Annotated in this window: 111 protein-coding genes, 2 pseudogenes and 1 other annotated feature (2 of these 114 only partly in view); of the genes and pseudogenes, 54 read left to right on the top strand and 59 right to left on the bottom strand. The window is 59.2% G+C overall.

The genetic code is table 11. From position 1 onward, the window contains the following. A protein-coding gene (locus ACOI7D_RS01335) for a hypothetical protein (protein WP_223822589.1) crosses the window boundary here: on the bottom strand, positions 1–71 show its 5' portion. It extends 25 nt beyond the left edge of the window; only the first 71 of its 96 coding nucleotides appear in the window; the start codon lies at positions 69–71; its stop codon lies off the left edge, out of view. Positions 72–162: 91 nt separating this feature from the next. On the opposite strand from ACOI7D_RS01335, the gene ACOI7D_RS01330 reads away from it, so the two are divergent. Next, entirely contained in the window at positions 163–474 is a 312-nt protein-coding gene (locus tag ACOI7D_RS01330) for a hypothetical protein (RefSeq protein ID WP_109547483.1), read from the top strand. Between the two features lie 121 nt (positions 475–595). Here the strand turns inward: ACOI7D_RS01330 and ACOI7D_RS01325 are convergent, their stop codons facing one another. Beyond that, a complete protein-coding gene (locus tag ACOI7D_RS01325) occupies positions 596–1078 on the bottom strand; it encodes a glutathione peroxidase (RefSeq protein WP_032452502.1) in 483 nt (160 codons plus the stop codon). A gap of 158 nt (positions 1079–1236) precedes the next feature. Between ACOI7D_RS01325 and ACOI7D_RS01320 the strand changes: the two genes are divergently transcribed. Continuing rightward, a complete protein-coding gene (locus ACOI7D_RS01320; RefSeq protein ID WP_109547482.1) occupies positions 1237–1800 on the top strand; it encodes a hypothetical protein in 564 nt (187 codons plus the stop codon). Positions 1801–1845: 45 nt separating this feature from the next. Here the strand turns inward: ACOI7D_RS01320 and ACOI7D_RS01315 are convergent, their stop codons facing one another. Next, positions 1846–3129, bottom strand: a complete 1284-nt coding sequence (locus ACOI7D_RS01315) for a YeaH/YhbH family protein (protein WP_012968476.1) — start codon at positions 3127–3129, stop codon at positions 1846–1848. Between the two features lie 85 nt (positions 3130–3214). After that, positions 3215–5149 (bottom strand): protein kinase YeaG, encoded by a 1935-nt coding sequence (yeaG, locus tag ACOI7D_RS01310; protein ID WP_004203779.1) that lies wholly within the window; start codon positions 5147–5149, stop codon positions 3215–3217. A gap of 416 nt (positions 5150–5565) precedes the next feature. Between yeaG and ACOI7D_RS01305 the strand changes: the two genes are divergently transcribed. Both ACOI7D_RS01305 and ACOI7D_RS01300 read left to right on the top strand, forming a co-directional pair. Then, positions 5566–6312, top strand: coding sequence for a MipA/OmpV family protein (locus ACOI7D_RS01305; protein WP_023289272.1), 747 nt, complete (start codon positions 5566–5568; stop codon positions 6310–6312). A 91-nt stretch (positions 6313–6403) separates the two neighbouring features. Next, positions 6404–7258: an aldo/keto reductase gene (locus ACOI7D_RS01300; protein ID WP_064154868.1), complete on the top strand. Its 855-nt coding sequence runs from the start codon at positions 6404–6406 to the stop codon at positions 7256–7258. 60 nt (positions 7259–7318) lie between these two features. On the opposite strand, the gene ACOI7D_RS01295 is transcribed toward ACOI7D_RS01300, so the two are convergent. Both ACOI7D_RS01295 and gapA read right to left on the bottom strand, forming a co-directional pair. Next, positions 7319–8203: a D-hexose-6-phosphate mutarotase gene (locus tag ACOI7D_RS01295; protein ID WP_060591059.1), complete on the bottom strand. Its 885-nt coding sequence runs from the start codon at positions 8201–8203 to the stop codon at positions 7319–7321. A gap of 74 nt (positions 8204–8277) precedes the next feature. Then, positions 8278–9273 (bottom strand): glyceraldehyde-3-phosphate dehydrogenase, encoded by a 996-nt coding sequence (gene gapA / locus ACOI7D_RS01290; protein WP_004203784.1) that lies wholly within the window; start codon positions 9271–9273, stop codon positions 8278–8280. Between the two features lie 337 nt (positions 9274–9610). Between gapA and msrB the strand changes: the two genes are divergently transcribed. Together msrB and ACOI7D_RS01280 are read left to right on the top strand one after the other, a co-directional pair. Further along, positions 9611–10024 (top strand): peptide-methionine (R)-S-oxide reductase MsrB, encoded by a 414-nt coding sequence (gene msrB, locus ACOI7D_RS01285; protein WP_004203786.1) that lies wholly within the window; start codon positions 9611–9613, stop codon positions 10022–10024. Positions 10025–10067: 43 nt separating this feature from the next. Then, a complete protein-coding gene (locus tag ACOI7D_RS01280) occupies positions 10068–10346 on the top strand; it encodes a YeaC family protein (protein ID WP_004203787.1) in 279 nt (92 codons plus the stop codon). A 94-nt stretch (positions 10347–10440) separates the two neighbouring features. On the opposite strand, the gene yajD is transcribed toward ACOI7D_RS01280, so the two are convergent. The 5 genes from yajD to sppA form a co-directional block, all read right to left on the bottom strand. Beyond that, positions 10441–10785: an HNH nuclease YajD gene (yajD, locus tag ACOI7D_RS01275; RefSeq protein ID WP_002901254.1), complete on the bottom strand. Its 345-nt coding sequence runs from the start codon at positions 10783–10785 to the stop codon at positions 10441–10443. Positions 10786–10945: 160 nt separating this feature from the next. Beyond that, positions 10946–12199 (bottom strand): glycoside hydrolase family 18 protein, encoded by a 1254-nt coding sequence (locus ACOI7D_RS01270; protein ID WP_032452507.1) that lies wholly within the window; start codon positions 12197–12199, stop codon positions 10946–10948. 171 nt (positions 12200–12370) lie between these two features. After that, positions 12371–13012, bottom strand: a complete 642-nt coding sequence (gene pncA / locus ACOI7D_RS01265) for a bifunctional nicotinamidase/pyrazinamidase (protein ID WP_048334778.1) — start codon at positions 13010–13012, stop codon at positions 12371–12373. 9 nt (positions 13013–13021) lie between these two features. Next, entirely contained in the window at positions 13022–14041 is a 1020-nt protein-coding gene (gene ansA, locus ACOI7D_RS01260; protein ID WP_032452508.1) for an asparaginase, read from the bottom strand. Between the two features lie 138 nt (positions 14042–14179). Then, the gene (gene sppA / locus ACOI7D_RS01255; RefSeq protein WP_004203792.1) at positions 14180–16033 is read right to left on the bottom strand and encodes a signal peptide peptidase SppA; all 1854 of its coding nucleotides are present in this window, start codon (positions 16031–16033) and stop codon (positions 14180–14182) included. 166 nt (positions 16034–16199) lie between these two features. Between sppA and ACOI7D_RS01250 the strand changes: the two genes are divergently transcribed. Continuing rightward, the gene (locus ACOI7D_RS01250; RefSeq protein ID WP_044522321.1) at positions 16200–16751 is read left to right on the top strand and encodes an NAD(P)H nitroreductase; all 552 of its coding nucleotides are present in this window, start codon (positions 16200–16202) and stop codon (positions 16749–16751) included. A 508-nt stretch (positions 16752–17259) separates the two neighbouring features. Here the strand turns inward: ACOI7D_RS01250 and phoC are convergent. Continuing rightward, entirely contained in the window at positions 17260–18006 is a 747-nt protein-coding gene (gene phoC / locus ACOI7D_RS01245; protein ID WP_008807621.1) for an acid phosphatase PhoC, read from the bottom strand. A gap of 225 nt (positions 18007–18231) precedes the next feature. On the opposite strand from phoC, the gene selD reads away from it, so the two are divergent. The 3 genes from selD (at position 18232) to ACOI7D_RS01230 (ending at position 22381) form a co-directional block, all read left to right on the top strand. Continuing rightward, positions 18232–19275 (top strand): selenide, water dikinase SelD, encoded by a 1044-nt coding sequence (gene selD / locus ACOI7D_RS01240; protein ID WP_044522394.1) that lies wholly within the window; start codon positions 18232–18234, stop codon positions 19273–19275. Positions 19276–19279: 4 nt separating this feature from the next. Continuing rightward, entirely contained in the window at positions 19280–21226 is a 1947-nt protein-coding gene (locus ACOI7D_RS01235) for a DNA topoisomerase III (protein WP_023289280.1), read from the top strand. Between the two features lie 174 nt (positions 21227–21400). Beyond that, positions 21401–22381 (top strand): NAD(P)H-quinone oxidoreductase, encoded by a 981-nt coding sequence (locus ACOI7D_RS01230; RefSeq protein WP_032452513.1) that lies wholly within the window; start codon positions 21401–21403, stop codon positions 22379–22381. A 43-nt stretch (positions 22382–22424) separates the two neighbouring features. Here the strand turns inward: ACOI7D_RS01230 and gdhA are convergent, their stop codons facing one another. Together gdhA and ACOI7D_RS01220 are read right to left on the bottom strand one after the other, a co-directional pair. After that, positions 22425–23768 carry an NADP-specific glutamate dehydrogenase gene (gene gdhA / locus ACOI7D_RS01225; protein WP_004176526.1) on the bottom strand — a complete coding sequence of 448 codons (1344 nt, stop codon included), beginning with the start codon at positions 23766–23768 and terminating at the stop codon, positions 22425–22427. Between the two features lie 182 nt (positions 23769–23950). Continuing rightward, positions 23951–24361: a pyrimidine (deoxy)nucleoside triphosphate diphosphatase gene (locus ACOI7D_RS01220; RefSeq protein ID WP_060591101.1), complete on the bottom strand. Its 411-nt coding sequence runs from the start codon at positions 24359–24361 to the stop codon at positions 23951–23953. Positions 24362–24447: 86 nt separating this feature from the next. Between ACOI7D_RS01220 and ACOI7D_RS01215 the strand changes: the two genes are divergently transcribed. After that, positions 24448–25062, top strand: a complete 615-nt coding sequence (locus tag ACOI7D_RS01215; protein ID WP_032452514.1) for a CDP-alcohol phosphatidyltransferase family protein — start codon at positions 24448–24450, stop codon at positions 25060–25062. A 36-nt stretch (positions 25063–25098) separates the two neighbouring features. On the opposite strand, the gene ACOI7D_RS01210 is transcribed toward ACOI7D_RS01215, so the two are convergent. The 7 genes from ACOI7D_RS01210 to ACOI7D_RS01180 all read right to left on the bottom strand — a co-directional run bounded on the left by ACOI7D_RS01210 (position 25099) and on the right by ACOI7D_RS01180 (position 31713). Beyond that, on the bottom strand, positions 25099–26406 hold the full coding sequence (locus tag ACOI7D_RS01210; protein ID WP_060591056.1) for a sulfurtransferase: 1308 nt from the start codon (positions 26404–26406) through the stop codon (positions 25099–25101). A 93-nt stretch (positions 26407–26499) separates the two neighbouring features. Continuing rightward, positions 26500–27132: an ATP-binding cassette domain-containing protein gene (locus ACOI7D_RS01205; RefSeq protein ID WP_060591054.1), complete on the bottom strand. Its 633-nt coding sequence runs from the start codon at positions 27130–27132 to the stop codon at positions 26500–26502. Continuing rightward, positions 27132–28667, bottom strand: a complete 1536-nt coding sequence (locus ACOI7D_RS01200; RefSeq protein ID WP_060591052.1) for an ABC transporter permease subunit — start codon at positions 28665–28667, stop codon at positions 27132–27134. Before ACOI7D_RS01200 ends, ACOI7D_RS01205 begins: the two co-directional genes overlap by 1 nt. Beyond that, the gene (locus tag ACOI7D_RS01195) at positions 28640–29818 is read right to left on the bottom strand and encodes an ABC transporter substrate-binding protein (RefSeq protein ID WP_060591050.1); all 1179 of its coding nucleotides are present in this window, start codon (positions 29816–29818) and stop codon (positions 28640–28642) included. The genes ACOI7D_RS01200 and ACOI7D_RS01195 overlap by 28 nt, the downstream gene beginning before the upstream one ends. Positions 29819–29820: 2 nt before the next feature. Then, positions 29821–30381 carry a carboxymuconolactone decarboxylase family protein gene (locus ACOI7D_RS01190; RefSeq protein ID WP_060591049.1) on the bottom strand — a complete coding sequence of 187 codons (561 nt, stop codon included), beginning with the start codon at positions 30379–30381 and terminating at the stop codon, positions 29821–29823. After that, positions 30378–31088 carry a TVP38/TMEM64 family protein gene (locus tag ACOI7D_RS01185; protein ID WP_023289290.1) on the bottom strand — a complete coding sequence of 237 codons (711 nt, stop codon included), beginning with the start codon at positions 31086–31088 and terminating at the stop codon, positions 30378–30380. The genes ACOI7D_RS01190 and ACOI7D_RS01185 overlap by 4 nt, the downstream gene beginning before the upstream one ends. Then, positions 31075–31713, bottom strand: coding sequence for a TVP38/TMEM64 family protein (locus tag ACOI7D_RS01180; protein WP_226453186.1), 639 nt, complete (start codon positions 31711–31713; stop codon positions 31075–31077). The genes ACOI7D_RS01185 and ACOI7D_RS01180 overlap by 14 nt, the downstream gene beginning before the upstream one ends. Here ACOI7D_RS01180 and ACOI7D_RS01175 point away from each other — a divergent pair. After that, a complete protein-coding gene (locus tag ACOI7D_RS01175; protein WP_023289292.1) occupies positions 31645–31788 on the top strand; it encodes a hypothetical protein in 144 nt (47 codons plus the stop codon). The two genes, ACOI7D_RS01180 and ACOI7D_RS01175, sit on opposite strands and share 69 nt — an antisense overlap. Positions 31789–31943: 155 nt before the next feature. On the opposite strand, the gene xthA is transcribed toward ACOI7D_RS01175, so the two are convergent. Next, positions 31944–32750, bottom strand: a complete 807-nt coding sequence (xthA, locus tag ACOI7D_RS01170; RefSeq protein WP_023289293.1) for an exodeoxyribonuclease III — start codon at positions 32748–32750, stop codon at positions 31944–31946. Between the two features lie 438 nt (positions 32751–33188). Between xthA and astC the strand changes: the two genes are divergently transcribed. From astC to spy, 6 genes are all read left to right on the top strand, one after another. Next, entirely contained in the window at positions 33189–34409 is a 1221-nt protein-coding gene (gene astC / locus ACOI7D_RS01165) for an aspartate aminotransferase family protein (protein ID WP_023289294.1), read from the top strand. Next, positions 34406–35440 carry an arginine N-succinyltransferase gene (gene astA / locus ACOI7D_RS01160; RefSeq protein ID WP_023289295.1) on the top strand — a complete coding sequence of 345 codons (1035 nt, stop codon included), beginning with the start codon at positions 34406–34408 and terminating at the stop codon, positions 35438–35440. The genes astC and astA overlap by 4 nt, the downstream gene beginning before the upstream one ends. Beyond that, entirely contained in the window at positions 35437–36915 is a 1479-nt protein-coding gene (gene astD, locus ACOI7D_RS01155) for a succinylglutamate-semialdehyde dehydrogenase (RefSeq protein WP_087848730.1), read from the top strand. Before astA ends, astD begins: the two co-directional genes overlap by 4 nt. Beyond that, positions 36912–38237 carry an N-succinylarginine dihydrolase gene (gene astB / locus ACOI7D_RS01150; protein ID WP_109547478.1) on the top strand — a complete coding sequence of 442 codons (1326 nt, stop codon included), beginning with the start codon at positions 36912–36914 and terminating at the stop codon, positions 38235–38237. The genes astD and astB overlap by 4 nt, the downstream gene beginning before the upstream one ends. A gap of 9 nt (positions 38238–38246) precedes the next feature. After that, on the top strand, positions 38247–39212 hold the full coding sequence (gene astE / locus ACOI7D_RS01145; RefSeq protein ID WP_087827914.1) for a succinylglutamate desuccinylase: 966 nt from the start codon (positions 38247–38249) through the stop codon (positions 39210–39212). Between the two features lie 343 nt (positions 39213–39555). Next, a complete protein-coding gene (spy, locus tag ACOI7D_RS01140) occupies positions 39556–40041 on the top strand; it encodes an ATP-independent periplasmic protein-refolding chaperone Spy (protein ID WP_072096650.1) in 486 nt (161 codons plus the stop codon). 87 nt (positions 40042–40128) lie between these two features. On the opposite strand, the gene cho is transcribed toward spy, so the two are convergent. Both cho and nadE read right to left on the bottom strand, forming a co-directional pair. Beyond that, on the bottom strand, positions 40129–40992 hold the full coding sequence (gene cho / locus ACOI7D_RS01135; RefSeq protein WP_109547477.1) for an excinuclease Cho: 864 nt from the start codon (positions 40990–40992) through the stop codon (positions 40129–40131). 99 nt (positions 40993–41091) lie between these two features. Continuing rightward, positions 41092–41919, bottom strand: coding sequence for an ammonia-dependent NAD(+) synthetase (gene nadE / locus ACOI7D_RS01130; protein WP_023289301.1), 828 nt, complete (start codon positions 41917–41919; stop codon positions 41092–41094). Between the two features lie 282 nt (positions 41920–42201). On the opposite strand from nadE, the gene osmE reads away from it, so the two are divergent. The 8 genes from osmE (at position 42202) to chbG (ending at position 48126) form a co-directional block, all read left to right on the top strand. Further along, the gene (osmE, locus tag ACOI7D_RS01125) at positions 42202–42540 is read left to right on the top strand and encodes an osmotically-inducible lipoprotein OsmE (protein WP_023289302.1); all 339 of its coding nucleotides are present in this window, start codon (positions 42202–42204) and stop codon (positions 42538–42540) included. 278 nt (positions 42541–42818) lie between these two features. Next, positions 42819–43139 carry a PTS N,N'-diacetylchitobiose transporter subunit IIB gene (chbB, locus tag ACOI7D_RS01120; RefSeq protein ID WP_002901547.1) on the top strand — a complete coding sequence of 107 codons (321 nt, stop codon included), beginning with the start codon at positions 42819–42821 and terminating at the stop codon, positions 43137–43139. A gap of 19 nt (positions 43140–43158) precedes the next feature. Continuing rightward, positions 43159–43275 carry a hypothetical protein gene (locus ACOI7D_RS01115; protein ID WP_162543158.1) on the top strand — a complete coding sequence of 39 codons (117 nt, stop codon included), beginning with the start codon at positions 43159–43161 and terminating at the stop codon, positions 43273–43275. Between the two features lie 11 nt (positions 43276–43286). Then, the gene (gene chbC / locus ACOI7D_RS01110) at positions 43287–44645 is read left to right on the top strand and encodes a PTS N,N'-diacetylchitobiose transporter subunit IIC (RefSeq protein ID WP_004203823.1); all 1359 of its coding nucleotides are present in this window, start codon (positions 43287–43289) and stop codon (positions 44643–44645) included. A gap of 53 nt (positions 44646–44698) precedes the next feature. Then, positions 44699–45046 (top strand): PTS N,N'-diacetylchitobiose transporter subunit IIA, encoded by a 348-nt coding sequence (gene chbA / locus ACOI7D_RS01105; RefSeq protein WP_023289303.1) that lies wholly within the window; start codon positions 44699–44701, stop codon positions 45044–45046. 27 nt (positions 45047–45073) lie between these two features. Continuing rightward, positions 45074–45898, top strand: coding sequence for a transcriptional regulator ChbR (gene chbR, locus ACOI7D_RS01100; protein WP_004203825.1), 825 nt, complete (start codon positions 45074–45076; stop codon positions 45896–45898). A gap of 110 nt (positions 45899–46008) precedes the next feature. Next, complete coding sequence (locus ACOI7D_RS01095; protein ID WP_023289304.1) at positions 46009–47355, top strand: 6-phospho-beta-glucosidase; 1347 nt, start codon at positions 46009–46011, stop codon at positions 47353–47355. 12 nt (positions 47356–47367) lie between these two features. Continuing rightward, entirely contained in the window at positions 47368–48126 is a 759-nt protein-coding gene (gene chbG / locus ACOI7D_RS01090) for a chitin disaccharide deacetylase (RefSeq protein ID WP_072413024.1), read from the top strand. Between the two features lie 56 nt (positions 48127–48182). Here the strand turns inward: chbG and katE are convergent, their stop codons facing one another. Further along, positions 48183–50441 (bottom strand): catalase HPII, encoded by a 2259-nt coding sequence (katE, locus tag ACOI7D_RS01085; RefSeq protein ID WP_109547476.1) that lies wholly within the window; start codon positions 50439–50441, stop codon positions 48183–48185. A gap of 190 nt (positions 50442–50631) precedes the next feature. Here katE and cedA point away from each other — a divergent pair, with 190 nt between their 5' ends. Continuing rightward, a complete protein-coding gene (gene cedA / locus ACOI7D_RS01080; RefSeq protein WP_008807754.1) occupies positions 50632–50886 on the top strand; it encodes a cell division activator CedA in 255 nt (84 codons plus the stop codon). A 60-nt stretch (positions 50887–50946) separates the two neighbouring features. On the opposite strand, the gene ACOI7D_RS01075 is transcribed toward cedA, so the two are convergent. The 4 genes from ACOI7D_RS01075 to hxpB all read right to left on the bottom strand — a co-directional run bounded on the left by ACOI7D_RS01075 (position 50947) and on the right by hxpB (position 54736). Then, positions 50947–52338 carry an L-cystine transporter gene (locus ACOI7D_RS01075; protein ID WP_023289308.1) on the bottom strand — a complete coding sequence of 464 codons (1392 nt, stop codon included), beginning with the start codon at positions 52336–52338 and terminating at the stop codon, positions 50947–50949. 135 nt (positions 52339–52473) lie between these two features. After that, positions 52474–53064 carry a metal-dependent hydrolase gene (locus ACOI7D_RS01070; RefSeq protein WP_023289309.1) on the bottom strand — a complete coding sequence of 197 codons (591 nt, stop codon included), beginning with the start codon at positions 53062–53064 and terminating at the stop codon, positions 52474–52476. Between the two features lie 91 nt (positions 53065–53155). Then, a complete protein-coding gene (kduD, locus tag ACOI7D_RS01065) occupies positions 53156–53917 on the bottom strand; it encodes a 2-dehydro-3-deoxy-D-gluconate 5-dehydrogenase KduD (protein ID WP_032452531.1) in 762 nt (253 codons plus the stop codon). Positions 53918–54067: 150 nt separating this feature from the next. Next, positions 54068–54736, bottom strand: coding sequence for a hexitol phosphatase HxpB (gene hxpB, locus ACOI7D_RS01060; protein WP_017898668.1), 669 nt, complete (start codon positions 54734–54736; stop codon positions 54068–54070). 188 nt (positions 54737–54924) lie between these two features. Here hxpB and ACOI7D_RS01055 point away from each other — a divergent pair, with 188 nt between their 5' ends. Next, on the top strand, positions 54925–55461 hold the full coding sequence (locus ACOI7D_RS01055; RefSeq protein ID WP_023283571.1) for a YniB family protein: 537 nt from the start codon (positions 54925–54927) through the stop codon (positions 55459–55461). Between the two features lie 29 nt (positions 55462–55490). Here ACOI7D_RS01055 and yciA read toward each other — a convergent pair whose 3' ends face one another. From yciA to ACOI7D_RS01035, 4 genes are all read right to left on the bottom strand, one after another. After that, positions 55491–55889: an acyl-CoA thioester hydrolase YciA gene (gene yciA, locus ACOI7D_RS01050; RefSeq protein ID WP_002901629.1), complete on the bottom strand. Its 399-nt coding sequence runs from the start codon at positions 55887–55889 to the stop codon at positions 55491–55493. 107 nt (positions 55890–55996) lie between these two features. Further along, positions 55997–56536, bottom strand: coding sequence for a septation protein A (locus ACOI7D_RS01045; RefSeq protein WP_004203842.1), 540 nt, complete (start codon positions 56534–56536; stop codon positions 55997–55999). A gap of 54 nt (positions 56537–56590) precedes the next feature. Then, positions 56591–57334, bottom strand: coding sequence for a YciC family protein (locus ACOI7D_RS01040; protein WP_023289311.1), 744 nt, complete (start codon positions 57332–57334; stop codon positions 56591–56593). A 25-nt stretch (positions 57335–57359) separates the two neighbouring features. Next, complete coding sequence (locus tag ACOI7D_RS01035) at positions 57360–57773, bottom strand: YkgJ family cysteine cluster protein (RefSeq protein ID WP_023289312.1); 414 nt, start codon at positions 57771–57773, stop codon at positions 57360–57362. A gap of 269 nt (positions 57774–58042) precedes the next feature. Between ACOI7D_RS01035 and ompW the strand changes: the two genes are divergently transcribed. Then, on the top strand, positions 58043–58681 hold the full coding sequence (ompW, locus tag ACOI7D_RS01030; RefSeq protein WP_048334791.1) for an outer membrane protein OmpW: 639 nt from the start codon (positions 58043–58045) through the stop codon (positions 58679–58681). A 78-nt stretch (positions 58682–58759) separates the two neighbouring features. Here the strand turns inward: ompW and ybiX are convergent, their stop codons facing one another. From ybiX to ACOI7D_RS01015, 3 genes and pseudogenes are all read right to left on the bottom strand, one after another. Further along, entirely contained in the window at positions 58760–59437 is a 678-nt protein-coding gene (ybiX, locus tag ACOI7D_RS01025; RefSeq protein ID WP_032428774.1) for a PKHD-type hydroxylase YbiX, read from the bottom strand. 48 nt (positions 59438–59485) lie between these two features. Continuing rightward, the gene (locus ACOI7D_RS01020) at positions 59486–61771 is read right to left on the bottom strand and encodes a catecholate siderophore receptor Fiu (protein WP_060591035.1); all 2286 of its coding nucleotides are present in this window, start codon (positions 61769–61771) and stop codon (positions 59486–59488) included. A 323-nt stretch (positions 61772–62094) separates the two neighbouring features. Beyond that, a pseudogene (locus ACOI7D_RS01015) lies at positions 62095–62424 on the bottom strand (short-chain dehydrogenase); the annotation flags it as partial. Between the two features lie 171 nt (positions 62425–62595). On the opposite strand from ACOI7D_RS01015, the pseudogene ACOI7D_RS01010 reads away from it, so the two are divergent. Beyond that, positions 62596–62860 (top strand): annotated as a pseudogene (locus ACOI7D_RS01010) (MarR family transcriptional regulator); the annotation flags it as partial. Between the two features lie 47 nt (positions 62861–62907). Here ACOI7D_RS01010 and ACOI7D_RS01005 read toward each other — a convergent pair. Further along, positions 62908–63816: a LysR family transcriptional regulator gene (locus ACOI7D_RS01005; RefSeq protein WP_109547475.1), complete on the bottom strand. Its 909-nt coding sequence runs from the start codon at positions 63814–63816 to the stop codon at positions 62908–62910. 127 nt (positions 63817–63943) lie between these two features. On the opposite strand from ACOI7D_RS01005, the gene ACOI7D_RS01000 reads away from it, so the two are divergent. From ACOI7D_RS01000 to ACOI7D_RS00990, 3 genes are read left to right on the top strand one after another with little or no spacing between them, the layout of a single operon-like run. Beyond that, positions 63944–65254 (top strand): MFS transporter, encoded by a 1311-nt coding sequence (locus ACOI7D_RS01000; RefSeq protein WP_004203856.1) that lies wholly within the window; start codon positions 63944–63946, stop codon positions 65252–65254. 14 nt (positions 65255–65268) lie between these two features. After that, the gene (locus ACOI7D_RS00995; protein ID WP_049015005.1) at positions 65269–66357 is read left to right on the top strand and encodes a tartrate dehydrogenase; all 1089 of its coding nucleotides are present in this window, start codon (positions 65269–65271) and stop codon (positions 66355–66357) included. Positions 66358–66359: 2 nt separating this feature from the next. Continuing rightward, the gene (locus ACOI7D_RS00990; RefSeq protein WP_109547474.1) at positions 66360–67619 is read left to right on the top strand and encodes a glycerate kinase type-2 family protein; all 1260 of its coding nucleotides are present in this window, start codon (positions 66360–66362) and stop codon (positions 67617–67619) included. Positions 67620–67834: 215 nt separating this feature from the next. Here the strand turns inward: ACOI7D_RS00990 and trpA are convergent, their stop codons facing one another. The 5 genes from trpA to ACOI7D_RS00965 are packed head-to-tail and all read right to left on the bottom strand — an operon-like array spanning position 67835 to position 74372. Continuing rightward, positions 67835–68644 carry a tryptophan synthase subunit alpha gene (gene trpA / locus ACOI7D_RS00985; protein ID WP_109547473.1) on the bottom strand — a complete coding sequence of 270 codons (810 nt, stop codon included), beginning with the start codon at positions 68642–68644 and terminating at the stop codon, positions 67835–67837. Then, entirely contained in the window at positions 68644–69837 is a 1194-nt protein-coding gene (gene trpB, locus ACOI7D_RS00980; protein WP_023289323.1) for a tryptophan synthase subunit beta, read from the bottom strand. Before trpB ends, trpA begins: the two co-directional genes overlap by 1 nt. 9 nt (positions 69838–69846) lie before the next feature. Then, a complete protein-coding gene (gene trpCF, locus ACOI7D_RS00975; RefSeq protein WP_109547472.1) occupies positions 69847–71211 on the bottom strand; it encodes a bifunctional indole-3-glycerol-phosphate synthase TrpC/phosphoribosylanthranilate isomerase TrpF in 1365 nt (454 codons plus the stop codon). A gap of 3 nt (positions 71212–71214) precedes the next feature. Beyond that, on the bottom strand, positions 71215–72810 hold the full coding sequence (gene trpD / locus ACOI7D_RS00970) for a bifunctional anthranilate synthase glutamate amidotransferase component TrpG/anthranilate phosphoribosyltransferase TrpD (RefSeq protein ID WP_023289325.1): 1596 nt from the start codon (positions 72808–72810) through the stop codon (positions 71215–71217). Next, positions 72810–74372 carry an anthranilate synthase component 1 gene (locus ACOI7D_RS00965; RefSeq protein WP_023289326.1) on the bottom strand — a complete coding sequence of 521 codons (1563 nt, stop codon included), beginning with the start codon at positions 74370–74372 and terminating at the stop codon, positions 72810–72812. The genes trpD and ACOI7D_RS00965 overlap by 1 nt, the downstream gene beginning before the upstream one ends. Positions 74373–74405: 33 nt before the next feature. Next, positions 74406–74501, bottom strand: a sequence feature (Trp leader region). A 159-nt stretch (positions 74502–74660) separates the two neighbouring features. Between ACOI7D_RS00965 and rnm the strand changes: the two genes are divergently transcribed. The 4 genes from rnm to rluB all read left to right on the top strand — a co-directional run bounded on the left by rnm (position 74661) and on the right by rluB (position 78188). Then, positions 74661–75524, top strand: a complete 864-nt coding sequence (gene rnm, locus ACOI7D_RS00960) for an RNase RNM (RefSeq protein ID WP_109547471.1) — start codon at positions 74661–74663, stop codon at positions 75522–75524. A gap of 16 nt (positions 75525–75540) precedes the next feature. Further along, entirely contained in the window at positions 75541–76161 is a 621-nt protein-coding gene (locus tag ACOI7D_RS00955) for an L-threonylcarbamoyladenylate synthase (protein WP_023289328.1), read from the top strand. Between the two features lie 81 nt (positions 76162–76242). Further along, the gene (locus ACOI7D_RS00950) at positions 76243–76905 is read left to right on the top strand and encodes a response regulator (protein ID WP_101976736.1); all 663 of its coding nucleotides are present in this window, start codon (positions 76243–76245) and stop codon (positions 76903–76905) included. 380 nt (positions 76906–77285) lie between these two features. Continuing rightward, positions 77286–78188 (top strand): 23S rRNA pseudouridine(2605) synthase RluB, encoded by a 903-nt coding sequence (rluB, locus tag ACOI7D_RS00945; protein ID WP_117140752.1) that lies wholly within the window; start codon positions 77286–77288, stop codon positions 78186–78188. Between the two features lie 60 nt (positions 78189–78248). On the opposite strand, the gene cobO is transcribed toward rluB, so the two are convergent. Both cobO and ACOI7D_RS00935 read right to left on the bottom strand, forming a co-directional pair. Continuing rightward, positions 78249–78839 (bottom strand): cob(I)yrinic acid a,c-diamide adenosyltransferase, encoded by a 591-nt coding sequence (gene cobO, locus ACOI7D_RS00940; protein ID WP_023289331.1) that lies wholly within the window; start codon positions 78837–78839, stop codon positions 78249–78251. After that, the gene (locus ACOI7D_RS00935) at positions 78836–79597 is read right to left on the bottom strand and encodes a YciK family oxidoreductase (RefSeq protein ID WP_032452539.1); all 762 of its coding nucleotides are present in this window, start codon (positions 79595–79597) and stop codon (positions 78836–78838) included. Before ACOI7D_RS00935 ends, cobO begins: the two co-directional genes overlap by 4 nt. Positions 79598–79852: 255 nt before the next feature. Here ACOI7D_RS00935 and sohB point away from each other — a divergent pair, with 255 nt between their 5' ends. Then, positions 79853–80899: a protease SohB gene (sohB, locus tag ACOI7D_RS00930; RefSeq protein WP_032429135.1), complete on the top strand. Its 1047-nt coding sequence runs from the start codon at positions 79853–79855 to the stop codon at positions 80897–80899. A 62-nt stretch (positions 80900–80961) separates the two neighbouring features. Here the strand turns inward: sohB and ACOI7D_RS00925 are convergent, their stop codons facing one another. Then, positions 80962–81213, bottom strand: a complete 252-nt coding sequence (locus tag ACOI7D_RS00925) for a YciN family protein (protein ID WP_002901761.1) — start codon at positions 81211–81213, stop codon at positions 80962–80964. 406 nt (positions 81214–81619) lie between these two features. On the opposite strand from ACOI7D_RS00925, the gene topA reads away from it, so the two are divergent. The 4 genes from topA to acnA all read left to right on the top strand — a co-directional run bounded on the left by topA (position 81620) and on the right by acnA (position 89009). Continuing rightward, positions 81620–84217 (top strand): type I DNA topoisomerase, encoded by a 2598-nt coding sequence (topA, locus tag ACOI7D_RS00920; RefSeq protein WP_109547469.1) that lies wholly within the window; start codon positions 81620–81622, stop codon positions 84215–84217. 343 nt (positions 84218–84560) lie between these two features. Then, positions 84561–85535: an HTH-type transcriptional regulator CysB gene (gene cysB / locus ACOI7D_RS00915; protein WP_004203875.1), complete on the top strand. Its 975-nt coding sequence runs from the start codon at positions 84561–84563 to the stop codon at positions 85533–85535. A 245-nt stretch (positions 85536–85780) separates the two neighbouring features. After that, positions 85781–85948, top strand: coding sequence for a YmiA family putative membrane protein (locus ACOI7D_RS00910; RefSeq protein ID WP_002901776.1), 168 nt, complete (start codon positions 85781–85783; stop codon positions 85946–85948). A gap of 388 nt (positions 85949–86336) precedes the next feature. Next, complete coding sequence (gene acnA, locus ACOI7D_RS00905) at positions 86337–89009, top strand: aconitate hydratase AcnA (RefSeq protein WP_023289335.1); 2673 nt, start codon at positions 86337–86339, stop codon at positions 89007–89009. A gap of 47 nt (positions 89010–89056) precedes the next feature. Here acnA and ribA read toward each other — a convergent pair whose 3' ends face one another. Further along, positions 89057–89659 (bottom strand): GTP cyclohydrolase II, encoded by a 603-nt coding sequence (ribA, locus tag ACOI7D_RS00900; RefSeq protein WP_023289336.1) that lies wholly within the window; start codon positions 89657–89659, stop codon positions 89057–89059. 163 nt (positions 89660–89822) lie between these two features. Between ribA and pgpB the strand changes: the two genes are divergently transcribed. The 5 genes from pgpB to yciH all read left to right on the top strand — a co-directional run bounded on the left by pgpB (position 89823) and on the right by yciH (position 93465). Then, on the top strand, positions 89823–90590 hold the full coding sequence (pgpB, locus tag ACOI7D_RS00895) for a phosphatidylglycerophosphatase B (RefSeq protein WP_060591020.1): 768 nt from the start codon (positions 89823–89825) through the stop codon (positions 90588–90590). 135 nt (positions 90591–90725) lie between these two features. After that, positions 90726–91034 carry a LapA family protein gene (locus ACOI7D_RS00890; protein WP_023289338.1) on the top strand — a complete coding sequence of 103 codons (309 nt, stop codon included), beginning with the start codon at positions 90726–90728 and terminating at the stop codon, positions 91032–91034. 6 nt (positions 91035–91040) lie between these two features. Then, positions 91041–92210 (top strand): lipopolysaccharide assembly protein LapB, encoded by a 1170-nt coding sequence (gene lapB / locus ACOI7D_RS00885; RefSeq protein ID WP_060591018.1) that lies wholly within the window; start codon positions 91041–91043, stop codon positions 92208–92210. Positions 92211–92401: 191 nt separating this feature from the next. Then, a complete protein-coding gene (gene pyrF, locus ACOI7D_RS00880; protein ID WP_023289339.1) occupies positions 92402–93139 on the top strand; it encodes an orotidine-5'-phosphate decarboxylase in 738 nt (245 codons plus the stop codon). Continuing rightward, a complete protein-coding gene (gene yciH / locus ACOI7D_RS00875; protein WP_002901782.1) occupies positions 93139–93465 on the top strand; it encodes a stress response translation initiation inhibitor YciH in 327 nt (108 codons plus the stop codon). The genes pyrF and yciH overlap by 1 nt, the downstream gene beginning before the upstream one ends. A gap of 129 nt (positions 93466–93594) precedes the next feature. Here yciH and osmB read toward each other — a convergent pair whose 3' ends face one another. From osmB to ACOI7D_RS00860, 3 genes are all read right to left on the bottom strand, one after another. Beyond that, positions 93595–93813 carry an osmotically-inducible lipoprotein OsmB gene (osmB, locus tag ACOI7D_RS00870; RefSeq protein WP_162543157.1) on the bottom strand — a complete coding sequence of 73 codons (219 nt, stop codon included), beginning with the start codon at positions 93811–93813 and terminating at the stop codon, positions 93595–93597. A gap of 271 nt (positions 93814–94084) precedes the next feature. After that, positions 94085–94834, bottom strand: coding sequence for a DNA-binding transcriptional regulator YciT (locus tag ACOI7D_RS00865; RefSeq protein ID WP_023289340.1), 750 nt, complete (start codon positions 94832–94834; stop codon positions 94085–94087). Positions 94835–94907: 73 nt separating this feature from the next. Beyond that, positions 94908–95087: a hypothetical protein gene (locus ACOI7D_RS00860; RefSeq protein WP_004203883.1), complete on the bottom strand. Its 180-nt coding sequence runs from the start codon at positions 95085–95087 to the stop codon at positions 94908–94910. Between the two features lie 25 nt (positions 95088–95112). Between ACOI7D_RS00860 and ACOI7D_RS00855 the strand changes: the two genes are divergently transcribed. Next, positions 95113–95238, top strand: coding sequence for a hypothetical protein (locus ACOI7D_RS00855; RefSeq protein ID WP_254915175.1), 126 nt, complete (start codon positions 95113–95115; stop codon positions 95236–95238). Between the two features lie 7 nt (positions 95239–95245). On the opposite strand, the gene ACOI7D_RS00850 is transcribed toward ACOI7D_RS00855, so the two are convergent. From ACOI7D_RS00850 to ACOI7D_RS00835, 4 genes are all read right to left on the bottom strand, one after another. Next, positions 95246–97180 (bottom strand): exoribonuclease II, encoded by a 1935-nt coding sequence (locus ACOI7D_RS00850; RefSeq protein ID WP_065805819.1) that lies wholly within the window; start codon positions 97178–97180, stop codon positions 95246–95248. Positions 97181–97261: 81 nt separating this feature from the next. Beyond that, positions 97262–98419, bottom strand: a complete 1158-nt coding sequence (locus tag ACOI7D_RS00845; protein WP_087827906.1) for a CMD domain-containing protein — start codon at positions 98417–98419, stop codon at positions 97262–97264. 188 nt (positions 98420–98607) lie between these two features. Beyond that, the gene (fabI, locus tag ACOI7D_RS00840; protein WP_023289343.1) at positions 98608–99396 is read right to left on the bottom strand and encodes an enoyl-ACP reductase FabI; all 789 of its coding nucleotides are present in this window, start codon (positions 99394–99396) and stop codon (positions 98608–98610) included. A 199-nt stretch (positions 99397–99595) separates the two neighbouring features. Continuing rightward, positions 99596–100138 carry a HutD family protein gene (locus ACOI7D_RS00835; protein WP_050533921.1) on the bottom strand — a complete coding sequence of 181 codons (543 nt, stop codon included), beginning with the start codon at positions 100136–100138 and terminating at the stop codon, positions 99596–99598. A 209-nt stretch (positions 100139–100347) separates the two neighbouring features. On the opposite strand from ACOI7D_RS00835, the gene ACOI7D_RS00830 reads away from it, so the two are divergent. The 5 genes from ACOI7D_RS00830 to ACOI7D_RS00810 are packed head-to-tail and all read left to right on the top strand — an operon-like array spanning position 100348 to position 104957. Further along, on the top strand, positions 100348–101193 hold the full coding sequence (locus ACOI7D_RS00830) for a transporter substrate-binding domain-containing protein (RefSeq protein ID WP_023289345.1): 846 nt from the start codon (positions 100348–100350) through the stop codon (positions 101191–101193). Positions 101194–101204: 11 nt separating this feature from the next. Then, positions 101205–101924 carry an ABC transporter permease gene (locus ACOI7D_RS00825; RefSeq protein ID WP_023289346.1) on the top strand — a complete coding sequence of 240 codons (720 nt, stop codon included), beginning with the start codon at positions 101205–101207 and terminating at the stop codon, positions 101922–101924. A 9-nt stretch (positions 101925–101933) separates the two neighbouring features. Further along, a complete protein-coding gene (locus ACOI7D_RS00820; protein ID WP_023289347.1) occupies positions 101934–102665 on the top strand; it encodes an ABC transporter permease in 732 nt (243 codons plus the stop codon). 1 nt (position 102666) lies between these two features. Next, complete coding sequence (locus ACOI7D_RS00815; protein ID WP_017900863.1) at positions 102667–103461, top strand: ABC transporter ATP-binding protein; 795 nt, start codon at positions 102667–102669, stop codon at positions 103459–103461. Further along, a complete protein-coding gene (locus ACOI7D_RS00810; protein WP_109547467.1) occupies positions 103458–104957 on the top strand; it encodes an HAL/PAL/TAL family ammonia-lyase in 1500 nt (499 codons plus the stop codon). The genes ACOI7D_RS00815 and ACOI7D_RS00810 overlap by 4 nt, the downstream gene beginning before the upstream one ends. A gap of 29 nt (positions 104958–104986) precedes the next feature. Here the strand turns inward: ACOI7D_RS00810 and sapF are convergent, their stop codons facing one another. From sapF to ACOI7D_RS00780, 6 genes are all read right to left on the bottom strand, one after another. Beyond that, positions 104987–105796 (bottom strand): putrescine export ABC transporter ATP-binding protein SapF, encoded by an 810-nt coding sequence (sapF, locus tag ACOI7D_RS00805; protein WP_004203898.1) that lies wholly within the window; start codon positions 105794–105796, stop codon positions 104987–104989. 1 nt (position 105797) lies between these two features. Then, complete coding sequence (gene sapD, locus ACOI7D_RS00800) at positions 105798–106790, bottom strand: putrescine export ABC transporter ATP-binding protein SapD (RefSeq protein ID WP_023289349.1); 993 nt, start codon at positions 106788–106790, stop codon at positions 105798–105800. Beyond that, positions 106790–107680: a putrescine export ABC transporter permease SapC gene (sapC, locus tag ACOI7D_RS00795; RefSeq protein WP_004151901.1), complete on the bottom strand. Its 891-nt coding sequence runs from the start codon at positions 107678–107680 to the stop codon at positions 106790–106792. Before sapC ends, sapD begins: the two co-directional genes overlap by 1 nt. Then, positions 107667–108632 (bottom strand): putrescine export ABC transporter permease SapB, encoded by a 966-nt coding sequence (gene sapB / locus ACOI7D_RS00790; protein ID WP_017900865.1) that lies wholly within the window; start codon positions 108630–108632, stop codon positions 107667–107669. Before sapB ends, sapC begins: the two co-directional genes overlap by 14 nt. Further along, complete coding sequence (sapA, locus tag ACOI7D_RS00785) at positions 108629–110272, bottom strand: ABC transporter substrate-binding protein SapA (protein ID WP_023289350.1); 1644 nt, start codon at positions 110270–110272, stop codon at positions 108629–108631. Before sapA ends, sapB begins: the two co-directional genes overlap by 4 nt. Positions 110273–110607: 335 nt before the next feature. Next, entirely contained in the window at positions 110608–111516 is a 909-nt protein-coding gene (locus tag ACOI7D_RS00780) for an SDR family oxidoreductase (RefSeq protein WP_072199081.1), read from the bottom strand. A gap of 107 nt (positions 111517–111623) precedes the next feature. On the opposite strand from ACOI7D_RS00780, the gene ACOI7D_RS00775 reads away from it, so the two are divergent. Continuing rightward, positions 111624–111887, top strand: partial view of a helix-turn-helix transcriptional regulator gene (locus tag ACOI7D_RS00775; protein ID WP_060591009.1) — the 5' end (the start) only. The gene runs 579 nt beyond the window's last position; the window shows 264 of its 843 coding nt (coding positions 1–264); the start codon lies at positions 111624–111626; its stop codon lies beyond the right edge, outside the window.

Below are 111887 nucleotides of genomic sequence, written 5' to 3'. Positions count from 1 at the left end.
ATTCGGCCCAATGCTGCGCCGCAGCCGAAAATACTGCAGAGTGAGGGGATATCCTCGTCCGGCAAAATAATTTTGCGTTGTTGCCAGCGCCGCCTTGTTGCGCTCCCCCAAAAATGCCTGTCGATGTTAGGGTGAGAGGTTGATTACCACAGGAGAACGCAAATGATTGTCAGGACCTGGCACGGCTGTGTGCCATTGCAACATGCCGAGGGGTTTGCAAAGTACCTTGAGCGGACCGGCGTGGAACACGCCCGGGGTATCTCCGGCAACAGGGGCGCGCTGGTGCGCCGGGAAAACCAGGGCGAATGGGCGCATTTCTTTCTCGCCACCTACTGGCAGGATCTCGCGGCGGTCAAAGCCTTCGCAGGCGAAGACTATCACGTCGCGGTCACCTATCCGGACGACGAAGTATTCGAACTGCTCTCCGACCCCTACGTGTTTCAGCATGAGGTTGAGGCCGTGTCGCCGCTGTAGGCTGCGTGTCGGGCAGGCGGAAGTTAGGCCAACCACAGACGGTTGCTGGCCGCGTGAGATCGACCTCTATCTTGCATGGGCAGCCAGCCACCGTTGGGCGAACGTGGAATGACAGGAACACTTAGCGTTTGAGTGCGGCAACAATGGCGGCTTCCATTTTCTCCGGCGTCGTGAACGGCGCGAAACGCGTGAGGGGGGTGCCGTCGCGACCGATGAGGAACTTGGTGAAATTCCACTTGATCCGTCCGCCGAGCACGCCGGGCAACGCTTGTTTCAAATAACGAAACAGCGGATGCGCGGCGGGGCCGTTGACGTCCACTTTCTCAAACATCGGGAAGCTCACGCCGTAGTTAACGTGACAGGTCTGCTCGATTTCATCCGCACCGCCGGGTTCCTGCTTGCCAAACTGGTTGCAGGGGAAACCAAGCACAACCAGCCCCTGAGCCGCGTACTTTTTGTAGAGCGCTTCAAGGCCAGCATATTGCGGCGTGAAGCCACAATGGCTGGCCGTATTCACCACCAGAACCACCTTGCCAGCATAGTCAGCCATGGAGAGGGGCTGTCCGCGCAGGCGGGTAGCCGTCAATTGATAAAAAGGGGTCATAGCAGGCTCCTGAGAGTAGAAACAGTTCAACGCTGACGATCGCGCGAATGTTTGAAGCAGATTAGGCAGTTATGATACACAGGGTTAGAGATTTGTACCTGGAGTGTTAAAAAAACGCCAGATGTCATAGAGAAAATCGCGAACAGGAACGGCTGAAAATGGTGAAATATGTCTTATCGCTGGTCGTAGTGGCGATGCTCGCAGGCTGTACCAGCGCGCCAAACTTGCCGCCTCGGGATACCATTGTGGCGATGAAACCCACAGAGTCCGGTATTGTCGCCAGCTCAGCGAAATACAGTTACCGCTTTGTCCGTGACGGTGTGCCTGAGGAATATCAGCGTTATAAGACCTTTTATGAGCGCTTTCACCAACAGGCTTCCGGCGTGCGGGTTAACTTTGTCGTGGAACAACATGAGGTGACGGCGGAATATCTGGTGGTGATGGATCAGCGCAAACTGGATGCCGGGCAGCATAGCGAGCTGGTAAATCAGTATCATGCGGTGCAGATTGATAACGATCGCCTCGGGGTGTTGTTTAAAGCGACAGGATTTTGGACGGCATCGGACGCGTCAGATCTGGCCGCCGCCTACCAGTTAGCGCACCCCGTTGTGGTATCAATCAATGATAAGACCAAAACGATTAGCTCGCTTGGCGCCGTCGCCATGGCCCCGTTGTTTCCGTTTTACATGATGTATGGCTGTGCCATCGGGCCTTGTGTCTGAGAAAAATAGCCAGCAAGTCACTCGACTCACTGGCTGAGTATTTCACTACGCTTCACTTTTAGACGATTGTTTGTGAAACAGTTCGCGGAATACCGGGTAGATATCCTCCTGGTCGCGGATATGCTGCATGGCGAAATTATCAAAGGTCGCCTGCAGGTGTTCATACTCGCGCCACAGGGTCTGATGCGCCCGGCGGGTAATTTCGATATAGCTGTAATAACGCACCACCGGCAGAATTTTCTTCGCCAGCAGTTCGTGGCACAGCGGGGAGTCGTCGGCCCAGTTGTCGCCATCCGACGCCTGGGCGGCGTAGATGTTCCACTGCGCCGGGTCATAACGCGCCTGCACCACTTCATCCATCAGCTTCAGGGCGCTGGAGACGATGGTGCCGCCGGTCTCCTGAGAGTAGAAGAACTCGTGTTCATCCACCTCTTTCGCCTGAGTATGGTGGCGGATGTAGACCACATCGACGTTTTTATAGGTCCGGCTGAGGAACAAATACAGCAGGATATAAAAGCGCTTGGCCATGTCTTTGGTGGCCTGGTCCATCGAGCCTGAGACGTCCATCAGGCAGAACATTACCGCCTGGCTGGAGGGCTCCGGCCGTTTTTCGTAATTTTTGTAGCGTAAGTCAAAGGTGTCGATAAACGGCACCCGTTCAATTTTAGCCCGCAGCTCGGCAATCTCTTTGCGCAGGCGCTCCTCCTCCAGCAGCTGCACCGGTTCGCTGCGGCTGATGGTCTCCAGATCCTCCTCCAGGGCGCGCAGTTCACGGCGCTTACCGGCGGTCATCGCCGTCCGGCGGGCCAGCGAGTTCTGCAGCGAACGCACCACGCTGATGTTGGCCGGCACCCCGTTAGAGGTAAAGCCCGCGCGATGGGTTTTAAACTCGTTCAGCTGCCGGTGCTGATTTTTCTTCAGGTTCGGCAGGGCGAGATCTTCGAACAGCAGATCCAGGTACTCATCTTTCGAAATCTGGAAGACAAACTCATCCTTCCCTTCGCCATCGGCGCTGGCTTGTCCCTGACCGCCGCCCCCGCCGCCGCCGCCCCCTTGCGGGCGTTCGATGCGGTCGTTTTGCACGAAATGGTCGTTGCCCGGGTGGACGCGGTTGCGCAGCCCGCCGCGACCCTGATGAAACATCGGCTCGTTGATATCGTCCGTCGGGATCGAGACGGATTCTCCGCTCTCAATATCAGTCACCGAGCGCTTGTTGATGGCCTCGGAGATCGACTGTTTAATCTGCGCCTTATAACGGCGCAAAAAGCGCTGACGATTGACGGCGCTTTTGTTTTTCCCGTTCAGGCGTCGGTCTATGAACCAGGTCATATGCCCTCCTGTACTGCATTAGCCAACTTTACTTATCATCATTCAGCTGCAGTTGGCCCGGCGGCGCACCGCCGGGCTGGACGCATCAGGACGATTTACGAACCCGCAGGTACCACTCGCACAGCAGGCGAACCTGTTTGCGGGTGTAGCCTTTCTCCATCATGCGGTCGACAAAGTCGTCGTGTTTTTTCTGCTCATCGGTTGAGGTTTTGGCGTTAAACGAAATGACCGGCAACAGCTCTTCGGTATTGGAGAACATTTTCTTCTCAATAACCGTGCGCAGTTTCTCATAGCTGGTCCAGTTCGGATTACGTCCGCTGTTGTTGGCTCTGGCGCGCAGCACAAAGTTGACGATTTCATTACGGAAGTCTTTCGGGTTGCTGATCCCGGCCGGCTTCTCAATTTTCTCCAGCTCGGCATTCAACGATTCACGGTCAAACAGCTGCCCGGTGTCCGGATCGCGATATTCCTGATCCTGGATCCAGAAGTCAGCGTAGGTGACATAGCGATCGAAAATGTTCTGCCCGTACTCGGAGTAGGATTCCAGATAAGCGGTCTGGATCTCTTTGCCGATAAACTCGGCGTATTTCGGGATCAGATAGCCTTTGAGGAACTCCAGATAGCGCTCGGCCTGCTCCTGCGGGAACTGTTCGCGCTCAATCTGCTGCTCCAGCACATAGAACAGATGCACCGGGTTGGCCGCCACTTCAACATGGTCGAAGTTAAACACCCTTGAGAGGATCTTAAAGGCAAAGCGGGTGGAGAGCCCGTTCATCCCTTCATCCACCCCGGCATAGTCGCGATACTCTTGATAGGATTTCGCTTTCGGGTCGGTATCCTTCAGGCTCTCGCCGTCATAGACCCGCATTTTCGAGTAGATGCTCGAGTTTTCCGGCTCTTTCAGGCGCGACAGAATCGAGAAGCGCGCCAGCGTTTCCAGAGTGCCCGGGGCGCATGGCGCATGCGTCAGTTCGCTGCTGTTGAGCAGTTTTTCATAGATACGGATCTCTTCGGAGATCCGCAGGCAATAAGGCACTTTGACGATATAGACGCGGTCGAGGAAGGCCTCATTGTTTTTGTTATTACGGAAGGTCACCCATTCCGATTCGTTGGAGTGGGCAAGGATGATCCCGTTAAACGGCAGGGCGGAGATCCCTTCGGTCCCGTTATAGTTACCCTCCTGGGTCGCGGTCAGCAGCGGATGCAGCACCTTGATCGGCGCTTTAAACATCTCGACGAACTCCATGATCCCCTGGTTGGCGCGGCACAGCGCACCGGAGTAGCCGTAGGCGTCCGGGTCGTTCTGCGCATAGTGTTCCAGCTTACGGATATCCACTTTACCCACCAGCGCTGAAATATCCTGGTTGTTCTCATCGCCCGGTTCGGTTTTGGCGATGGCGACCTGCTCGAGAATCGATGGCCAGACTTTGACCACGCGGAATTTCGTGATATCGCCGCCAAACTCATGCAGGCGTTTGGCCGCCCACGGCGACATAATGGTGCCGAGATAGCGGGTAGGGACGCCATACTCTTTCTGAAGGATCTGCGCATCCTCCTGCGGATTGAACAGGCACAGCGGGTGATCGTTAACCGGGCTGCGCTCGCCGTTGGCGCTCAGCACATAGATAGGCACGCGCTGCATCAGGGCTTTCAGCCGTTCAGCCAGCGATGATTTACCACCGCCCACCGGTCCCAGCAGATAGAGGATCTGTTTCTTCTCTTCCAGCCCCTGGGCGGCATGCTTGAGGTAGGAAACGATCTGCTCAATGGCGTCTTCCATACCGTAAAACTCTTCAAACGCCGGATAGCGTGCGATGACCCGGTTTGAAAAGAGACGGGATAGCCGCGGCTCGAGAGCCGTATCAACCATGACGGGTTCACCAATGGCCATCAACAGACGTTCTGCCGCATTGGCATAGGCACTGCGATCTTGCCGGCAGATGGTAAGAAACTCCTGCAGTGTGAACTCTTCGTCCTTGGCAGCTTCATAGCGCTGGCGATAGTGATCGAATATATTCATGGCATGCCGTCCTTTCGTTTTTTAGCACAGGTTGAGAGCCGTTCATATGAATAGTGGGGGCCCCCGGAAGACATAAGCTGAACATCGCTCTCCTGGTATCCAGCAACCCTTATGCCAGGTTGCGGGTGGGGTAGCGTGAATGTGCCCTGCAATTACACCTTCTAAATTTAAGCGTAGATGCATTTAGAAATCTTGCATGCCGCAGAAAATCAATTTCAATGACATATCAATAACTCATCCTGAAAAAGACGCTTTTTGATTCGCCGGGACGTGAAGCTGTCATCGGGCTGTCACCAGATGGTAAGAGAAGGGTGGGAAAGTGAACGATTTGTGTCATATCGGGTAAAGAATTTGAGGCATGAGACCTACGACGGTAAACTGCACGGGCTGATTATTTGACAACGGGAATATGGATTGTGACTAAAATCAAACTTCTGGCACTCGGCGTGCTGATTGCGACCTCCGCCAGCGCGGCGCATGCCGATGGGAAGTTCACGCTTGGGGCTGGCGTCGGCATCGTTGAGCATCCGTACAAGCAGTATGATGCGGATGTTTATCCGGTGCCGGTCATTAGTTATGAGAGCGATAACTTCTGGTTCCACGGTCTGGGCGGGGGTTACTACCTGTGGAATGACACCAACGATAAGCTGTCGATAACGGCCTACTGGTCGCCGATGTACTTCAAGCCGGGCGACAGCGATAGCGAACAAATGCGTCGCCTGGATAAACGTAAATCGACCGTGATGGCCGGTCTTTCTTATGTCCACAATACGCCCTATGGCTTCCTGCGCACGACGATTGCCGGTGATACGCTGGATAACAGCAACGGCATCAACTGGGATCTCGCCTGGCTGTACCGCTACACCAACGGGAACCTGACGCTGACGCCGGGCATTGGCGTTGAGTGGAACAGCGACAATCAGAACGAATACTACTATGGCGTCTCGCAGCATGAGTCCCGTCGCAGCGGGATGCGCAGCTACGATCCGGACAGCAGCTGGAACCCGTATCTGGAGCTGGCGGCCAACTATCGCTTCCTCGGCGACTGGAGCGTATACGGTATTGCGCGCTACACGCGTCTGTCGGATGAAATTACCGATAGCCCGATGGTGGACAAATCCTGGAGCGGTCTGATCTCAACCGGGATCACCTACACCTTCTGATTGTGCATTATTACAGTGCGCTTTATGCATCAAAACAGGGCTTCGCGCCCTGTTTTGCTTTATGGTGGTGCAGGGCGCGAAGAAGGAGACGATGGTGAAAAAAACAGTATGCTTTGGCGAGCAGGCGGCAGTTCCGGCCATCGGGCTGGGAACCTGGTATATGGGCGAGAACGCGGCGCAGCGTCAGCTGGAGGTGGCTGCACTGCGCGCGGGCATCGACCATGGCCTGACGGTAATCGATACCGCGGAGATGTATGCCGACGGCGGGGCGGAGGAGGTGGTGGGCCAGGCGATCCGCGGCCTGCGCGACCGGGTGACGTTGGTCTCTAAAGTCTATCCCTGGCACGCCGGCGGAGCGGCGATGCGCCGCGCCTGTGAAAACAGTCTGCGCCGGCTGCAGACCGACTATCTGGATATGTATCTCCTGCACTGGCGGGGCGATATCCCCCTGCAGGAGACGGTCGAGGCGATGGAAAGGCTGGTGGCCGAAGGCAAAATCCGCCGTTGGGGCGTCTCCAATCTGGACACCGACGATATGCAGGCGCTGTGGCGCACGGCGGGCGGCGAACGCTGCGCCACCAACCAGGTGCTCTATCATCTCGCGTCGCGGGGCATTGAATACGATCTTCTGCCCTGGTGTCAGCAGCACACCCTGCCGGTGATGGCCTATTGTCCGCTGGCGCAGGCGGGGCGCTTACGCGATGGACTTTTTCAGCATACCGATATCATCAATATGGCTAACGCGAGGGGCGTGACGGTGGCGCAGCTGCTGCTGGCCTGGGTGATTCGTCATCCGGGAATGCTGGCGATCCCGAAAGCGGCGACTATCGAGCATGTGGTGCAGAATGCCGCCGCGCTTGATATCGTTCTCAGCCCGCAAGAGCTTGCGCAGCTGGATCGCCTCTATCCGCCGCCGCCGCGGAAAACCCGGTTGGATATGGTTTAACCCACAGCGCATCCAGGTGGAGAAGAGAAAAAGCCCCGTGATAAACGGGGCTTTTTGCGGTTAGCGTTTTTTCACGCTGATGGTTTGCGCCAGGCGAGACGGGGTCTCTTCACTGGCTTTCTGCGGCTGGGTCACGCAGCAGGTTTCGACGCAAACGAAGGTTTTATAGCCATCGTCCGGCATGTCGCCCATGCTGACGGACAGCGCCGGGCCCGGGTTCCAGGCCACCACGTTGTGCTGATGATGATGCACCACGTCGATCGTGCGGCTGAGCGCGTCGTCGCGGATCACGCTGCAGCCTTCGGCGTCGAGATAGACGCGGTCGGTACGATCCGGGAAGGTCTGCACGCCGTTGTTCAGAACGCCTTCTTCGGCGTTCTTCACTTTATCGATATAGCGCTCGCCAAGACCGCTCACTTTCACCGCCGCGATATCGCCAACGTTGAAGTAGCTGTGCAGGGCAGAGGTGGTCTCGAATTCGCCGTGGGCTTCCAGCTCGATTTCGCAGGTCTTGCCCAGCTTGAAGCGGGCATAGAGGGTGAACTCATGCGGCCACAGCTTCATGGTTTCAGCGCTGTTCTGCAGCGCAAAGGTCAACATCACGCCGCTGTCGTCTTCATCATGCCCTTCCAGGGTCCACGGCAGGTTGCGGGCAAAGCCGTGCGACGGCAGGCCCTGCTGCGCCGATGGGCCAAACCACGGCCAGCAAATCGGCACGCCGCCGCGCAGGGCGACGCCCTGTTTAAATGGGGTGTTGTTGCTCAGCCACAGGACTTCTTCTTCACCGGCGGGTTTCCAGGAGAGCAGGTGCGCCCCCTGCAGCGCCACAGAGGCTTTCACCTGCGGATGGTCGATGACAATCAGCTCCAGGTCGTCCAGCTGGCGACGGGAGATAACGGGCGAAATGGTTTCATTCACCGGGAGAGCAAAAATTTTATTTATCATTGTGCAATCCTATCTCTGCAGACAAAAAAAAGAGCGACCGAAGTCGCTCTTACAGATTACTTTTTCATCTCAACTTATTTGGAGATGTGGGCAATCAGGTCCAGAACTTTGTTGGAGTAGCCAGTTTCGTTGTCGTACCAGGAAACCAGTTTAACGAAGTTGTCGTTCAGTGCGATACCTGCTTTAGCATCGAACACGGAAGTGCAAACTTCGCCGTTGAAGTCGGTAGAAACAACGTCGTCTTCGGTGTAACCCAGAACGCCTTTCATTGCGCCTTCAGAAGCGGCTTTGATAGCTTTCTTGATTTCTTCGTAGGACGCTGCTTTTTCCAGACGAACGGTCAGGTCAACAACGGATACGTTCGGAGTCGGAACGCGGAACGCCATACCGGTCAGTTTGCCGTTCAGTTCTGGCAGTACTTTACCTACTGCTTTAGCAGCGCCGGTAGAGGACGGGATGATGTTCTGAGCTGCGCCGCGGCCGCCGCGCCAGTCTTTGTGAGACGGGCCATCAACGGTTTTCTGAGTAGCGGTGGTTGCGTGGACGGTGGTCATCAGGCCTTCAACGATACCGAAGTTGTCGTTGATGACTTTAGCCAGCGGTGCCAGGCAGTTGGTGGTGCAGGATGCGTTGGAAACGATGTCCTGGCCAGCGTAAGTGTCGAAGTTAGCGCCGCGAACGAACATCGGGGTGTTGTCTTTGGACGGGCCAGTCAGAACGACTTTTTTCGCGCCAGCGGTGATGTGTTTACGAGCGGTTTCGTCGGTCAGGAAGATACCGGTTGCTTCAGCAACAACGTCAACACCAACTTCGTCCCACTTCAGGTTAGCCGGGTCACGTTCAGCGGTAACACGGATTTTTTTACCGTTAACGACCAGATGACCGTCTTTCACTTCAACGGTGCCGTCGAAACGACCGTGAGTGGAGTCATACTTCAGCATGTAAGCCATGTACTCTGCGTCTAACAGGTCGTTGATTGCAACGATCTCGATGTCAGAACGTTTCTGAGCAGCACGGAAAACAATGCGACCGATACGGCCAAAACCGTTGATACCTACTTTGATAGTCATATATTCCACCAGCTATTTGTTAGTGAATAAAAGGTTGCCTGTAAAATTACAAAAACCTTACGCAGCGTCAAGCGGAATCGTGTCAATCATTGCGACAAATCAATCCTGAGCACACCTTGCGCGATTGATTTGCCTCACTCTCCCTTTGAGCCCAATTCCATATGGGGGCTGCGCGCGGAATTTTAAAGGGCATTTAAGATAAAAACGTGATTTAAGTCACAATTATCTGGCTGCCTGTGGGCACCGGATAAGTTTAGAACAAAAGTGTACGCTTCATTGTTAATGTTTTGTTAGAATTGGGGCGAAAGTTGTCCATTGTAAAGCGAGATGTAAGCCCATGGCGAATAAACCCTCCCCGGAAGAGCTGAAAAACGGCTTGAGCGAAATGCAGTTTTACGTGACCCAACATCATGGCACCGAACCGCCTTTCACCGGACGGCTGCTGCACAACAAGAAAAATGGCGTGTATCACTGCCTGGTGTGCGATGCGCCGCTGTTCAACTCCCAGACCAAATACGACTCCGGCTGCGGCTGGCCGAGCTTCTACGAGCCGGTAAGCGAAGAGGCCATTCGCTATCTGGACGACAGCTCCCACGGCATGCAGCGCATTGAGATCCGCTGCGGAAATTGTGATGCCCATCTCGGTCACGTGTTTCCGGATGGCCCGCAGCCGACCGGCGAGCGCTATTGTGTCAATTCGGCGTCGCTCAGCTTCACCGATGAGCAGAACGGCGAGCAGATTAAGGGCTGAAGAAACGATTCAGCAAATTATTCCAGGTGGAGGTGAGCGGAAGATGGATATTGAACAAATTATCGACAGCATGACCCCGGAAGTGTATCAGCGTCTGGCGACGGCGGTAGAGCTGGGAAAATGGCCGGATGGCGTGGCGCTGACGCCGGAGCAGAAGGAAAATAGCCTGCAGCTGGTGATGCTGTGGCAGGCCCGGTATAACACCGACGCCCAGCATATGACCATCGACACCCGCGGGCAGATGGTGATGAAGAGCAAACAGCAGCTGAAGGAAGATTTCGGCATCGTGCCGAAGCCGATCGCCACCGTGAAGTTGCAATAAACCGCCGGCCGGCGGGGAGACGTACCGGCGTCGGCTGATCCGGCGCCGGACTAGGGTAGCGTCAATGACCGCGCCCGGCGGTCAGTCGCTTCGCTTACTTTTTATTCATCATTGCTTTCAGGTCGGCAAACGGGTTGTAGGTGGCCTCGCCGACGCTCTTTTGCGCATCTTCGCCCGCTACCACCGTGGAGCCATACTGATCGGCTTCGGTGTACTTGGAATGTTCGTGATCGTGACAGTAAAGGCACAACATCTCCCAGTTGCTGCCATCTTCCGGGTTATTGGAGTGGTCGTGATCGATATGGTGCACCGTCAGCTCGCGCAGATTGGAGTAGACAAACTCCCGTGAGCAGCGTCCGCATACCCAGGGAAAGAGCTTGAGCGCCTTTTCGCGGTAACCCACTTCCAGACGTGCGTAATTTTTGGGGATATAGGCCATGGCCCCCTGCCTCCTGTCAAACGGTTAAGCTGCGCCAGCCCCTGGCGCAGCGGATAACAGGCATCATAACCTATCCCGGGCGGCGCGATATACCTGCATTGCCGGCGATGCTGCCTGCGTCACGCCGCCCGGCGGCGGCGATGCGGCGGAACAGCCGCGATTAGTGTTTGATCCCCAGCGATTCCGCCAGCTGGCGGGCCAGCTGGTTCTGGTCATCGGCGCCGTACTCCCAGAACATCGCTCCGGCAAGGCCTTTCGCCTTGATGTAGTCCGCTTTAATGGCCACCGAGCGCGGGTTCTCATAGGAGAGGGCGAACAGCGGCTTGCCCTCCGCGGACTGCACCGACAGCCACGGGACTTTCGCCTCATCGTCCCAGTGCTCGGTAAAGCGTTTCTGCGGATCGTTGAGCAATTTGCCCACGATATCATTGTATTTCACGTAAGTGTCTTTGCTCAGGTCATAGCCCAGCGAGGCAAACAGCGCGATCTGCTGTGGACCAAAATAGGGCTGGGTGACCGGGTTCTTTTGCGCATCCGCTTTACTCCAGTCAATCCCCGGCTCGACCGCCCGTTTCGGCACCCGGCCATAAAAACCAATCCCGAGGTTCATCTGGCTGGGTTTAAGCCCGGCGGCCAGGTAATTGTTGACCACAAAATCGGCGCTGTATTTATCCGCCGCGGCGACCGTCGGCCAGTGGCTGGAGTCATACAGGTTCGAGTTGAAGTACTGCGTGCCGTAGGCCATGTCGTAGGTCATCAGGTTGATGTAGTCGAGCGATGACGCAATCGCTTTAACGTCCACCCAACTTTTCGGGCTTTCGGCGTTGGCGCCCACGGCGATAGTGACCAGTTTCCTGGTACCAAACGCTGCGCGCAGCTCTTTTAACAGCGCGGTAAAGTTATCGCGATCGGCCGGTTGACTGGCAACCAGCCCCCAGGCGCCGTTGACCGGAAACTCCCAGTCGAGGTCAATCCCATCCAGACCATATTTTTCAACAATTTCCTGCGCAGACTGAATAAACACCTTCCGGGTTTCTTTGCTTGCCGCCGCGCCGGAGAAACCGCGCGCCCCCCAGCCGCCGACCGACAGCAGGACTTTGAGGTCCGGGTTCTGTTTACGCAGGGCCGGGAGCTTTTGCAGATCCGCCTGCACCTTCGGCGACAGCCAGATCTCGTGCAAATGAGCAGGATCCTTCAGGGCTGCGTTGGTCTCGTCTTTTTCATCGTTATAGATAAGGCCAAACGAGTAGTTGAGATGGGTGATCTGCCGGACGTCCAGCTTGTCGATATCCCCGCCCGGCCCGGCAGTGACGTCGCCGCCGCCGTTGAAATAGCCGACGGACATCAGCGGTTGGGCAGAGAGCGCGGAAGCGCAAAGCAGGGGCAAGGCTGCCAGCAAGGGCAAACGTTTCATAGTGGTTCCTCTTTGACATAAAAAAAATAACCGCGCCACGGAAATGGCGTGGCGAAAAAACAGCCTTGCCAGACTACCAGCAATAACCTGTTGAAACTGCGAGAGAGTTCAATTTATGGACGATAACGAAGCGGCAGAAGAAGCCCCGGCGCGGGCGCGCCGGGGAAGGGATCAGGCGTGGGTTTCCCGCCAGTCGTCGAGGGTATAGAGCGTGGCGCCTGCGGCGGCCATCTCCATAAACGCCTGGCTGCTGTCCTGCGGCTGAAGATTCACCCCGCGGCAGCCGTCGGTGATGACGTTGACCGCGTAGCCCAGCGCCAGGGCATCCAGCACGGTGAACTTAACGCAGTAATCGGTGGCGAGGCCGAGCACGGTCAGCTCCACGATCCCCTGACCGCGCAGCCAGCCGTCCAGTTCAGTTTTCTGCCGGTGACCGTTGTCAAAAAAAGCGCTGTAGCTGTCAATGACCCGGTTTTGCCCTTTGTGGAACACGGCGGCGATGGCCTGCTGCTTGAGCAGGGGATGCAGCGCCGCGCCTTCGCTGTGCTGAACGCAGTGATCCGGCCAGAAAGTTTGCGCCAGGCCATCCAGGTCGCCCTGGGTGTAGGGTTCCACCTGGTGCTGGCTGGCGAAGCTGCCGTGATCCGCCGGATGCCAGTCCTGGCTGGCGACGATGGGCTCGCCGCGCGCCAGGCTCCAGTCGATAAGCGCATTGGCCACCTCGACGGTACTATCGCCTTCAGGAACCGCCAGCGCGCCGCCGGCGCAGAAGTCGTTCTGCAAATCAACCAGTAACAGCGCTCGATGCGCCATACGTCCTCCTTAAGCTTCGTCAGGGGTCAGTTCGCCACGCAGATTCTGCTGCATCGCCGCGCGAATGGCGTCAACGTCCAGCTGCTGGCTCAGCAGATAGTGTAGCTTGGTCAGCGTCGCTTCCACCGTCATATCGAAACCACTGATGACTCCCGCCTGGGCGAGGGCATTGCCGGTGGCATAGCCGCCCATGTTCACTTTACCGGACATACACTGCGTCAAGTTGACCACCACAATGCCGCGCTGGCTGGCTTCCGCCAGCACCTGAATAAACTCGCCATTCTGCGGGGCGTTGCCGACGCCGTAGGAGCGAAGGATCAGCGCTTTCACCGGCTGGCGCAGGAAATTACGCACCACGTCGGCGGAGATGCCGGGGTAAATCGTCACCACGCCAATCGGCTGCGGGGTGATGGGGTGCACGATAAGCTCTCCGCAGCCCTGCGGCGCCGGCGGGGTACCGAGACGGCGGATATGGATCCCGGCCTCCAGCAGCGGCGCGAGGTTTGGCGAGGCGAAGGCGTCAAAGCCGTCGGCATGGGCTTTAGTGGTACGGTTACCGCGGAACAGCCGATTGTTGAAGAACAGCGCCACTTCGTTAATCGGATAGTTGGCGGCGACGTACAGGGCATTGAGCAGGTTGATCTGGCCGTCGGAGCGCAGCTCGGCCAGCGGGATTTGTGACCCTGTCACAATCACCGGTTTGCCGAGGTTTTCCAGCATGAATGACAGCGCAGAGGCGGTAAACGCCATGGTGTCGGTACCGTGGAGGATCACAAAGCCATCATACTCCTCGTAATGGCTGCGGATATCGTCGGCGATGTGCTGCCAGTCCTCAGGAGTCATATCGGATGAATCCATCAGCGGATGGTATTCATGGATCGTGAAGTCCGGCATCTCCGGGCGATGGAACTCAGGCATCAGCGCCAGCTGACGCTGGAGATGGCCGGAAACGGGTACATAGCCGTGTTCAGAGCGCTGCATACCGATGGTCCCACCGGTGTAGGCAACGTAAATCGATTTTTTTTGCATAGCATCGCTTAGGTTGGTCGTAGACAGGCGAAGTATAAAGAGACGGAGGAAAAAATACAGTGTTGGCCGCTCGCTTTGTGGCGGCGCTGGCAGGTGCGGAAAAAAGGCTGCCCCGGGAGACGGGGCAGCCGCTGCGTATTAACGGATGTTGGCGCAGGTCAGGCAGAAGGCATAGCGGTTCTGCGGGTCGTTAAACGCCGCCAGCTTGTCGCTTTCGGCTTTCACCGTCTCGGCTGCCGCGGCCACCGGCGCAGGCAGCCAGGCCTGAATGGCGGCCGGCAGCGAGGCGCGTACCGAACCGGTCAGGCTGTCCAGCACCATCGAGAAGAAGGTGGGCTCTTCCTGATAGTAGTTGAGGTGCCAGGTTTTCAGCTTCGCCAGCTCGGCGGCCTTGGCCACCGCGTCGTCGAAGTCGCCGAGGCTGTCGACAAGACCGTTGGCTTTGGCATCTTCCCCGGTCCAGACGTGGCCCTGGGCAATCTGGTCGATTTTCTCCGGCGTGCTCTTACGCGCGTTAGCCACCAGGGTGATAAAGCGTTGATAGCCGTTCTCAATGCTCAACTGCATCAGCTGCTGCACTTCCGGCGGCAGCGCTTTGGTGCTGGAGATATCCGCCAGCGGCGACGTGGCGACGCCGTCGGTATGGACGCCAATCGACCCGAGGGTGTTTTCCACGGTGTTAATCACCCCAAAGATGCCGATGGAGCCAGTGAGGGTGCTTGGGTTCGCGACAATGTAGTCCGCCGGCGTGGAGATCCAGTAGCCGCCGGAGGCCGCCATGCCGCCCATTGAAACGACCACCGGTTTACCCGCGGCTTTGGCTGCCGCCAGCTCTTCGCGAATGATTTCCGAGGCGGTCACGCTGCCGCCCGGGCTGTTGACGCGCAGGACGATGGCCTTAATTTTCGGGTCGAGGCGCGCATCGCGAATTTGCGCAGCGGTGGTGTCGCCGCCAACGTTGCCCGGGGTCTCCTCGCCGTCCATGATGGCGCCGTTGGCGAAGATCACCGCGATGGCGGAACCCTGGTCAGACGGTGTCTTCACGTTGTAGTCGTAATAGCTGATCGCCCGGTAATTGTTATCCGCTTTGCTCCAGCCAAACTGTTTGGTCAACGCCTTTTCCACTTCCGTGGAGGTCGCCAGCTCATCCACCAGCTTATTGTCCAGCGCATATTTCGCCGTATCGCCGCCCACCTTACGCAGGCCATCGATAATGCCCTGGGCGCCCGGGAAGAGCTGCTGGGCGGTGATCTGCCGGTTGGCGGCGATGGTGTTGAGGTAGTTCTGCCACAGTTCGCCAATCCAGCGGCTGTCCGCTTCGCGGGCGGCAGGGGACATGTCATCGCGAATGAAAGGCTCGACGGCGGATTTATAGGTGCCGACGCGGAAGACATGGGTGGAGACTTTCAGCTTATCCAGCAGCGACTTGTAGTACAGCCCGTTGGTGGCGAAGCCGTGCAGGTCCACCTCGCCCTGCGGAGAGAGCCAGATTTTGTTGGCAAAGCTCGCCAGGTAGTACTGGCCCTGGCTGTAGCTGCTGCCGACGGCATACACCGGTTTGCCGCTGTCGCGGAATTCGCGCAGCGCTTTACCGATGTACTGCATGGAGGGCTGATCGCCGCCGACGAAGTTTTTCAGATCCAGCACAATACCGGTGATATTACGGTCATCCTTCGCCTGACGGATGGTCTGCACGATATCGAACAGAGAATTCTCCTGCAGACGGTCCGAGCTGGCGCCAAACAGCTGGCGGCCAATTACGCCGAGCTTGCTGCTGGCGGACGGTTTATCCACCACCACGCCGGTAATATCCAGCAGCAGCGCGCCGCGCGCGGCATGTTCGCTGGTGGTGCTACTGAACTGGCTCCAGATGCCGATACACACCAGCACCAGCACCAGGAAGATCGCATTGAGGGCCAGTTTGCGAATAAAGTTGAGTATCCGCCACGTCCATTTAAAAAAGCTGGCAATCAGTCGCCAAAGGGTTCGCATGTATTCTCCCTAACGTTATCTAAAAATGGGCAGGCCGCAGGGGCCGCCGCGTCTGGCTATCCTAAAGAGTGAGCCGTCGGTTGTCAGCAGGAATCACCGACCGCGCTGTAACAAAATCCTTGTGCATGTTAATTTTATGAAAAATGACATCACAGGAGTTATACAGATGGATGCTCTCGACCTACTGCTTAATCGCCGCAGCGCTTCCCGCCTGGCGGAACCGGCCCCGGCCGGCGAACAGCTGGAAAACATTCTGCGCGCCGGGCTGCGCGCCCCGGATCATGGCACCCTGCAGCCGTGGCGCTTTTACATTATCGCCGATGACGGCCGCGAACGCTTTAGTCAGCTGCTGGAAAAGGGGGCCCGGGAGGCCGGCCAGGATGAGAAGGGCATAGAGAAAGCCCGCAATGCGCCGTTTCGCGCGCCGCTGATCATTACCGTAGTGGCGCGCTGTGAAGACCACCCGAAGGTGCCGCGCTGGGAGCAGGAGATGTCCGCTGGCTGCGCGGTGATGGCGATGCAGATGGCGGCCCTGGCCCAGGGATTCAACGGCATCTGGCGCAGCGGAGCATTGACCGAGAGCCCGGTGGTGCGGGCCGGCTTCGGGTGCCGCGAGCAGGATAAAATCGTCGGCTTCCTCTATCTGGGCACGCCGCAGCTGAAAGCCTCAACCACCATTGCCCTGCCGGATACCGCGCCGTTTGTGACGCGATTCTGAGTCAGCGCGTGTTACGCCGGGTGGCGGCTGCGTCTTACCCGGCCTACATTCGTACGACCTGTCGTTAATTTATTCACCATTGTTGCTGAAACTGCCGGTGCTGGCCGGAGCCCGGGGGTACAGGAGGCGGCGGCGACTGGCCGCCCCCTGTGCGCTCCCTGCGCCATGCCAGACATAACGCAGAAGACATATCGGGAGCGCCATCTGCTCGGACATAACACAGGAGTGGTAGCCCTGCTAAGCGCAGCGCGAGCAGGGAAATTTACGATTGTGCCGTTATTTCGCCGGGTGGCGGCTGCGCCTTACCCGGCCTACATAACCATCCCTGTATCAGACGGTTACCCCTCAATGTAGGCCCGCGCAAGCACAGCGCCGCCGGGCGATGGCAGCAGGCTCGGAGCCGCATCTATGCCGGGCGGCGGCGTGCGCCTGACCCGGCCTGCCGCCCCAAAGGTAGCCCGGATAAGGCGCGCCAGGCGCCGCCTCCGGGAATGTAACGGCGATGACATTACTTCTGCGTTTTGGCGAATTCGTCTTTGGCTTTCTGCAACTGCTGCTGGAAGGCCGGGTTGGTGTGCAGCGTGGCGACCACCGCGGAGCCGACGATGCGCGCCGCATCGACATCGCTCTGCCAGTGATAGCCGCAGATCACCCGGCTCTCGCCGAGCTCATAGCCGCGCTTCAAAATTTCGTTCTGCCGCTGCGGGTTGATCTCTGCCAGCACCAGGGCGGTGGCCCAGCCGATGGAGGTATGCCCGGATGGGTAAGAGCCGTTTTTCGACAGCTTGTCCTGCTCGGTGGTGTTGCAGGTGGAGACACCGTAGAAGGCAAACGGGCGAATGCGCATATACTTCTCTTTCGCGCCGCGGGTCGCCAGATCGCCGGCGTCTTCAATCATATTGGTCAACAGCTTATGGAGCTGCGGCGCGTCCTTTTCGGTGATCGGCGAGCCAAAGGCGCTGGAGAAGGCGTTAGCCACGCCGCCCGCGCTGAGGTTGGCATCCTCTGCCGCCAGCTTCCCGCGCTCGGTGTTGCGCAGCAGGCGCCCCTGCTCATACATCGCCTGATCGTTTAAGAACGCGATACTGCCCACCGCCGGCGGCGGCGGCAACAGCGCCAGGCTGTCGATGGCCTGGGCATTGGTCAGATAGTAGAGATCGGGCTTGGTGGTGACATCGTTACCGGGGGGAACCAGCGCGAAGGCGTTAACGGAGAAGAAACTGGCCAGGCAAAGGGCAAGAACACGCTTTTTCATTAGAATTTCCTTACGTCATAATCATTCCAGAGAAGACAGTCCTGGGTTGTCACATTTCTGTCATCTTTAAGTAAAAGTGAAAATGGTCGGGAAAAAATTGCCGCGTCTCGCAACAACGGCTTTTTGTCTGCTTAATGAGCAACCATACGCGATTTCAGACTGTCGTACTTACCACCCTGACGTTTGGGCGCTAACATAGCGGGATTGCAATGACAGGAGATGTCCATGAGCGAGCAAGCCATTCGTTTAACGCAATACAGCCACGGAGCCGGTTGTGGTTGTAAAATTTCCCCGAAAGTGCTGGAAACCATCCTGCATAGCGAGCAGGCGAAGTTTGTCGACCCGAACCTGCTTGTCGGCAACGAAACCAGCGATGATGCCGCCGTTTACGATCTTGGTAATGGCACGTCAATCGTCAGCACCACCGACTTCTTTATGCCGATTGTCGATAATCCGTTCGACTTTGGCCGCATTGCCGCCACCAACGCCATCAGCGATATTTTCGCCATGGGCGGGAAACCGATTATGGCGATTGCCATTCTCGGCTGGCCGATCAACACCCTGGCGCCGGAAATCGCCCGCGACGTGGTGGAGGGCGGGCGCTTTGCCTGCCAGCAGGCCGGGATCGCGCTGGCGGGCGGCCACTCCATTGACGCTCCTGAGCCGATCTTTGGTCTGGCGGTCACCGGCGTGGTGCCCACCGAGCGCATCAAGAAAAACAGCACCGCGCAGGCGGGCTGCAAACTGTATCTCACCAAACCGCTGGGGATCGGCGTGCTGACCACCGCGGAGAAAAAATCGCTGCTCAAGCCAGAGCATCAGGGGCTGGCGACGGAGACCATGTGCCAGATGAACCTCGCCGGCGCCGCGTTTGCCGCTATCGACGGGGTGAAGGCGATGACCGACGTCACCGGCTTTGGCCTGCTCGGCCACCTCAGCGAGGTGTGCCGCGGGGCCGGCGTGCAGGCGCAACTGCGCTATGCCGATATCCCGAAACTGCCGGGGGTGGAGGAGTATATCGCCGCCGGCGCGGTGCCGGGCGGCACCGGGCGCAACTTTGCCAGCTACGGCCATTTGATGGGCGAGATGCCGACGGCGTGGCGCGATCTGCTGTGCGACCCACAGACCTCAGGCGGTCTGCTGCTGGCGGTGACCCCGGAGGCGGAGGCGGAAGTCCAGGCCGCCGCGGCGGAGTTCGGTATTAAGCTGGCCGCCATCGGCGAGCTGGTGACCGCCCGTGGCGGGCGACCGATGATCGAGATCCGTTGATTCGATGCGGTTGTTTATTGCAGAAAAACCGAGTCTCGGTCGGGCTATCGCCGATGTGTTGCCTAAACCGCACCGCAAAGGCGATGGCTATATTGAGTGCGGCAACGGGCAGGTGGTCACCTGGTGTATCGGTCACCTGCTGGAGCAGGCGCAGCCGGACGTCTATGACAGCCGCTATGCCCGCTGGAATCTCACCGACCTGCCGATTGTGCCGGAGAAATGGCAGCTGCAGCCCAAACCTTCGGTCACCAAACAGCTGAATGTGATCAAGCGCCTGCTCGGCGACGCCGAGGAGGTTATCCACGCTGGCGACCCCGACCGTGAGGGGCAACTGCTGGTGGACGAGGTCCTCGACTACCTGCAGCTGGCGCCGGAGAAGCGCCAGCAGGTGCAGCGCTGTCTGATAAACGATCTCAACCCGCAGGCGGTGGAGCGGGCGATCAACCGCCTGCGCGCCAACAGCGAGTTTGTGCCGCTTTGCGTGTCGGCGCTGGCGCGGGCGCGCGCCGACTGGCTGTACGGCATCAATATGACCCGGGCCTATACTCTGCTGGGGCGCAACGCCGGCTATCAGGGGGTGCTCTCCGTGGGGCGGGTGCAGACCCCGGTGCTCGGCCTGGTGGTGCGCCGCGATGAAGAGATTGAAAACTTCGTCGCCAAAGATTTCTTCGACGTCAAAGCGCATATCGTCACGCCGCAGGAGGAGCGCTTTGTCGCGACCTGGGTGCCGAGCGAAGCCTGCGAACCTTACCAGGATGAAGAAGGGCGCCTGCTGCATCGTCCGCTGGCCGAGCACGTGGTTAAGCGTATCGAAGGCCAGCCGGCGCTGGTGACCGGCTATAACGATAAGCGCGATTCCGAACCCGCGCCGCTGCCGTTTTCGCTGTCGGCGCTGCAGATTGAGGCGGCCAAACGTTTCGGCTTCAGCGCGCAAAACGTGCTGGATATCTGCCAGAAGCTGTATGAAACCCACAAGCTCATCACCTATCCGCGTTCGGACAGCCGCTACCTGCCGGAAGAGCATTTCGCCGGCCGCCATGCGGTGCTGAATGCGATTGCCGTCCATGCGGCGGATCTGCTGCCGCAGCCGGTGGTGGATCCGGAGATCCGCAACCGCTGCTGGGATGATAAAAAGGTCGACGCGCACCATGCGATTATCCCGACCGCCCGCAGCAGCCAGGTCAAACTCACCGATAACGAAGCGAAGGTCTACACCCTGATCGCCCGGCAGTATCTGATGCAGTTCTGCCCTGACGCGGTGTTCCGTAAATGCCAGATTGACCTTGAGATCGCCAACGGCAAATTTGTCGCTAAAGCGCGTTTTCTGGCCGAGGCGGGCTGGCGGACGCTGCTTGGCAGCAAAGAGCGCGATGAAGAGAACGACGGCACGCCGCTGCCGGTGGTGGCCAAAGGCGATGAACTGCTGTGCGAGAGGGGCGAGGTGGTGGAGCGCCAGACGCAGCCGCCGCGCCACTTTACCGACGCCACGCTGCTGTCGGCGATGACCGGGATTGCCCGCTTCGTGCAGGATAAAGATCTGAAGAAGATCCTCCGCGCCACCGACGGCCTCGGCACCGAAGCAACCCGCGCCGGGATTATCGAACTGCTGTTTAAGCGCGGTTTCCTGAGCAAAAAGGGGCGCTATATTCACTCCTCGGAGGCCGGAAGGGCGCTGATTCATTCCCTGCCGGAGATGGCCGGGCGACCGGACATGACCGCCCACTGGGAGTCGGTATTGACGCAAATCAGCGAGAAACAGTGCCGCTATCAGGATTTTATGCAGCCGCTGGTGGGGACGCTGTATCAGCTGATCGAGCAGGCGCGCAGCACGCCGGTGCGCCAGTTCCGCGGTCTGGTGGCGCCTGGCGGGGCGAAAAAATCCTTCAGTAAGGGCAAAGGCAAAGCGAAAGGCAAAAAAGCGGCAGACGATGCCGCGCCGCCGCCGCAATAACCCGCCCGGCGGCCGCGAGGATGCGCTTCCCCGCGGCCGCCGTTTCTCCCCCCGCCAGGTCAATGGTCTACACTAAACAGCCGGGAAGGGGTTGACGACCCCCTCAGAACAGGGATGCCCATTGCCCTTCCCGATGCCGTTGCTCATTTCTCTCCCAGGCGATAAGGAGGACCCGTGAAATATATCGCTATCAGCCAACCGGGCGGCCCGGAAGTATTGCAGATCCGCGAAGGTGAGATCCCCACCGTCGGGGAGCATGAGGTGCTCATCGAGGTGAAAGCGGCGGGCGTCAACCGGCCGGATATTCTGCAGCGCCAGGGGCTGTATCCCATGCCTGAGGGCGTCACCCCCGTGCCCGGCCTCGAGGTGGCGGGCGTGGTTGTGAAGGTCGGCGCGCAGGTCACAACCTTTGCCCCCGGGGATCGCGTCTGCGCGCTGACCAACGGCGGCGGGTATGCCGAATACTGCGCCGTCCCGGCAGGCCAGACGCTGCCGATCCCGGCGGGCCTCAGCTTTAGCGAAGCGGCCGCCATTCCGGAAACCTTCTTCACCGTGTGGGCGAACGTTTTCCAGCTCGGTAAGCTGCAGTCCGGCGAGAGCATTCTGATCCACGGCGGCGCCAGCGGGATTGGCACCACTGCGGTCCTGCTGTGTCACGCGCTGGGGATGAGCGTCTATGCCACCGTCGGCCAGGACGAAAAAATTGCCGCGCTGCGACCCTACGCCACGGCGATCAACTACAAAACCGAAGATTTCGCAGAGAAAATTCACCAACTGACCAACGATGAAGGGGTGGATGTCATTCTGGATATCGTGGGCGGCCCTTACTTTAACCGCAACCTGGGGCTACTGAAAAAGGATGGACGGCTGGTGATCATCGGCTTTATGGGCGGGCGAATAGCTCATGAGGTGGATATTCAGACCCTGATGCTCAAGCGGGCCACCGTCACCGGCTCCACCATGCGCGGCCGGACGGCGGCGGAGAAACAGGAGATTGCCGAGGCGCTGCGGCGCCACGTCTGGCCGCTGCTTGAGGCAGGGAAATGCAAGCCGATGATCTACGCCAGCTACCCGATGGCGGAGATTGCCGAGGCGCATGCCTGTCTGGACAGTGGTCAGCATCTGGGGAAAGTGGTGATCACGATGACGTCGTGAGACGCCTCCCGGCGGGCAGCCGCCGGGAGGGCGTCAGGGGAGGTTAAATCACGCCCTGGGCGAGCATGGCATCCGCCACCTTCACGAAACCGGCGATATTGGCGCCGCGCACGTAGTTGGTCTGCTTCGCTTCACCGCCGTACTGCACGCAGGCGTGGTGGATATCCAGCATAATGTGATGCAGGCGGGCATCCACTTTTTCCGCTTTCCAGCCCATGCGCGCGGCGTTCTGCGCCATCTCCAGACCGGACGTCGCCACGCCGCCGGCGTTGGCCGCTTTGCCCGGGGCAAACAGCACGCCAGCTTCAAGGAACAGATCGGTCGCGGCGATGGTGGTCGGCATGTTGGCGCCTTCCGCCACGGCCTTCACGCCGTTGGCAATCAGCTGGCGGGCGGCATCGACGTCCAGTTCGTTCTGAGTGGCGCAAGGCAAGGCGATATCCACCGGCACTGACCATGGCTGCTGGCCTTCGAGATAGGTGAGGCCAAACTCGCGGGCGTAGTCGGCCACCCGGCCGTGGGCACGCTCTTTGATGTCGATCAGGCGGGCCAGTTTTTCTTTGGTGAAGCCCGCCTCGTCAACGACGGTGCCGTTGGAGTCGGAGGCGGTGACCACCCGCGCGCCAAGCTCCATCGCTTTCTCAATGGCGTATTGCGCGACGTTGCCGGAGCCGGAGACCGCCACGCGAGCGCCTTCGAAGCCGAGGCCGTGACGTTTGAGCATTGCTTCGGTGAAGTAGATCAGGCCGTAACCGGTGGCTTCCGGACGGATCAGGCTGCCGCCGAAGGAGAGGCCTTTACCGGTGAAGACGCAGGCGCTGTTGTTAGAGAGTTTGCGCATCATGCCGGCCATAAAGCCGACCTCGCGGCCGCCGACGCCGATATCGCCCGCCGGTACGTCGGTATCCGGGCCAAGATGGCGATAGAGCTCGGTCATCAGCGCCTGGCAGAAGCGCATCACTTCGCCATCGCTCTTGCCCTTAGGATCGAAATCGCTGCCGCCTTTCCCGCCGCCCATCGGCAGGGTGGTCAGGGCGTTTTTGAAGGTCTGCTCGAAGCCAAGGAATTTGAGAATCGACAGATTCACCGACGGATGGAAGCGCATCCCGCCCTTATACGGGCCGATGGCCGAGTTGAACTGCACGCGCCACGCGCGGTTGACCTGGACCTGATTGCGGTCGTCCACCCACACCACGCGGAACTGGATCACGCGCTCCGGTTCCACCAGACGTTCCAGCAAAGCAAGCTGACGATAGCGCGGATTTTCCTCAAGGAAAGGCCACAGGGTGGTCATGACCTCCCGGACGGCTTGAGCAAATTCGGTTTGATGAGGATCGCGCTGTTGAACGCGGGTGAGAAAGCCTTCCAGAGTGCACGTCTGATCCATAGATATAAGTTCCCCTTATGGTTGTGGTTGCGTGTATTTATTATGATTCGGTCCTTGAAAAAACCGATTTTCCGACTATAACACCGCTAATCCTTAGGCAAGCAAGGAAAAATTAAGCCGTCAGCAAAATTTATAATTGCCCGCCCGTCATAACTAAAAACGATGACGAGGCGGCGAGCGGATCAGCGGGGACAAAGGGACGGGCGCTGGGCGATAAAGGCGTGCAGGAGGGGGATATCGGCCGGGGCGAGATCGAGGGTTAAGGCGTCGGCAGGAAGGCACCAGCGCAGCTGGCTGTGATAGTGGGCCAGCGGCGCGCCCTGAAAGTTCGGTACCCACCAGGCGTGCAGATGGATCTGGCGACCGGAGACTTCCCGCTGATGGCTGGCGATATAGCATGCCGGGTGGGCGATGATGCCCATCTCCTCCCGCAGCTCCCGGGCCAGCGCCTGCGGCTGGCTTTCACCCGACTCCACTTTGCCGCCGGCGAATTCCCACATTCCCGGCTGGTCGGCGTGGGGCGGGCGCTGGGCCAGCAGAATTTTGCCATCCTGTTCAATAATGGCGGCGACAACTTCAATCATTTTTAGCATAAGCATCAACGTTAATATGACCAAACTGGCCTATTATCACCGCCATAGACCTTCACTGACAACCGCCAACTCTGCTGGAGACCCCCGTGCTTGATAGCCACTTGCATCCTCGCCTCAAACCTCTGCTTAACGCTGCCGCCGGCGCGCTTGACCGCCCGGGTATTTCGCCAGACGGGCTGACGCTGCTCGGTTTTGCCATCGGCGCGCTGGCTCTGCCATTTCTGGCATTAGGGTGGTATGGCGCGGCGCTGGCGGCCATTCTTCTCAACCGCCTGCTGGACGGCCTGGACGGCGCCCTGGCGCGGCGGCGCGGGCTTAGCGACGCCGGCGGTTTTCTCGATATCTCACTGGATTTTCTCTTCTATGCCCTGGTGCCGTTCGGTTTTATCCTGGCGGATCCGCAAAATAACGCCCTGGCGGGCGGCTGGCTGCTGTTTGCCTTTATCGGCACCGGCAGCAGCTTTCTCGCCTTTGCCGCGCTGGCGGCAAAGCACCAGATCGCCAATCCCGGCTATGCCCATAAATCGCTGCACTATCTCGGGGGGCTGACGGAGGGGACGGAGACTATCCTGCTGTTTGTCCTCAGCTGCTTGTTTCCGGCGCATTTCGCCTGGCTGGCGTGGCTGTTTGGCGCGCTATGCTGGCTGACGACGGCGACGCGTATCGCCAGCGGCTACCGGACCTTAAAGCGGGTGGCGTGAGCGGAAAATCGCGCGTCGCCGGCAGGGTGTGACGCGTTACTGACTGCTTTCCGGGCCGCGTTCTCCGCGGGCGACCGGATTGTGCGGGTTGCTGCTCCATTCGTACCAGCCGCCGTCATAGACGGCGACGTGCGGCCAGCCCATGGCCCGGGCATACATGAAGGTTTCGGAGGCCCGCCAGCCGGTTCCGCAATAGAACGCCACCTGCTGGTCAGGCAGGATGTTCCACTGGCGCCACAGGGCGGCGATATCGTCGGCGCTGCGCATGGTGCCGTCCGGGTTATGGAAGTCTTCCATGTGCGTGGAGTCGCTTCCGGCATGGCCCCAGCGGGCGCCGGCGATGTCGCCCTTCGGTTTGATATAGCTGTAGCCGCTGGTGGTGCCGATAAACTCCGGCCACGAGCGGACGCTGACCAGCGAGGCGTCCTGGCGGTGCAGCAGACCGCGGGCCTGCCCGGTATCCAGCATCAGCTGCGGCTGGCCGGGGATCGGCGCGCCAAAATCCGGCGCCGGCTGCGGCGTCGGCGGCATGCCGCGCGCCACAGGCAGACCGGCGTCGGACCAGGTCTGCCAGCCGCCGTCCAGCAGGCGCACGTCTTTGACGCCGGCGTACAGCATGATCTGCGCCACCCGCGCCGCGGCGTAGACGTCGCGACCGTAGAGGATCACCGTGGTGTCATGGCGGATGCCGTGCTTCGCCAGCATCGCCTTCAGCTGCGCATCGGACACTTTATTCCAAAGGGGTTCGCTCTCCACCTCATTGGTGTCGATATAGCCCGCGCCCGGGATATGGCTCAGCAGATAGAACTTCGGCGCTCCCCAGGCGGCCTCAAACACCTTCCAGTCGCCGGCCGGGGCGGCAGCCACGCTTTTCCCTTGCTGCAGATCGTGCAGCCACTGCGGGTAGACCAGCTGTTCAAAGTGCGGCAGCTTTTGCAGACGGTCGCCCTGGCTCAGAGCGTCGCTCAGGACGTTGAGCCGGGTGAAGCCCGCTTGTTTCAGTCGCGCCGCGACGCTGGCGTTATCCTCAGGACTGCCGTACAGCGCGATGGGGGTATCGGGCTGGAGCTGGTGCTGCTTAGCCCAGCCCTGGAGCTGCTCGTCGCTCATGGCGCCGAGCCAGCGGGCGGAAAGGTTCAGCGCCTGCGGCTCATGCCCTTCCGGGCCGTTGACGTGCTGCGGCCAGCCGTTGTAATAAGCGCTCAGGCGGGTGTCGATGGCCACGCCGTGCTGCTGTTGCAGGTGGGAGAGGGTGAGCGCTGGCATGGTTTCAGCGGCGCAGGTGGTGGTAGCAGCAAGCCCCATGAGCAGGGCGAGTGCGGTCAATTGAGAAACACGTTTCATCGAAATGCCCGACGGTAAAAAGTGGAGGGCGTATTCTCCGCTTGCCTGGCGTTGATTTCTTTGCGGTAACGCAGGTTTGCACGCTATTGTGCTTCATTGCCAGCGCTCCATCGCCAGGCACCGCCCCGTCGGCGGACAGTCCTCGCGATCGTGGGTCACCAGGATCGCCGGAATGGCCTGGCGGGCCAGTTCCTCAAATACCCAGCGGCGGAACGCGGTGCGCAGGGTAGCATCCAGGCGGCTGAAGGGCTCATCCAGCAGCAGCGCCTCGGGGCGCGCCAGCAGGGCGCGCAGCAGACTCACCCGCGCCCGCTGTCCGCCGGAGAGCGTGGCCGGGTCGCGCGCGGCGAATCCATGCAGCCCGGCGCGACTGAGCGCCTGCTCCACCGCGGCTTTACGCGCCTCGCCGCGTACGGTTTCCGGTAGCGCCAGCTGTAAATTTTGCCCGACGCTGAAATGGTCGAACAGCAACGGGTCCTGAAACAGGATGCCGATGCGCCGGCGCTCCGTCGGCAGCGTATCGCAGCGCCGATCGTTGAGCCATAGCTCGCCCTCGGCGCGGAAGTCGCCGGCCAGAGCGCCAATCATCCATGCAAACAGCGTCGATTTTCCGCTGCCGGAAGGGCCCATCAGCGTCAGCACTTCACCCGGGGCCACCGAGAAGGCGACCTCCCGCAGCAGCGGCTGACGTTTCACGCTCAGGGTCAAATGGTTTACGGTTAGCACTAGCGAAGTCCTCGTCGATAGCGGCCCGCCAGCCAGGCCAGCAGGGCCGTCAGGGTAAAGCATACCGCCGGCAGCAGTAATTGCCATAGCGCCTGGGCGGCAAGCGTCTGCGCCTCGCCGCCGCTGCTGAGCGCCACCGCCTGGCTGGTGAGCGTCGGGATACGGCCTGCCCCCAGCCATAGCGTTGGCAGATACTGCGCAATGCTCACCGAGAAGCCCACCGCCAGGGCGGTCAGCAGCGGGCGGGTCAGCGAGGGCAGGGTCAGCAGCCAGAAAATACGCGTGGGATCCCAGCCGAGCGTGCGGGCGATCACCGCCATCCGCGGATCGCGCTGGCGCCAGGCCGGGCGCAAAATAAACAGCATCCACGGCACCACCCACAGCAGATGGCCCCACAGGACGGTCCACCATTCGCCGTCTAGCCAGGCGTACAGGGCCAGCCGGTACTGGCCGTCGGCCAGCGGCAGGGCCGGCAGCACCAGCGGCAGCCAGACCCAGCCATCTCTCCGCGCCGGGCCGCAGGCCAGCCACAGCAGGCAGACGGCCGCGCCGAGGGCGCAGGCCGCCAGCGCCAGACCAAGGCTGTTAATCAATGCCTCGGTCTGCGGCGGCGCCGAGCGCGCCAGCCCCGCCAGCAATAGCGCGCACAGCAGGCCGCTCAGCGGCAGGGCACTCGCCAGCAGGCGGCCGGGCAGGGCGTGAGGATGGGGATGCCGAACGCCGCGCAGATCGGGCAGACGTCGACGCTGTAGCCGCCATCCGCCCCAGGCGACCAGCGCCAGCCCGCCGAGGATCGCCAGCAGCAGCAGGCTGGCCAGCGCCCCTTTCGCCTGCTGCAGGTCATCGCCCTGGCTTAACCAGTGCCACGCCAGCACGGCGAGGGTGGGCGGATTGCCGGGCCCCAGCACCAGGGCGACGTCTACCGTCGACAGGCTCCAGGCCGCGGCGGCCAGCAGCACCATGCCGAGGGCGGGCAGCAACCCAGGCAGCACCAGCCAGCGCAGGCACTGCCAGCGGCCGTAGCCGAGGCTCTTTAGCGCTGTCGCCTGGTCGGCGAGGCGCGCCTCCCCCAGCAGGCCGTAGATCACCCACAGCACAAAGGCGCTCTCTTTCAGGGCCATCGTCAGGCCAAGCCCGATGCCGTACCGGTCGACCGGCGGCGTCAAAAACGGCAGCCGCTGCCAGATCCAGCCGCCTTCGGCAAACAGCAGCAGCGCCGCCGTCGCCAGGGCTAGATGGGGCACCGCCAGCAGCAAGGGCAGGCGGGAAGCCAGTCGCCGCCAGCGGGCCGAAGGCCAGAGGGCGGCGACGATGGTCAGGGCGATCAGTAACGCGCCGCCGACGGACAGCAGCGTGGAAACAAGGGTGGCGGCCAGCGCCTGGCCCAGCTGCGGGTCGGCGAACAGCGCCCGCCAGTGGACCGGGGAGAGCGCCGGCCACACCAGCCCTGCGGCGGCGGGGAATAAGGGCAGATAGATTGCCGCCATCGTCCCCCAGGCCAGCAGGATCAGTGGGTACCGTAGCGGCGCAGCCATTCCTGCTCCAGTGCGTCAACCCACGCCGCGTGCGGCTCGGCAAGCACCGGCGGCAGATCCTGCGGCAGGGTGGCCGCCAGCGCCTGTCGCTGCTTGTCAGGTAGACGCTGCGGGTCCAGAACGCTTGGATCGCCCCAGACGGCGGCATCCGCCTTGCGCAATTGCGCCTCAGGGGAGAGCAGGAAATTGGCCACCACTTTGGCAGCGGCGACGGCGCGCGCGTTGGCCGGAATAGTCACGAAATGGACGTTGCCGAGGGTCCCTCCGGTAAAGCCGAAGCTGTAGCTGTCCGCCGGTAACTCCCCGCTGGCGGCCTTCTGCCGGGCATGGAGCGGATTAAACGTCAGCGACAGGCGGAGGATACCCTGGTTGAGCATGGCGTCCATCCGCGCCGGCGACGCCGGGAAATCCTTGCCCGCCCGCCATAGCGCCGGGTGCAGCGCATCGAGATAGCGCCACAGCGGGGCGGTGACCGCCGCGAAAGTCGCCGTCTGCGGCGGCTGGCGCAGGGCGGCAGGCTGGTCGGTGAGGGCGATCAGCAGCTGCTCCAGCAGGGCGGTACCGGTGAAGTCCGGTGGCCGCGGGTAGGTTACGCTGCCCGGATGGGCTCTGGCGAAGTCCAGCAGCGCCTGCGGGCTGGTGGGAGGCTGCGGGGTTTGTTCGCGGCGGGCGATAAACGTCAGCTGGGCGCTGCCCCACGGCGACTCGGCGCCCTCGGTGGCGACAGAAAAATCTTCCTGAACCGGCTTTTGCCGATCGACATAGCGCCAGTTGGGCAGCGATTCGGCCCAGCCGGTGAGCAGCAGGTTGGCCTGTTTTAGGGTGTGAAAGTTTTCGCCGTTGATCCACAGCAAATCCACCGAACCGCCGCGGCGACGGCCAGCCTGCGCCTCAGTCTGGATGCGTTTCACCGCGTCGGCGGCGTCGGCGATGGGGACAATACGCAGGTCGATCGCGTAGTGTCGTTTGACCTCCTCGCTGACCCACGTCAGATAGCGGTTAACGGCCGGGTCGCCGCCCCAGGCGTTAAACCAGACGGTCTGGCCACGGGCTTCCGTCTGGGTCTGCCGCCAGCTGTCGTCGGCATTCACCACCAGCGGCCAGAGCAGCAGCAGGTACAGACAGAGGCTGAAATCACGCAAACGGCGCATCGTTACTCCTTATTATGCGGGGAAGAGGGGGGTATCTTGCACAGCCCCTGGGCCGGGATCGCCATCGCGGCGTTGAACCGCGCTGATAAATTTTGCAGGCCAATCAGGGCGGTCAGCTCGGTGAGCGCCCGGGCGTCAAAATGCGCCGTCATCGCGCTGCGCAGGGCATCATCCACCTCCGGCGGCGTCTGACTGGCGGCTTCGGCATAGGTCAGCGCCAGACGCTCTTGCTCGCTAAACAGCGTACTGTTGCGCCAGTCGGCGACCGACAGCAGTTTGTCGCGACCTCCGCTCCGCGCCGCGAGGGTCATGCTGGTGATATCGATGCAGAATTCGCAGTGGCACAGCTGGGCGATGCGGGCGCTGACCAGCGAGCGCAGCACCGGATCCAGTGGCGAGCGGCGGCGTTCAATATAGCCGACGAACAGCGAGACCAGGTAAAACAGCCACGGGATCCGTCCCCACCAGCGAATGGGGCTCAGCACCTGGCCGTAATGACGACGGTGCAGCCAGGCCTGCGGACGAAGGATCAGAGGGACAGTATCCAGCGGGGGTAAGCTCATGGCGACGATCTCTTATGACGTTCACGGTAAATATTTTTGGCGATGGAGATGACCACCGCCAGGGCAAAAAGCAGCGAAAGGCCAGTGGCCAGCCAGAAGGCGCCTCCGGTCAGCAGGCTCCCGGCCCAGGAATAGACGATGGTCGCCGGCAGCTGTCCCACGCCGGTGGCCAGCATAAAGGGCCAGAAGCGCAGCGAAGTCAGTCCGGCGGCATAGCTGACCGGATCAAAAGGGACAAACGGCAGCAGGCGACAGACCAGGATCGTCTGCGGGCCAAAGCGGGCGAAATAGCCGTCGACGCTGCGCAGCACTGTGCGGCCGGTGAGTTTCTCCACCACCTCGCGCCCCAGCGCTCTGGCGATGCAGAAGCAGAGCCCGGCGCCGACCATGGCGCTGAACCACGACAGCGCGCCGCCCCAGAAGGCGCCGAACAGCGCGGCGTTCGCCAGGGTGATCAGGAAGGCCGGCAGCGGGGCGACGATCGCCTGGAGGATCATCAGCGCAAAAGAGACCAGCGCCGCCTGCGCCCCCCAGGCGGCGATAAAGTCTTTAACATGCTGGGGATCCAGCGACGCTAGCGCCGTCAGGCTGTGCTGCAGAAAGGCTCGCCCGCCGGGGAACCACAGCCAGGCGGCCAGAGCGGCAACGGCCACCACGGCGAGGGCCAGCCGGGCGCGGCGCAGGTGACGGCGATCAGGTCGGGTCATGGCGCACCTCCTCGCCGGGCGTTGCCACACGGCGGGCGCGGGCAAACCGTTTGCCCATCTGCACCAGGGCAAACAGCAGCCCACCAGCGAGGCTCAGCTTGAGCGCTAAGGCGAAGGTCGCCCCCTCGCGAGCCAGTTCGCTGGCCATCACCGAATAGATCACCAGGCCCGGCAGGGTGGTCACGGCGGAGATCAAGGTAAAAGGCCAGAAGGGGATCGCCGTCAGGCCGTAGGCGTAATTCTGAATGTTGTAGGGAAAGAGCGGCACCAGGCGGGTGAGGATCAGAAAATCGTTGCCGCTGCGGGCGATACCGCGCTCAATGGCCTGGAAGACGGCGGTATGGCCCACATAGCGCTGCAGCAGATCGCGCCCAAGCCAGCGGGCGATCAAAAACGACAGCGAAGAGGCGACAGTGGCGGCGGCAAACGAGAGCAGAGAGCCGGTCAGCGGGCCGAAGAGTATTCCGCCGGCGATCACCAGCAGGCTGCCGGGGATCAGGCACAGGGTGGCAATGATAAACAGCGCTGCATAGACCAGATAGCCCCAGGCGCCCTGATGGCGCAGGGTCTCCTGCAGCAGATGCAGGTGAGTCAGCAGATCGTGGAGACCGACGCGGTGGCTGATAACGGCCAGCGTGGCCGCCAGCGCGATGAGTCCCAGCCCTTTACCAATGGCCGGATGATGGCTTCTTTTTCATGAAGGGGTCTCCTGTACAGCCTGGACGCAGTGGACATTAAAAAGTGCGCGCGACAGTATCCTGTTCAGACGACGGCCACAATGGTTTACCGTCGCTTTGTTGATTTTGCTCAGGAAATTCTGCCCCCCGCGCGGCGGGAGGCAGGTCAGGACGTGGCTTACGGCCGGAAGGTGGCCCACACCGGCGCGTGGTCGGACGGTTTTTCCATTCCGCGGATCTCATAATCGATTCCGGTCTCCACGCAGCGCTGGGCCAGAGGCTGGCTGGCCAGCAGCAGGTCGATGCGCAGCCCGCGGTTATCGTCGAAGCCTTTGGAACGGTAATCAAACCACGAGAAGTGCTCCTGATTGTCCGGGTTAGCCTGACGCCAGGTATCCACCAGGCCCCAGCCCAGCAGGCGGTCCATCCATTCCCGCTCTTCCGGCAGGAAGGAACATTTGCCGGTGCGCAGCCAGCGTTTGCGGTTCTCTTCACCGATACCGATGTCGAGATCGGTAGGGCTGATGTTCATATCGCCCATGATCAGCACCGGATTCTCTTTATTGAGCTCGGTCTCCAGATAGTTCTGCAGATTCTGATAGAACGCCGCTTTGGCCGGGAATTTGGTCTCATGATCGCGGCTTTCACCTTGCGGGAAATAACCATTAATCACCGTAACGTTACCGAACGGCGACGGGATCTCGGCCATGATGATGCGGCGCTGAGCCTCTTCGCCATCGTCCGGGAAACCGCGGCGGACGGCAATCGGCGTCTCTTTGGTCAGCAGAGCGACGCCATAATGGCCTTTCTGGCCGTGATAAAAGACGTTATAGCCGAGTCTGGCGACCTCTTCGAGAGGGAACATATCGTCGTGAACTTTGGTTTCCTGCAGGCCAATCACGTCCGGCTGGTGCTTTTCGACGATGGCGGCCAGTTGGTGTGGGCGGGCGCGCAGGCCGTTGATATTAAAAGAGACGAATTTCATAGTCGCTGCCACTGTGCAAGGTGAATAGTGCAGGGATGGTAGCAGAAATTCGCCAGGCTGGCTGCCATCCGATGCGTCATTCTGCCAATCGCTGCGCATGAGCGTGCCGTGGGTGCCCCTTTTGCGGGCACGCCGCGCCAAAAAAGGGCAAATAGCTACGATAAATTTCGCAGAAGATCACAATTACAGAATTATATCTTACCTTTGCATAACTTATCTTCTTTAATCACTGTTCATCCCCCTGCATCGGATACTTATTCACTAAGTATGCATTTTATGTGAATAGCGCCAGGTTGTAACTCATTGATATTGCGTTATCTCATCCGGTTTATGCATTTTTATCGCTGGCTGGCACGAACCGTGCAATCTACATTTACAGCGTAATAACTCATATTTATTAACATTATTGCTACTTTTAATTTACCGGAAGAGGTCGATATGTCTCAGTCAATTACGCGTAACCACTTTGATGAATGGATGATGCCGGTCTACGCGCCAGCGGCTTTTATTCCGGTGCGGGGCGCCGGGTCGCGGCTGTGGGATCAGCAGGGCAAAGAGTATATCGATTTTGCCGGAGGCATCGCCGTAAACGCGCTGGGGCATGCGCATCCGCGGCTGGTGCAGGCCCTCACCGATCAGGCTGGCAAGTTCTGGCATACCGGCAATGGCTATACCAATGAGCCGATCCTGCGTCTGGCCAAAATGCTTATCGATGCCACCTTCGCCGACCGGGTCTTCTTCTGTAACTCCGGGGCCGAGGCCAATGAGGCGGCGCTCAAGCTGGCGCGTAAATATGCCCACGATCGCTTTGGCAGCGAGAAAAGCGGCATTGTCGCCTTCCAGAACGCCTTCCACGGGCGGACGCTGTTCACCGTTTCGGCAGGCGGTCAGCCGGCCTACTCCCGGGATTTTGCCCCGCTGCCGCCGCAGATCCAGCATGCGGTGTTTAACGATCTCGCGTCGGCAAAGGCCTTAATCAATGACCAAACCTGCGCGGTGATCGTCGAGCCGGTGCAGGGCGAAGGCGGCGTGGTGCCGGCCAGCGTCGAGTTTTTACGCGGCCTGCGCCAGCTTTGCGACCAGCACAACGCCCTGCTGATTTTCGATGAAGTGCAGACCGGGGTCGGGCGCACCGGCGAACTGTATGCCTATATGCACTACGGCGTGACCCCCGATGTGCTGACCACCGCCAAAGCGCTGGGCGGCGGCTTCCCCATCGGCGCGCTGCTGGCGACAGAGGCCTGCGCCAGCGTGATGACCGTCGGCACCCACGGCACCACCTACGGCGGTAACCCGCTGGCGGGGGCGGTGGCCGGCGAGCTGCTGTCGATCGTCAATACCCCGGAAGTGCTCTCCGGCGTCAGACAGCGCCATCAGTGGTTTTGCGAACGCCTGCAGGCGATCAACGCCCGCTATGGTCTGTTCAAGGAGATCCGCGGCCTGGGGCTGCTGATCGGCTGCGTGCTGAACGACGCCTGGGCCGGGAAGGCGAAAACCCTCAGCAACCTGGCGGCGGAAGAGGGTGTGATGATCCTGATCGCCGGCGCCAACGTGGTGCGTTTCGCGCCGGCGCTGAACGTAAGTGAAGAAGAGGTGAACAGCGGGCTGGATCGCGTCGAGCGGGCCTGCGCGCGATTCCTGGCGGGAGTTTCATCATGATGGTTATTCGACCGGTGGAGCCGGGCGATCTGCCCGGGCTGCTGAAGCTGGCGGCGGAGACCGGCGGCGGGCTGACCTCGCTGCCGGTGGATGAAGCCACCCTCGCGGCGCGGATCGCCCGCTCACAGCAAACCTGGCGCGGCGAGCTGCCGAAAAGCGAGCAGGGCTATGTCTTTGTGCTGGAAGAGAGCGAGAGCGGCGCAGTGGTGGGCATCTGCGCGATAGAGGTGGCGGTGGGGCTCAACGATCCCTGGTACAACTACCGGGTCGGCACCCAGGTCCATGCCTCGAAGGAGCTTAACGTCTATCAGGCGCTGCCGACGCTGTTTCTCAGTAACGACCACACCGGCAGCAGCGAGCTGTGTACCCTGTTCCTCGACCCGCAGTGGCGCAAAGAGGGTAATGGCTATCTGCTGTCGAAATCGCGCTTCTTATTTATGGCCGCCTTTCGCGAGCGCTTTAATGAGAAGGTGGTTGCCGAGATGCGCGGGGTGATTGACGAGCACGGCTATTCCCCGTTCTGGGAGAGCCTGGGCAAACGCTTTTTCGCCATGGAGTTTTCCCGCGCCGACTACCTGTGCGGCACCGGACAGAAGGCTTTCATTGCCGCCCTGATGCCCAAGCACCCGCTGTATATCGATTTCCTCACCCCCGAGGCGCAGGCGGTGATCGGCAAGGTCCACCCGCAGACCGCCCCGGCCCGGACGGTGCTGGAGAAAGAGGGGTTCCGCTACCTGAACTACATCGATATTTTCGACGGCGGCCCGACCCTGGAGTGCGATATTGACCGGGTGCGGGCGATCCGCAAAAGCCGTCTGGTGACCACCGAGGCCGGCGAAACGCCGCCCGGCGACGGGCCGCTGTGCCTGGTGGCGAACGAACAGTACCACCAGTTCCGCGCCCTGCTGGTGCATGCCGACCCGGATGGCGACACCCTGACCCTCAGCGCCCGCGAGCTGGATATGCTGAAGTGTCATGCCGGCGACCAGGTGCGCATGGTGCGCCTGATCCCTGAGGAGAAAACCGCATGAGTCTGTGGATTAACGGCGAGTGGCGGCCCGGCGATGGGCCGCGCTTCAGCAAACAGGATCCGGTCAACCTGAAGGTTGTCTGGCAGGGAGAGGCGGCGGACGCCGGGCAGGTCGCCGAGGCGGTGGCGGCTGCCCGCCAGGCGTTCCCGGCCTGGGCGCGGCTGCCGTTTGCCGACCGCCAGGTCATCGTCGAAAAGTTTGCCGCGCTGCTGGAGGCCAGCAAGGCGGAGCTGACGGCGATTATCGGCGCCGAGACCGGAAAGCCGCGCTGGGAGGCGGCCGGGGAAGTGACGGCGATGATCAACAAGGTGGCGATCTCGGTGAAGGCGTACCACACCCGCACCGGCGAACAGCACAGCGATCTGCCCGATGGCGCCGCGACGCTGCGTCACCGGCCGCATGGCGTGCTGGCGGTCTTTGGCCCCTATAACTTTCCCGGCCATCTGCCGAACGGGCATATCGTGCCAGCGCTGCTGGCGGGCAATACCGTGGTGTTTAAACCCAGCGAACTCACCCCGCACAGTGGCGAAGCGGTGGTGAAGCTGTGGGAGCAGGCCGGCCTGCCCGCCGGGGTGCTCAACCTGCTGCAGGGCGGTCGGGAAACCGGCGAGGCGCTCAGCGGCCAGGCGGATATCGACGGGCTGCTGTTTACCGGCAGCTCGACCACCGGTTTTCATCTGCATCGCCAGCTGGCCGGACAGCCGCAGAAGATCCTCGCGCTGGAGATGGGCGGCAATAACCCGCTGATCGTCGACGATCCGCGGGACGTCGATGCCGCGGTGCATCTGACCATCCAGTCCGCCTTTATTACCGCCGGCCAGCGCTGCACCTGCGCCCGGCGTCTGCTGGTCCGGCGCGGAGAGGCGGGAGATGCTTTCCTCTCCAGGCTGGTGACGGTGAGCCAACGGCTGATCCCCGCGGCGTGGGACGCCGAGCCGCAGCCGTTTCTCGGCGGGCTTATCTCTGAACAGGCCGCGCAGAAAGTGCATCAGGCCTGGCTGCAGCGGATCGCCGCTGGCGCAGCCACCCTACTGGAGCCGCGCTTATTGCAGGCCGGGACGTCGCTGCTGACGCCGGGGATTGTCGACATGAGCGACGTGGCCCAGGTCGAGGATGAAGAGGTGTTCGGCCCGCTGCTTGGCGTCTGGCGCTACGACACTTTCGAGGAGGCGATTGCCCTGGCCAATGCCACCCGCTTCGGGCTCTCCTGCGGGTTAATTTCCCCGGAACGGGAGAAGTTCGATCGGCTGCTGCTCGAGGCGCGGGCCGGGATAGTCAACTGGAACAAACCGCTGACCGGGGCGGCGAGTACTGCGCCGTTCGGCGGCACCGGGGCCTCTGGCAATCATCGCCCCGGGGCCTGGTATGCCGCCGATTATTGCGCCTGGCCGATGGCCAGTCTCGAATCGCCGACCCTGACGCTGCCCGCCAGTCTCAATCCAGGGCTCGACTTTCGGGCCGGGGAGGCGTCATGACCGCCCGCGAAGTCAACTTTGACGGTCTGCCCGGACTGACCCATCACTACGCCGGGCTCTCCTTTGGCAATGAGGCCTCCACCCGGCACCGCTTTCGGGTGTCGAACCCGCAGCTGGCGGCAAAGCAGGGGCTAAAAAAAATGAAAGCCCTCGCCGACGCCGGCTATCCGCAGGCGGTGATCCCCCCTCAGGAGCGGCCCAACGTGCCGCTCCTGCGTCAGCTGGGCTTTAGCGGCAGCGATGAACAGGTGGTGGCTCGCGCGGCTCAGCAGGATCCGGATCTGCTGTCGGCGGTGAGTTCGGCCTCGGCGATGTGGGTGGCCAACGCTGCGACGGTCTGTCCCTCCGCCGATTCGCTGGATGGCCTGGTACACCTGACGGTGGCGAATCTGCAGGATAAATTCCACCGCGCCAGCGAAGCCCCCACCACCGGGGCGTTGCTGCAGGCGATCTTCCCGGACCGCACGCGATTTGCCATCCATCCGGCGCTGCCTGCCTCGGCATGGTTTGGCGACGAAGGGGCGGCGAACCATAACCGTCTCGGCGGCGAATATGGCGCCCCCGGCGTTCAGCTCTTTGTCTATGGCCGCCGCCGGGGAAGCGAAGAGGCGCCGCGTCGCTATCCGGCGCGGCAAACCCTTGAGGCCAGCCAGGCGGTGGCGCGCCTTAACCAGGTCAATCCCCGCCAGCTGATCTTCGCCCGCCAGCATCCGGCGGTGATCGACATGGGGGTTTTTCATAACGATGTCATCGCGGTGAGCAATCGTCAGGTCCTGTTCTGCCATGAGCAGGCCTTTGCCGACCAGAACGCGGTTTTGCAGCAGCTGGCGCAGCAGGTGCCGGGCTTCACCCCGCTGGTGGTTCCCGCCAGCCGGGTCACGGTGGAAGAGGCGGTTGCCACCTATCTGTTCAACAGCCAGCTGTTGAGCCGGGCGGACGGCAGCATGGCGCTGATTCTGCCCCAGGAAGCCCAGGCGCATCCGGGCGTGTGGAACTATCTCAATGAGCTGCTGGCCGGGGATAACCCCATCGCCGCGCTGCAGGTTTTTGATCTGCGCGAGAGTATGGCCAACGGCGGCGGTCCGGCGTGCCTGCGCCTGCGGGTAGTGTTGACGGCCGAGGAGTATCAGGCGGTCAATCCGCACGTCCTGATGAACGATACGCTGTTTGCCACCCTCAATGATTGGGTGGATCGCTACTATCGCGATCGTCTCACCCAGGCCGACCTCGCCGACCCCCAGCTGCTGCGGGAAGGGCGCGACGCGCTGGATCGGTTGACCCAGATCCTGCAGCTCGGTTCGGTTTATCCATTTCAGCAATAAGGGGGCGCGGTGGAACACTTTCTGGCATTAACCCTGGCGGGGCGTTTGCCCCATCACTTTCACGGCGAGACGGCCCATTTTCGCTGGCACTGGCTTGGGGAGGGGATCCTTGAGCTGACGCCGCATGCGCGCTGCGAGCGCGGGCTGGTGCTCTCCTGCGCCATCCATGGCAACGAAACGGCGCCGGTGGAGATTGTCGACCGGCTGGTGCAGCGGCTGGTTCGGGAGGAACTCCCCCTGCGCTGGCGGCTGCTGGTGATCGTCGGTAACCCGCCGGCGCTGCGGGCGAATAAACGCTATCTGCACAGCGATATGAACCGGATGTTTGGCGAGCGCTGGCGGCAATTCCCGGCCAGCGAGGAGACGCAGCGGGCGCAGCGGCTGGAGCAGGCGGTGGGCCGCTTCTATCGCGACCACGATGGTCCGCGCTGGCACCTCGATCTGCATACCGCGATCCGCGGGTCGCTGCATCCGCGCTTCGGGGTGCTCCCGGCCCGCGATACGCCCTGGGAGGAGGATTTTCTTCACTGGCTGGGCGGCGCCGGGCTGGAGGCGTTGGTGTTTCATCGCCAGCCAGGCGGGACCTTCACCCACTTCAGCTGCGAGCGGTTCGCGGCGCTGGCCTGCACCCTTGAGCTGGGCAAAGCGCTGCCGTTGGGGGAAAACGATCTGACGCAGTTTGCCGCCGCCGAGGGGGCTATCTCCCGGCTGCTGGTGGGGGATCTGGCCATTGCCGACGGCCCGGCGCCGTTGCGCTACCGGGTGGTGCAGCAGATCACCCGCCATAGCGATGATTTCCGTCTGCATATGGCGGATCGGACGCTGAACTTCACCCCCTTCGCCCCAGGCACGCTGCTGGCGGAGGAGGGGGAGATGCGGTATGTGGTGGGGACAGAGCCGGAGTATGTTCTGTTTCCCAATCCGGCGGTGGCGAGGGGGCTGCGCGCTGGCCTGATGCTGGAAAAATTACCCTGAGGGCAAGCCGTCCGCCGGGCGGCCTGCTTAATTTCGCGCGTCGTTTTACATCTTCTTATTTTTTTGTGCGCCAGTGTAAATTTGCAGATTATTCCTGGTAAAATGCTTTGTTTTTAATCTCTCCTCCTTTATACTCTCCATAATTTCTCTGCAAAACAGTAGGTTATTTATTTTTTATTGCAATTCCTCGTTCAAATTCCTTATTTTCTCCATAATTGGTGAGAAACTGTTTTTTACACTTTCATTGTTTTACTCTTGCTCTGACTAATTGACGATTAACGTCGTAAAGTTAATCTCGTCAACACGGCAACGCGCCGTAAGAATAACGTAAAGTAAGGATTGAATGATGAAGAAACTCACTGCACTGTTTGTTGCCTCTACTCTGGCTCTGGGCGCGGCTAACCTGGCTCACGCCGCCGATACCACCACCGCGCCGAGCGACAGCAAGCCGATGATGATGCATCATAAAGGCGGCCCGGGTCAGCATGACATGATGTTTAAAGGCCTCAACCTGACCGATGCGCAGAAGCAGCAGATCCGCGACATCATGAAGAGCCAGCGCGAAAACATGAAGCGTCCGTCCCTTGACGAACGCCGCGCGATGCACGAGCTGATCGCTAGCGATACCTTCGACAAGGCGAAAGCGGAAGCGCAGATCGATAAGATGGAGGCGCAGCATAAAGCGATGGCGCTGTCCCGCCTGGAAACGCAGAACAAGATCTACAACATTCTGACCCCAGAGCAGAAAAAACAGTTCAATGCCAATTTTGAGAAGCATCTGACAGAACGCAACGCGCCGGCAGGTAAAATGCCTGCACCCGCTGAATAATGTAGCGTACTGAATCAAGACCGCCGGTCTTGCCCAATAATGCCATCAGGCGTTGGGCAGGGCCGGCGGTTTTTTCTTTCTGGCTTCTCAGCTAAGCGGGTGCAGCGGGTAGTTGCCGCTGAGCAGAGGCTTACAGAGAATTTTGTAACCATCCTGGTCGAATCCGGCGGGCAGGCGGGTGAGCTCAGCGGCCTGGTCGAGCGAGTCGACGGCCCCCAGCCACAGCCAGTTATGAATGACATGATACTGCGTCATATCAGGGCCGCGCTCCTCCAGCGCCACCGGTCCTGCCCAAGGCCAGCACACCAGCTGCAGCTTGCTCATCTGCGCCAGCAGACGCTGGCGGTGCGCCTCCACGCTCTCCTTTCCACAGCAGGCGCCGGCGCAGCGGCCCAGCGCGGATCGAAAGCAGGCGCGGCCGCGGCTGAGCGGCTCCAGACCGAGCAGGCCATAACAGAGGCGCTGTTCGTCAGCGAGGCTCTGCAGCATCTGCAGCGCCGCCCGCCGGTTGGCGAACAGACCATAGAGATGCTGCTGATGAGAGAAATCAACCTCGCGGGCATAGACAATCTGCGGCCGGTCGTCCGCAAGCAGCCAGGCGCAGAGTTGCTTGTTACGCCGTAGCCGCTTGTTAAACAGCGGCTGCTGCTCTTTAATTAACCGCGCCTCCAGCAGCAGGGCCCCCAGCTCGCCAGCGGTGCGCTGCCAGGTAATACGCCGGGACTGACGCAGCATCGCGGCCTCTTCAGGCGTGCGCAGGTGGGAGAGCACCCGGCTGCGCAGGTTAACGCTCTTGCCGATATAGAGCGGCATCGTGTCGCTGTCGCCATGAAATTGATAGATGCCCGGCAGCTTCGGCAGCGCCTCCAGCCACGGGCGAAGGTGTTCGGGATATTCATAGATCGCCGCCGCCTCAAACTCCAGACGCGGGGCAGATTGCTTTCTGGCCACAATAACTCCTGATACTGTCTATCTATCCAGTATAGCAGGCGGTTTTTGCGGCGAAAAGCGCAAAAAATAACCCCGGCGCGGGCCGGGGCGGGGGAGGGACTATTTTTTCCAGAAATCGTCAAAGACGGTGATGGGCGGCCGACGCTTGTGTTCGGTTTTCAGATACCAGCCTTCGATCGTTTTGGCGATGCTGGGGTCCAGCGTTTTGCCTTCCAGATAGTCGTCGATATTCTCATAGGTGACCCCCAGCGCCACTTCATCCGGCAGGGAGGGGCGATCGTCTTCCAGATCGGCGGTCGGCAGTTTCTTATACAGATGTTCCGGGCAGCCGAGATGGGCCAGCAGCTGTTTGCCCTGACGTTTGTTCAGGCGGAAGATCGGGTTGATGTCGGTGCCGCCGTCGCCATATTTAGTGAAGAAGCCGGTAATCGCTTCCGCCGCATGGTCGGTGCCGACCACCACCCCTTTGGTCATCCCGGCGATGCTGTACTGGGCTTTCATGCGCTCACGGGCTTTTTCGTTGCCGCGAACGAAGTCGCTCAGTTCGATCCCCGCTTCGCGCAGGGCCTGTTCGCTTGCCAGGACCGAGGCTTTGATATTCACCGTCAACACGCGGTCAGGCTGAATAAAGGCGATGGCATCCTGGCAGTCCTGCTCATCCGCCTGCACGCCGTAGGGTAAACGGACGGCGATAAACTGCAGGCTGCTGTCGCCAGTTTCGGCGCGCAGTTCATTGATCGCCATCTGGCACAGTTTCCCCGTCAGGGTCGAGTCCTGGCCGCCGCTGATACCCAGCACCAGCGATTTAATAAAAGGGTAAGTCTGCAGATAGGATTTCAGGAAATCGACGCTGCGGCGGATCTCGCCTGCGGCATCAATCTGCGGCTTCGCGCCCAGCGCCTGAATAATCTCTTGTTGTAGCGTCATCGCGCCCTCCGAAAGTGAATCTGTTTGGCAACCTGTTGGCTTAAAGCTACCTCTTTGCCGCTGAAACGACAAGGACCGGGGTTTTGACTGCCGGAAAAGAAGGCAATCAATGACATAGGATTTCATTATAGATGCCCGCGCGCAGGAGAAAGCGCCGGTCGTCGGCGGAGCGTCAATCCTGTTTACGCAATAACACAATCAGACATGATTTCGCTGTTCGGCTTGAAAAATAACACTATTTATTCCAGGCTTATCGTTACACAGTGGAAGAGAGGAACCAAAATGAACAAAAGCTTAGCAGGAATACTGGGCGTCACCGTCGCGTTAACCTTACTCGCGGGCTGTACCGCTTACGATCGTACCAAAGACCAGTTTACCCAGCCGGTGGTGAAAGATGTGAAGAAAGGAATGTCGCGTGAGCAGGTGATGCAGATCGCTGGCAAACCTTCAACGGAAGTGACGATGGTCCATGCCCGCGGCACCTGCCAGACCTACATCCTCGGTCAACGAGATGGTAAAGTGGAGACCTACTTTGTGGCCCTCGACGAAACGGGGCACGTGATGAACTCCGGCTACCAGACCTGCGCTGAGTATGATACGGATCCGCGCAACGCTAAGTAAGCGCCCTACTGTTGACTGAGTTGTACGTAAGCCCGACCACTGGTCGGGCTTTTTTGTGAGTCCTGATGCTTATTTAATTGCGCGAATTATTTGGATGAAAATGTGAGGGTAGTCAAAACCGGAGGTCAATGAGAGACAATTCTGTTCAACAGGGAATTATCACGACGGCTCAGGTTGCCGTATACTCAACCCATAAACAGAATTAACCGGATGTTACCAGTCTTACCGGCTCTCAGCGGTTACTGAAGGCCCTGGTCTCACACATTGAGGAAGCGTTCATGGAAAAGAAACACATTTATCTGTTCTGCTCGGCAGGCATGTCCACGTCACTGCTGGTCTCCAAAATGCGGGCGCAGGCGGAAAAATACGAAGTCCCGGTCATTATTGAAGCCTATCCTGAGACTCTCGCGGGTGAAAAGGGACCGGAAGCCGACGTTGTATTATTAGGGCCACAAATTGCGTATATGTTACCGGAAATTCAGCGCCTGCTGCCGAATAAACCGGTAGAAGTCATCGATTCTCTTCTGTATGGCAAGGTGGATGGTTTAGGGGTGTTGAAAGCCGCCGTCGCGGCCATTAAGAAAGCTGCAGCACAATAATTTTAAATTTTAAAACTCGATATATTTTGACGCCTGGCGGCATCCCGTTGCCGGGTGTCAAAGAATAAAGAGTTTATTTTCCCGTCAAAGAGTAATTTCATACATCATCGCCGTAATAGTTTATTGCGGCTTTTAAGGGTATTGACTATGAGTAAAGTGATCGACTCGCTTGAAAAGGTACTCCTTCCTTTTGCAGTGAAAATAGGAAAGCAGCCGCATATTAATGCGATTAAAAATGGATTCATTAAATTAATGCCGTTGACCCTCGCCGGGGCCATGTTTGTATTAATTAACAACGTTTTTCTGAGCTTCGGCGAAGGCTCTTTCTTTTATTCCATGGGCATTCGCCTGGATGCCTCCACCATTGAAACCTTAAACGGTTTTAAGGCTATCGGCGGTAACGTCTATAACGGCACCCTCGGCATTATGTCGCTGATGGCGCCATTCTTTATTGGCTCCGCGCTGGCGGAAGAGCGCAAAGTCGACCCGATGGCCGCAGGCCTGTTGGCGGTCGCGGCCTTCATGACCGTGACCCCGTATAGCGTGGGCGAAGCCTATGCCGTCGGCGCCAACTGGCTGGGCGGGCAGAACATCATCTCCGGCATGATTATCGGTCTGGTCGTCGCGGAGCTGTTCACCTTCGTGATCCGTCGCAACTGGGTGATCAGACTGCCGGACAGCGTGCCGGGGTCGGTATCGCGCTCTTTCTCCGCGCTGATCCCTGGCTTCTTGATCCTCTCCATCTTCGGCATTATCTCGTGGGCCCTGTCGAGCTACGGCAGCAACTTCCACCAGATCATCATGGACTCCATCTCTACGCCGCTGGCGGCGATGGGCAGCGTGGTCGGCTGGGCATACGTCATCTTTAACTCCCTGCTGTGGTTCTTCGGGGTGCACGGTTCGCTGGCGCTGACCGCGCTGGATAACGGCATCATGACGCCGTGGGCGCTGGAAAACATCGCGCTGTACAACCAGTACGGATCGGTTGATGCGGCGATCGAAGCGGGTAAACAGTTCCACTTCTGGGCCAAGCCGATGCTCGACTCCTACATCCTGCTGGGAGGTTCCGGGGCGACGCTGGGTCTGATCATCGCCATCTTTATCGCTTCCCGCCGCGCTGACCATCGTCAGGTTGCGAAGCTGGCGCTGCCGTCAGGCATCTTCCAGATTAACGAACCGATTCTGTTTGGCCTGCCGATCATCATGAACCCGGTCATGTTCATCCCGTTCGTGCTGGTCCAGCCGATTCTGGCGGCCATTACTCTCGCGGCCTACAGCCTGGGGATTATCCCACCGGTGACCAACCTGGCTCCGTGGACCATGCCAACTGGCCTGGGGGCGTTCTTCAACAGTAACGGCAGCGTCGCCGCTCTGCTGGTCGCCCTGTTCAACCTTGGCGTCTCCACCCTGGTCTACCTGCCGTTTGTGGTGCTGTCGAATAAAGCGCAGACCGTCATCGAGCAGGAAGAGAGCGAAGAAGACATCGCCAACGCACTGAAATTCTGATACCGCGCGGTACGGGCAGCGTCCCGTACCGCCTGAGAAATGAGGGAAATATTATGTTTGATCTGGACAACATCGACGCGGTAGAGACCCCGGAAAACGACCTCGAAGAGGTGGTGATGGGGCTGATTATCAACTCCGGACAAGCCCGTAGCCTGGCCTATGCCGCGCTAAAACAGGCCAAGCAGGGAGATTTTGCCGCGGCGAAATCGATGATGGAGCAATCGCGTCAGGCACTGAGCGAGGCGCATCGCGTGCAGACCCAGCTTATCGAAAGCGACGAGGGCGAAGGGAAAATGAAGGTCAGCCTGGTGCTGGTGCATGCTCAGGATCACCTGATGACCTCCATGCTGGCCCGCGAGCTGGTTGCGGAATTGATTGAGCTGCACGAGAAGGTACAATAGGCCATCACGACGATGAGGCAGCCCAGGATGATGACCACCGAGATCAGTACCGCCAGAGAACAGCAGTTGTTCAACGGGAAGAACTTTCATGTGGTCATCTATAACAAAACGGAAAGCGTGAGCGGGCTCCACCAGCATGATTACTACGAATTTACCGTCGTATTAACCGGGCGCTATTACCAGGAGATCAATGGCAAACGGGTGCTGCTGGAGCGCGGGGATTTTGTCTTTATCCCGATGGGCTCGCACCACCAGAGCTTCTACGAATTTGGTGCGACGCGCATCCTTAACGTCGGCATCAGCAGGCGCTTCTTTGAGAAACACTATCTGCCGCTGCTGCCGTTTGGCCTGGTGGCGTCGCAGGTCTATGCCGTGCAGAGCGCTTTTCTCGGCTATATTGAGTCGGTCATCGCCTCACTCAATTTTCGCGAAACGGAATTTGACGAATTTATCGAGCTGGTCTCCTTTTATGTCATTAACCGTTTACGTCACTATCGCGAAGAGCCGGTTGCAGACGTCGTCCCACAATGGTTAAAAAATACCGTTGAGGCCATGCACGATAAACTGGAGTTTGGCGAGAGCGCCCTCGAGAATATGGTTCGGCTATCGGGCAAAACGCAGGAGTATTTAACCCGGGCGACCCAGCGCTATTATGGTAAAACGCCGATGCAGATAATTAACGATATCCGTATCAACTTTGCCAAAAAGCAGCTGGAAATTACCAACTATTCGGTGACGGATATTGCCTATGAGTCAGGGTACAGCAGCCCGAGCCTGTTTATTAAAACCTTTAAAAAGCTGACCTCGTTTACGCCGAGCAGTTATCGCAAACATTTGACCAGTATTAATTAAACCCGCGCGGTATTAGCCGCCCGGCTTACACCGTAACTAATTTAAGTTAACTGTCCGCATTTATGCGGAGAGCGGCCTGCGCCCAGGCGCAGCGCCTAAGGGAGAAAAAAATGAGCCAGAAATTAAAAGTCGTCACCATTGGCGGCGGTAGCAGCTATACCCCGGAATTACTGGAAGGTTTTCTGAAACGTTATCATGAACTGCCGGTGACAGAGCTGTGGCTGGTGGATGTGGAAGAGGGCCAGGAGAAGCTCGATATTATCCATGCGCTGTGCGAGCGGATGGTGGAAAAAGCCGGCGTGCCGATGAAGGTTTATAAAACGCTGGACCGCCGCGAGGCGCTGCAGGGCGCGGATTTCGTTACCACCCAGCTGCGGGTGGGCCAGCTGAAGGCGCGTGAAAAAGATGAGCGCATCCCGCTGAGCCACGGCTATCTTGGCCAGGAGACCAACGGGGCGGGCGGGCTGTTTAAAGGGCTGCGCACCATCCCGGTGATTTTCGACATCGTGAAAGATGTGCAGGAGATCTGCCCGGACGCATGGATCATTAACTTCACCAACCCGGCGGGCATGGTCACCGAGGCGGTCTATCGCCACACCAGTTTCAAACGCTTTATCGGCGTGTGCAACATTCCCATCGGCATGAAGATGTTCATCACCGACGTGCTGCAGCTCAGCCCGAGCGATGAGCTGAACATCGACCTGTTCGGTTTGAACCACCTGGTGTTCGTCCGCGACGTGCTGGTTAACGGCGTCTCGCGCTTCGATGAACTGCTGGACGGCGTTGCCTCCGGCCGCCTGACCGCGAACTCGGTAAAAAATATCTTCGACCTGCCGTTTAGCGAGGGGCTGATCCGCTCCCTGCGCCTGATCCCATGCTCCTATCTGCTCTATTACTTTAAGCCAAAAGAGATGCTGGCGATTGAGATGGGCGAGTACTATAAGGGCGGCGCGCGCGCCCAGGTGGTGCAGAAGGTGGAGAAGCAGCTGTTCGAGCTGTATAAAAATCCGGATCTCAAGGTCAAGCCGAAGGAGCTGGAGCAGCGCGGCGGCGCCTATTACTCCGATGCCGCTTGCGAAGTGATCAACGCTATCTATAACGACAAGCAGACTGAGCACTATGTGAATATCCCGCATCATGGCCATATCGATAATATCCCGGCGGACTGGGCGGTCGAGATGAGCTGCACCTTAGGTCGCGATGGCGCGAAGCCGACGCCGCGCATCACCCATTTCGACGAGAAGGTGCTGGGGCTTATCTACACCATCAAAGGGTTTGAAGTGGCGGCCAGCCAGGCGGCGATCAGCGGCGAGCTGAACGACGTGCTGCTGGCGCTGAACTTAAGCCCGCTGATCCATTCCGATCGTGACGCCGAGCAGCTGGCGCGGGAGATGATTCTGGCTCATGAAAAATGGCTGCCGAACTTTGCGGCGACGATCGAAAAACTGAAAGCGTAACGGGAGCGGCAAATGGAACGCGTATTGATCGTCAACGCCGACGACTTCGGCCTCAGTAAAGGGCAGAACTACGGCATTATCGAAGCCTGCCGCAACGGCGTGGTGACATCGACTACGGCGCTGGTCAACGGCGCGGCTATTGACCACGCCGCCCAGCTGAGCCGCAGTACGCCGGAGCTGGCGGTCGGGATGCACTTTGTGCTGACGCTGGGCGAACCGCTGTCGGCCATGCCGGGGTTAACCCGCGACGGCCGGCTGGGCAAATGGATCTGGCAGCAGGCGGAAGAAGATACCCTGCCGCTGGAGGAGATTGCCCACGAGCTGGCGTGTCAGTACCGTCGTTTTATCGATCTCTTCGGCCATGAGCCGACGCATCTCGACAGCCATCACCATGTCCATATGATCGCCCCGATCTATCCCATCGTCGCCGCTTTTGCCCGCGACAAGGGCATCGCGTTGCGCATCGATCGCCAGGTGGCGGCGCAGAGCGGTCTCGATCAGCAGGCGGCGCGCAGCAGCGCAGGCTTCAGCAGCGAGTTTTATGGGGAAGCCGTCTCTGAGGCGCTGTTCCTGCAGACGCTGGACGCCTCAATCGCCCGCGAGGAGCGCTCCCTGGAGGTGATGTGTCATCCGGCCTTTGTCGACCAGACCATCATGGGCAGCGCCTACTGCTACCCGCGGCTGGGCGAGCTTGATGTGCTGACCTCTGCCACGCTGAAAGCGGCGGTGGCCGACCGGGGTTATCGCCTGGGAACCTACCGCGACGTGTAAGCCCGACGGGGGAAAGGAAAGTGAGTCAAGCCCGGCACACCGTGCCGGGCTTTTTGCTATGCCGGAATAGCGGCGATTTTCGGGCTTCTCGACCACACCCGGTGGGCCGTCATCAGGGCGAGCAGTTTATCTGCCGCCGGGGTGTCGAGAGCATCGGTAACGATGACGCCCTCTTCGCCCTGGGCCGGGACCTGGAGAACCGACGTTAACTGCCGCGCATCGCCTGCCAGCAGGATCGGCTTCAGGTGCTTATAGGCCTCCAGCAGGTAGTAGCGCGCATCGCCGCTCTGGCTCAGGGCGCTGAGGTCGCCGCCGGGCACCACCACGGCATCCACCGTCAGCGATGGGGAACCGGCGAAGGTGCCGGCGATCGGCACGGGAGAACCATCGTCGGCGATGACCTCGCCCATCCGCGAATAGAGCAGTTTACTGTGCACGCCCTGGGCCTGTAGCGCCTGCAGGAGATGGACCAGGTCCTGCGCCGAGGTACGCTCATTGAGCAGCACCGCCACCACGCGACCTTTCACATCCCCTTCGGCGTCCGCATAGAGGCTGAGGGTGGGATCTTTCTCCACGCCGTTGACCGGGGAGGGTAGAATGAGGCTGCGCTGCTCATCGCTCAGTTCAATACCTAAATTCGCCCCGACCGCTTCCGCCAGCCGGGTATCAATATGGGCCAGGTGATCGACCACCCGCTCGCGGATCCAGGTGCGGACCACTTTGCTGAGCTCGAAGCTGAAGCCATCGATAATATGCTGCTGCTCAATCGGCGTCTGGCTCAGCCAGAACAGACGCGGCTGGGCGTAATATTCGCCGAATGAAGGGCTGCGCTGGCGGATCTTCTCGCCGTCGACGCGTTCGGCAAGGGACTCGAAACCGCCGCGTTTGGCGGCTGGCGGCGTCTCGCGCGGCCAGTTGTCGTTGATCGAGTTGGGTTCGTAGTTGGCCGGGTTGGTGTCAATCTCCATCCGGTGCATACCGTCGCGCTGGAAGTTGTGGTACGGGCAGGTTGGCCGGTTGATCGGGATTTCATGGAAATTCGGTCCGCCGAGGCGGCTAATCTGCGTATCGGTGTAGGAAAAGAGACGTCCCTGCAGCAGCGGATCGTTGCTGAAATCGATGCCCGGTACGATATGCCCGGGATGGAAGGCCGCCTGTTCGTTCTCGGCAAAGAAGTTGTCCGGGTTGCGGTTGAGGACCATTTTGCCGACCCGTTGCACCGGCACCAGCGCCTCAGGGATCAGCTTGGTGGGATCTAACAGGTCGAAGTCAAAATCAAATTCGTTCTCATCGGGGATCAGCTGCAGCCCGAGCTCAAATTCCGGGTAGTCCCCGGCTTCAATGGCCTCCCACAGATCGCGGCGATGAAAATCGGGGTCACGGCCGGTCAGCTTCTGCGCTTCATCCCACACCAGCGACGCCTTGCCGGCGACCGGTTTCCAGTGGAAGCGAACAAAGGTGGCTTTGCCCTCGGCATTGATCAGGCGGAAGGTGTGGATCCCAAAGCCTTCCATGGTGCGATAGCTGCGCGGGATGCCGCGATCGGACATCGCCCACATCACGTTGTGCAGCGTTTCCGGCTGCAGGGAAACGTAGTCCCAGAAGGTGTCGTGAGCGCTTTGTCCCTGGGGGATGGCCCAGTGGGGCTCAGGCTTCACGGCGTGGACAAAGTCGGGAAACTTCAGCGCGTCCTGAATGAAGAAGACCGGGGTGTTGTTGCCGACGAGGTCAAAAATCCCCTCGTCGGTGTAAAACTTGGTGGCGAAGCCGCGAATATCGCGAACGGTGTCCGCCGACCCCGCGCCGCCCTGCACGGTGGAGAAGCGCACAAAGACCGGGGTGATTTTATCGGCTGCCGAGAGAAAATCGGCTTTGGTCAACGCTGTCAGGCTTTTGTAGGGCTGGAAGTAACCGTGGGCCGCTGAGCCGCGGGCATGTACGATACGCTCCGGAATTCGCTCATGGTCGAAGTGGGTGATCTTCTCCCGCAGAATGAAATCTTCCAGCAGTGTTGGGCCGCGGGCGCCGGCGCGCAGCGAGTTCTGATCGTCGGCAATGCGCACGCCCTGGTTGGTGGTCAGCGGATAGTCTTCTCCGCCTTTGCGCTGCGGCTCCAGGGCGTCAAGTTTGCTGCTGTGGGTATCAGGCGCTTTCAGGCTGCCAGGGGCGGTCGGTTCAGCGCCAGGGGCGGTGGGTTTCGGCGTGGGGCGCCACTCCCGGTCATCCGGCGCCAGCGAGTCGAGACCCGGCTGCGCTTCCTCGCTGCCGTGAACCGGTGCCTGCTGGTGGTGCGGGTTTGGGTGCTTATCAGACATTGCTCGTCTCCTGCTTTCATTGCTAAAAGTGGTCGTTGATAAACCAAAACCCTTCTAACTATAGAACATTACGCTGGCTGCGCCCGGCGAGGGGGCAGGGAGTTATCCTAAAATGCGCATCGGCGGCAGGGGGGCGACGAACGGGGCCACGATCGGCTATGATAGAGGTTTCTGTTTCCCGCTTTGCTTAGTGAATCCATTTGTTATGAAACCATTGCGCCAACAAAATCGCCCTGTCATTAGCTACGTGCCGCGCGTGGAGCCTGCGCCCCCGGAACATGCCGTGAAAATGGACCATTTTCGCGATGTCTGGATTTTGCGCGGGAAGTATGTCGCCTTTCTGCTGATGGGGGAGCATTTCCGCCGTTCACCGGCGTTCAGCGTGCCGGAGTCGGCGCAGCGCTGGGCTAACCAGGTGCGTCAGGAAGGTGAGATTGAAGCCTGAATCTGCTGCAGAAATAAAAAAAAAACCGCTGATTATCAGCGGTTTTTTTGTGCTTACCGTTTAGCGATGCGCCAGTTCGGCCTCTTCTTCGCTATCGAAAATCGACTTGTCGGTCTGGCGCAGCCACTGACTGGTCAGCGTCCCGGCGGTCATGGAGCCGTTAACGTTCAGCGCGGTACGCCCCATATCGATCAGGGGTTCGACGGAGATCAGCAGCGCCACGAGGGTCACCGGCAGGCCCATCGCCGGCAGGACGATCAGCGCGGCGAAGGTGGCCCCGCCGCCCACCCCGGCGACGCCCGCCGAGCTGACGGTGACGATGCCCACAAGGGTGGCAATCCACATCGGATCCAGCGGGTTGATGCCTACGGTCGGTGCGACCATCACCGCCAGCATGGCCGGGTAGATACCGGCGCAGCCGTTCTGACCAATGGTGGCGCCAAAGGAGGCGGAGAAGCTGGCAATCGACTCCGGTACGCCGAGACGACGGGTCTGCGCTTCCACGTTCAGCGGAATGGAGGCGGCGCTGGAGCGGCTGGTGAAGGCGAAGGTAATCACCGGCCAGACTTTACGGAAGTACTTCAGCGGGCTGATGCCGTTAATCGCCAGCAGCAGGCCGTGAACGACAAACATGATGCCCAGCGCGATGTACGAGGCCACCACGAAGCCGCCAAGCTTGATGATATCCTGTAGATTCGACCCGGCAACCACTTTGGTCATCAGCGCCAGCACGCCGTAAGGGGTCAGCTGCATCACCAGACGAACCAGCTTCATCACCCAGCCCTGCAGGGTATCGATGGCGGTCAGTACGCGCTGGCCTTTTTCCACATCCTCTTTCAGCAGCTTCAGGGCTGCGACGCCGAGGAAGGCCGAGAAAATGACGATGCTGATGATCGAGGTCGGGTTAGCCCCGGTGAGGTCAGCAAACGGGTTCTTCGGCACGAAGGAGAGGATCAGCTGCGGGACGCTGAGATCGGCCACTTTACCCACATAGTTGCTCTGAATGGCGTTCAGACGGGCGGTCTCCGCGCTGCCCTGGACCAGCCCCTCGGCGGTGAGGCCGAACATGTTGGTCACCAGCACGCCAACCAGGGCGGCGATCAGGGTGGTGAACAGCAGAGTACCGATGCTCAGGAAACTGATTTTCCCCAGCTGTGAGGCATTGTGCAGGCGGGCCACCGCGCTAAGGATTGACGCGAAGACCAGCGGCATAACGATCATTTGCAGCAGCTGGACATAACCGTTGCCGACGATATTGAACCACTGGATGGAGTCTTTCAGCACCTGGCTGTCAGACCCATAGATCAGCTGTAGCGCCAGACCGAAGATCACGCCAATCGCCAGGCCGACCAGGACCTTCCTGGCCAGGCTCCACTGTTTATGGCGAGTTTGCCCCAGCGCAAACAGCAATACGGCGAACACGACTACGTTCGCTATTAATGGAAAGTTCATCCCCGTTCTCCTGATATTTTTATAACCTGGGCTGGTGGATAACCAGCTCTTATGACCGCAAGGTTAGCAGAAGGCGTTATCAAGGACTTATATTCAAATGGAATGGGTTATAACCAAATGGCGTTTTCTGCCGGTTTATCGCCCACTCTGGTGACTTATGAAGCGATTGAAGGTGATCTGCAGGGAATTAATCACCCCGGAAGACCAGCGTATCGCGCTGTTGTCCGCCAGCGTCTGCGGCATCCAGACGGCATAGACGAACAGCGCCATGCATAAGGCGCGCTCCAGCTGGTTGCCTTTGCGCGGCGCAAGGATCGGCAGCCGGAAGCGCCAGCGACAGGGCCATAGCAGCGGCACTCCGGCGGGGGTGAGCATATCGGCGAGAATGTGGCTGAGATAGCCCAGCACCAGGCCCTGGAGGGCGTCCGCCGGGACAATCCAGCTGTCAGGCACCTTGAGGTAGAATAGCGTCAGCGCGCCAAACACCGCCAGCAGGCTGTGGGTGAAGCCGCGGTGGCCAAAGGCCCGCGCCACGGGCCTGGAGATCCAGCTCAGCCGCTGGCCAAGAAACGACTTTGGGTGATCGATGTCCGGCAGCAGGCAGGTCAAGACCGCGGAGGGCACAATATGCCACCAGTCGCCCTGCGCCAGCACCGGCGTTAACTCTGCGTTTTTGGCAAATACTGCGCAGGCGATTGAAAAGAAGAGATGGCCTTCCGCCGTCATGATAACACACCCTAAACTGTCGATTCATACAGTATAGGGTTTTTATACAGTGCACGGAAGAGGTGACGGTGTAACTCTTTGTCACAAATTCTCAGCGCGCCAGCCATCCGCCGTCGACGGCCAGGGTATAGCCATGAATATAGTCGGCGGCGGACGAGGCGAGAAACACCGCCGGCCCCTGCAGGTCACCCGGCACCCCCCAGCGACCGGCGGGGATACGCTCAAGGATTGCCTGGTTACGCTCTTCATCTTCGCGCAGCGCCTGGGTGTTATTAGTGGCCATATACCCGGGCGCAATGGCGTTGACGTTGATACCCTGGCCAGCCCATTCGTTGGCCAGCAGGCGGGTCAGACCCAGCACGCCGCTTTTCGAGGCGGTATAAGAGGGGACGCGGATCCCGCCCTGAAACGAGAGCATCGAGGCGATGTTAATAATTTTCCCGCCTTCACCCTGGCGAATGAACTGCCTGGCGACCGCCTGGCAGAGGAAGAAAACCGCTTTCAAATTCAGATCGATGACCGCGTCCCAGTCGCTTTCCGTGAAGGTCAGGGCGTCATGGCGGCGGATAATCCCGGCGTTGTTAACCAGAATATCGACCCGGCCCATCGCCGCCACCGCCTGGTCGACCAGAACGGTCATATCATCCTGATGGCTGAGATCCGCCTGAATGGCATGAAAGCGGCGGCCCAGCGCCTCAACCTGCGCGGCCGTGTCGTGGGGGATTTTGCGATTGATGCCGACGATATCGCATCCGGCCTGCGCCAGGCCCAGCGTCATTCCCTGTCCCAGGCCGGTATCGCAACCGGTCACGATGGCGACCTTACCCGTCAGGTCGAAGGCGTTCAGTACCATATTCACCTCTGCGTGCTGATCTTCAGGCGTACGATGACGCCACCTGTGCCCAGCATAGAGGCAGAAAAACAAAATTACAATTAAAATGAAACGCTGTTTTGTTTTTTATTGCCGGCGGCGTGACGGCGATCGCGTCAGCCGCCAGCGGCCTTACCCGAGCAGCGCCTCGACGGTCAGGGCCTGCAGTGACGGCAGCTTGACGTCCGCCAGCACAAAGCGCGGGTCGCGGCTGTTCTCCGCTTCCGGCACTACGATAGCGCGCATGCGCGCAGCTTTGCTGGCGATCATGCCGTTGACCGAGTCCTCCAGCGCGACGCAGCGCTGTGGGTCGACCCCGAGGGCGGCAGCGCAGTTGAGATACACCTGCGGGTGCGGTTTGCTCCAGGGCAGATGCTCCGCCGAGGCGAGGGCATCAAACTGATCGCGCAGCTCGAACATATTGAGCACTTTCTCCAGCATCACCAGCGGCGAGGCTGAGGCCAGCCCAACCTTCAACCCCTGGGCTTTACACAGGGCCACCGCCTCTCGCACCCCCGGCAGCAGCGGACGTGAGGCTTCCACCAGTTCGATGGCGCGACGGATAATGCGCGCGGTGGCTTCCGCGCGGTCCACGCCGCGCCACGGCTGCTGCGCGTACCACAGATCCACCACCAGGTCAATTCGCAGACCTAGCAGGTCGGGCAGTTCATCGCGGCGGCGGGTATCCACCCCCAGGCTCTCCATGACCTCGACCTCCGCCTGATCCCAAAGCGGCTCAGAGTCAATCAGCAACCCGTCCATATCAAAAATCGCAGCCTCAATGCGGCGCTTCGCTGACATATGTCCTTCTCCTGTTGCGTAATCAGATAAACGAATCGGCATTCATGGTATATCATACCGCGCGTTATTGGGCGAAATTCGCCGTGGAAGATAGACTTATACCCGACACATTCGGGTAAGCGAGGAGCGCCTGCGCCACGCCACGGGCGGCAGGCGAACCACTAACGCGTCTTTAACAAGGGGAACTCATGACGTACCAACAAGCTGGACGCATTGCGGTCATCAAACGTATTTTGGGATGGGTCATCTTTATTCCCGCCGTGCTGTCGACGCTGATTTCTGTCCTCAAATTTATGTATGAGCACAGTGAAAAGAAACCCGGCATTGACGCGGTAATGATGGATTTTGCGCACGTCATGATTGAGATGATGCGCTTTAACACGCCGTTCCTGAACTTTTTCTGGTACAACTCACCGCTGCCGGATTTCCACCACAGCCTGAACATCGGCTTCTGGATTATCTTCATTCTGGTGTTCGTCGGTATGGCGCTGCAGGCCTCCGGCGCGCGGATGGCGCGGCAGGCGAAATTTCTCCGCGAGGGGATTGAGGATCAGCTGATCCTCGAGCAGGCGAAAGGCGCGGAAGGGTTAACTCGCGAGCAGCTCGCCGAACGCATTGTGGTGCCGCGACATACGATCCTGGTGCAGTATTTCCCGCTGTACGTGCTGCCGGTGATCGTAATTGTCATCGGCTACTTCTTCTTCTCGCTGCTGGGCTTTCTCTAAGCCAGGTGCCCGGTTAGCCGGGCGCCATCTTATTCCGCCGGCAGAGGGCGTGGTTTACCCTGATTATCGACGGCAACGTAGATAAACAGCGCTTCCGTCGCCTTGTAGCGCTGGCCAATTGGTTCTGAAGAGACTTTTTTCACCCACACTTCGATGTTAATGGTGACCGAGGTATTGCCGCGCTTCACGCAGCGGGCATAGCAGCACACCACGTCGCCGACGGCCACCGGGCGTAAAAAGGTCATCCCATCCACGCGCACGGTCACCACGCGACCCTGGGCGATCTCTTTGGCCATAATGGCGCCGCCGATATCCATCTGCGACATCAGCCAGCCGCCAAAAATATCCCCGTTGGCATTAGTATCCGCCGGCATTGCCAGGGTGCGTAAAACCATTTCGCCCTTCGGGGCGAGATCTGTTGTTGTCATGCTCTACTCTGTTGTGGTCAAAGACGATCAGCGGGATGCTACTATGAAAACGGCGGAGAGAGAATAGGGGATAGCGCCCGCGGAGGCGGGCGCAGGCTGCCGGGGAATTAGTGGTGGTCGTCCTGCGGCATATGACGGTAGATGTAGATCCCGCTCAGCAGGGTAAAGACCAGCGTGAGGGCGGTTAAGCCGAAGACCTTAAAGTTAACCCAGATATTCTGCGGCAACCAGAAGGCGATATAGATATTAGCCAGCCCACAGAGGATAAAAAACGCCGCCCACGCCAGGTTTAGACGCGACCATACCTGCTGCGGCAGGGTCAGCTCTTTACCCAGCATGCGCTGGATAAGCGGCTTTTTCATTACCCACTGGCTGAACAGCAGCGCGCCGGCGAACAGCGCATAGATCACCGTCACCTTCCATTTAATAAACTCATCATTGTGGAAGAAGAGCGTTAATCCGCCGAAGACGGCCACCAGCACGAAGGTGATCAGCGCCATTTTTTCGATTTTACGGTAGCGCACCCAGCTGTAGATCAGCACGATGGCGGTCGCCACAATCAGCGCCGTGGTAGCGGCGTAGATATCGTAAAGCTTGTAGAAGGCGAAGAAGACCACCAGCGGTAAAAAATCCAGAAACTGCTTCATACATCGATCCCGTCTGTCAGGACGGACCGGGAAATTTCCAGGTCCAGGTTAAAATTAGCTACGGATAAGCATATATACGCGGAATAAATAGATCAGCAACAGGGCGGAAATCAGGTTGCTGATGGTGTTGATGACCACTGCGCCGACGTTCGGCGTCAGCACGGCAAAGCTGGAAGCGAACAGCAGCAGCAGGGTTTTCGCCACCAGCCAGCCGATAATGGCCGGCGCCACCAGCCGCAAATTGGCCCAGGCCAGACGCATGCTGCTGCGCATGGCGCTGAGGATGCCCATTTTGTCCTGCACCAGCATGATCGGCGCAAAGGCCAGCACAATGGCCAACAGGACGCCGGGCACCAGCACTAACATCATCCCCATCTGCACCAGGAAGGTGGTGAAGAGGATCAATAGCAGCAGCTTCGGCAGCACCGGCGCCGAGGCGCCGATAGCGCGCAGAGCGCTGACGCGATGACCGGCAGAGACCAGCTGGATGAGCAGCAGGACGCCGCCGGCGAGGATCGCATTGCCCACCAGACCCGAGAAGGTCGATGCCGCCGAGGCGCGCAGCAGAACCTGCTGCTGTTCCGGCGTCATATTCTGCACCAGCTCGAACAGGCCTGCGCTACCGGCGAGGTTGTCGCCTTCGCTGAGTATCGACAGCTGCTCGTCGCTGGGTGAAAAGGCATGGCCAAGTACTACCGTAATGAACGCGCACAACAGCGCAATCAGCAAAATGGTAATGAACTGATTACGAAAAAAATTCCCGGTGTCACGGTAGACGGACTTCGCCGTGATAGACATGCATTCTCCTTGAGTGTCGCAGGTGTTAACTAGCCGGCGATTGTACCGCAAATCGTTCCGTCGTAGCACTCTCTGCGCCGGTCAGGGCAGGTATATCTTTGTAAAGAGGCCGCAATGGCGGCAGGCCATAGCGCGCTCGCGCCCGGTTGCAGGCGTCGTTTTCCTCGCCATCTTCCCCGGACATGGCGAATTCGCGACATGGCGAGGGACGGTTTTCATAGATAGTGCAGTGGACGGCGTCGCCGATCTCGCCCGATAGCGCCGCGCAGCGGCCTTGGCGTTGATTGGTGCCGCTCATGCAGCGCAGGAAAGGGGTTAGCGGCTCGGTCAGCGCGGAGGGCACCAGGCCACCCGCGTCGTCGGCTTCCGCCCAGTAGAAAGAGACACGAAAATACGCACAACAGGCACCGCACGTCATGCACGGGTTGATTTCACTCATAATTACACCTGAAAAAAACGCATCAACACAGATTGTCGGCAGTTAACTTATCCAGCCGCCTCAGCGTCGGCAAGAGGGGCAGAAATAATTTTTTTCGCGAAAAGTGAAAATTGATGTGCGAAGGATTCAGCGTATTGCGATCGGTATCAAAAATTAATCTGGATCAATAAATGTTAAATCTAAGGTTTTAGTGTGATCTAAAACAGATCAAACGTAACTCGTTATAGGTATATTTGGCCGCGCTGAAAAACCATAATGAGGAAGTGGATATGAAGAAGTTAGCAGCGGCGGCATTAATTCTAAGCACTCTTTCCACCGGCAGCGTCTGGGCGCATGAAGCGGGTGAATTTTTCATTCGCGCCGGGACCGCCACCGTCCGACCGACGGAGGGCTCTGACAACGTGTTAGGCAGCCTTGGCGGTTTCAACGTCAGTAACAACACTCAGCTGGGTTTAACTTTTACCTATATGGCGACCGATAACATCGGCGTGGAACTGCTGGCGGCAACGCCGTTCCGCCATAAGGTTGGTACCGGGCCAACCGGCACCATCGCCACCGTCCATCAGTTGCCACCCACCCTGATGGCGCAGTGGTACTTTGGCGATGCGCAAAGCAAGGTGCGCCCGTACGTGGGAGCGGGGATTAACTACACCACCTTCTTTAATGAAGACTTTAACGATAACGGCAAGGCGGCCGGGCTTTCCGATCTGAGCCTGAAGGACTCCTGGGGCGCGGCAGGGCAGGTCGGCCTCGATTACCTGATTAACCGTGACTGGCTGCTGAATATGTCGGTGTGGTACATGGATATCGATACCGATGTGAAATTCAAAGCCAACGGCGTGGACCAGAAAGTCAGCACCCGCCTGGATCCGTGGGTGTTTATGTTCTCCGCAGGCTATCGGTTCTAACGCCTGCTGCAAACTGGCCAGCGGACGGCCAGTTTGTTGCCTCCTCACTCCTCCCTGCGATACCCCTTCGCCTGCGGATCACACTTCCGTCCACTGGCGCAGCAGGTTGTGATACATATTGAGCAGGGAGAGCACCTCTTCTCCGTCGCCAAAGCGAGTTTTGAGCGACTGAATCGTGCGGTCCAGGTCGTAGAGCATCGCGCGCTGCTTATCGTCGCGGACCATCGACTGGATCCACAGGAAAGAGGCCTGGCGTACGCCGCGGGTGACCGGGGTGACGCAGTGCAGGCTGCTGGCGGGATAGAGCACCAGATGCCCGGCCGGGAGCTTCACCCGATGCTGGCCATAGGTGTCTTCAATGACCAGTTCGCCCCCCTCATAGCTTTCCGGTTCGCAGAGAAACAGCGTCGCCGATAAATCGGTCCGCATCCAGCCCGCTTCGCCGTTCTGACGCACCGCGCCATCGACATGAAAGCCGTAGGTCTCCCCCGGCCCGTAGCGATTAAACAACGGTGCGGAAATCGTCCGCGGCAGCGCGGCGGAAAAAAACTGCGGATGGCCGCGCAGCGCGTCGAGTACGGCGGCCTGCAGACGGGCGTACAGCGGCGTGCGGGTATCGATCTGCTGGTTTTGTTTGACGGTCGCCCCCTGGCTGCCGACGGTAACCCGCCCGTCAACCCATTCGGCCTGCGCCAGCAGGCGGGCATATTCAGCCACCTGGTCCGCCGTTAGCACGTCAGGAATGTGATACATCATTGCGGTGTCCTCTCAAAAAGGTGGGGCGCGATGGCCCCACGTACAGACTCAGAAATGGACGTTCGCCGTCAGCATAAAGGTACGGGGTTCGCCCGGATGATAGCGATAGCCGCTCTTGTTGATGGAAGCCACGTAATCGGTATCAAACAGGTTGTACATATTGAGCTGCAGATCGAGGTTGCTGTTGACCCGATAGCCCAGTTTGGCGTCGGCGACCCAGTAGCCCTCGGTGTGATCCGGGGTACCGACCGCGCCATCGCTGCCCCGGCGCAGGCTTCCGACATAGCGCACGCCGCCGCCGACGGACAAATCGCTGGTGGCCTGATACTGCGTCCACAGCGTAAAGGCATGTTTCGGGGTGTAGGCCAGTGCGGAAGAGCCATCCTGCGCCACATTCTGCCCCTCTGTCACCTTGGCATGCTGCTGGGTGTAGCCGGCGATGATCGTCCAGTCCGGGGTCAGGTTCCCGGTCGCGGAGAGCTCATACCCCTCCACGCGTTTTTTGCCGTATTGCGACCAGGTTCCGTCATCGTTAGCGGCCACTTCGTTTTCAATATCGGTACGGAATAACGCCGCGCTGAGCAGCAGGCGCTTGTCGAGGATCTGCCACTTGGTGCCCAGTTCGCTGGATTTCGCCTTCTGCGGTTTAAAGTCGGTCCGGTTGGCGCTGTTGCCGCTGCCGCTGGCGGCCAGAGCGAAGCTGCTGCCCCCCGGCGGTTGCTGCGAGATGGCATAGTTGACGTAGATATTGCCCTGCTCGGTTAAGCGATACAGCGCCCCGGCCTTCCAGTTAACCAGGTTACCGGATTTGGCGGTATCGACAGTGGTGACCGGGCTGCCGGTCGACTGTCCTGGCGGGCAGGCGACAGCCCCGCGTCCGCTGCCGCCGCAGGCGGTGGCGCTGTCATATTTGGTATGGTAACTGTCGAGACGCAGCCCACCGTTGACCTCAACCCGATCGGTCAGCGCCAGCGTATCGAAGGCATAAATGCCGAAGGTATCGGTCTGGCCGTTGGCGTTCGCCCCGTTTCTGTCCAGCCCGCCAATCGACAGGCTGCTCACCGGATGATAGAGATTCACCGCCGGGGCGGTCAGGGCGTTGACGCCATAGTTGGTCTGGTTTTCCCGGGTAAACTCCACGCCGGCGCTGACGTCATGGCCTATCGAGCCGGTATTGAAGGTCGAGGTGATATTGGTCTGGTTGGTCAGAATGCGGTTGCTGACATCTTTAGTATTAACCAGCCGTGACCAGCTCCAGGTGTTGACGTCATTGATGTCGGGGGCGGTGATATTGCTCGCGCCGCCCATCACCGCAGTCAGGAGATACTCCTGCTTCACCCGCGACCAGCGGGTGGTATTGCGCACGGTGGTATTGTCCGTCAGATCGTGTTCGAAGCGCAGGGTGCCGCTGTCGGTGGTGGATTTATCGTAATCGGAGTCGGTGCCATAGAAATTGTTGGTATTGACCTTACCGGCGGAATTGAGCGCGGCATACTTCGGCGAAGGCGCTGAATAGCCCGGCAGGCCGACGGTGGGGATGCCGCCATCCGGGGTGTTGTTCTGCCGGACGTGGAGATAGTTCAGATACAGACGGGTGGGCGTATCGAGGCCAAAGGCCAGCGACGGAGCGATGCCGTAGCGCTCGTTCTCAATCTTATCCCGGCCGGCGTCGTGGGTTTTTTCGCCCATCAGGTTGAGGCGAAACGCGGCGTTGTCGCCGAAGGCCTGGTTAAGATCAAGGGTACCCCGGCGCGACCAGGCGCTGCCGATGCTGGCCGAACCGTCGATCCCGGAGTCAAGGCGCGGCTGCTTGCTGATCATATTGATCGAGCCGGAGGGGGCGCTGCGGCCATAGTCCGTGCCGGCGGGCCCTTTGATGACTTCCACCTGCTGGGTATTGAAGGTATCCCGCGTCACGCTGCCGATATCGCGAATGCCGTCCACATAAATACTGTTGGAGGTGTCCACGCCGCGCATAAAGATGGCGTCCCCGGTGGTTGAGCTGCCATTCTCCCCGGCGTAAAACGCCCCGACGCCAGGGACGTTCTTGAGGGCGTCAGTCAGGTTGGTGACGCCCTGATCTTTAATGACCTGTTCGGGGATCACGGTGATGGTGCGAGTGGTATCCACCAGCGGTTTATTAAACTTGGGATCGGCGGAGGCCCCGGGAGAATAAAGCGAAGGCGGGGCGGCTTCCACCACCAGCGTCTCTTCATTATTTTTGACTGATTTTTCCGCGGCCATGCCGGTTGCCGGCGCGGCCCCCAGACACAGACCCGTAAACAATGCCAATGAGTTGAAACTGCCAAACGGCAGAGAAGCGTTTTTTTCCATGATAAATGCAGGCTTATTTTTTGTTATTCGCACATATCACGCCGCGCAAAAGCGACGTTATTCGTCGTCTGGCTTGCGCTGACCCGGCGTGACTCTATAAATGATAAAAAGAATAGTTATCATTCGCCTTAATATTTACACAGAAAAGTTGACGTTTAAACTGATTTCTTCACCACCGTTTACAAATTTCATAAATTTTGAACAAAAAAGGCGAGTTAGCTCGGCAAAGGCGGCGGGACAAAGCGGTACATGGCGTGGTGATCTGGGAGCAATGACGCCGGGCGGGCGCCGGAGGACGCCCGGAGGCAGGCGTCCCGGCGGGCTTACCAGGGCACCGTGCGGCCCTGGTAATCCAGATACTCCAGTCCCGGGCGCCGCTGCTTGTCGAGCAGGACGTTCACCAGGCGTGGGATGGTCTCTTCGATGGTCAGGGGGGCGTCGGCCCCGCCGAGCTCGGTGCGGATCCATCCCGGAGCCATCACTACCAGCGGGTGGGAGGCCGAGGTGGGGCGAGCGGCGAAGCTGCGCATGAACATATTCAGCGCGGCTTTACTTCCGCGGTAGAGCTCCCGCTGGCCGCCGAGATTGTTCGTCAGACTGCCCTGGCCGGAGGACATCACGCCCAGCAGCCCCTGCGGCTTGACCGCTGGCTGCGACAGCTGGTGCGTGAGGTGTGTTGTGAGTAAAAAAAAGCCCGCACAAGTGCGGGCAAAAATACTGGAAGCAATGTGAGCAATGTCGTACTGAATACCTGAGTTATTTACTCAACTATTCAGTAATGAGAAAGATAATATTTCTCATTTAATATATCAACCCCATCTTTTGTGCGGAAGCGATTTTTATCCAAGGGTAAAGACCGTGCGCTGCTGGATATCATCAGCGTGATGAACCAGCCGGTGCGCGATGAGCAGATCCTCCAGGCGGCCGGCGTCCAGCTGGAACAGATGCTGTTTCCGCTGCTGGTGGCGGTAGGGCGCCATGGCCCGGTGGGGGGGGGGGCTGGCGGATCATTTAGGGCGCGATAACACCACCGCCAGTCGCCAGGTGAAGAAACTGGAAGCCCAGGGGCTCGCCTGTAAGCAACCGAACTAAATTCTCGCGTGTTGCCGCCCCGGCGCAACAATCATCTTTTTCCGTCACAAATAACGGGTCAGCTCGTCGATGTTGTCGGAAAGTATCTCCAGTAGGGATCGCAAATAGATAGTGTTATTTCCCTGATGCCACATCGCGCTGAGGGGAAGGCCTTCGATATGTTTTTTGGGCGCGAGCTTAAGGTATTTCACGCCGTCCGCATTCATATCTTTATATGACGCAGGCACCAGAGCGATGCCCAGTCCAGCGGCAACAAAACTCAGGATAGTCTGCTTCTCTTCGGCATACTGCGCGATGACAGGCATGCTGCCACCCTCCTTGAAAATATTCATTGTCAGGTCATGGCTGTGACGCCGGGTGCCTCTTTCCGGCACGATAACCGGCTCGTGTCGGAAGTCATCGATACTGACTTCGTCATAACTGACCAGGCGGTGGTTAGCGGGCACGGCCAGCACGCAGGTTTCATTGGCGATAAAACGTGTTGTCAGCGTGGCATCAATATGTTCCGGCGGACGTACAAAGACCACATCCAGCCATCCTGAAATGAGTCGGGGGATAAGTTTATGAGATTTATCTTCCGTAAGATGAATGTCTGCCTCCGGAAAACGCCTGACGAAAAGATTAAGCAGTTCAGGAAGTAATCCTTTGGCTGCGCTATCGATAGCTCCGATCCGCAACGTCCTTTTCTGCAACAGGCTATTTTTCCGGAATCGCTGCCGTAGCGCATCGAAATCAGCAATGACCGTTTTGGCCTCATTTAAAAAGGCGGCACCTTCAGGCGTTAGCGACACATTGCGGGTCGATCGATTCAGTAGTCTTATCCCCAAATCATCTTCCAGCAGTTTTATGAAGCGACTCAGTGACGCAGGCATCATTTCAAGTTTACGGGCAGCACGGCCGAAGTGAAGCTCATCACCCAATACCACAAAGCAACGTAGCTGATTTATATCCATTTTTTCACCAAAACCTGATTATGCAAATTATTTATATAAAGCCATGCCAATGATAAAGCGGTTCAAAACTTCATACTGGGTTTATTACAAAACGATAACAACCCTACATCACTATGGAGCATCCGTCATGAAAAACGACCTCGAAAAGAAGGTGATGCGCAAGGTTACCCTGCGCATTATTCCTTTCATCATGCTGCTGTACTTCATTGCCTTCCTCGACCGTGTCAACATTGGCTTTGCCGCCCTGACCATGAATCAGGATCTGGGTTTTTCACCCACCGTTTTTGGGCTGGGCGCCGGCATCTTCTTCCTGGGGTACTTTCTGTTTGAGGTGCCGTCAAACTTAATTCTCCATAAAGTAGGGGCCCGCATCTGGATCGCCCGCGTCATGATCACCTGGGGCCTGGTCTCTGGCTGCATGGCTTTTGTGCAGGGTACGACGAGCTTCTACATTCTGCGTTTTCTACTCGGCGTAGCGGAAGCCGGTTTCTTCCCGGGAATTATCCTTTATCTCAGTTATTGGTTCCCGGCAGCCAGACGCGCGCAGGTTACCGCCATCTTTATGGCCGCAGCCCCGCTCTCTACAGCATTGGGATCGCCTGTTTCTGCCGCCCTGCTGGAGATGCATGGCTTTCTCGGCTACGCCGGCTGGCAGTGGATGTTTGTGCTGGAAGCCTTGCCAGCGCTGATACTCGGCGTTGTGGTTCTGTTCTTTCTTACCGATCGTCCGGCCAAAGCCAAATGGCTGACTGACGAAGAGCGTGCATGGCTGGAAAACACCATGCAGGCCGAGGAGCTGGCCCGGGCGGCAAAACAGAACCACAGCAGCGCATGGAAAGGACTGGCGGATAAGCGGGTACTGGCTCTGGCGCTGGTCTATTTCGGTACTTCTGCCGGCTTGTACACACTTGGCATCTGGTCCCCGCAAATCATCCGCAGCTTCGGTGCTACCTCACTGGAGATTGGCTTCCTCAACGCCTTCCCGGCGGTCATCGGCGTCATCGCCATGATCCTGTGGGCGCGGCATTCTGACCGCACCAGAGAGCGCAGCTGGCATGTGATTGGTGCCTGCCTGCTGGCAGCAGCCGGTCTGATTTACGCCGGTAACGTCAGCACACTGTTTACCGTGATTGTTGCCTTAACCCTGGTCACCGCAGGCATCAGCGCCTCGAAACCGCCCCTTTGGAGTATGCCTACCGTGTTCCTCAGCGGCCCGGCTGCGGCCGCGGGTATTGCCACGATTAACTCCATCGGCAATCTGGGCGGCTTTGTCGGCCCGATGATGATTGGCGTGATCCGCGAGCAGACCGGTAGCTACACCTGGGGCCTGTACTTTGTCGCCGGACTGCTGGCTATTTCGGCCCTCATTGTCCTGATCCTTTCTGCCAGGGCGGGTAAACCGCAAACGGCAGAACTCACTCATCCTCATACTCATTAACCGGAGAATTTACTATGCGTAACTATAAAATTGCCGCCATACCTGCCGACGGTATTGGTCCTGAAGTCATCTCGGCAGGTGTTGAAGTGCTGCATGCACTGACACGCCACGATCCGCAGCTGAAGTTTGATGTGGAGACCTTTGACTGGGGGTCGGACTATTACAAAAAACATGGCGTGATGATGCCGGAAGAAGGGCTGAACACACTAAAAAAATTTGATGCCATTTACTTCGGCGCGGTGGGCGCACCGGATGTCCCTGACCACATCACACTCTGGGGTCTGCGCCTGCCAATTTGCCAGGGGTTTGACCAGTACGCCAACGTGCGTCCAACCAAAATCCTGCCGGGTGTCACCTCACCGCTGCGCAACCGCGGGCCCGGCGATCTTGACTGGGTGATTGTGCGCGAAAACTCCGAAGGTGAGTATTCCGGTAACGGCGGCCGTGCACACCGTGGCTTACCGGAAGAAGTCGGCACCGAGGTGGCCATCTTCACCCGCGTCGGGGTTACGCGCATTATGCGCTATGCCTTCAGACTGGCGCAGTCTCGTCCACGTAAACTGCTGACCGTGGTGACTAAATCCAACGCCCAGCGCCACGGAATGGTGATGTGGGATGAGATTGCCGCCGAGGTGGCGCAGGAATTCCCGGATGTGCAGTGGGACAAGATGCTGGTCGATGCGATGACGCACCGCATGACGCTGCATCCCCAGACCCTGGATACCATCGTTGCCACCAATTTGCATGCCGATATCCTTTCCGATCTGGCCGGCGCGCTGGCGGGCAGTCTGGGCGTAGCGCCGACCGCCAATATTGATCCGGAACGCCGCTTCCCTTCCATGTTCGAACCTATCCATGGTTCAGCTTTTGATATCACCGGCAAAGGCATTGCTAACCCGATAGCAACCTTCTGGACTGCGGTACAGATGCTTGAACATCTGGGAGAGCGTAACGCCGCGGCGCTGATTATGGAAAGTATCGAATATGTTTGTGAGAAAGGCATTCTGACGCCAGATGTCGGTGGAACGGCCAGTACCGCGGACGTCACCCGCGCTGTAGTGGAATTTATCGAAGCCAGAGCAAATATCGCCGAGACCGTATAACCATGATAAATGAACAGCCTACAGAGATCCTGCAGGATATTTTTCAGCATGCTGTCGACAGCGCCCGAGCCGGGCCTGCGATTCTGTCTAACCTGCCGGAAAAACCGCGTGGCCGCTGCGTGGTAATCGGTGCCGGTAAAGCCTCGGCGGCAATGGCAGCGGCTGTGGATGCAGCCTGGCCGGATGTGGATGTGTCTGGCGTGGTGGTGACGCGTTACGGTTACGCGGTGCCTGCTGGTCGCATCCGGATTATCGAGGCTGCTCATCCGGTATCGGATTCGATGAGCGAAGTTGCCGCCATGCTGATTGTGGAAGCGCTGCGCGGATTGACCTCTGATGACCTGGTGCTGGCGGTCATTTCCGGTGGCGGGTCGGCGTTGATGGCGCTGCCCGCACCAGGATTAACATTGAAAGATAAGCAGGCCATTACCCGCGCGCTACTCCACAGCGGTGCCAATATCAAAGAGATGAATCTGGTACGTCGTCATCTCTCCGCGGTGAAAGGCGGCAAGCTGGCAAGAATGGCGCAACCGGCCCGTATTGTGTCACTGATTATCAGCGATGTGCCGGGGGATAACCCGGCAGATGTGGCATCAGGTCCTACTGTCGCCGATGACAGTACGCCGCTTGATGCGCTTCGGGTACTTCAGCGCTACGGTATTCATACCCCGGAACCTGTTCATAAACTGCTAAGCCAGCCGGCAGGCCCGGTTGAAAGTACAGCGAACAGCGAAGTAAAACTCATTGCCACGCCGCAGCGGGCTTTGCAGGCTGCCGCGCTGGCTGCGTGCAGACACGGACTGACGCCGCTTATTCTCGGCGATGCGTTAGAAGGCGAAAGTCGTGAAGTGGCCATTGTTATGGCCGGGATTGCTAAATCCGTGAAGCAATATGGTCATCCGGTTTCCGGTCCGGCAGTGCTGTTGTCGGGTGGCGAAACCACCGTGACGGTAAGTCAGGGTCAGCACGGGAAGGGTGGTCGTAATACTGAATTTGCGCTCAGTCTGGCCTGTGCGTTGCAGGGAGAAAGCGGTATATGGGCAATCGCCGGCGACAGTGATGGTATCGACGGAACGGAAGATGCAGCAGGTGCGCTGGTATTCCCGGACACGCTAACACGCGGCAAAATGGGTGGTCTAAATGCGGCTAGTTATCTTGATGCACACGACAGCTATAGCTATTTTCATGCGCTCGATGACCTGGTAATGACCGGCCCAACGCTAACCAACGTAAACGATATTCGGGCAATATTGATTGCCTGACCTATCGCTCTCCTGTACCAGGGAGAGCGATATTTTTACTTTCAACATGGTGCAAATCTTCGGTATCCGCCCGCCATCAATTTCCACGTTAAAGCGCATCGCCTGGCGTCAAGGTGTCGATCATCGTTCAGTCTGATGTGCAGGCGTGCAAGATGACGTGGAAGGGGGCTAACGCGAGGAAATCGCCGCCCGGCGCAAGGCCAGGCGGCTGACGGTCAGGCGGTTTTGGTCGCCGCCTTCAGGCTCTGGACGAAGGCTTTCAGCTCGTCGAGCATGGCCTGCGGCTCATCAAGATGGCGTTCGATGATTTTGACGATGGCGGAACCGGAGATCGCCCCGGCGGCGCCGGCGTCAATGGCGGCGCTCACCTGCTCCGGCGCGGAGATGCCAAAGCCCTGCAGCGGCGGCGCGGCGTGATATTCCGCCAGCTTCTCCACCAGATGGTGCAGCGGCAGCGCAGCGCGATTTTCCGCACCCGTCACCCCGGCGCGCGACAGCAGATAGGTGTAGCCGCGGCCATATGAGGCAATCTGGCGCAGTAAATCGTCATCCGCATTGGGCGGGCAGATGAAAATCGGCGCGATGTTATGGCGCATCGCCGCCTGGCGGAACGGAGCGGACTCTTCCACCGGCACGTCGGCGACCAGCACCGAGTCGACGCCGACGCGGGCGCACTGGGCATAGAACTCATCGATACCCGGGCTGAAGACGAGGTTGGCGTACATCAGCAGGCCGATTGGGATCGTCGGATGCTTATGGCGGATCGCCGCCAGCATCTCAAAGCACTGCGCCGGGGTCACCCCCGCGGCGAAGGCGCGCAGGGCCGCGCCCTGGATGGTCGGGCCGTCCGCCAGCGGGTCGGAGAAGGGGATCCCCAGCTCAAGGGCATCGGCGCCGCCTTCGATCAACGCATCGATAATTTTCAGCGACTGCTCCGGTCCCGGATCGCCAAGGGTCACAAAGGGGACGAAGGCGCCTTCCTGGCGGTTTTTTAGTTGGGCAAACAGCGTCTCATAGCGTTCCATCAGATTTCCCCTCGCGCTTTCAGGATGTCATGTACGGTGAAAATGTCTTTATCGCCGCGGCCGGAGAGGTTAACCACCAGCAGCTGCTCTTTTTCCGGGTTTTCGCGCATCATCTTCAGCGCGTGGGCCAGGGCGTGCGAGGACTCCAGCGCCGGGATGATCCCTTCGTGGCGGGAGAGCGCTTTGAACGCGTCCAGCGCTTCGTCGTCGGTGATCGACACATAGTCGGCGCGCCCGGTGCTGTTCAGATACGCGTGCTGCGGCCCAACGGACGGGAAGTCCAGCCCGGCGGAAATGGAGTAAGATTCCTCGATCTGGCCGTCGGCGGTTTGCATCATCGGCGACTTCATGCCGAAGTAGATCCCAACGCGACCATGCTTCAGCGGCGCGCCGTGCTCCCCGCTTTCGATACCGTGCCCGGCAGGCTCTACGCCGATCAGGCCGACGTGGGTTTCCTCGATAAAATCAGCGAACATGCCGATGGCGTTTGACCCGCCGCCGACGCAGGCGATCACCGCGTCCGGCAGGCGTCCCTCTTTTTCGAGGATCTGCGCTTTGGTCTCTTCGCCAATCATGCGCTGGAATTCACGCACGATGGTTGGGAACGGGTGCGGACCTGCGGCGGTGCCCAGCATATAGTGCGCCTTCTCGTAGCTGCCGGACCAGTCGCGCAGCGCCTCGTTACAGGCATCTTTCAGCGTGGCGGAACCGCTGTGCACCGGGATCACCTCGGCGCCCATCAGGCGCATACGGAAGACGTTCGGCGACTGGCGCTCGACGTCCTTAGCGCCCATGTAGATACGGCATTTCAGGCCGAGCAGGGCGCTGGCCAGCGCTGAGGCGACGCCGTGCTGGCCGGCGCCGGTCTCGGCGATAATTTCGGTTTTGCCCATCCGTTTGGCCAGCAGAGCCTGGCCCAGTACCTGGTTGGTTTTGTGCGCGCCGCCGTGCAGCAGATCTTCGCGTTTCAGGTACAGGGTGGTGCGGGTCCCTTCGGTCAGGTTCCGGCATTTGGTCAGGGCCGTCGGACGACCGGCGTAGTTTTTCAGCAGGTCGGTGAATTCCGCCTGAAAGGCCGGGTCCTTCTGCGCGCTGACAAAGGCTTCTTCCAGCTGGCGCAGGGCGGGCATCAGGATCTGCGGCACATACATGCCGCCGAATTCGCCGAAGTAGGGGTTCAGTAAAGTGCTCATTATTGCTCCTTAATATGCGCGCAGCGTCTGGAAAACGGAGGCCAGCTTGCTGGCGTCTTTAATCCCGGGTTGCGACTCTACGCCTGAATTGAAATCGAGTCCGGCACAGCCGCTTTTGGCCGCTTCCACACAGTTATCGGCGCCGAGGCCGCCGGCCAGCATAACGTTGCGCAGATCCTGGCCCTGCAGCAGGCTCCAGTCAAAACGCTGGCCGCTGCCGCCCTGGCCGTTGTCGAGCAGATACTTATCGACATGGCGGAGTGTACGGGCCGGCAACGTTTCGCCAACGCTCAACGCCTTCCAGATACGGACGTTATCCGCGAGGGCGTCGCGCAGCGCGTCGATATAGGCCTGGTCTTCATCACCGTGCAGCTGCACGGCGGCCAGCCCCAGCCCCAGGGCCTGGGCGCGGGCGACCACCTCGTCCAGCGGCGCATTGCGGAAGACGCCGACGTACTGCAGCGGCGCGGCGGCGATCACCGCTTTGGCCTGGGCGTCATTTACCGCCCGCGGCGAGGTCGGGACGAAGATCAGGCCACCGTAAATGGCGCCGGACTCCCAGGCCACCTGGGCATCCTGTGGGCGCGTCAGGCCGCACACTTTGTTCTCGCCGAGCAGCACGCGTTTGACCGCCGCTTCCAGATCCGCCTGCTCCATCAGGGCGGAGCCGATCAGGAAGCCGTTGGCGAAGTGGCTCAGCTCACGCACTTCGGCATAGGTATGGATGCCGGATTCGCTGATCACCGTGACATCCGGGCCGAGACGCGCTGCCAGCTGACGGGTGCGGTTAAGGTCAATCGACATATCGCGCAGGTCGCGGTTATTAATGCCCACCACCTTCGCCTTCAGAGCGATGGCGCGCTCCAGCTCCTCTTCATTGCTGACTTCGGTCAGCACGCCCATATTCAGGCTGTGAGCCACCGCGGAGAGCTGACGATATTGTTCATCGTCGAGCACCGAGAGCATCAGCAGGCAGGCGTCGGCCTGATAGTAGCGCGCCAGGTAGATCTGGTAAGGGTCGATGGTGAAGTCCTTACACAGGATCGGCTGCGGCGCGACCTTGCTGACGATCGGCAGAAAATCGAAGCTGCCCTGGAAATATTTCTCATCACACAGCACCGAGATCGCCGAGGCGTAGTGTTTGTAGATGCTGGCGATCGCCGCCGGATCGAAATCTTCGCGAATCAACCCCTTCGACGGCGAGGCCTTTTTGCACTCGAGAATAAACGCGGTGCGGGTGCCGGCCAGCGCGTCATAGAAATTGCGCTGCGTCGGGACGACCTCATTCTGAAAACTGGCTAACGGTTGTTGTTGTTTGCGGGCTTCCACCCAAATCGCTTTGTCGGCAACGATTTTTGCTAAAACGGTCTGCATTCTTTACCCTCTTGCCGCTAAGGCGGTCACTCTGTCATAGGCCGCGCCGCTGTGCAGCACATCCAGTACCTGCTGAGCGTTAGCTTTCAGATCTTCATGCCCGTGTAAACGCATCAACATGGCGACGTTGGCGGCGACGGCGGCTTCGTGAGCGGCTTCACCTTTACCTTGTAGCAAGCGCGTCAGAATGTCACGGTTTTCTTCCGGCGTACCGCCCGCCAGCTGCGCCTGATGGTAAGGCGTCAGGCCGAAGTCGTCGGCGGTCAACTGATAGCTTTTGATTTCTCCGGCATGCAGCTCGGCGACCACCGTGGGCGCATGCAGCGAGACTTCATCCATCCCGCCGCTGTGCACCACGGCCGCGCGCTGATAACCGAGTACGCGCAGGGTTTCCGCAATCGGCAACACCAGCTCCGGGCTGTAGACGCCAATCAGCGCCAGCGGCGGATGCGCCGGGTTGATCAGCGGTCCCAGCACATTAAACAGGGTACGGGTCTTCAACTGCTGACGGACCGGCATCGCGTGGCGGAAACCGGTGTGATACTTGGGCGCGAACAGGAAGCAGACGCCCAGCTCATCGAGCGCCGCGCGGGATTTATCGGCGTTCATATCGAGATTAATGCCGAAGGCCGCCAGCAGGTCGGAAGAGCCTGATTTACTGGAGACGCTGCGGTTGCCGTGCTTCGCCACTTTTAATCCACAGGCGGCGGCGACAAACGCGCTGGCGGTGGAGATATTAATGCTGTTGCTGCCGTCGCCACCGGTGCCGACGATGTCGGCAAACAGGTAGTCCGGGCGCGGGAACGGCGCGGCGTTTTCCAGTAGCGCGGTGGCGGCGCCGGCAATTTCCTGCGGCTGCTCGCCGCGCACTTTCATGCTGACCAGCGCGGCGGCCAGCTGTTCAGGCTTCACTTCGCCGCGCACCACGGCGGAGAACAGCTGGTGGCTCTCCTGCTGACTCAGGGTTTCCGCCTGGTACAGTTTCTCCAGGATCGGCTGGAGGGTGTTGGTATGCTCCAGCTTTTGCAGCGCCCAGGCCAGAGTCTGCTCCAGCAGTCGCGCGCCCTGGGTGGTGAGGATCGATTCCGGATGGAACTGGAAGCCGCACACCCGGTCCGCATCGTGACGCACCGCCATCACCATACCGTTGAAATTGGCGTTAATCGTCAGCCCGGCGGGAATATTGCTGCCGACCAGCGAGTGGTAGCGCGCCACCGGCAGCGGGTTAGCCAGACCGGCAAACATCGCCTGGCCGTCGTGCTCAATGCTGGAGGCTTTGCCATGGAGGATCTCGCCCGCCTGGCCGACATAGCCGCCGTAGGCTTCGACAATGGCCTGGTGGCCGAGGCAGATGCCGATGATCGGCAGCTTGCCCCGCATGCGGGTCAGCAATTCCGGCATGCAGCCGGCTTCGCTTGGCGTACCCGGGCCAGGGGAGAGCATCAGCACCGGGTTGTCCATGGTGCCCAGACGCTCAATCAGCGCCTGCGCCGGAACGGAGTTACGGTAAATCACCACGTTATGGCCGTTTGCGCGCAGCTGGTCTGCCAGGTTATAGGTGAAAGAATCGATATTATCGAGCAGCAGAATGTCAGCCATCAGAAAATCTCCTTCGCGTGATGGGCCTGGGCAATGGCGCGCAGCACCGCGCGGGCTTTATTTCGGGTCTCATCCGCTTCCGACTGGGGAACCGAGTCGAGCACAATGCCGGCTCCGGCCTGAACGGTAGCGATACCCTCCTGCACGTAGGCGGAACGGATGACGATGCAGGTGTCGAGGTCGCCGTGGGCGGTGAAATAGCCCACCGCGCCGCCGTAGCTGCCGCGTCGTTTACCTTCGGCGGCGGCAATCAGCTGCATGGCGCGAACCTTCGGCGCGCCGCTGAGAGTGCCCATGTTCATGCAGGCGCGGTAGGCGTGCAGCACATCAAGATCCTGACGCAGTTCACCCACCACCCGGGAGACCAGATGCATGACAAAGGAGTAACGGTCAACCTTGGTTAAATCGGCGACATAGCGGCTGCCCGGGGTGCAGATGCGGGCCAGATCGTTGCGCGCCAGGTCCACCAGCATCAGGTGCTCGGAAAGCTCTTTGTGATCGGTGCGCATTTCCAGCTCGATACGGCTGTCGAGATCGCGATCCAGCGAACCGTCGGCGCGGCGGCCGCGCGGCCGGGTGCCGGCGATGGGGTAGATCTCAATCTGACGGCTGACGGCATCGTACTTCAGCGAGCTCTCCGGCGAGGCGCCGAACAAGGTGAAATCGTTGTCCTGCATAAAGAACATATACGGGCTGGGGTTACTCTTCTTCAGCACATCATAGGCGGCCAGCGGCGACGGGCAGGGCAGCGAGAAGCGGCGGGAAGGGACCACCTGGAAGATTTCCCCGGCGCGGATCGCGCGCTGCATTTTGCGCACCACCGCGCCGTACTCTTCATCGCTCTGGTCAACGTCGCAGCGCATTTCGGCCACGGTGGTGACCGGCAGCGGCAGCGGCGGCTCGTTCAGCTGCTGGCGCAGCTGGCTCAGGCGCTGCTCCAGGCGCTGTTTTTCACTCTCCAGCGGCGTGAACAGGCTCGCCTGGATGCGGGTATGCTTGGTCTGATGGTCGATGACCAGCAGGGTCTCCGCCAGATAGAAACAGTAGTCCGGGCAGGCAGTGTCGCTCTGCAGCGGCGGCAGATCTTCAAAGCCGGCCACCAGGTCATAGGCGAACAGGCCGCCGAAGAACATCGCTTCACGCTCGTTGGCCGGGACGGTCACCAGCTCCTGCAGGAGACGGAAGGCGTCAAACACTGACAGCGAGCAGAGGCGGGCGTCTTCATCGAGCAGGGAGCTGACCGCCGGGAAGGTCAGGATGCGGCCGTTGGGCTGGCGCTGATTGGCGATCCCGGAGGGCAGCGCGCCGTCCAGCAGCTCCAGCAGCGCGGCTCCGTTGGCGGAGAGGGCCTGAATGGTGACAGTGTCACCGAGGGCAGTGATGCGCAGCGCGCTGTCGACCAGCAGCAGGCTTTTTAAGTCATCTTTGCTGTCGATGTCAGCCGATTCCAGCAGCAGGGTGGCCGGACGGGCGCCGCACAGTTGGTGGAATAACGCCGTCGGGTTCTCCCGGTAGATGGCGTCGCTGGTGAGAAGCTCGAGTGCCGGTTTGGATGTTTGCATTATTGTTCTCGCCTGTTCGTATTATTTTTGTCCAATAAAAAGCCCGCTCATTGGCGGGCCGGGTATCTGTATGCTGAATGCAAAACGCGATCACGCCGCCCGTTATCAGGAGGTGCGCCACCAGCTGTGCAGAGTGATAAAGTGCATTTTCATCGTGATACCCCTTCATGTGAACTTGTGTACTAGTTAACTAGTTCGATGGAATAAAGTCAACCCTTGTTTGCAGATTTTCTCTGCCTGTCGGTATGATAATGCGCTTATTTACGTTGATGTCCAGCAGGAGTCCTTTTGAGCGACAGCCAATACGCAGTGATTTACGATCTGCACAGCCATACCACCGCCTCTGACGGGCGGCTGACTCCGCAGGAACTGGTCCATCGCGCCCATGAGATGCGCGTTGGCACGCTGGCGATCACCGACCATGACAGCGTGGCGGCTATCCCGGCGGCCCGGGAAGAGATTGCCCGCGCCGGATTACCCTTGACCCTGGTGAACGGCGTCGAGATTTCCACCCTCTGGGAGAATCACGAGATTCATATTGTGGGTCTCAATATTGATATTGCGCACCCGGCGATGACCGCCCTGCTGGAGGAGCAGAAAGCGCGGCGCCAGCAGCGCGGCCAGATGATTGCCGAGCGTCTGGAGAAGGCGCGCATCCCCGGCGCCTGGGAAGGGGCGCTGCGGCTGGCGGACGGTGGCGCCGTCACCCGCGGCCATTTTGCCCGTTTTCTGGTGGAGGCCGGCCACGCGAAGAACATGGCGGAGGTCTTCAAAAAATACCTTGCCCGCGGGAAAACCGGTTACGTGCCGCCGCAGTGGTGTACAATAAAACAAGCAATTGATGTCATTCATCATTCTGGCGGCAAGGCGGTGATAGCCCACCCCGGACGTTACGATCTTTCCGCCAAGTGGCTGAAGCGGCTGTTGGCCCACTTTAGCGAGCAGGGCGGTGATGCCATGGAAGTGGCCCAGTGCCAGCAGGCGCCCCACGAACGCGCTCAACTGGCCGCCCTGGCCGTGCAGTTTGGTCTTCTGGCGTCGCAGGGATCCGATTTCCATCAGCCCTGCGCGTGGATCGAGCTTGGCCGTAAGCTCTGGCTCCCTGCCGGCGTCGAAGGCGTCTGGCACAGCTGGGAAGCGGCCGCCGTATAAAAATTGAGAGGGAAGTATGAGCCAGTTTTTTTATATCCATCCGGATAACCCGCAGGCGCGGTTGATTAACCAGGCGGTGGAGATTGTGCGTAAGGGCGGGGTGATCGTTTATCCTACTGACTCCGGCTACGCGCTGGGCTGCAAAATTGAAGACAAGGGCGCGATGGAGCGGATCTGCCGCATCCGTCAGCTGCCGGACGGACACAACTTCACCCTGATGTGCCGCGACCTGTCCGAACTGTCAACCTACGCCTTTGTGGACAACGTGGCGTTTCGCCTGATGAAAAACAATACGCCGGGCAACTACACTTTTATCCTCAAAGGAACGAAAGAGGTGCCGCGCCGGCTGCTGCAGGAGAAGCGTAAAACCATTGGTATGCGCGTCCCGTCCAACCCTATCGCTCAGGCGTTGCTTGAGACCTTAGGCGAACCGATGCTCTCCACCTCGCTGATGCTGCCCGGCAGCGACTTTACCGAATCCGACCCGGAAGAGATCAAAGATCGTCTGGAGAAAGTCGTGGACCTCATTATCCACGGCGGCTTCCTTGGACAGCAGCCGACCACGGTTATCGATCTCACTGAAGACGCTCCGGTGGTGCTGCGCGAAGGCGTCGGCGACGTGAGGCCGTTTCTGTAATCTGACGAAAAGTGGGCTGAAGCAACGCTCGAAGGTCAGGAGCCTGTCTGGCTCCTGAAAGTCTCATGGGAGAACCTGGTTATGCTTCATGAGCTGATATCGTTAATCAATGTTGTTATTTGGCCCGCTATTGTTCTGTTTTTTCTATGTCGATTTGGAACTGCAATCAACCGGTTTCTTGAAAACCTCAGCCGCCTTTCCATTAAAGGTCCCGGCTTTGAAGTCGAGACCTTCAATAAAGGGGCTGAGTCTAGTGCCAATCTTGCCGCTGCATTGGCCAGCAAAGGTACCATTGCTAAAGGCGAGGGTAATGTAGAGCAAAGCGTTCTGGATGACGTCAACGTAGTGTCTCAGGCTGTAACGCCGAGAGTATTGCGAAGAGCGGGTGATGCCGTCATCTTGTGGGTTGATGACAGACCCAATGGTAATCGCTTTGAACGTCAGTCCATGGAAGCTCTGGGCATAAGGTTTGTTAATGTAGTATCTACCGACGAGGCTCTCGAAAGACTAAAAAATCAGTCGTTTGATGTGATTATTTCCGATATGAAGAGGCCTGGGGATGATCGTGCGGGATATACTCTCCTGGATGAGCTAAGAAGAAAGGGCAAAGACATTCCATACATTATCTATGCGAGCTCCAATGCTGCTCAGCATAAGGAACAAGCAAAACAGCATGGCGCTTTAGACGCGACCAATAATCCGCCGGAATTATTTCGCCTGGTCATGGGGGCGTTAAAAAAATAATTATCCATCAAATCCAGAGGATGGCTTCTGCATTCCACCCCTTGCTAAATCCACGCTGGAGGCGGGTTATCTGTAAATTTCCTTTCCCGGATTGATAATCAATGACCCACCAGGTCTTTTCAGGTTCAGGCTGCTCGCAAATTTAAGCGTCCGCGCAAAATCTGTTCCATACTCAAGGCGCGGTGTGGCGAACAGAAGCTTTCCCGACGAAGTTAGTGTAGTATGTTCGGCCACGATTACGGGCTCGCGGTGAATGTTTTGCGCATGCCAGCGAGACTTTACGTAAAAAGTATATACGTAACAATGAGTTGTTGATAAAGGCCTCATTGTTTCATAAAGCATACCAGACGCCTGGGAAGGCGACACCTTAAGGAAGCTCAATGAGCGAGAAACTGCAAAAAGTGCTGGCCCGCGCCGGCCACGGCTCCCGCCGTGAAATTGAAGCGAAAATCGACGCTGGCCGCGTCAGCGTCGATGGCAAAATCGCCACCCTCGGCGACCGTGTGGAGATCGTCCCCGGTTTAAAAATTCGTATCGATGGCCATCTGATCTCGGTGAAAGAGTCCGCCGAGCAGATCTGCCGCGTGCTGGCTTACTACAAGCCGGAAGGCGAACTGTGCACCCGTAACGATCCGGAAGGGCGCCCGACGGTGTTCGATCGTCTGCCTAAACTGCGCGGCGCGCGCTGGATTGCCGTTGGTCGTCTGGACGTCAACACCTGCGGCCTGCTGCTGTTCACCACCGACGGCGAACTGGCAAACCGTCTGATGCACCCGAGCCGTGAAGTCGAGCGTGAGTACGCCGTTCGCGTTTTCGGCCAGGTGGATGAAGATAAGCTGCGTCAACTGTCTCGCGGCGTGCAGCTAGAGGATGGTCCGGCGGCGTTTAAAACCATTAAATTCACCGGCGGTGAAGGGATTAACCAGTGGTACAACGTCACCCTGACCGAAGGGCGTAACCGCGAAGTGCGTCGCCTGTGGGAAGCGGTCGGCGTGCAGGTCAGCCGCCTGATCCGCGTGCGCTATGGCGATATTTTGCTGCCTAAAGGCCTGCCGCGCGGCGGCTATACCGAGCTGGACCTGGCGCAGACCAACTACCTGCGCGAGCTGGTGGAACTCACTCCGGAAACCAGCTCTAAGGTCGCCGTTGAAAAAGATCGGCGCCGGTTGAAAGCCAATCAGATCCGCCGGGCGGTGAAGCGCCACAGCCAGAGCAGCGCTAACCCGCGCCAGGGTAATAACAGCAACCGCCGTTCCAGTACCCGCAATAAGACCAACGGTTAATGTTGCGCGTTCCGGTGGTTTTGCGCCGGAACGCGGACTTCCTTTCGCCGTATCCGGCCCTCAGTAGTCAATCCCCATCTGTGCTTTAATGCCGGCATCAAAGGCATGTTTCACCGGGCGCAGCTCGCTGACGGTATCCGCCAGTTCAATAATATCGCGATGACAGCCGCGGCCGGTGATGATCACCGACTGGTGGGCAGGACGCTCACGTAGGGCGCTCAGCACCGCCTCCAGCGGCAGGTAATCGTAGGCCACCATGTAGGTCAGTTCGTCCAGCAGCACCAGATCGAGCTGGTCGTCGGCAAGCATACGGCGGGCATGCTCCCAGACCGCCAGACAGGCGGCGGTATCGCTGTCGCGGTCCTGGGTGTTCCAGGTAAAGCCTGTCGCCATTACCTGGAATTCGACGCCGTGTGGCTCCAGCAGATTACGCTCGCCGTTAGGCCAGGTCCCCTTGATAAACTGGATCACGCCGACTTTTTTGCCGTGGCCGACGGCGCGGGTCGCGGTGCCAAAGGCGGCGGTGGTTTTGCCTTTGCCGTTGCCGGTAAAGACCATCACAATGCCGCGTTCGTCCTGGGCCGCCGCCACCCGGGCGTCAACTTTATCTTTCAGCCGCTGCTGGCGTTCGCGGTAGCGTTCATCACTCATTGGGCAATTCCTGGTTTACGCCCCGGTTGGGCGTCGAAGGTCATTCCCGTCTTGCGACGACTGTCGTCGCCCATCAGCCACAGATAGACGGGCATAATGTCAGCGGGGGTTTTCAGTTTCAGCGGATCTTCCGTCGGGAACGCGCTGGCGCGCATGCCGGTGCGGGTGCCGCCAGGGTTGATGCAGTTCACGCGCAGGTGGCGGCTTTGGTACTCGTCGGCCAGCACCTGCATCATCCCTTCGGTAGCGAATTTGGAGACGGCATAGGCGCCCCAGTTGGCGCGACCCTGACGACCGACGCTGGATGAGGTAAAGACCAACGAACCTGATTCGGAACGGAGTAATAAAGGAAGAAGCGCCTGGGTCAGCATAAAGGTGCCATTGACGTTCACCTGCATCACCTGCTGCCAGACCTCCGGTTTCTGCTCATCCATCGGGCAGATATCGCCGAGCAGGCCAGCATTGTGCAGCACGCCGTCAAGGCGGGGATAGTGCATGCTGATCTGCTGCGCCAGCTGCTGACACGCCTGCGGCGTGCAGGTTAGCAGGTCGAGAGTAAACCAGCGGGGGGAAATACCGCCCTCGCGTTCAATCTCCTGGGCGACGGCGCGCAGTTTTTCGTCGTTGCGGCCAAGCAGAATCACGCTGGCGCTGTAGCGGGCGTAGGTCAGGGCCGCTTCACGGCCAATTCCGTCGCTGGCCCCGGTGACCAGAATGATGCGATCTTTCAGCAAGTGGCGTTGCGGTTGATAATGCACGGCGACTCCTTTGGCGATCGGCTCTCGATCGCGCTTCATCTTTGGTATCTCACTTTTGCGCTGTTATGCCTGAAAGCGCCCGCCATTGCAATCGGCCAAGCGGAAAGTATTCACAAAATTAATATCTTGCAACGATTTCAGCCTCGCTGAAAAAAAACGGAATCCGCTGCGCAGACGACACAAAGCACAAAGACTTCTCGCCAGGGGCTGATGTACACTGTGCAGCAACGTCAGTGCTTTACACAAGGTGAAAACGTGGAATTACTTGCTCAATATGGCTTGTTTTTAGCCAAGATCGCGACCGTTGTCGTCGCTATCGCGGTGATTGCCGCTATTATCGTCAACCTGGCCCAGCGCAAGAAGCAGCGCGGCGAGCTGCGGGTGACGAATCTTAGCGAGCATTATAAAGAGATGAAGGAGTCGCTGGCGGTGGCCCTGCTGGATGGCCCGCAGCAGAAGCAGTGGCATAAGTCGCAGAAGAAAAAGCAAAAGCAAGAGGCGAAGGCGGCGAAAGCGCGGGCGAAGCTGGGTAACGTGGAGCCGGAAGGCAAGCCGCGCGCCTGGGTGCTGGATTTCAAAGGCAGCATGGATGCCCATGAGGTCACCAGCCTGCGCGAAGAGATCACCGCGGTGCTGGCCGCGGCGAAAGCGCGCGATCAGGTGGTGATTCGTCTGGAAAGCCCCGGCGGGGTGGTGCACGGCTACGGGCTGGCTGCCTCTCAGCTGCAGCGCTTGCGTGACAAACAGATCCCGCTGACGGTGGCGGTCGATAAAGTGGCGGCCAGCGGCGGCTATATGATGGCCTGTGTGGCGAACAAAATTGTCTCGGCGCCGTTTGCGATCCTCGGCTCTATTGGCGTGGTGGCGCAGATCCCAAACCTGCACCGTTTCCTGAAGAACAAAGATATTGATATCGAACTGCACACCGCCGGACAGTACAAACGAACGCTCACTATGCTGGGTGAAAACACTGAAGAAGGACGGCGCAAGTTCCGCGAGGATCTCAATGAGACGCACCATTTGTTCAAGGATTTCGTTCATCGGATGCGCCCGGGCCTTGATATTGAGCAGGTGGCCACTGGCGAGCACTGGTACGGGGTACAGGCGCTGGAAAAAGGGCTGGTGGATGCGGTTGAAACCAGCGATGAGCTGCTGCTGGGATTAATGGAAAGCCATGAGGTGATCGGGGTGCGTTATCAACAGCGTAAGAAAATGCTCGATCGCTTCACCGGTAGCGCGGCGGAGAGTGCCGATCGACTGCTGCTGCGCTGGTGGCAGCGCGGACAGAAGCCGCTGATGTAGATGATAAAACGCGAGGCTCTGCCTCGCGTTCTCGTTTAGAGCGGTCTTAATCTACGCCGGTCTTAATCGACAAGGTGATATTTGTCCGACAGCTCATGGGCGAGGTACTTAAACATATTAAATACCGCTGTACTCTTTGGCGTCGGCAGACCCTGCTCATCAAGATAGAACTCACCGCTAAACACCAGGACATTGTTGCGCTGAACGACGTCGGTGGCTTCGATACCGGCTAACGTATCCTCATGTTCGCGAATAAGTTTGTTGGCTTTTTCGAGCAGCGTCTGGCGATCGATTGGTTGGGTTGTACCTTGCATAACGGACTCCTCTTTTTCTCCGGGCGTAGTTTACGCCGCGCGGCGGCGCGGGGCAAATTTTCCATGGACAAAACAGGGGTAATCGTAACCAGTGGAGAAACAGCCGTTTACTGGCGTGATTCGCTTTTGCATGCTAATAAAGTTGCGTAACGAATTTTATCAGGTACAGTGTGACGCTTTCGGCGATCTGGCAACAGATTTGCTTGACATTCGGCCAAAAATTCTTCGTGCTATGTCACCTGACGAAAAAAGGTCAGTAAACTCAAGTGCCTGGTTTTACGGAGTTGAAACAGGTGTTCTGGGTTGATATTCACCGACGGTGCCGCAACATATGAGGCAGTCGCCAGTGGAGGGTGTATGAATGTGCGATGTATTCCTGGATGAATCAAATTAGGTAAAGGTGAATATGGGTAAAGCTCTCGTTATCGTTGAGTCCCCGGCAAAAGCCAAAACGATCAATAAGTATCTGGGTAATGACTACGTGGTGAAATCCAGCGTCGGTCATATCCGCGATTTGCCGACCAGTGGATCAGCTTCCAAAAAGAGCACCGACTCTACCGCCACCAAAGGGGCTAAAAAGCCTAAAAAGGACGAACGTGGTGCTCTGGTTAACCGCATGGGCGTGGACCCATGGCATGACTGGAATGCGCATTATGAAGTACTTCCGGGTAAAGAAAAGGTAGTTTCCGAACTCAAACAGTTGGCGGAAAAAGCTGACCACATCTATCTCGCAACCGACCTTGACCGCGAAGGGGAAGCCATTGCCTGGCACCTGCGGGAAGTCATCGGCGGCGATGAGCAGCGTTACAGCCGCGTGGTGTTCAATGAGATCACCAAAAACGCCATTCGTCAGGCTTTCGAAAAGCCGGGCGAGCTGAATATCGATCGGGTTAACGCCCAGCAGGCGCGTCGCTTTATGGACCGCGTGGTGGGTTATATGGTTTCGCCGCTGCTGTGGAAAAAAATCGCCCGTGGTCTTTCTGCCGGGCGCGTGCAGTCCGTCGCTGTCCGCCTGGTGGTGGAGCGTGAGCGTGAAATCAAAGCGTTCGTCCCGGAAGAGTACTGGGAAGTTGATGCCAGTACCACCACGCCGGGCGGCGACGCGCTGCCGCTGCAGGTGACCCATAAGGATGATAAGCCATTCCGTCCGGTCAGCCGTGATGAGACGATGGCGGCGGTATCGCTGCTGGAAAAAGCCAGCTACAGCGTACTGGAGCGGGAAGACAAGCCGACCAGCAGTAAGCCGGGCGCGCCGTTCATCACCTCCACCCTGCAGCAGGCGGCCAGCACCCGTCTCGGCTTCGGCGTGAAAAAGACCATGATGATGGCTCAACGTCTCTATGAGGCGGGGCACATCACCTATATGCGTACCGACTCCACCAACCTGAGTCAGGACGCGCTGAACATGGTTCGCGGTTATATCAGCGATAAGTTTGGTAAAAAATATTTGCCGGAAAGCGCGAATCAGTACGCCAGCAAAGAAAATTCACAAGAAGCGCACGAAGCGATTCGTCCGTCTGATGTGAACGTGCTGGCGGAAACGCTGAAAGATATGGAAGCGGATGCGCAGAAACTGTATCAGCTGATCTGGCGCCAGTTTGTCGCCTGTCAGATGACGCCGGCGCAGTACGACTCCACGACGCTGACCGTGGCGGCGGGCGATTTCAAACTGAAAGCGCGCGGTCGTACCTTACGCTTCGACGGCTGGACCAAAGTGATGCCGGCCCTGCGCAAGGGCGATGAAGACCGGACCCTGCCGCTGGTCAAACAGGGCGACCAGCTGAGCCTGGTCGAGCTGACGCCTGCGCAGCACTTTACCAAGCCGCCGGCGCGCTTCAGCGAAGCCTCGCTGGTTAAAGAGCTGGAAAAACGCGGCATCGGCCGTCCGTCGACCTATGCCTCGATTATCTCCACCATTCAGGATCGTGGTTACGTGCGAGTGGAAAACCGTCGTTTCTACGCGGAGAAAATGGGCGAGATCGTCACCGACCGACTGGAAGAGAACTTCCGCGATCTGATGAACTACGACTTCACCGCGCAGATGGAAGATCGTCTCGATCAAGTGGCTAACCACCAGGCCGAGTGGAAAGAGGTGCTGAACCACTTCTTCGGCGATTTTACCACCCAGCTGGAGACGGCGGAGAAAGATCCGGAAGAGGGCGGCATGCAGCCGAACCCGATGGTGCTTACCAGCATCGACTGCCCGACCTGCGGCCGTAAAATGGGTATCCGTACCGCCAGCACCGGCGTTTTCCTCGGCTGTTCGGGCTATGCCCTGTCGCCGAAAGAGCGCTGCAAAACCACCATTAACCTGGTGCCGGAAAACGAAGTCCTCAACGTGCTGGAAGGCGATGACGCCGAAACTAACGCGCTGCGCGCCAAACGCCGCTGCCAGAAGTGCGGTACGGCGATGGACAGCTACCTTATCGATCCCAAGCGTAAACTGCACGTCTGCGGTAACAACCCGACCTGCGATGGCTATGAGATTGAAGAGGGCGAGTTCCGCATCAAGGGCTATGACGGTCCGGTAGTGGAGTGCGAGAAGTGCGGCTCCGAGATGCACCTGAAGATGGGGCGTTTTGGGAAGTACATGGCTTGTACCAACGACGAGTGTAAGAATACGCGTAAGATCCTGCGCAATGGGGAAGTGGCGCCGCCGAAGGAAGATCCGGTGCCGCTGCCGGAGCTGCCGTGTGAGAAGTCTGACGCCTATTTCGTACTGCGTGACGGGGCCGCGGGCGTCTTCCTGGCGGCCAACACCTTCCCGAAATCACGGGAAACGCGCGCGCCGCTGGTGGAAGAGCTGTACCGCTTCCGCGATCGTCTGCCGGAAAAACTGCGTTATCTCGCCGATGCGCCGCAGCAGGATCCGGAAGGCAATAAGACGCTGGTGCGCTTTAGCCGTAAAACGAAGCAACAGTACGTAGCGTCCGAAAAAGAGGGCAAAGCGACCGGCTGGTCTTCCTTCTTTATCGACGGTAAATGGACGGAAGCTAAAAAGTAACTGACCATTATCAGGCAGGAAAAGGGCGCTTTTCCTGCTCTGGCGGCCGGCAGGGGCCATGGATGCCTCTGCCGTGTCGTTTTCCTTTCTCTCCGCGCTTTTCACCCTCTTATAACCACCTATATTATTTTTCGTTACCGTCTATACAGTGTTGATATAAATGATATAGTGGTTATAGTTATTGCCTTTTTTATTATTAAAACGTCTTATACATCATCGCTTTCAGGATGCGTTGCGGCGCCACTATGGTCAACTGCCGGGAGGCCTGGCCTTCACCGGCGACAAGTTGCCTGAACGTAAAGTGTATTAAGCGGCTTCATTTTACGCGCAAACGGATATCAGCATGAAACTACAACAGCTTCGCTACATCGTTGAGGTGGTTAACCATAACCTGAATGTTTCATCCACCGCCGAAGGGCTTTATACCTCTCAGCCAGGCATCAGTAAGCAGGTGCGTATGCTGGAAGATGAGCTGGGCATCCAAATCTTTGCCCGCAGCGGCAAGCATTTGACTCAGGTGACGCCTGCCGGGCAGGAGATCATCCGTATTGCCCGCGAGGTGTTGTCGAAAGTCGATGCCATCAAATCTGTCGCCGGGGAGCATACCTGGCCGGACAAAGGGTCGCTGTACGTGGCGACCACCCATACCCAGGCGCGCTATGCGTTGCCCGGGGTGATCAAGGGCTTTATTGAACGTTATCCGCGGGTGTCGCTCCATATGCATCAGGGTTCGCCAACCCAGATCGCCGAAGCCGTGTCGAAAGGCAACGCCGACTTCGCCATTGCTACCGAAGCGCTGCATCTGTATGACGACCTGGTGATGCTGCCATGCTATCACTGGAACCGGTCGATCGTGGTGACGCCGGAGCATCCTCTGGCCTCCAGGGGCTCGGTATCAATAGAAGAGCTGGCGCAGTACCCGCTGGTGACCTATACCTTTGGCTTCACCGGCCGCTCCGAACTGGACACCGCGTTTAACCGTGCGGGCCTGACGCCGCGCATTGTCTTTACCGCTACCGATGCCGACGTCATTAAAACCTATGTTCGCCTGGGGCTGGGGGTGGGGGTGATTGCCAGCATGGCGGTAGATCCGGTCTCCGATCCGGACCTGGTGAAGCTGGATGCCAACGGTATTTTCAGCCACAGCACCACTAAAATAGGCTTCCGCCGTAGCACCTTCTTACGAAGCTACATGTATGATTTTATTCAACGTTTTGCACCCCATCTGACCCGGGATGTCGTGGATACCGCAGTGGCGCTACGGTCGAATGAAGATATTGAAGCGATGTTCAAAGATATAAAACTTCCGGAAAAATAACCCCGTTAAAAATAATGGCATTCCGTGTAAGGAGTGCCATTAACTATCATGGCCCTTATTTAACAACTTAAACCTCGAACCAATCACAAAATTAAGAATTTCTGATAACACGTTTTTCATAATGCCCGCCGCGATCAAATAACCGGTCAAATATATTCCATCAGGCCTAAATTCACTGGATTAATCGTTTATCCATAATTAAGATTTATCTGTACCTGATGATTTGAGCAATTGGTGGTGACAATATGATAAGTAATATCGATTACATGAAACTGGCGATGTCATACGAAAATGACAAAACCGAAATCGATCCCGTTCTGCGTAGTCGCGTATGGGGCGTAGTGTTGGTAGGGCTGGCGATGTTCTGGAGCATCATCGCGCTCACCATCTGCAACATCTGGATTGTCAGCTAAAGCTGTAGGTCATCGTTGTAGATACATGTCATTTTTATGACAGTGAAAGGAAACTGTAATATAAAATCAGTGACCGGCAATACAGGGAGAATATATTTTGCCGCGGGATTCATCCAACCTGAAATCAATCACAAGAGCTAATCGGCCAGCAGGTAATGATTAGCTCTTTTTTTGTCCTCGTGTACTAATACAATATCGCTTAAAAGACCTCTCTGCACTATTTTGGTGCTATTTCCTCTGCGCGTAGATAATTCCCTTTAACCCCTCTCCGTCACATCAGATTTAGCAATTTGGGTTGTTATCAAAGTGTTATGCCCAGCATGTGTTATCTTTAATGGAGACCCTGAGGAGAATCGGGGTATGCCATCCCTGAGATAAAGGAGGAGCTATGTCGTCAACCCTACGAGAAGCCAGTAAGGATACGCTGCAGGTTAACGCGAAAACCTGGCATTACTACAGTCTGCCGCTGGCGGAGAAGCAGCTGGGCGATCTCAGTCGACTGCCCAAGTCGCTGAAGGTGCTGATGGAGAACCTGTTGCGCTGGCAGGACGGTGACTCGGTGACTGAAGAAGATATTCGCGCCCTTGCCGGTTGGCTGCAGCAGGCCCATGCCGACAGGGAGATTGCTTATCGTCCGGCCCGCGTCCTGATGCAGGACTTTACCGGCGTACCGGCGGTGGTGGATCTGGCCGCCATGCGCGAGGCGGTGAAACGCCTGGGCGGCGATACCGCGAAGGTGAACCCGCTGTCGCCGGTCGACCTCGTGATCGACCACTCGGTGACGGTCGACCGCTTCGGCGATGACGAAGCCTTTGAAGACAACGTCCGCCTGGAAATGGAACGTAACCACGAACGCTACGCTTTTCTGCGCTGGGGGCAGCAGGCCTTCAGCCGCTTCAGCGTGGTGCCGCCGGGCACCGGGATTTGCCACCAGGTCAACCTGGAATATCTCGGACGGGCGGTGTGGAGCGAAGAGGTGAACGGGAAGTGGATGGCGTGGCCGGATACCCTGGTGGGCACCGACTCCCATACCACCATGATTAACGGGCTCGGCGTGCTGGGCTGGGGCGTGGGCGGGATTGAAGCGGAAGCCGCCATGCTTGGCCAGCCGGTGTCGATGCTGATCCCCGATGTGGTAGGCTTTAAGCTCAGCGGCAAATTGCGCGAAGGCATTACCGCTACTGACCTGGTCCTGACGGTCACCCAGATGCTGCGCCAGCACGGCGTGGTCGGAAAATTTGTTGAGTTCTACGGTGACGGTCTGGATACCTTGCCCCTGGCCGACCGCGCCACCATCGCCAATATGGCGCCAGAGTATGGCGCCACCTGCGGTTTCTTCCCGATCGATGACGTGACGCTCAGCTATATGCGCCTCAGCGGACGTAGCGAAGAACAGGTGGCGCTGGTGGAAGCCTATGCCAAAGCGCAGGGCATGTGGCGCCAGCCGGGCGATGAGCCGGTCTTTACCAGTACCCTGGCGCTGGATATGGGCAGCGTTGAAGCAAGCCTCGCCGGGCCGAAGCGGCCGCAGGATCGCGTGGCGCTCGGCGATGTGCCGAAAGCCTTTGCCGCCAGCGGCGAGCTGGAGGTTAACCACCTTCAGCGTCAGCGCCAGCCGGTGGCGTATACGCTGAACGGGCATCACTATTCGCTGCCGGATGGCGCTGTGGCCATTGCGGCGATCACGTCCTGTACCAACACCTCCAACCCCAGCGTGCTGATGGCCGCCGGCCTGCTGGCGAAAAAAGCCGTCGAACGCGGACTGCAGCCGCAGCCGTGGGTGAAAGCTTCTCTGGCCCCTGGCTCGAAAGTGGTGTCGGATTATCTGGCCCATGCCGGCCTGACGCCTTACCTCGACCAGCTCGGCTTCAATCTGGTGGGGTATGGCTGTACCACCTGTATCGGTAACTCCGGCCCGCTGCCGGAACCTATTGAAGAAGCAATCAAAAAAGGCGACCTCACCGTCGGGGCGGTGCTCTCCGGTAACCGTAACTTCGAAGGGCGTATCCACCCGCTGGTGAAGACCAACTGGCTGGCCTCGCCGCCGCTGGTGGTCGCTTACGCGCTGGCCGGGAACATGAACATCGATCTTACCCGTGAGCCGCTGGGGCAGGGCAGCGACGGCGAGCCGGTCTATCTGAGAGATATCTGGCCGAGCGGGGAGGAGATTGCCCGCGCGGTGGAACAGGTCTCCACGGAGATGTTCCGCAAAGAGTACGCGGAAGTGTTTTCCGGGACAGAGGAGTGGAAGGCGATCAAGGTGGAGGCGTCAGATACCTACGACTGGCAGGAAGATTCGACCTATATTCGCCTGTCGCCGTTCTTTGACGAGATGGGCATCGAGCCGCTGCCGGTGGAGGATATTCACGGCGCGCGGATCCTCGCCATGCTGGGCGATTCAGTGACCACTGACCACATTTCGCCGGCGGGAAGCATCAAAGCCGATAGTCCGGCAGGCCGCTATCTGCAGGAGCATGGGGTTGCCCGGCGCGACTTTAACTCCTACGGCTCCCGTCGCGGTAACCATGAGGTGATGATGCGCGGCACCTTCGCCAATATCCGCATCCGCAACGAAATGGTGCCGGGGGTGGAAGGGGGCATGACCCGCCATCTGCCGGACCGCGAACCGGTGGCGATCTACGATGCAGCGATGCTATATAAAGCTGAGGGCATACCGCTGGCGGTGATTGCTGGTAAGGAGTATGGCTCAGGTTCCAGTCGCGACTGGGCGGCGAAGGGGCCGCGCCTGCTGGGGATCCGGGTGGTGATCGCTGAGTCCTTCGAACGTATCCACCGCTCCAACCTGATCGGGATGGGGATTCTGCCGCTGGAGTTCCCGCAGGGCGTCACCCGTAAAACGCTACAGTTGACCGGCGAAGAGCGGATTGATGTCAGTAACCTGCAGTCACTGCAGCCCGGCGCCACGGTGCCAGTGACCCTCACCCGCGCTGACGGTTCGCAGGAGGTGATCGCCTGCCGGTGTCGTATCGACACGGCGACCGAACTCACCTACTACCGCAACGACGGCATTTTGCACTACGTCATCCGCAATATGCTGTAAAACGAAGGGCCAGCATCGCTGGCCCTCTCTTAACGCTGCCGCCGGTATTATTCCGCCGGCTTGCTGTTCAGCAGATGGCCCATCTTGGCGGCTTTGGTGTCCAGATAGTGGGCGTTTTTCGGGTTGCGCCCGACGATCAGCGGAACGCGCTCCACAATGTTAATCCCGGCTTCGCTGAGGATTTCCACTTTTTTCGGGTTGTTGGTTAACAACCGCACTTGCTCAACGTTGAGCAGCTTGAACATATCGGCGCACAGGGTGAAGTCGCGTTCATCGGCGGCGAAGCCTAGCTGATGGTTCGCTTCGACAGTGTCATAACCCTGATCCTGCAGCGCGTAGGCGCGGATCTTATTCAATAAACCAATGTTGCGACCTTCCTGACGATGATAGAGCAGGATCCCCCGGCCTTCTTCGGCGATATGCGACAGGGCCGCCTCCAGCTGAAAGCCGCAATCACAGCGCAGGCTAAACAGGGCATCGCCCGTCAGACATTCTGAATGGACGCGGGCGAGCACCGGCGACTGCCCTGAAATATCGCCGTATACCAGCGCGACATGATCCTGTCCGGTTGCCAGTTCTTCAAAACCCACCATCAGGAAATCGCCCCAGGGGGTTGGCAGTTTGGCTTCTGCCACACGTTTAAGCTGCATGTGATTCTCCAGATTCTGTCAGCACCTGAATGTGCTTTCTGTTTACCGCTATTTTGCCACAACGCCGGGACGTTCTCCTAATCACGAACGGTTAGCCGCGCGGAAAGCGCACAAACGATCTACTTTCCGCTATGATGTTCATCTACAAGGAGAAGGAGAGAAAATGCTGTTGATTGCCCGACGAACCGCTCTCGCGGCGGCGCTGCTGCTGGTCATGCCCCTCACGGTCTGGCTGTCTGGTTGGCTGTGGCAGCCAGGACTGCCGGTGGTATGGCTGAAAAGCCTCTGGTGGGTGACGGAAACGGTGACCCAGCCGTGGGGAATTATCACCCATGTTGTGCTGTGCGCCTGGTTTCTCTGGTGCCTGCGCTTTCGCCTGCGCGCGGCGCTGATCCTGTTCCTCATTCTTGCCGCCGCCATCCTGGTGGGACAGGGGACCAAATCCTGGGTCAAGGCGCGGGTTCAGGAGCCGAGACCGTTTGTCATCTGGCTGGAAAACACCAGGCAGGTGCCGGTGACGCAATTCTACGCGTTAAAGCGCAAAGAACGCGCTAAACTGGTGCATGAGCAGCTGGCGCAGGCGCAGGACATCCCGCCGTTTTTACGCAAACACTGGCAGAAAGAGACCGGGTTTGCATTCCCGTCAGGCCATACGATGTTCGCCGCCAGCTGGGCGCTGCTCGCTGCCGGGCTGCTGTGGCCGCGTCGGCGCTGGGGCACGATCGCGGTACTGCTGGCGTGGGCGACGGCGGTGATGGGGAGTCGCCTGGCGCTCGGTATGCACTGGCCGCTGGATCTCATCGTCGCTACGCTGATCTCCTGGCTGCTGGTCACGGTGGCCTGCTGGCTGACGCAGCGTCTTTGCGGGCCGCTTTCGCCGCCGGGGGAAGAGGCGCAGGATATTAAAAAACGGATGCCTGAAGCGGAATAATGTTGATTTTAGCGGCATCCGACCGCATATCCTGTCGAGTTGCCGTGCTTTTTCGTTCCACCGCTGCGGCGAAAATGATACTTTATAGGGCTGAAAGCGGGCTTTTTACGCGCAACCCACAGAACGGGAAGTCATGTGAAATATTTACTCATTTTCTTACTGGTGTTAGCAATCTTCGTCATTTCAGTGACGCTGGGGGCGCAGAATGACCAACAGGTCACTTTCAACTATTTGCTCGCTCAGGGTGAATTCCGCATTTCGACGCTGCTGGCGGTGCTGTTCGCTGCGGGCTTTGCCATCGGCTGGCTGATCTGCGGCCTGTTCTGGCTGCGGGTGCGCGTCTCGCTGGCGCGCGCGGAGCGGAAAATTAAGCGCCTTGAGCACCAGATTGCTCCTGTCAGCCCGGCGGCTGTCGAGGCAGGCGTGCCTGCGGTGAAGGAATAACCTCTTATGCTGGAGTTGTTGTTTCTGCTTTTACCCGTTGCCGCCGCCTACGGCTGGTACATGGGGCGCAGAAGTGCACAACAGTCCAAACAGGACGACGCGAGCCGCCTGTCACGGGATTACGTGGCGGGGGTAAACTTTCTGCTTAGCAACCAGCAGGATAAAGCCGTCGATCTGTTCCTTGATATGCTGAAAGAGGATACCGGCACCGTTGAGGCCCACCTGACCCTCGGCAACCTGTTCCGCTCGCGCGGCGAGGTCGACCGCGCGATCCGTATTCACCAGAGTCTGATGGAAAGCGCGTCGCTCACCTACGACCAGCGCCTGCTGGCGGTGCAACAGCTGGGGCGCGACTATATGGCCGCCGGGCTGTATGACCGCGCGGAAGATATGTTCAAACAGCTGGTGGATGAGACCGATTTTCGCCTCGGCGCGCTGCAGCAGCTGCTGCAGATCTACCAGGCGACCAGCGACTGGCAGTCGGCTATCGAGGTGGCTGAAAGGCTGGTGAAGCTGGGGAAAGAGAAGCATCGTGGCGAAATCGCCAACTTTTGGTGCGAACTGGCCCTGCAGCAGATGGCGGCCAACGATCTGGATAAGGCGATGGCGCTGTTGAAGAAAGGCGCTGCCGCGGACCGCAACAGCGCCCGGGTTTCGATCATGATGGGCCGGGTGTGGATGGAGAAGGGCGACTACACCAAAGCGGTGGAGAGCCTCGAGCGGGTTATCGATCAGGATAAAGAGCTGGTGGGTGAGACGCTGGAGATGCTGCAGACCTGCTACCAGCAGCTCGGCAAAGCCGATGAATGGGAAGTTTTCCTGCGCCGCTGTGTGGAGGAGAACGCCGGGGCGACCGCCGAACTGATGCTGGCGCAGATCCTTGAGCAGCGGGAAGGGGTCGAAGCGGCGCAAAACTACGTGACCCGGCAGCTTGAGCGCCACCCGACCATGCGCGTTTTCCATAAGCTGATGGACTACCATCTCAACGAAGCGGAAGAAGGGCGGGCGAAAGAAAGCCTTGGGGTGCTGCGAAACATGGTCGGCGAACAGGTGCGCAGCAAACCGCGCTACCGTTGTCAGAAATGCGGCTTTACCGCTCATACTCTGTACTGGCATTGTCCTTCCTGCCGCTCCTGGGCGACCATCAAACCTATTCGCGGCCTCGACGGCCAGTAAGGTCAAAAAAAACAGACGATTTAGTTACAACATACTTATCATTTCTTTCCCGTCACCGCCTGCAGCCCCGGCATCGCCATCGGCCGCGCAGGGCAAAACAGCAGCCTGTTATTTTGTTAGCTTCACAGGTAGAATGCTGCCCGTTTACCTTTTTTGCGCCCTCTGGCGCCCATCAACACTAAGGTCTGGTCATGACGTCAACAGCTATCCCATCTTCCCGCGCTGTCACTTCCTCTCCCGTTGTGGTTGCGCTCGACTATGATAATCGCGATAAAGCGCTGGCATTTGTCGACCGCATCGACCCGCGCGACTGCCGCCTGAAGGTGGGCAAAGAGATGTTCACCCTGCTGGGACCGCAGTTTGTCCGCGATCTGCATCAGCGTGGGTTTGAGGTGTTCCTGGACCTTAAGTTTCACGATATTCCCAACACTACCGCCCGCGCGGTGGCGGCCGCTGCCGAGCTTGGCGTATGGATGGTGAATGTCCATGCCTCCGGCGGCGCGCGGATGATGACCGCGGCACGCGAAGCGCTGCTGCCCTTTGGTCAAGACGCGCCGCTGCTCATCGCCGTCACCGTCCTCACCAGCATGGAGTCCAGCGACCTGCAGGATCTGGGCATTACCTTATCCCCGGCTGACTACGCGGCGAAGCTGGCGGCGCTGACCCAACGCTGCGGCCTCGACGGGGTGGTGTGTTCAGCTCAGGAGGCGGTACGCTTTAAGCAAGAGCTGGGGCAGGCGTTCAAGCTGGTCACCCCGGGTATCCGTCCGCAGGGCAGCGACGCTGGCGATCAGCGGCGGATCATGACTCCCGAGCAGGCTCAGGCGGCAGGGGTGGACTATATGGTTATTGGCCGCCCGGTTACCCAGTCGACCGATCCAGCCGCGACGCTGCGGGCGATCAACGATTCTCTGCGCAAGGGGGCATAATGAGCGATTCCAACAGCCGTCTGGTCTACTCCACCGAAACCGGGCGTATCGACGAGGCGAAACCGGCGCCGGTGCGCCCGAAAGGCGACGGTATTGTGCGGATCCAGCGCCAGACCAGCGGCCGCAAGGGCAAAGGCGTCTGTCTGATTAGCGGAATTGATGCCGACGATGCGGCGCTCACTGCGCTGGCGGCAGAGCTGAAGAAGAAATGCGGCTGCGGCGGCGCGGTGAAAGATGGCGTGATCGAGATCCAGGGCGACAAACGGGATTTACTGAAGTCGCTGCTCGAGGCGAAAGGGATGAAGGTGAAGTTAGCCGGCGGCTAATCGTTATTTCAACCCTAATTAATGGCCTGGTGAAATAACAAGGCCGCGGTGAATGCCGCGGCCTTGAATGTTTTAACGTGCGTAAGTCAATTCGTGTGAATTATTCTTTTATTTCGTCAGATAAATATATTATTTGCCGACCTGGTGACCAATAATACCACCGACTGCTGCGCCACCCAGGGTACCGAGTGCGCTACCGTCAGTTAACACCGCACCGCCGATGGCGCCGGCACCTGCGCCGATAGCAGTGTTACGATCGCGTTTAGACATGTTAGAGCAAGCGCTCAGAGACATTGCTACAGTGACAGCCAGAACAATAGCAGCCATTTTTTTGCTCGTTGAAGTCATCATTTTTTTCTCCTGAATAATCTATTCATGGATTACAGCGCTCCTGTAAGCATAGCCTGATAAAGCAGCTTTAGGGCAATTCCATGAAGTTAGGGTGCGCAGGTATCACGAAAATCACGCAGGTGATAGTCACTTCCTGTTATATCGCTAATAATAATTTTACTTTTTTTAAAATTTAGCGTCAGGTAAAAAGTCTTAATTACCGGCTCGGAATACTCTCAGAGCGTTAATGCGCCCGTCCGACGCTTGGCTGGGACGGGGCGGAGACACATCAGACGTAGGGTACAATATCCACAGTCAGGCCGCTGCGCAGCAACTGCTCACGGCAGTCGTTCGGCAGACGATCGTCGGTGATAACACGATTGAAGCGGCCGGCTGGCCCAAGCGGATAGGGATGCACCGCGCTGAATTTTGAGCTATCGCTGAGGATAATCGCTTCGCAGTGCTTCTCCAGAACGGCGTTAACCACGTCCGCACGCATCATATCGCGACCGGTAAAGCCGGTTTCCGCCTGCCAGCCATCGATCCCGATAAAGGCTTTACTGAAATGCACCTGCTGGATGAACTGGCGGGTCAGTGGGCCAACCATACTTTCACTGCGTTTCTGGTAAATCCCGCCCAGCAGGATCACCTCTCCCGGCGTCTCTTTCAGCAGATGGGCGATATAGCTGCTGACGGTGATGATGGTGATATCGCCGCGTTCGGCCAGGGTGCGCGCCAGCAGGGCGTTGCTGCTGCCGTTTTCGATAAATACCGTTTCGCCGGCATTCACCAGCGCCGCGGCGCGGCTGGCCAGTTCACGCTTAATGGCGAAATGGGTCATCATGCGGGTTTCGACATCTTCACTGTCCAGTGGGACGGCGTAGCCATGGGTACGGCGCAGATAGCTCTGCTTCTCCAGCAGGTTCAGATCCTGACGGATGGTGACCTCTGAAACTCCGGTCATCTTCGCCAGATCGGCGACGCTCATGCGGCCTTTATCGATGACCACTTGCAAAATACTTTGTTGTCGGGCGTTCATAGCAACATCACTGTTAGGGGGCTATACGGCGAGCAACCGGTCAGCATCGCCGGTTGCGGCATGTGGGCGATAATCAGATTTCCCAGGGCGCTTTGGGTGGTTTGTTTTGCTCGGCGTCGTCTGCCGCCAGCGCCAGCAGCTCCGCTTTGAGGATCTCCAGATTATGGATCGCAGAGTGGTAATCACCGGCAACCAGAATATCCAGCACGGTATCGATACGTTGGGCGAGCAGGTGGGCATTCACATCTGACATGGCATTATCCTGGTAACAAAAACGAATGAAATCAATGATGCTAAAAATGGGTGAAAAAGAGAAGCGAAAAAAACGCACTACCTTAATCGGCGCGACGGAAATGGCGGGACAGGGAGGAAAGAAGGAGCGGTTCCCGGAGGAACCGCTGTGATGAGACGTCAGGCAGCCGGACGAGCAATGATGCTACGAGTTTCCATGCGGACTTCAGCGATAGTGACATCGATAACATCGGTCACTTTGTAGACCACTTCTCCCTTGATCTGCACGGTGCCGTTTTCCTGGCTGCAGACCAGTTCGTCGCGCACGGCGTGAAGGAACGGGGCCGGAATAAAGGCGACCGCGCCATTGTCCACCAGACGCACGCGCATCCCGCCGCGGCTGATGTCGATGATCTCCGCCGCAAAGCGGGTATCGGTGCCGGCTTTATCGTTGAGGAAACGGGCATACAGCCAGTCGGCGACATCGCGTTCGGCCATGCGGTTGAGACGACGGCGCTCCGCCATCTGCACGGTGGCTTCATCCTGCGGGCGCGCAATGGTTTCGCCTTTGATGATGGCCTTAAGCAGACGGTGGTTGATCATGTCGCCATACTTACGGATCGGCGAGGTCCAGGTGGCGTAGGCCTCAAGACCGAGACCAAAGTGCGGGCCCGGCTCGGTGCTGATTTCAGCAAACGACTGGAAACGACGTATGCGGCTGTCGAGGAAACCGGTCGGCTGGGCGTCCAGTTCGCGGCGCAGCTTGCAGAAACCTTCCAGGGTGAGCACTTCCGTCGGATCAACGTGTACGTCGTGGGTCTTCAGCAGGGCAGCCAGCTGTTCGGTATTCGCCGGGTCGAAGCCGGTGTGGACGTTATAAACGCCGAAGCCGAGCTTGTCGCGCAGAACGCGGGCGGCACAGATGTTGGCGGCGATCATCGACTCTTCGACAATACGGTTGGCAATACGACGCGGTTCCGCGACGATGTCCAGCACTTCGCCTTTTTCGCCGAGGACGAAACGGTAATCCGGGCGGTCTTTAAACACCAGCGCGTGGGTCTGACGCCATTCGCTGCGACGCTGACACACGTCCTTCAGCAGCGTAATTTGCTGCGCGATCGCCTCGCTGCCCGGCTGCCAGCTGCCGCGGCCTTCCAGCCAGTCAGAGACGTCGTCATAGGCCAGCTTGGCTTTCGATTCGATGGTGGCGGCAAAGAACTCGATGTTGTCTTCAATGGTGCCATCGGCCGCCAGGGTCATCCGGCAGGCCAGCACCGGGCGCACTTCATCGGCACGCAGGGAACACAGGTCGTCTGACAGTTCGCGCGGCAGCATCGGGATGTTGAAGCCCGGCAGATAGTTGGTAAAGGCGCGTACTTTTGCGGCGTTGTCCAGCTTGCTGCCTTCGGCAATCCATGCGGTCGGGTCAGCGATCGCCACCGTCAGCAACAGTTTGCCGTCGGCGCCAGATTCGACATACAGCGCATCGTCCATATCTTCGGTGCTGGCGCTGTCAATGGTGACGAAGTCGAGGGCGGTCAAATCGCGGCGTGTCAGCCCTTCGTCAAGCATCTCGGTGGCGACGCCGTCCGGTGCCTCTTTTTCCAGATTATGGCGCGCCAGTGTCACCCACCACGGGACGAAGTGGTCGTCGCTGAAGGTGATGAACTGGGTCAGCTCCGCGTAAAATCCGCGGTCGCCTTTTAACGGATGACGGCGCATTTCAGCGACGGCCCAGTCACCCTGTTTGAAATCATGCTCAACGCCACGGGCGGCGCGGCAGGGAATGGCGTCTTTCAGCAGCGGATGGTCAGGAACGATAGCGAGGCGATCGTCTTTTTTCTGGATTTTACCGACGAAACGGGTCAGGAAAGGCTCAACCAGCGATTCCGGCTCGGCGCTTTCGCGTTCTTTTTCAGAATGGATCACCGCAACGATACGGTCGCCATGCATCACTTTTTTCATCTGCGGCGGCGGAATGAAGTAGCTCTTCTGAGCGTCCACTTCGAGGAAGCCAAAGCCCTTTTCCGTGCCCTTAACGACCCCTTCCGCGCGCGGCGTTTGGGAATGCAGTTGCTGTTTAAGCTGCGCTAGCAGCGGGTTATCCTGAAACATAATTAGGTATTTTCGTGGCTAAAAGAGCGGCTGACATTTTTACGCGATTATGCCTGTCGCAGCAAGCGCTGTTTCAGCAATTTACGTCTGCTGACGCACATTGCCGAGGGCGATTTTCAGACGATTCATCCAGCCGCACAGCCCGCTCCAGGTTAACAGATCGATCGCTTGTTCCGCTGAGAGTCCATATTCGCCGAGGGGTGTTAACTGGGCGGCGCTAAACCGGTCCGGGGAGCGGGTTAACAACTGTACCGCGGTAACGAGCGCGCGCGACTGAGGATGCTGCCCAAGCCAGCGATGGAGAGCCTGATCGCCCTCCCGTAAATGGCTGGCGAACGCTTCTTCACCGTGCCAGTGGGGGAGCCAGGCGTCAAAACAGGTGGCGCTGCCATTGGTGCGCGCGGTGAGTAAGGCGACCTGCGGGCCAAAGGTATCGTTGCCGCTGAGCTGGCGTAACAGCGTCTCCAGCGGCGCCATCAACTGCGGGTCGCAGGCCAGCAGCGGAGCCAGCGGGCCCAGGCCGGGCAGCGACTGCCAGCTGGCGATGCGCCGCTGGCGCTCGTCATCGGCATACTGCAGATCGGGATCTTCTATGTCGGTTTGCCACTCTCCCGGCGGGATGGCGAACAGGCCGGCGGGCGCCTCCTCTTGCTGCGGCATGCCGGGGATCCAGCGCACCGGGAAGCCCTGCGCCGCCTGCAGCACGGCAATCGCCCGCGCCTGGAAGCCGACGAAACCGATAATCTGGTTGATCAGGATAATATCCCGGCTGGTCAGGCCCACTTCGTCCAGCTGGCTGCGGGAAAGGGCGTTAATGACGGAGGGTGAACCGGCGAGCTGACGAGCGTATTGGGTGATCTGCGCCAGACGACGGTTGCTCTCGCGCGAAGAGTCGGGCCCCGGCAGGGGCGCCAGGCGGGCGGCATAGTGGTTACACAGCCGCTGGACGCCGTAGACCTGGGCGACGGTCAGCGCAGTGCTCAGGCGATCGTAGGCGGTAAAGGTTTGCAGGCGGCTTACCGCCACCTGGTCGGGAAACAGACGCTCGGCGAGCTGGCGCGCGGGGCGTAGCCAGCCTGTGTGGGCGTGTAGCCAGGCGTCCGGCAGCGTCAGGTCCAGCAAAAAGCGGTCTTCAACATGGGCGGCTTCAGGGACGAGCGGCAGGACATCCACCGGGCAGATTGTTGACTGGGTTTCGTGATACCAGTGGTTTTTGCCATTCACGCGGCGTGGCTCCATGGGCTTTCCTTGTTCGGTATGTGGCGAACCGCCGTTCCGCGGATCGTTTATGCAGAACTATCCTGGCGTAACCCGGAAGCAGGAGAAAATATTGATACGTGCTAACAAATAGCCGATTGGAATAACAGGGGGAGCGCAAGGCCTGGGAAGGGAAAACCCTCCTCACCGGGGCGAGGAGGGGAAGGAGCTTATTTCAGTTCCAGCTCGTTCATAGCGGCGATGCTGAACCCGCCATCAACGTGAACGACTTCACCGGAGATACCGGCAGACAGGTTGGAGCACAGGAAGGCTGCGCTGTTACCCACGTCTTCAATGGTGACGGTGCGACGGATCGGGGTGACCGCTTCGCAGTGCGCCAGCATTTTACGGAAATCTTTGATACCGGACGCGGCCAGGGTACGGATCGGACCGGCGGAGATAGCGTTGACGCGAACGCCTTCCGGACCCATCGCGTTCGCCATATAGCGCACGTTCGCTTCCAGAGAGGCTTTCGCCAGACCCATCACGTTGTAGTTCGGGATCGCGCGCTCGGCGCCCAGGTAGGAGAGCGTCAGCAGAGCAGAATCCGGGTTCAGCATCGTGCGGCAGGCTTTAGCCATCGCCACGAAACTGTAGGCGCTGATGTCGTGCGCGATTTTGAAACCTTCGCGGGTGACCGCGTTGACGTAGTCGCCGTCTAACTGGTCAGCCGGGGCATAACCGATAGAGTGGACGAAACCATCGAATTTTGGCCAGACTTTTTCCAGCTCGGTGAACAGCGCGGTGATGCTCTCATCTTCAGCAACGTCGCACGGCAGCACAATGTCAGAACCCAGCGCGGCAGCAAACTCTTCAACGCGACCTTTCAGTTTTTCATTCTGATAGGTGAATGCCAGTTCCGCGCCTTCGCGGTGCATTGCCTGCGCAATACCGTAGGCGATGGACAGTTTGCTGGCGACGCCAGTGATCAAAATGCGCTTACCGGAAAGAAAACCCATAGCTTTAATCCTTATCGTTATTGCTTATTTTTACTTTAACAATCATAACGTTAACATTGTTATTTCAAAATAACTCAAATTTAGCCGGGAATTATATCCCACTGACGACCCCTTGTGTCACGATATTTTTCAGCCGGCCCGCGCCGCGCGGGGCAAAAGCCGATCGCGATGGCTCAAGTATACCATTTTTCTCTGCTGACTATTTGAGCGCAATCGCCGCCAGCAGCAGACGCCCATCGGCGCTGAGAGGCCGCAACTCCCCCGGAGCGTCGCCGTGCCAGCAGAGCCCGCTGCCGACGGCGCAGCGCCGTCCGGCCAGATCCCATTCACCCTGCAGTACATAAGCAACCCCGTTAGTGGCCGGTCGCTGCCGGTCGCTCACCACTTCAACCTGCGCGAGGGCTCGCCCGCGCTGGGTCATGACATTGAAGTCCAGTCCAGGCTCAACGATCCCGACGCTGGACAGCGCCCATTCGCCGGGAAACGCCCACGGCTGCCAGCGCGCCAGCGGATGGTCGATCTCCTCCCCGCGCAGCCGTAGCGGTTGCCCCGCCAGCAGGACGATCGTCCGGTCGACGCCGGGAAAAGGGGAGAATGGGCCATCGGCCTGCAGGGTGGCAATGCTCGCGCGCCAGAGAAAAGGCGCATCTACGGAAGGAACGGCGATAATTTCCCGGGTGGCGCCAGCGCCGTTCTTCCATGGCGTGACGGGCAAGGTAGCGTAATCAAAATAGGTGATCATAGTTTGCTCGGCGGAAGTCGGAAGTGGATAGTATTTGTTACACTCCTGTCTCAATGTTCTTACAAATTATTTACAACAGGGCTCACAAATCCATCATTGAGCGCGTGTGCGGGTTTGTCAATGCTTGTATATACATGAGCAGTCATCTGCGAATTATCTTATCGCCTTGACCAGAGCCATCATGACAAAACGCGATCGGGAGAATGAAAATGCAACAGCGTATTACTTTCCGCCAGGCCTGCCTGGTCACCCTGTTTTCGGGGCTACTGCTGTCTGGTGGCTCAACATACGCTAAAGAGTGGAAATCGATCACCATCGCTACGGAAGGCGGCTATGAACCCTGGAATCTGACGCTTCCCGGCGGGAAACTCAGCGGTTTCGAGCCCGAGCTTATGGCGAATTTATGCCAGCGGATGCAGATCGAATGCAAACTGGTGGTGCAGAACTGGGATGGCATGATTGCCGGACTTAACGCCGGAAAATATGACGTGATCATGGATGCTATCGTCGTCACCCCAGAGCGCTCGAAGGTCGTGGCGTTTACCCAGGCATACGCAGCCACGCCGGCCTCTTTCATTGCGGTAAAAGGGTCGCTGCTACCGCCTTCGCCGGCGGTCAAGCTTCATGATAATGAGAAAGAGATTCAGGCGGCGATTGCGCCGCTGCGCGCGGCGTTGAAAGGGAAAACCATCGGCATCGCGTCCGGCACCGTGTACACGCCGTTTATTGATAAGTATTTCAAGGATATCGCTGATGTCCGGGAATATAACAACTCAGCGGATGCGATCCTCGACCTGCAGGCTGAGCGCATCGACGCGGTGTTTGATGATATTACCTTTGCCAACACCACCCTGTCGCGCCCGGAGAATAGCAATCTGGCATTGAGCGGTCCGCTGATGAGCGGCCCAATCTGGGGAGGCGGTGAGGCGATGGGCGTGCGCCTCGCCGATACCGAACTCAAAGCGAAACTGGATAGCGCCATTCAGGCGGCGCTGGCCGATGGGACGGTAAAAAAACTGAGTGAGAAATGGTTTAAAAGCGACGTGACTCCCTGAGCGAGGCAACCATGTTAAATCTTCTGAGTTTGGGTGAAAACGGGTGGGGGACGCTGATCCTCAGCGCAACGCTGACTACGTTGCTGCTGTCGCTCGCGGCGCTGGCCGTCGGTGCGGGGGTGGGCGGCGTTATCGCCGCCGCGAAGCTGTCCCGCCACGCGCCAGCGCGCTGGTTCGGCGCCGCCTGGTCGGTGGTATTCCGCGGTATCCCTGAATTACTGGTGATCTATCTGTTTTATTTTGGCGGCTCAGGGATGATTTCATGGCTGGGGCGCCTGTTTGGCGCAGACGGCTTTATTGAGGTTCCGCCATTTCTGATTGGCGCTCTGGCGATTGGCTTGATCTCCTCCTCGTATCAGGCGGAAGTCTACCGTGCTGCTCGTCTGGCGCTGATGCCCGGTGAAGTGGAGGCGGCTTCCGCCATTGGCATGCCGCGCTGGCGGATCCTGCAGCGCATCCTGTTGCCGCAGATTGTCCGTTATTCGCTGCCGGGTTTGTCCAACGTCTGGCAAATGAGCCTCAAAGACTCGGCGCTGGTATCGGTGACCGGGATGGTTGAACTGATGCGCGCCAGCCAGATTGCCGCTGGCTCTACCCGCGATTATTTCCTGTTCTATCTCATCGGCGGCGGCTGCTATTTGATCCTGACGCTGCTCTCTAACCGCGCGTTTACCCGGGCGGAGAGCCGTCTGAACCGCGCCTGGCTGCGTCGCAGCGCCGCGCAGGCGTAAGGAGCCCATATGATTATCGATTTTGCCTTTCTCGGTGAGACGTTGTTGAAGCTCGGCGCGGCGCTGCCGGTGACGCTGGGGCTCTTTATCTGCTCTTTTTTGCTCGGCGGCGTGTTGGCTCTTGGCGTTCTGGCGCTGCGAATGAGCCGCTGGCCGCTGGCAAGCGGTTTCGCCAAAGGCTATATCCTGATCTTTCGCGGTTCGCCATTGCTGATCCAGTTGTTTCTCATTTATTACGGGCTGGGTCAGTTTGGGGTGATCCGCCACAGTTTCCTGTGGCCGCTGCTGCGCGAACCCTTTATCTGCGCCGTTCTGGCGCTGGCGCTCTGTACGGCGGCCTATACCGCGGAAATTCTGCGCGGCGGGTTGCTGGCGATACCGCCGGGCCAGATTGAAGCCGGCCAGGCTTGCGGTATGTCGCGCTGGCTGCTGCTGCGGCGGATCATTGCCCCGGTGATGCTGCGCTATGCGCTGCCAGCCTACTCCACGGAGGCCATTTTATTGGTCAAGTCGACGGCGCTGGCAAGCCTGGTGACCGTCTGGGACGTCACGGGGGTGGCCCAACAGATTATTCAGCGTACCTACCGGACGATGGAGGTATTCCTCTGCGCGGCGGCCATCTACCTGCTGCTCAATTTCATCATTGTGCAGCTGTACGCCCTGCTTGAACGGCGTTTAACCCCGCATACCCGGCAAAATCCGGCGACCGTGTCGCTCAAGCCGATAACCAAAGGAGAGTAAGATGCTCGATTCACGTCCGGTGACCTTATCGGTCAGCGATATTCATAAGTCCTTTGGCTCCCTGGATGTCCTGAAGGGGATCACCATCCAGGCGCAGCAGGGCGATGTCATTTCGATCCTCGGCGCCAGCGGATCCGGTAAAAGTACGCTGCTGCGCTGCATTAACCTGCTGGAAACGCCCGATGCCGGAGTGGTCAGCGTCGGCGGCGAGACGATTGAAATGAAGCATCATGCCCGTGGGCATCGGCTGGCGGCGAACCCCCGGCAGATAGAGCGCCTGCGCTCGCGGCTGGGGATGGTCTTCCAAAGTTTTAACCTCTGGTCGCATATGACGGTTCTGCAGAATGTCATTGAGGGGCCGCATTATGTGCTCAAACGGGACAAACGAACCTGCATTGAACAGGCTGAGCAGTTGCTGGAGCGAGTGGGGATGTTGAACCGAAAGGATTTCTATCCTGCGCAGCTCTCCGGCGGCCAGCAGCAGCGCGTGGCGATAGCCCGCGCGCTGGCCATGGAGCCGGACGTCATGCTCTTTGATGAACCTACCTCCGCGCTGGATCCCGAACTGGTCGGCGAGGTGCTAAAGGTGATGCGCAGCCTGGCGGAGGAGGGACGGACGATGCTGGTGGTCACCCACGAGCTGGGATTCGCCCGCCATGTTTCCAACCGGGTGGTCTTTATGCACCAGGGGACGATTGACTGCGACGGTGCGCCAGAGGCGCTGTTTGGCAGCCAGGGGTCCGCGCGCTTCAAGCAATTTATCTCCAGCCACCAACAGCCAGGACAGGTCGTATGAAAATGATCCAGTGGGGCGATGCGCCGATACGCTGGCAGGAGGTGGCTTGCGTTGCCCGGGGCGAGGCGACCTTGAGCCTCAGCGACAGCGCCTGGTCGCGTATCGCGCAAGGGCGGGCGATTGTCCAGCATATCGTTAAAGCCGGCCAGGTAGCCTATGGGATCAACACCGGGCTGGGGGCGCTGTGCAATATTACGCTGCCGGAAGCGCAGCTACACCAGCTGTCGCGCAATACGTTGCTCAGCCACGCCTGCGGGGTGGGACCGTTGCTGGAGGTCGCCCCAACCCGGGCAATTATGTGCGCCGCGGTGGCCAATTTCAGCCACGGTAAATCCGGGATCTCCGCCGGGATAGTGCAGCAGCTGTTGGCGTTTTTGCAGCATGGCGTCACCCCTCAGGTGCCCTCCCAGGGGTCAGTTGGCTATTTAACGCATATGGCGCACATTGGCCTGGCCCTGATGGGGGTTGGCGATGTGCTCTGGCAGGGGCGAACGTGGTCAGCGGCAGAGGTCCTGTCGCAGCTAGATCTGCAGCCCATCGCGCCGGGAGCGAAAGAGGGGCTGAGTCTGGTCAACGGTACGCCGTGCATGACCGGTCTGGCCTGTCTGGCGTTAGACGACGCCGAGCGCTTAATGAACTGGGCCGATGTCACCGGCGCGATGAGCTTTGAAGCGCTTCGCGGCCAGCTTGTTGCATTCGATGCCGAGATCCTGGCGCTGAAAGCCAGCCCCGGGATCCAGACCAGCGGCCAGCGGCTGCGTGAGCTACTGGCGGACAGCCGTCTGCTGGCCGAAAATGAAGGACTTCGCACCCAGGATGCGCTAAGCCTTCGCTCGATGCCTCAGGTGCATGGCGCCTGCCGGGATCAGTTTAGCCACGCGCAGACGCAGATAAATATCGAACTCAACGCCTGTACTGATAATCCGCTGATCCTGGGAACCGTTGAGCAGTGGCGGGTGGTCTCCCAGGCGCATCCGCACGGCGAATCGGTGGCGATGGCCTGCGATTTGCTGGCCATTGCCATGGCTGAGCTGGGCGCCATCGCTGAACGACGCCTTGACCGGCTGGTGAATCCTCTGGTGAGCGGGTTGCCGGCGTTCCTGGTCGCCCGACCGGGCGTGAATTCAGGCATGATGATTGCCCAGTACGTCGCCGCATCGTTGTGCGCGGAAAACAAGCAGCTGGCGCAGCCGGCGGTGCTGGATAATTTTGTTACCTCGGGTCTGCAGGAGGATCATTTAAGCCTGGGCACCGGCGCAGCGCTGAAACTGCAGCGCCTGCTGGGCAACCTCTATCAGATCCTGGGCATCGAATATTTACTCGCCGCCCAGGGGCTCGATTTTCACGAGCCGCAGAAGCTGGCGGCGGGCACGCGCCGGGCGCGAGACCTGCTGCGCGAAAGCGTGCCTGGCTGGGAGGACGATCGCTGGCTGGCGCCGGACATCGCCAGCGCGGTGGCCATCCTTAAGCGAACCGCTGGCCACGCGCCAGCGTGAGGTCTGCGGGCGAGGTGAATGAGACGGGGCTATTTGCCGTCTTTGCGCCAGGCGTCGGCGGTGAGAGCCTCACCGAAGTGGCCGGCGATCAGGCGTCGTGTCAGGTCGTGCAGCGGTGAGGCCAGCACATCGGCGGTGCTGCCGCGCTCAACCACTTCCCCGTTATGCATCACCAGCACCTGATCGCTGATGTGCTTCATCATTCCCAGGTGCTGGGTGACATAGATGTAAGAGATACCCTGTTTCTCCTGCAGCTCCAGCATCAGGTTGATGAGCTGGGAACGCATCGACATATCCAGCGAGGCCAGCGCCTCATCGCAGACGATGACCTTCGGGCGCAGGATCAGCGCCCGGGCGAGGCCAAGACGCTGCTTCTGACCCGGGGCCAGCATATGGGGATAGTAGCTGACGTGGTCCGGCAGCAGGCCGACCATGCGCAGGGTGTCGATGATCTGTTTCTGCCGCGCTTCGGCGTCGAGGTCGGTATTCAGCCGCAGCGGAAAATCGAGGATCTGCGAGATGCGCTGGCGCGGGTTTAGCGACGTCGACGGATCCTGAAAGATCATGCGAATCTTCTGGCTGCGGTAGGAGTAATCCCCGAAGGTCAGCGGATGGTCATCGATCAGCACCTCGCCGCTGGTGGGCTCCACCATGCCGGCCAGCATCTTCGCGAGGGTGGATTTTCCGGAGCCATTCTCGCCGATAATCGCCAGCGTCTGCCGTTCGCGCAGGGTAAAGCTCAGCGGCTTAACCGCCTCCACCGTCTGGCGGTGAAACCAGCCGGTGCGATAGCGAAAGGTCTTACTGAGTTGGCGCACTTCCAGCAATGTTTCGACCATTTCACTCTTTCTCCATGTTCAGCGGGAAATGACAGGCGTACAGGTGATTGCGCGCCCCGGTAAGACGCGGGGTTTCAATACACTCGCGCTGGGCGTACGGGCAGCGCGGCCCCAGCCGACAGCCGATGGGCAGCTGCTCCAGCAGCGGTATCGCCCCCGGCAGGGTGTTGAGACGGCTTTTATGCGGCATGGCGCTGCCAAAATCCGGGATCGCGCGGATTAACGCCTGGGTGTAGGGGTGATGCGGCAGGGTGATCAGCTCTTCGCTGGGCCCGCTCTCCACCGTCTGCCCGCAGTACATGACGTTGATTTTATCCGCCCATTTGCTGAGCATCTGCAGATCGTGGCTGATCAGCAAAATGGTGGTGTTGTTGTTCTGGTTGAGCCGCGTCAGCAGGCGGATAATCTGCGCCTGCGTCGTGGGCTCCATAGCGTTAGTCGGTTCATCGGCGATCAGCAGGCGCGGCTGGTTGGCCAGGGCAATGGCAATCATCACCTTCTGGCACTCGCCTTCGGTCAGCTGATAGGGGAAGCTGCGCATGGCGTCTTTGTGATCTTTAATCCCGACGCGGTGCAACAGCTCGATGGCCCGACGTTTACGCCAGCCCAGCCGCTGCCACCAGCGGCCCTTGTAGGTCCAGCCAGGGATACTCTGGATCAGCTGCTGGCCGATGCGCTCAGAGGGGTCGAGGCACGACTGGGGCTCCTGGAATATCATCGACACGTTGTGGCCGATCAGTTTCCGGCGCTCGCGGTTCGACAGCCGCAGCAGATCGATGTCGTCGAAACGCATGCGGTCGGCCGTGACCCGCCAGTTGTCTTTTGTCACGCCGCAGATAGCTTTGGCGATCAGGCTCTTCCCGGAGCCGGATTCCCCCACCAGGCCACGGATTTCGCCTTCGGTCAGGGTCAGGCTGACGCGGTCGACGGCTTTTACCCAGCCTTCGTTGGTTTTAAATTCGATGGTTAAGTGACGAATATCGAGTAACGGCATTATTCTACCCCGGCAATGATCGCCCGGCGAATACCGTCGCCCAGCAGGTTGACCAGCAGTACGCTGAGCATAATCGCGGCCCCGGGCAGCATCACGGTCCACGGCGCAACATAGATAAGCTCCAGCGCATCGCCCAGCATCGCTCCCCATTCCGGCGAAGGCAGCTGAGCGCCGAGGTCAAGAAAGCCCAGCGCGGCGATATCCAGAATAGCCATCGACAGGGCGCGGGTGATCTCGGTCACCAGGCCGGAGGCGATATTGGGCAGGATGGCGAACAGCAGAATATTCAGCGTCGACGCGCCGTCGAGGCGGGCGGCGATGATGTACTCTTTCTCCAGCTCATCGTGGACCATGCTGTAGACGGAGCGCACCATGCGCGGCAGCAACGCCAGCCAGACGGCAAACATCGCATGGCTGAGGTGCGGCCCGGCAAAGGCGACGACGATGATCGCCAGCAGCAGCGAGGGGATGGAGAGCAGGGTATCGAGGATATGGTTCATCACCGCCGAGCGCAGGCCGTGGGTCGATCCGGCAATGACGCCCAGCACCAGGCCAAACAGCGTGGCGCCGAGGGTGACGACAAAAGCGCCGCCGACGGTCGGCGCCGCGCCGCTCAGCAGTCGGCTGAGCACATCGCGCCCCAGGTCATCGGTTCCGAGGAAGAAAGAGACTTCCCCATAGCGCGACCACGATGGCGGCAGCAGCTGGTAGCCGAGGAACTGCTGGTCGATGCCGTAGGGGGCGAACCAGCCGCCGAAGACGCAAAGCAGCAGCAGCCCCGCGCAGCCGTACAGGCCGATCATCGCCGTGGTGTCGCCATAGAATTTACGCCATACGGTGCGCAGCGCGCCGGGCGGACGCTTTTCCAGATAAACGCTATCGTAGGGCATACCATTCCTTATGTTTCAGTGGGTTAGCCATGGCACCGAGAATATCGGAAATCACGTTGACAATAATCACCAGAGCGCCAATCACCATCACTCCGGCGGAGATCGCCGCGTAGTCCTGCTGACGAATGGCGTTGATAAGCCACCGGCCCAGCCCTGGCCAGCTGAACACCATCTCCGTGATCATCGCCAGGGTGAGCATGGTGGAAAACTGCAGGCCGAGGCGCGGGATCACCGGCGGCAGGGCGTTGTGCAGCACGTGGCGCAGTAAAATTTTGCGTCGCGAGACGCCGCGGGTGGCGGCCGCCTTGACGTAGTTGGTGTCATAGACTTCGCTGGTGCTAATGCGCATCAGGCGGATCACTTCGGTAGTGGGGGCTACCGCCAGGGTCAGCACCGGCAGCACCATATGCCGGGCGGCGCTGACGATCATCTCATGGCGCCACGGCGAGTCCGAAAGCCAGGCGTCAATCAGCGCGAAACCGGTGACGTTTTTCACCTCATACAGCAGGTCGAAGCGGCCGGAGACCGGAAGCCAGCCGAGGGTCAGGGAGAAGAAAAGGGTCAGGAGCAGCGCCAGCCAGAAGACCGGGATCGAGAAACCGACCAGCGCGACGGCGCTGATCAGGGTATCGGGCCATTTGTTGCGCATCACGCCGGCGATCATCCCCACCGGAATGCCAATCAGCAGGGCAAAGCCGAAGGCGAGGATGCACAGCTCCATGGTCGCCGGGAACACCTCGCGCAGCTGCTCGGAAATCAGCTGGCCGTTAATGCTGGAGACGCCAAAATCCCAGTGCAGCACCCCTTCAAACCAGAACAGCCATGCATTCCACAGGGTCGCGCCCTGCAGCGGGGCATGGGGAGTGAAGTAGCTCAGGCTGAAGCCGACAAAGGTCAGAAAAAAGAGGGTGACCAGCAACAGCAGCAGACGGCGCAGGGTAAAAATAATCATGGTTTTTTCACCTCTTCGGTTTTCTCCCGCGATACGCCAGCGAACGAAGCGTTACCGAAGGGGCTAAGCACTAGGCCTTTCATATCATAGCGATAGGCCTGCAACCGCAGCGATGAGGCCAGCGGCAGGACCGGCAGTTCACGAGCGAGGATGCGCTGGGCCTCTTTGTAAGCGTCCATCCGCGAGGAGAGCTGCTGCGAGAGCAGCGCTTTTTGCAGCACGTCATCGAATTCCCGGTTACACCAGTGGGCGAAGTTGGTTTGCGAGGCGATCGCCGCGCAGCTCAGCAGCGGCCGGAAGAAGCTGTCCGGATCGTTACTGTCCGTCGCCCAGCCGGAGAGCGTCAGGTCATGGTTCATGTCCATCAGCCGCGCCTCCTGGAAGCGCCCCTCCACCGGCATGATGATCACCTTGACGCCAATCTGCGCCATATCCGCCTGGATCAGCTCTGCTGTTTTCAACGGGCTGGGGTTCCACGCCTGCGAGCTGGTGGGAACCCACAGCTTGAGGGTCAGATTTTCCAGCCCCAGGGCCTTCAGCCGGGTGCGTGCCTCCTGGGGATTATATTCGGTAATCTTAGCGTCGTTATCGTAGGCCCACGAGGCGCGCGGCAGCATCGACGCCGCCGTCTCCGCGGTGCCATAGTAGATAGACTGCATCAGGCGCTGGTTGTTAATGGCCAGCGCCAGCGCGTGGCGCACCTCCGGGTTGTCCAGCGGCGGCTTGGCGGTGTTGAAGGCCAGCCAGGCAATGTTCATCCCCGGACGCAGCGTCAGGCGCAGGCGCGGGTCGTCACGCAGGATCGTCAACTGGCTGGCGGCCGGCCAGGCCAGCACGTCGCATTCGCCGGTCAGCAGTTTCGACAGGCGGCCGGTTCCACCGGAGCCGAGGTCGACCACCACCTGCGGCATCAACGGTTTGCCGCGCCAGTAGCCGGGGTGGCGCTGCAGGCGAACATACTGCCCGGAGCGGTACTCAGACAGCTGGAACGGGCCGGTGCCCACCGGCTGGCGATCAAGCTGTTCCTGACGATCGTCCTGCGTTAAGCGGGCGGCATATTCGGCGGAGGTAATCGACGCATAGTGGGTGGCCAGATGCCAGAGGAATGATGCATCCGGCCGCTTGAGGCGAAACTCCACGGTCTGATTATCGAGCTTGCGGACGCTCTCCACGCTGTCAGCAAACTGCAGGCTGTCGAAGTAGGGGAAGCTGCTGCCGTTGACGTTGTGCCAGGGGTGATCGCGGTTAAAAATGCGGCCAAAGGTGAAAATCACGTCATCGGCGTTGAAATCCCGCGTCGGGGAGAACCATGCCGTGCGTTGAAACGGGACGTGGCGGCGCAGGTGAAAGCGGTAGGTGGCGCCGTTATCGAGGACTTCCCAGCTCTCCGCCAGCTCGGGGACCAGCCGATAGGTATAAGGGTCGACGTCAAGCAGGCGATCGTAGATCTGCGCGGCCAGCGTATCGACGATCAGGCCGCTGCTCACTTTCTGCGGATTAAAGGTATTAACCTGGCCGCTGACGCAATAGACGAAACCGCTGTCGCGAATATCGGCGCGGTCGGGGAGCGCAGGGGCGGCAAAAGCCTGCCCACACAGCAGGGAAACCGCTGCCAGGAGAGATGACAATTTCAGGCGCATATTTTCTGTTTGATTATAGAGTTGAACTCTATCTTATTAAGATTCATAGACATTCACCACCGCCTTCAACAAGCCTGAGGGATAATGCGGTTACCGGGTGCGTATAGTATTCAGTCAATTGATTAAAATAGTCGCGGAACCGAGTCTGTATAATGAAACATGGTAACTTTTTATCGCCGATATCGCCAGTCAGCTCTGTTTGGCCGCGGTTGACCAGACGGTGGAAGCGACGCTAACGCCGGGGATAAATTCAGTATAGCGGGGAGAAAGCAGAGGGTCCGACGGGCGGCTAATCCTACCCGTCGGGTGTCATACAGGGGGGGGAACGTTTTCGCTTATCGTGACAACGTCACTTTTTGATAATCCATATCCCGTAAATCCTCCAGCAGCCCGGGGCCGACCGGCTGCCACTGCAATCGCTCGCGAGTCCATGCCGAGCTGGCGCGCAGGTCAAGGGCGGTAAAGGGGGCAAACCAGCCGAACCAGGCGTCAGCCTGGGCTTCATCCAGCTGGGTCAGCGGCAGATTTAAGCCCCTGGCGATGACTGCGGCAATCTCCCGTAATGCGATCCCCTCTTCAGCCACCGCATGGTAGCGCTCGCCCGCAGCGCCCTGCAGCAGGGCGCTGACGTACAGGCGCGCGACGTCATCGACATGAGCGGCGGACCAGCGGTGGTTCCCCGCGCCGCGCAAGGCCACCGCGCCGCTGGCGACCGCGCGTTCGATATAGCTGGTCAGCAGCCCCTGGCGCGCGGTGTCATGCACCTGCGGCAGGCGAACGACCCGGACGTCCACTCCCGCCTCCAGCAGCTGCTGGCCGGCAAGTTCTGAGGCGGTCCGCGGGCTGGGGTGCGCGGCGTTAAAGCACGACTCGCGGGCCGGGGCGCCGCTCCCGTCGTCGCCCATCAGCGTGCCGGAGGTGATGACCAGCGGCCGCGCGCTGCCCCGCAGCGCCTGGCCCATGGTGAGGATCGCCTGGCGGTCTTTCTCGCAGTTGGCGGCAAAGCGGCTGAAGTCGTGGTCGAAAGCGGTATGGATCACCGCGTCGGCGCTCTCGACGCCCGCCAGCAGCGAATCGGGGGCGTCCAGCGTGCCGCGGCGCACCTCGACCCCTGCCGCTTCCAGGGCCTGCGCCGTGGCGTCGCTGCGCACGAGGCCGATAACCTGATGGCCCGACGCCTGCAGCGCCGGAAGAATACGCGAGCCGATAAATCCGCTCGCGCCGGTAAGAAATATACGCATTATGAACCTCCTGAACGGGTTATCAGGCGTATCCTACCCGCGATGTCATACTATAAAAGTAGAGACATTATCGGGGTATAAATTCTAACAGGCAGACTTACAGGCAGATGATGAACACTTCTGACAATCATGCTTTAGGTGATTTTCTCCGCGCCAGGCGCCAGCGTCTCGACCCGGTAACGTTTGGCTTCCCGGCGGGACGCCGGCGCACGCCGGGCCTGCGCCGTGAAGAGGTCGCCCAGCTCGCCAGCATCAGCCCGACCTGGTATACCTGGCTTGAACAGGGGCGCGGCGGGGCGCCTTCCCGCGAGGTGCTGGAGCGGATCGCCCGCGGTCTTCGGCTGACCACCCCGGAGCGCGAACATCTGTTTATA

The sequence above is a fragment of the Klebsiella sp. C360 genome (assembly GCF_048822415.1).
Lineage (GTDB): Bacteria > Pseudomonadota > Gammaproteobacteria > Enterobacterales > Enterobacteriaceae > Klebsiella > Klebsiella quasipneumoniae.
Note: the sequence above shows the minus strand (reverse complement) of the source record. Positions and strands in the feature narration are given on the sequence as shown.

Excerpts from the sequence above, each read along its gene's own strand:
- ACOI7D_RS01040 (WP_023289311.1), bottom strand. The coding sequence starts at position 57,334 with ATGTCTATCACGGCGAAGTCCGTCTACCGTGACACCGGGAATTTTTTT.
- ACOI7D_RS01005 (WP_109547475.1), bottom strand. The coding sequence starts at position 63,816 with ATGGATATAAATCAGCTACGTTGCTTTGTGGTATTGGGTGATGAGCTT.
- ACOI7D_RS01095 (WP_023289304.1), top strand. The coding sequence starts at position 46,009 with ATGAGCCAGAAATTAAAAGTCGTCACCATTGGCGGCGGTAGCAGCTAT.
- ACOI7D_RS01210 (WP_060591056.1), bottom strand. The coding sequence starts at position 26,406 with ATGAAACGTGTTTCTCAATTGACCGCACTCGCCCTGCTCATGGGGCTT.
- ACOI7D_RS01000 (WP_004203856.1), top strand. The coding sequence starts at position 63,944 with ATGAAAAACGACCTCGAAAAGAAGGTGATGCGCAAGGTTACCCTGCGC.
- ACOI7D_RS01315 (WP_012968476.1), bottom strand. The coding sequence starts at position 3,129 with ATGACCTGGTTCATAGACCGACGCCTGAACGGGAAAAACAAAAGCGCC.
- ACOI7D_RS01075 (WP_023289308.1), bottom strand. The coding sequence starts at position 52,338 with ATGAACTTTCCATTAATAGCGAACGTAGTCGTGTTCGCCGTATTGCTG.
- osmB (WP_162543157.1), bottom strand. The coding sequence starts at position 93,813 with ATGACTTCAACGAGCAAAAAAATGGCTGCTATTGTTCTGGCTGTCACT.
- ACOI7D_RS01175 (WP_023289292.1), top strand. The coding sequence starts at position 31,645 with ATGGCGCAGGGTCTCCTGCAGCAGATGCAGGTGAGTCAGCAGATCGTG.
- sapF (WP_004203898.1), bottom strand. The coding sequence starts at position 105,796 with ATGGTCGAAACATTGCTGGAAGTGCGCCAACTCAGTAAGACCTTTCGC.
- sapC (WP_004151901.1), bottom strand. The coding sequence starts at position 107,680 with ATGCCCTACGATAGCGTTTATCTGGAAAAGCGTCCGCCCGGCGCGCTG.
- osmE (WP_023289302.1), top strand. The coding sequence starts at position 42,202 with ATGAACAAAAGCTTAGCAGGAATACTGGGCGTCACCGTCGCGTTAACC.
- pyrF (WP_023289339.1), top strand. The coding sequence starts at position 92,402 with ATGACGTCAACAGCTATCCCATCTTCCCGCGCTGTCACTTCCTCTCCC.
- ACOI7D_RS01020 (WP_060591035.1), bottom strand. The coding sequence starts at position 61,771 with ATGGAAAAAAACGCTTCTCTGCCGTTTGGCAGTTTCAACTCATTGGCA.
- ACOI7D_RS00990 (WP_109547474.1), top strand. The coding sequence starts at position 66,360 with ATGATAAATGAACAGCCTACAGAGATCCTGCAGGATATTTTTCAGCAT.
- ACOI7D_RS00995 (WP_049015005.1), top strand. The coding sequence starts at position 65,269 with ATGCGTAACTATAAAATTGCCGCCATACCTGCCGACGGTATTGGTCCT.
- nadE (WP_023289301.1), bottom strand. The coding sequence starts at position 41,919 with ATGACGCTACAACAAGAGATTATTCAGGCGCTGGGCGCGAAGCCGCAG.
- ACOI7D_RS00850 (WP_065805819.1), bottom strand. The coding sequence starts at position 97,180 with ATGTTTCAGGATAACCCGCTGCTAGCGCAGCTTAAACAGCAACTGCAT.
- ACOI7D_RS00845 (WP_087827906.1), bottom strand. The coding sequence starts at position 98,419 with ATGGAGCCACGCCGCGTGAATGGCAAAAACCACTGGTATCACGAAACC.
- ACOI7D_RS00865 (WP_023289340.1), bottom strand. The coding sequence starts at position 94,834 with ATGAACGCCCGACAACAAAGTATTTTGCAAGTGGTCATCGATAAAGGC.
- ACOI7D_RS01250 (WP_044522321.1), top strand. The coding sequence starts at position 16,200 with ATGGATGCTCTCGACCTACTGCTTAATCGCCGCAGCGCTTCCCGCCTG.
- astD (WP_087848730.1), top strand. The coding sequence starts at position 35,437 with ATGAGTCTGTGGATTAACGGCGAGTGGCGGCCCGGCGATGGGCCGCGC.
- ACOI7D_RS01055 (WP_023283571.1), top strand. The coding sequence starts at position 54,925 with ATGACGTACCAACAAGCTGGACGCATTGCGGTCATCAAACGTATTTTG.
- ACOI7D_RS00815 (WP_017900863.1), top strand. The coding sequence starts at position 102,667 with ATGCTCGATTCACGTCCGGTGACCTTATCGGTCAGCGATATTCATAAG.
- ACOI7D_RS01045 (WP_004203842.1), bottom strand. The coding sequence starts at position 56,536 with ATGAAGCAGTTTCTGGATTTTTTACCGCTGGTGGTCTTCTTCGCCTTC.
- yciA (WP_002901629.1), bottom strand. The coding sequence starts at position 55,889 with ATGACAACAACAGATCTCGCCCCGAAGGGCGAAATGGTTTTACGCACC.
- ACOI7D_RS01220 (WP_060591101.1), bottom strand. The coding sequence starts at position 24,361 with ATGCTAAAAATGATTGAAGTTGTCGCCGCCATTATTGAACAGGATGGC.
- ompW (WP_048334791.1), top strand. The coding sequence starts at position 58,043 with ATGAAGAAGTTAGCAGCGGCGGCATTAATTCTAAGCACTCTTTCCACC.
- yeaG (WP_004203779.1), bottom strand. The coding sequence starts at position 5,149 with ATGAATATATTCGATCACTATCGCCAGCGCTATGAAGCTGCCAAGGAC.
- ACOI7D_RS01280 (WP_004203787.1), top strand. The coding sequence starts at position 10,068 with ATGGATATTGAACAAATTATCGACAGCATGACCCCGGAAGTGTATCAG.
- astA (WP_023289295.1), top strand. The coding sequence starts at position 34,406 with ATGATGGTTATTCGACCGGTGGAGCCGGGCGATCTGCCCGGGCTGCTG.
- trpB (WP_023289323.1), bottom strand. The coding sequence starts at position 69,837 with ATGAGCACTTTACTGAACCCCTACTTCGGCGAATTCGGCGGCATGTAT.
- astB (WP_109547478.1), top strand. The coding sequence starts at position 36,912 with ATGACCGCCCGCGAAGTCAACTTTGACGGTCTGCCCGGACTGACCCAT.
- trpCF (WP_109547472.1), bottom strand. The coding sequence starts at position 71,211 with ATGCAGACCGTTTTAGCAAAAATCGTTGCCGACAAAGCGATTTGGGTG.
- selD (WP_044522394.1), top strand. The coding sequence starts at position 18,232 with ATGAGCGAGCAAGCCATTCGTTTAACGCAATACAGCCACGGAGCCGGT.
- katE (WP_109547476.1), bottom strand. The coding sequence starts at position 50,441 with ATGTCTGATAAGCACCCAAACCCGCACCACCAGCAGGCACCGGTTCAC.
- yciH (WP_002901782.1), top strand. The coding sequence starts at position 93,139 with ATGAGCGATTCCAACAGCCGTCTGGTCTACTCCACCGAAACCGGGCGT.
- ACOI7D_RS01200 (WP_060591052.1), bottom strand. The coding sequence starts at position 28,667 with ATGGCTGCGCCGCTACGGTACCCACTGATCCTGCTGGCCTGGGGGACG.
- ACOI7D_RS00855 (WP_254915175.1), top strand. The coding sequence starts at position 95,113 with ATGAAATCAATGATGCTAAAAATGGGTGAAAAAGAGAAGCGAAAAAAA.
- ACOI7D_RS00910 (WP_002901776.1), top strand. The coding sequence starts at position 85,781 with ATGATAAGTAATATCGATTACATGAAACTGGCGATGTCATACGAAAAT.
- ACOI7D_RS00810 (WP_109547467.1), top strand. The coding sequence starts at position 103,458 with ATGAAAATGATCCAGTGGGGCGATGCGCCGATACGCTGGCAGGAGGTG.
- lapB (WP_060591018.1), top strand. The coding sequence starts at position 91,041 with ATGCTGGAGTTGTTGTTTCTGCTTTTACCCGTTGCCGCCGCCTACGGC.
- spy (WP_072096650.1), top strand. The coding sequence starts at position 39,556 with ATGATGAAGAAACTCACTGCACTGTTTGTTGCCTCTACTCTGGCTCTG.
- ACOI7D_RS00965 (WP_023289326.1), bottom strand. The coding sequence starts at position 74,372 with ATGCAAACATCCAAACCGGCACTCGAGCTTCTCACCAGCGACGCCATC.
- ACOI7D_RS00835 (WP_050533921.1), bottom strand. The coding sequence starts at position 100,138 with ATGATCACCTATTTTGATTACGCTACCTTGCCCGTCACGCCATGGAAG.
- ACOI7D_RS00825 (WP_023289346.1), top strand. The coding sequence starts at position 101,205 with ATGTTAAATCTTCTGAGTTTGGGTGAAAACGGGTGGGGGACGCTGATC.
- topA (WP_109547469.1), top strand. The coding sequence starts at position 81,620 with ATGGGTAAAGCTCTCGTTATCGTTGAGTCCCCGGCAAAAGCCAAAACG.
- ACOI7D_RS00830 (WP_023289345.1), top strand. The coding sequence starts at position 100,348 with ATGCAACAGCGTATTACTTTCCGCCAGGCCTGCCTGGTCACCCTGTTT.
- chbA (WP_023289303.1), top strand. The coding sequence starts at position 44,699 with ATGTTTGATCTGGACAACATCGACGCGGTAGAGACCCCGGAAAACGAC.
- gdhA (WP_004176526.1), bottom strand. The coding sequence starts at position 23,768 with ATGGATCAGACGTGCACTCTGGAAGGCTTTCTCACCCGCGTTCAACAG.
- cysB (WP_004203875.1), top strand. The coding sequence starts at position 84,561 with ATGAAACTACAACAGCTTCGCTACATCGTTGAGGTGGTTAACCATAAC.
- ansA (WP_032452508.1), bottom strand. The coding sequence starts at position 14,041 with ATGCAAAAAAAATCGATTTACGTTGCCTACACCGGTGGGACCATCGGT.
- ACOI7D_RS01185 (WP_023289290.1), bottom strand. The coding sequence starts at position 31,088 with ATGACCCGACCTGATCGCCGTCACCTGCGCCGCGCCCGGCTGGCCCTC.
- sapB (WP_017900865.1), bottom strand. The coding sequence starts at position 108,632 with ATGATTATTTTTACCCTGCGCCGTCTGCTGCTGTTGCTGGTCACCCTC.
- ACOI7D_RS00860 (WP_004203883.1), bottom strand. The coding sequence starts at position 95,087 with ATGTCAGATGTGAATGCCCACCTGCTCGCCCAACGTATCGATACCGTG.
- phoC (WP_008807621.1), bottom strand. The coding sequence starts at position 18,006 with ATGAAAAAGCGTGTTCTTGCCCTTTGCCTGGCCAGTTTCTTCTCCGTT.
- ACOI7D_RS01330 (WP_109547483.1), top strand. The coding sequence starts at position 163 with ATGATTGTCAGGACCTGGCACGGCTGTGTGCCATTGCAACATGCCGAG.
- ACOI7D_RS01195 (WP_060591050.1), bottom strand. The coding sequence starts at position 29,818 with ATGCGCCGTTTGCGTGATTTCAGCCTCTGTCTGTACCTGCTGCTGCTC.
- ACOI7D_RS01295 (WP_060591059.1), bottom strand. The coding sequence starts at position 8,203 with ATGATAAATAAAATTTTTGCTCTCCCGGTGAATGAAACCATTTCGCCC.
- chbG (WP_072413024.1), top strand. The coding sequence starts at position 47,368 with ATGGAACGCGTATTGATCGTCAACGCCGACGACTTCGGCCTCAGTAAA.
- sapA (WP_023289350.1), bottom strand. The coding sequence starts at position 110,272 with ATGCGCCTGAAATTGTCATCTCTCCTGGCAGCGGTTTCCCTGCTGTGT.
- xthA (WP_023289293.1), bottom strand. The coding sequence starts at position 32,750 with ATGAAATTCGTCTCTTTTAATATCAACGGCCTGCGCGCCCGCCCACAC.
- ribA (WP_023289336.1), bottom strand. The coding sequence starts at position 89,659 with ATGCAGCTTAAACGTGTGGCAGAAGCCAAACTGCCAACCCCCTGGGGC.
- sapD (WP_023289349.1), bottom strand. The coding sequence starts at position 106,790 with ATGCCGTTACTCGATATTCGTCACTTAACCATCGAATTTAAAACCAAC.
- pncA (WP_048334778.1), bottom strand. The coding sequence starts at position 13,012 with ATGGCGCATCGAGCGCTGTTACTGGTTGATTTGCAGAACGACTTCTGC.
- chbB (WP_002901547.1), top strand. The coding sequence starts at position 42,819 with ATGGAAAAGAAACACATTTATCTGTTCTGCTCGGCAGGCATGTCCACG.
- ACOI7D_RS01300 (WP_064154868.1), top strand. The coding sequence starts at position 6,404 with ATGGTGAAAAAAACAGTATGCTTTGGCGAGCAGGCGGCAGTTCCGGCC.
- acnA (WP_023289335.1), top strand. The coding sequence starts at position 86,337 with ATGTCGTCAACCCTACGAGAAGCCAGTAAGGATACGCTGCAGGTTAAC.
- ACOI7D_RS00955 (WP_023289328.1), top strand. The coding sequence starts at position 75,541 with ATGAGCCAGTTTTTTTATATCCATCCGGATAACCCGCAGGCGCGGTTG.
- kduD (WP_032452531.1), bottom strand. The coding sequence starts at position 53,917 with ATGGTACTGAACGCCTTCGACCTGACGGGTAAGGTCGCCATCGTGACC.
- trpA (WP_109547473.1), bottom strand. The coding sequence starts at position 68,644 with ATGGAACGCTATGAGACGCTGTTTGCCCAACTAAAAAACCGCCAGGAA.
- ACOI7D_RS01070 (WP_023289309.1), bottom strand. The coding sequence starts at position 53,064 with ATGACGGCGGAAGGCCATCTCTTCTTTTCAATCGCCTGCGCAGTATTT.
- yajD (WP_002901254.1), bottom strand. The coding sequence starts at position 10,785 with ATGGCCTATATCCCCAAAAATTACGCACGTCTGGAAGTGGGTTACCGC.
- sppA (WP_004203792.1), bottom strand. The coding sequence starts at position 16,033 with ATGCGAACCCTTTGGCGACTGATTGCCAGCTTTTTTAAATGGACGTGG.
- ybiX (WP_032428774.1), bottom strand. The coding sequence starts at position 59,437 with ATGATGTATCACATTCCTGACGTGCTAACGGCGGACCAGGTGGCTGAA.
- rluB (WP_117140752.1), top strand. The coding sequence starts at position 77,286 with ATGAGCGAGAAACTGCAAAAAGTGCTGGCCCGCGCCGGCCACGGCTCC.
- ACOI7D_RS01035 (WP_023289312.1), bottom strand. The coding sequence starts at position 57,773 with ATGAGTGAAATCAACCCGTGCATGACGTGCGGTGCCTGTTGTGCGTAT.
- cobO (WP_023289331.1), bottom strand. The coding sequence starts at position 78,839 with ATGAGTGATGAACGCTACCGCGAACGCCAGCAGCGGCTGAAAGATAAA.
- hxpB (WP_017898668.1), bottom strand. The coding sequence starts at position 54,736 with ATGTCAGCGAAGCGCCGCATTGAGGCTGCGATTTTTGATATGGACGGG.
- ACOI7D_RS00950 (WP_101976736.1), top strand. The coding sequence starts at position 76,243 with ATGCTTCATGAGCTGATATCGTTAATCAATGTTGTTATTTGGCCCGCT.
- chbC (WP_004203823.1), top strand. The coding sequence starts at position 43,287 with ATGAGTAAAGTGATCGACTCGCTTGAAAAGGTACTCCTTCCTTTTGCA.
- pgpB (WP_060591020.1), top strand. The coding sequence starts at position 89,823 with ATGCTGTTGATTGCCCGACGAACCGCTCTCGCGGCGGCGCTGCTGCTG.
- chbR (WP_004203825.1), top strand. The coding sequence starts at position 45,074 with ATGATGACCACCGAGATCAGTACCGCCAGAGAACAGCAGTTGTTCAAC.
- ACOI7D_RS00820 (WP_023289347.1), top strand. The coding sequence starts at position 101,934 with ATGATTATCGATTTTGCCTTTCTCGGTGAGACGTTGTTGAAGCTCGGC.
- ACOI7D_RS01190 (WP_060591049.1), bottom strand. The coding sequence starts at position 30,381 with ATGAGCTTACCCCCGCTGGATACTGTCCCTCTGATCCTTCGTCCGCAG.
- astC (WP_023289294.1), top strand. The coding sequence starts at position 33,189 with ATGTCTCAGTCAATTACGCGTAACCACTTTGATGAATGGATGATGCCG.
- ACOI7D_RS01270 (WP_032452507.1), bottom strand. The coding sequence starts at position 12,199 with ATGAAACGTTTGCCCTTGCTGGCAGCCTTGCCCCTGCTTTGCGCTTCC.
- ACOI7D_RS01320 (WP_109547482.1), top strand. The coding sequence starts at position 1,237 with ATGGTGAAATATGTCTTATCGCTGGTCGTAGTGGCGATGCTCGCAGGC.
- ACOI7D_RS01235 (WP_023289280.1), top strand. The coding sequence starts at position 19,280 with ATGCGGTTGTTTATTGCAGAAAAACCGAGTCTCGGTCGGGCTATCGCC.
- msrB (WP_004203786.1), top strand. The coding sequence starts at position 9,611 with ATGGCGAATAAACCCTCCCCGGAAGAGCTGAAAAACGGCTTGAGCGAA.
- ACOI7D_RS00925 (WP_002901761.1), bottom strand. The coding sequence starts at position 81,213 with ATGCAAGGTACAACCCAACCAATCGATCGCCAGACGCTGCTCGAAAAA.
- fabI (WP_023289343.1), bottom strand. The coding sequence starts at position 99,396 with ATGGGTTTTCTTTCCGGTAAGCGCATTTTGATCACTGGCGTCGCCAGC.
- trpD (WP_023289325.1), bottom strand. The coding sequence starts at position 72,810 with ATGGCTGACATTCTGCTGCTCGATAATATCGATTCTTTCACCTATAAC.
- ACOI7D_RS01325 (WP_032452502.1), bottom strand. The coding sequence starts at position 1,078 with ATGACCCCTTTTTATCAATTGACGGCTACCCGCCTGCGCGGACAGCCC.
- gapA (WP_004203784.1), bottom strand. The coding sequence starts at position 9,273 with ATGACTATCAAAGTAGGTATCAACGGTTTTGGCCGTATCGGTCGCATT.